Origin of the sequence: Bdellovibrio sp. HCB117 (assembly GCF_047305915.1) — a bacterium.
GTDB classification, from domain to species: Bacteria; Bdellovibrionota; Bdellovibrionia; order Bdellovibrionales; family Bdellovibrionaceae; genus Bdellovibrio; species Bdellovibrio bacteriovorus_B.
In genome coordinates, this window is record NZ_CP178622.1 from 3,611,279 (window position 1) to 3,725,667 (window position 114,389).

Annotated in this window: 116 protein-coding genes and 1 tRNA gene (2 of these 117 running past the window's edge); 55 read left to right on the top strand and 62 right to left on the bottom strand. The window is 44.8% G+C overall.

The window, feature by feature from the left end; genetic code table 11:
• Positions 1–471 carry the beginning of a sensor histidine kinase gene (locus ACLWBD_RS17080; protein WP_253696520.1) on the bottom strand. Its footprint begins 867 nt before the window's first position, so only the first 471 of its 1,338 coding nucleotides appear in the window; it begins with the start codon at positions 469–471; its stop codon lies beyond the left edge, outside the window.
• 298 nt (positions 472–769) lie between these two features.
• Between ACLWBD_RS17080 and rpsB the strand changes: the two genes are divergently transcribed.
• The 15 genes from rpsB to ACLWBD_RS17155 all read left to right on the top strand — a co-directional run bounded on the left by rpsB (position 770) and on the right by ACLWBD_RS17155 (position 13,935).
• Entirely contained in the window at positions 770–1,702 is a 933-nt protein-coding gene (gene rpsB, locus ACLWBD_RS17085; protein WP_063205557.1) for a 30S ribosomal protein S2, read from the top strand.
• Positions 1,703–1,836: 134 nt separating this feature from the next.
• Positions 1,837–2,763 (top strand): translation elongation factor Ts, encoded by a 927-nt coding sequence (gene tsf, locus ACLWBD_RS17090; RefSeq protein WP_063205559.1) that lies wholly within the window; start codon positions 1,837–1,839, stop codon positions 2,761–2,763.
• 1 nt (position 2,764) lies between these two features.
• Positions 2,765–3,478 carry a UMP kinase gene (gene pyrH / locus ACLWBD_RS17095; protein ID WP_063205561.1) on the top strand — a complete coding sequence of 238 codons (714 nt, stop codon included), beginning with the start codon at positions 2,765–2,767 and terminating at the stop codon, positions 3,476–3,478.
• 29 nt (positions 3,479–3,507) lie between these two features.
• A complete protein-coding gene (gene frr / locus ACLWBD_RS17100) occupies positions 3,508–4,068 on the top strand; it encodes a ribosome recycling factor (protein WP_063205563.1) in 561 nt (186 codons plus the stop codon).
• 21 nt (positions 4,069–4,089) lie between these two features.
• A complete protein-coding gene (locus ACLWBD_RS17105) occupies positions 4,090–4,821 on the top strand; it encodes an isoprenyl transferase (RefSeq protein WP_413569083.1) in 732 nt (243 codons plus the stop codon).
• Positions 4,793–5,626, top strand: coding sequence for a phosphatidate cytidylyltransferase (locus ACLWBD_RS17110; RefSeq protein ID WP_063205567.1), 834 nt, complete (start codon positions 4,793–4,795; stop codon positions 5,624–5,626). Before ACLWBD_RS17105 ends, ACLWBD_RS17110 begins: the two co-directional genes overlap by 29 nt.
• Positions 5,627–5,701: 75 nt before the next feature.
• Positions 5,702–7,375, top strand: a complete 1,674-nt coding sequence (gene rseP / locus ACLWBD_RS17115) for an RIP metalloprotease RseP (protein ID WP_413569084.1) — start codon at positions 5,702–5,704, stop codon at positions 7,373–7,375.
• Positions 7,372–8,076, top strand: coding sequence for a tRNA (adenosine(37)-N6)-threonylcarbamoyltransferase complex dimerization subunit type 1 TsaB (gene tsaB, locus ACLWBD_RS17120; RefSeq protein WP_413569085.1), 705 nt, complete (start codon positions 7,372–7,374; stop codon positions 8,074–8,076). Before rseP ends, tsaB begins: the two co-directional genes overlap by 4 nt.
• Positions 8,077–8,086: 10 nt before the next feature.
• Entirely contained in the window at positions 8,087–9,058 is a 972-nt protein-coding gene (locus ACLWBD_RS17125) for a P-loop NTPase (RefSeq protein WP_413569086.1), read from the top strand.
• An 8-nt stretch (positions 9,059–9,066) separates the two neighbouring features.
• A complete protein-coding gene (locus ACLWBD_RS17130) occupies positions 9,067–9,693 on the top strand; it encodes a helix-turn-helix domain-containing protein (RefSeq protein WP_413569087.1) in 627 nt (208 codons plus the stop codon).
• Positions 9,683–10,696 (top strand): RluA family pseudouridine synthase, encoded by a 1,014-nt coding sequence (locus tag ACLWBD_RS17135; protein ID WP_253696522.1) that lies wholly within the window; start codon positions 9,683–9,685, stop codon positions 10,694–10,696. The genes ACLWBD_RS17130 and ACLWBD_RS17135 overlap by 11 nt, the downstream gene beginning before the upstream one ends.
• Positions 10,693–11,391, top strand: coding sequence for a peptidoglycan editing factor PgeF (gene pgeF, locus ACLWBD_RS17140; protein WP_413569088.1), 699 nt, complete (start codon positions 10,693–10,695; stop codon positions 11,389–11,391). Before ACLWBD_RS17135 ends, pgeF begins: the two co-directional genes overlap by 4 nt.
• On the top strand, positions 11,388–11,969 hold the full coding sequence (locus ACLWBD_RS17145; protein WP_413569089.1) for a DNA-3-methyladenine glycosylase: 582 nt from the start codon (positions 11,388–11,390) through the stop codon (positions 11,967–11,969). Before pgeF ends, ACLWBD_RS17145 begins: the two co-directional genes overlap by 4 nt.
• A 143-nt stretch (positions 11,970–12,112) precedes the next feature.
• Complete coding sequence (gene trhA, locus ACLWBD_RS17150; protein WP_063205581.1) at positions 12,113–12,748, top strand: PAQR family membrane homeostasis protein TrhA; 636 nt, start codon at positions 12,113–12,115, stop codon at positions 12,746–12,748.
• Between the two features lie 92 nt (positions 12,749–12,840).
• On the top strand, positions 12,841–13,935 hold the full coding sequence (locus ACLWBD_RS17155) for an alkaline phosphatase D family protein (protein ID WP_413569090.1): 1,095 nt from the start codon (positions 12,841–12,843) through the stop codon (positions 13,933–13,935).
• A gap of 101 nt (positions 13,936–14,036) precedes the next feature.
• Here the strand turns inward: ACLWBD_RS17155 and ACLWBD_RS17160 are convergent.
• From ACLWBD_RS17160 to ACLWBD_RS17220, 13 genes are all read right to left on the bottom strand, one after another.
• A tRNA-Phe gene (locus ACLWBD_RS17160) sits at positions 14,037–14,112 on the bottom strand.
• A 52-nt stretch (positions 14,113–14,164) separates the two neighbouring features.
• A complete protein-coding gene (locus ACLWBD_RS17165; protein WP_081112144.1) occupies positions 14,165–15,328 on the bottom strand; it encodes a cystathionine gamma-synthase in 1,164 nt (387 codons plus the stop codon).
• 8 nt (positions 15,329–15,336) lie between these two features.
• Positions 15,337–16,383 (bottom strand): PLP-dependent cysteine synthase family protein, encoded by a 1,047-nt coding sequence (locus ACLWBD_RS17170; protein WP_063205584.1) that lies wholly within the window; start codon positions 16,381–16,383, stop codon positions 15,337–15,339.
• Positions 16,384–16,389: 6 nt separating this feature from the next.
• Positions 16,390–16,602, bottom strand: a complete 213-nt coding sequence (locus tag ACLWBD_RS17175; protein ID WP_063205586.1) for a hypothetical protein — start codon at positions 16,600–16,602, stop codon at positions 16,390–16,392.
• A gap of 27 nt (positions 16,603–16,629) precedes the next feature.
• Positions 16,630–17,067, bottom strand: coding sequence for a hypothetical protein (locus ACLWBD_RS17180; protein ID WP_063205588.1), 438 nt, complete (start codon positions 17,065–17,067; stop codon positions 16,630–16,632).
• Positions 17,055–17,792 carry a hypothetical protein gene (locus tag ACLWBD_RS17185; RefSeq protein WP_413569091.1) on the bottom strand — a complete coding sequence of 246 codons (738 nt, stop codon included), beginning with the start codon at positions 17,790–17,792 and terminating at the stop codon, positions 17,055–17,057. Before ACLWBD_RS17185 ends, ACLWBD_RS17180 begins: the two co-directional genes overlap by 13 nt.
• Before the next feature lie 455 nt (positions 17,793–18,247).
• A complete protein-coding gene (locus ACLWBD_RS17190; protein ID WP_413569092.1) occupies positions 18,248–19,081 on the bottom strand; it encodes a hypothetical protein in 834 nt (277 codons plus the stop codon).
• 21 nt (positions 19,082–19,102) lie between these two features.
• Entirely contained in the window at positions 19,103–19,879 is a 777-nt protein-coding gene (locus ACLWBD_RS17195; RefSeq protein WP_413569093.1) for an MlaD family protein, read from the bottom strand.
• 8 nt (positions 19,880–19,887) lie between these two features.
• The gene (locus tag ACLWBD_RS17200) at positions 19,888–20,607 is read right to left on the bottom strand and encodes an MlaE family ABC transporter permease (protein WP_413569094.1); all 720 of its coding nucleotides are present in this window, start codon (positions 20,605–20,607) and stop codon (positions 19,888–19,890) included.
• Positions 20,604–21,383 carry an MlaE family ABC transporter permease gene (locus ACLWBD_RS17205; protein ID WP_063205598.1) on the bottom strand — a complete coding sequence of 260 codons (780 nt, stop codon included), beginning with the start codon at positions 21,381–21,383 and terminating at the stop codon, positions 20,604–20,606. Before ACLWBD_RS17205 ends, ACLWBD_RS17200 begins: the two co-directional genes overlap by 4 nt.
• Positions 21,380–22,066: an ABC transporter ATP-binding protein gene (locus tag ACLWBD_RS17210; RefSeq protein WP_413569095.1), complete on the bottom strand. Its 687-nt coding sequence runs from the start codon at positions 22,064–22,066 to the stop codon at positions 21,380–21,382. The genes ACLWBD_RS17205 and ACLWBD_RS17210 overlap by 4 nt, the downstream gene beginning before the upstream one ends.
• Before the next feature lie 88 nt (positions 22,067–22,154).
• On the bottom strand, positions 22,155–22,550 hold the full coding sequence (locus tag ACLWBD_RS17215; RefSeq protein WP_413569096.1) for a DUF2784 domain-containing protein: 396 nt from the start codon (positions 22,548–22,550) through the stop codon (positions 22,155–22,157).
• A gap of 73 nt (positions 22,551–22,623) precedes the next feature.
• On the bottom strand, positions 22,624–23,379 hold the full coding sequence (locus ACLWBD_RS17220) for an ABC transporter ATP-binding protein (RefSeq protein WP_413569097.1): 756 nt from the start codon (positions 23,377–23,379) through the stop codon (positions 22,624–22,626).
• Positions 23,380–23,515: 136 nt separating this feature from the next.
• Between ACLWBD_RS17220 and mdh the strand changes: the two genes are divergently transcribed.
• The 4 genes from mdh to ACLWBD_RS17240 all read left to right on the top strand — a co-directional run bounded on the left by mdh (position 23,516) and on the right by ACLWBD_RS17240 (position 27,153).
• The gene (gene mdh, locus ACLWBD_RS17225; RefSeq protein ID WP_063242542.1) at positions 23,516–24,460 is read left to right on the top strand and encodes a malate dehydrogenase; all 945 of its coding nucleotides are present in this window, start codon (positions 23,516–23,518) and stop codon (positions 24,458–24,460) included.
• A gap of 66 nt (positions 24,461–24,526) precedes the next feature.
• Entirely contained in the window at positions 24,527–25,690 is a 1,164-nt protein-coding gene (gene sucC / locus ACLWBD_RS17230) for an ADP-forming succinate--CoA ligase subunit beta (protein ID WP_063205607.1), read from the top strand.
• A gap of 5 nt (positions 25,691–25,695) precedes the next feature.
• On the top strand, positions 25,696–26,565 hold the full coding sequence (sucD, locus tag ACLWBD_RS17235; RefSeq protein WP_063205609.1) for a succinate--CoA ligase subunit alpha: 870 nt from the start codon (positions 25,696–25,698) through the stop codon (positions 26,563–26,565).
• 207 nt (positions 26,566–26,772) lie between these two features.
• Positions 26,773–27,153, top strand: coding sequence for a hypothetical protein (locus tag ACLWBD_RS17240; RefSeq protein WP_063205611.1), 381 nt, complete (start codon positions 26,773–26,775; stop codon positions 27,151–27,153).
• 15 nt (positions 27,154–27,168) lie between these two features.
• Here ACLWBD_RS17240 and ACLWBD_RS17245 read toward each other — a convergent pair whose 3' ends face one another.
• Entirely contained in the window at positions 27,169–27,906 is a 738-nt protein-coding gene (locus ACLWBD_RS17245; RefSeq protein ID WP_413569098.1) for a substrate-binding periplasmic protein, read from the bottom strand.
• Positions 27,907–28,063: 157 nt separating this feature from the next.
• Here ACLWBD_RS17245 and ACLWBD_RS17250 point away from each other — a divergent pair, with 157 nt between their 5' ends.
• The 10 genes from ACLWBD_RS17250 (at position 28,064) to ACLWBD_RS17295 (ending at position 37,532) form a co-directional block, all read left to right on the top strand.
• Positions 28,064–28,426, top strand: coding sequence for a hypothetical protein (locus ACLWBD_RS17250; RefSeq protein ID WP_413569099.1), 363 nt, complete (start codon positions 28,064–28,066; stop codon positions 28,424–28,426).
• Between the two features lie 104 nt (positions 28,427–28,530).
• The gene (locus ACLWBD_RS17255; protein ID WP_413569100.1) at positions 28,531–30,201 is read left to right on the top strand and encodes a hypothetical protein; all 1,671 of its coding nucleotides are present in this window, start codon (positions 28,531–28,533) and stop codon (positions 30,199–30,201) included.
• 123 nt (positions 30,202–30,324) lie between these two features.
• Entirely contained in the window at positions 30,325–31,074 is a 750-nt protein-coding gene (locus ACLWBD_RS17260) for a hypothetical protein (protein ID WP_413569101.1), read from the top strand.
• Between the two features lie 92 nt (positions 31,075–31,166).
• On the top strand, positions 31,167–31,469 hold the full coding sequence (locus tag ACLWBD_RS17265; protein WP_063205621.1) for a hypothetical protein: 303 nt from the start codon (positions 31,167–31,169) through the stop codon (positions 31,467–31,469).
• Between the two features lie 13 nt (positions 31,470–31,482).
• On the top strand, positions 31,483–31,908 hold the full coding sequence (ndk, locus tag ACLWBD_RS17270) for a nucleoside-diphosphate kinase (RefSeq protein ID WP_041873596.1): 426 nt from the start codon (positions 31,483–31,485) through the stop codon (positions 31,906–31,908).
• Positions 31,909–31,935: 27 nt separating this feature from the next.
• Positions 31,936–33,117 (top strand): class I SAM-dependent RNA methyltransferase, encoded by a 1,182-nt coding sequence (locus ACLWBD_RS17275; protein WP_413569102.1) that lies wholly within the window; start codon positions 31,936–31,938, stop codon positions 33,115–33,117.
• Between the two features lie 23 nt (positions 33,118–33,140).
• A complete protein-coding gene (locus tag ACLWBD_RS17280) occupies positions 33,141–33,887 on the top strand; it encodes a tetratricopeptide repeat protein (RefSeq protein WP_413569103.1) in 747 nt (248 codons plus the stop codon).
• The gene (locus tag ACLWBD_RS17285) at positions 33,887–35,008 is read left to right on the top strand and encodes a helix-turn-helix domain-containing protein (RefSeq protein ID WP_063205627.1); all 1,122 of its coding nucleotides are present in this window, start codon (positions 33,887–33,889) and stop codon (positions 35,006–35,008) included. The genes ACLWBD_RS17280 and ACLWBD_RS17285 overlap by 1 nt, the downstream gene beginning before the upstream one ends.
• A 2-nt stretch (positions 35,009–35,010) precedes the next feature.
• Positions 35,011–36,324, top strand: a complete 1,314-nt coding sequence (locus tag ACLWBD_RS17290) for an ArnT family glycosyltransferase (RefSeq protein WP_413569104.1) — start codon at positions 35,011–35,013, stop codon at positions 36,322–36,324.
• Complete coding sequence (locus tag ACLWBD_RS17295; RefSeq protein WP_155722506.1) at positions 36,321–37,532, top strand: hypothetical protein; 1,212 nt, start codon at positions 36,321–36,323, stop codon at positions 37,530–37,532. Before ACLWBD_RS17290 ends, ACLWBD_RS17295 begins: the two co-directional genes overlap by 4 nt.
• On the opposite strand, the gene ACLWBD_RS17300 is transcribed toward ACLWBD_RS17295, so the two are convergent.
• Positions 37,522–37,773, bottom strand: a complete 252-nt coding sequence (locus tag ACLWBD_RS17300) for a 2Fe-2S iron-sulfur cluster-binding protein (protein WP_063206601.1) — start codon at positions 37,771–37,773, stop codon at positions 37,522–37,524. The two genes, ACLWBD_RS17295 and ACLWBD_RS17300, sit on opposite strands and share 11 nt — an antisense overlap.
• Positions 37,774–37,902: 129 nt before the next feature.
• On the opposite strand from ACLWBD_RS17300, the gene ACLWBD_RS17305 reads away from it, so the two are divergent.
• Positions 37,903–38,517, top strand: a complete 615-nt coding sequence (locus tag ACLWBD_RS17305; protein ID WP_063206602.1) for a PolC-type DNA polymerase III — start codon at positions 37,903–37,905, stop codon at positions 38,515–38,517.
• Positions 38,518–38,568: 51 nt separating this feature from the next.
• Here ACLWBD_RS17305 and ACLWBD_RS17310 read toward each other — a convergent pair whose 3' ends face one another.
• From ACLWBD_RS17310 to ACLWBD_RS17320, 3 genes are all read right to left on the bottom strand, one after another.
• Positions 38,569–40,188 carry an NAD+ synthase gene (locus ACLWBD_RS17310; RefSeq protein ID WP_413569105.1) on the bottom strand — a complete coding sequence of 540 codons (1,620 nt, stop codon included), beginning with the start codon at positions 40,186–40,188 and terminating at the stop codon, positions 38,569–38,571.
• Positions 40,185–40,538, bottom strand: a complete 354-nt coding sequence (locus tag ACLWBD_RS17315; protein WP_253696682.1) for a DUF2203 domain-containing protein — start codon at positions 40,536–40,538, stop codon at positions 40,185–40,187. The genes ACLWBD_RS17310 and ACLWBD_RS17315 overlap by 4 nt, the downstream gene beginning before the upstream one ends.
• Before the next feature lie 133 nt (positions 40,539–40,671).
• Complete coding sequence (locus tag ACLWBD_RS17320) at positions 40,672–41,535, bottom strand: hypothetical protein (protein WP_413569106.1); 864 nt, start codon at positions 41,533–41,535, stop codon at positions 40,672–40,674.
• A 31-nt stretch (positions 41,536–41,566) separates the two neighbouring features.
• Between ACLWBD_RS17320 and ACLWBD_RS17325 the strand changes: the two genes are divergently transcribed.
• A complete protein-coding gene (locus tag ACLWBD_RS17325; RefSeq protein ID WP_413569107.1) occupies positions 41,567–42,943 on the top strand; it encodes a tetratricopeptide repeat protein in 1,377 nt (458 codons plus the stop codon).
• Here ACLWBD_RS17325 and rimO read toward each other — a convergent pair.
• Positions 42,940–44,313, bottom strand: coding sequence for a 30S ribosomal protein S12 methylthiotransferase RimO (gene rimO, locus ACLWBD_RS17330; protein ID WP_063205639.1), 1,374 nt, complete (start codon positions 44,311–44,313; stop codon positions 42,940–42,942). The two genes, ACLWBD_RS17325 and rimO, sit on opposite strands and share 4 nt — an antisense overlap.
• Complete coding sequence (locus tag ACLWBD_RS17335) at positions 44,310–44,957, bottom strand: LolA family protein (RefSeq protein WP_413569108.1); 648 nt, start codon at positions 44,955–44,957, stop codon at positions 44,310–44,312. Before ACLWBD_RS17335 ends, rimO begins: the two co-directional genes overlap by 4 nt.
• A gap of 747 nt (positions 44,958–45,704) precedes the next feature.
• Here ACLWBD_RS17335 and ACLWBD_RS17340 point away from each other — a divergent pair.
• On the top strand, positions 45,705–46,529 hold the full coding sequence (locus ACLWBD_RS17340; RefSeq protein WP_063205645.1) for a protein-glutamine glutaminase family protein: 825 nt from the start codon (positions 45,705–45,707) through the stop codon (positions 46,527–46,529).
• Here ACLWBD_RS17340 and ACLWBD_RS17345 read toward each other — a convergent pair.
• From ACLWBD_RS17345 to ACLWBD_RS17370, 6 genes are all read right to left on the bottom strand, one after another.
• Complete coding sequence (locus ACLWBD_RS17345) at positions 46,526–46,996, bottom strand: 23S rRNA (pseudouridine(1915)-N(3))-methyltransferase RlmH (protein WP_063205647.1); 471 nt, start codon at positions 46,994–46,996, stop codon at positions 46,526–46,528. The two genes, ACLWBD_RS17340 and ACLWBD_RS17345, sit on opposite strands and share 4 nt — an antisense overlap.
• A 3-nt stretch (positions 46,997–46,999) precedes the next feature.
• Positions 47,000–48,031 carry a nicotinate (nicotinamide) nucleotide adenylyltransferase gene (gene nadD / locus ACLWBD_RS17350; RefSeq protein WP_063205649.1) on the bottom strand — a complete coding sequence of 344 codons (1,032 nt, stop codon included), beginning with the start codon at positions 48,029–48,031 and terminating at the stop codon, positions 47,000–47,002.
• Positions 48,031–49,062, bottom strand: coding sequence for a GTPase ObgE (gene obgE, locus ACLWBD_RS17355; RefSeq protein WP_063205651.1), 1,032 nt, complete (start codon positions 49,060–49,062; stop codon positions 48,031–48,033). The genes nadD and obgE overlap by 1 nt, the downstream gene beginning before the upstream one ends.
• Before the next feature lie 189 nt (positions 49,063–49,251).
• The gene (rpmA, locus tag ACLWBD_RS17360; RefSeq protein ID WP_063205653.1) at positions 49,252–49,512 is read right to left on the bottom strand and encodes a 50S ribosomal protein L27; all 261 of its coding nucleotides are present in this window, start codon (positions 49,510–49,512) and stop codon (positions 49,252–49,254) included.
• A 26-nt stretch (positions 49,513–49,538) separates the two neighbouring features.
• Positions 49,539–50,096 (bottom strand): 50S ribosomal protein L21, encoded by a 558-nt coding sequence (gene rplU / locus ACLWBD_RS17365; RefSeq protein ID WP_063205655.1) that lies wholly within the window; start codon positions 50,094–50,096, stop codon positions 49,539–49,541.
• A 208-nt stretch (positions 50,097–50,304) separates the two neighbouring features.
• Positions 50,305–51,780 carry a hypothetical protein gene (locus ACLWBD_RS17370; RefSeq protein WP_413569109.1) on the bottom strand — a complete coding sequence of 492 codons (1,476 nt, stop codon included), beginning with the start codon at positions 51,778–51,780 and terminating at the stop codon, positions 50,305–50,307.
• A gap of 157 nt (positions 51,781–51,937) precedes the next feature.
• Between ACLWBD_RS17370 and ACLWBD_RS17375 the strand changes: the two genes are divergently transcribed.
• Positions 51,938–52,249, top strand: a complete 312-nt coding sequence (locus ACLWBD_RS17375) for a helix-turn-helix domain-containing protein (RefSeq protein ID WP_063242565.1) — start codon at positions 51,938–51,940, stop codon at positions 52,247–52,249.
• On the opposite strand, the gene ACLWBD_RS17380 is transcribed toward ACLWBD_RS17375, so the two are convergent.
• Positions 52,209–53,729, bottom strand: a complete 1,521-nt coding sequence (locus tag ACLWBD_RS17380; RefSeq protein ID WP_063205659.1) for an Rne/Rng family ribonuclease — start codon at positions 53,727–53,729, stop codon at positions 52,209–52,211. The two genes, ACLWBD_RS17375 and ACLWBD_RS17380, sit on opposite strands and share 41 nt — an antisense overlap.
• 118 nt (positions 53,730–53,847) lie before the next feature.
• Here ACLWBD_RS17380 and ACLWBD_RS17385 point away from each other — a divergent pair, with 118 nt between their 5' ends.
• Positions 53,848–54,945 (top strand): type IV pilus twitching motility protein PilT, encoded by a 1,098-nt coding sequence (locus tag ACLWBD_RS17385; protein ID WP_063242669.1) that lies wholly within the window; start codon positions 53,848–53,850, stop codon positions 54,943–54,945.
• On the opposite strand, the gene ACLWBD_RS17390 is transcribed toward ACLWBD_RS17385, so the two are convergent.
• Positions 54,946–55,320 (bottom strand): hypothetical protein, encoded by a 375-nt coding sequence (locus tag ACLWBD_RS17390; RefSeq protein ID WP_063205663.1) that lies wholly within the window; start codon positions 55,318–55,320, stop codon positions 54,946–54,948.
• 60 nt (positions 55,321–55,380) lie between these two features.
• Between ACLWBD_RS17390 and deoC the strand changes: the two genes are divergently transcribed.
• The 7 genes from deoC (at position 55,381) to ACLWBD_RS17425 (ending at position 63,426) form a co-directional block, all read left to right on the top strand.
• On the top strand, positions 55,381–56,043 hold the full coding sequence (gene deoC, locus ACLWBD_RS17395; RefSeq protein WP_063205666.1) for a deoxyribose-phosphate aldolase: 663 nt from the start codon (positions 55,381–55,383) through the stop codon (positions 56,041–56,043).
• Positions 56,043–57,362 (top strand): thymidine phosphorylase, encoded by a 1,320-nt coding sequence (locus ACLWBD_RS17400; protein ID WP_063205667.1) that lies wholly within the window; start codon positions 56,043–56,045, stop codon positions 57,360–57,362. Before deoC ends, ACLWBD_RS17400 begins: the two co-directional genes overlap by 1 nt.
• Positions 57,363–57,389: 27 nt before the next feature.
• The gene (locus ACLWBD_RS17405) at positions 57,390–58,205 is read left to right on the top strand and encodes a purine-nucleoside phosphorylase (RefSeq protein ID WP_063205669.1); all 816 of its coding nucleotides are present in this window, start codon (positions 57,390–57,392) and stop codon (positions 58,203–58,205) included.
• A gap of 229 nt (positions 58,206–58,434) precedes the next feature.
• Complete coding sequence (locus ACLWBD_RS17410) at positions 58,435–59,664, top strand: S8 family peptidase (protein ID WP_413569110.1); 1,230 nt, start codon at positions 58,435–58,437, stop codon at positions 59,662–59,664.
• Between the two features lie 138 nt (positions 59,665–59,802).
• Positions 59,803–61,371, top strand: coding sequence for an acyl-CoA carboxylase subunit beta (locus tag ACLWBD_RS17415; RefSeq protein WP_413569111.1), 1,569 nt, complete (start codon positions 59,803–59,805; stop codon positions 61,369–61,371).
• A gap of 23 nt (positions 61,372–61,394) precedes the next feature.
• Positions 61,395–62,897 carry an acetyl-CoA carboxylase biotin carboxylase subunit gene (accC, locus tag ACLWBD_RS17420; protein WP_063205674.1) on the top strand — a complete coding sequence of 501 codons (1,503 nt, stop codon included), beginning with the start codon at positions 61,395–61,397 and terminating at the stop codon, positions 62,895–62,897.
• Position 62,898: 1 nt separating this feature from the next.
• On the top strand, positions 62,899–63,426 hold the full coding sequence (locus tag ACLWBD_RS17425) for an acetyl-CoA carboxylase biotin carboxyl carrier protein subunit (RefSeq protein ID WP_063205676.1): 528 nt from the start codon (positions 62,899–62,901) through the stop codon (positions 63,424–63,426).
• A gap of 57 nt (positions 63,427–63,483) precedes the next feature.
• Here ACLWBD_RS17425 and ACLWBD_RS17430 read toward each other — a convergent pair whose 3' ends face one another.
• The 7 genes from ACLWBD_RS17430 to ACLWBD_RS17460 all read right to left on the bottom strand — a co-directional run bounded on the left by ACLWBD_RS17430 (position 63,484) and on the right by ACLWBD_RS17460 (position 69,007).
• Complete coding sequence (locus tag ACLWBD_RS17430) at positions 63,484–64,413, bottom strand: hypothetical protein (protein ID WP_413569112.1); 930 nt, start codon at positions 64,411–64,413, stop codon at positions 63,484–63,486.
• A gap of 124 nt (positions 64,414–64,537) precedes the next feature.
• Positions 64,538–64,837 (bottom strand): hypothetical protein, encoded by a 300-nt coding sequence (locus ACLWBD_RS17435; protein ID WP_413569113.1) that lies wholly within the window; start codon positions 64,835–64,837, stop codon positions 64,538–64,540.
• Positions 64,834–66,435, bottom strand: a complete 1,602-nt coding sequence (locus tag ACLWBD_RS17440; protein ID WP_413569114.1) for a hypothetical protein — start codon at positions 66,433–66,435, stop codon at positions 64,834–64,836. Before ACLWBD_RS17440 ends, ACLWBD_RS17435 begins: the two co-directional genes overlap by 4 nt.
• Before the next feature lie 78 nt (positions 66,436–66,513).
• Positions 66,514–67,203, bottom strand: a complete 690-nt coding sequence (locus tag ACLWBD_RS17445; protein WP_413569115.1) for a hypothetical protein — start codon at positions 67,201–67,203, stop codon at positions 66,514–66,516.
• Between the two features lie 71 nt (positions 67,204–67,274).
• Positions 67,275–68,036 carry a twin-arginine translocase subunit TatC gene (gene tatC / locus ACLWBD_RS17450; protein WP_413569116.1) on the bottom strand — a complete coding sequence of 254 codons (762 nt, stop codon included), beginning with the start codon at positions 68,034–68,036 and terminating at the stop codon, positions 67,275–67,277.
• Entirely contained in the window at positions 68,033–68,353 is a 321-nt protein-coding gene (locus tag ACLWBD_RS17455; protein WP_413569117.1) for a twin-arginine translocase TatA/TatE family subunit, read from the bottom strand. Before ACLWBD_RS17455 ends, tatC begins: the two co-directional genes overlap by 4 nt.
• 18 nt (positions 68,354–68,371) lie before the next feature.
• Positions 68,372–69,007 (bottom strand): hypothetical protein, encoded by a 636-nt coding sequence (locus ACLWBD_RS17460; RefSeq protein ID WP_063205689.1) that lies wholly within the window; start codon positions 69,005–69,007, stop codon positions 68,372–68,374.
• Between the two features lie 162 nt (positions 69,008–69,169).
• On the opposite strand from ACLWBD_RS17460, the gene ACLWBD_RS17465 reads away from it, so the two are divergent.
• On the top strand, positions 69,170–70,225 hold the full coding sequence (locus ACLWBD_RS17465) for a hypothetical protein (RefSeq protein ID WP_413569118.1): 1,056 nt from the start codon (positions 69,170–69,172) through the stop codon (positions 70,223–70,225).
• Here ACLWBD_RS17465 and ACLWBD_RS17470 read toward each other — a convergent pair.
• The gene (locus ACLWBD_RS17470; RefSeq protein ID WP_413569119.1) at positions 70,220–72,823 is read right to left on the bottom strand and encodes a M16 family metallopeptidase; all 2,604 of its coding nucleotides are present in this window, start codon (positions 72,821–72,823) and stop codon (positions 70,220–70,222) included. The two genes, ACLWBD_RS17465 and ACLWBD_RS17470, sit on opposite strands and share 6 nt — an antisense overlap.
• 16 nt (positions 72,824–72,839) lie before the next feature.
• Here ACLWBD_RS17470 and hemW point away from each other — a divergent pair, with 16 nt between their 5' ends.
• The 7 genes from hemW to lon all read left to right on the top strand — a co-directional run bounded on the left by hemW (position 72,840) and on the right by lon (position 80,814).
• Positions 72,840–74,012: a radical SAM family heme chaperone HemW gene (gene hemW / locus ACLWBD_RS17475; RefSeq protein ID WP_413569120.1), complete on the top strand. Its 1,173-nt coding sequence runs from the start codon at positions 72,840–72,842 to the stop codon at positions 74,010–74,012.
• Positions 74,013–74,085: 73 nt separating this feature from the next.
• Positions 74,086–74,610, top strand: coding sequence for a nucleotide exchange factor GrpE (gene grpE / locus ACLWBD_RS17480; RefSeq protein WP_413569121.1), 525 nt, complete (start codon positions 74,086–74,088; stop codon positions 74,608–74,610).
• A 9-nt stretch (positions 74,611–74,619) separates the two neighbouring features.
• Positions 74,620–75,627: a DnaJ C-terminal domain-containing protein gene (locus tag ACLWBD_RS17485; protein ID WP_413569122.1), complete on the top strand. Its 1,008-nt coding sequence runs from the start codon at positions 74,620–74,622 to the stop codon at positions 75,625–75,627.
• The gene (locus tag ACLWBD_RS17490; protein ID WP_413569123.1) at positions 75,624–77,300 is read left to right on the top strand and encodes an ABC transporter substrate-binding protein; all 1,677 of its coding nucleotides are present in this window, start codon (positions 75,624–75,626) and stop codon (positions 77,298–77,300) included. The genes ACLWBD_RS17485 and ACLWBD_RS17490 overlap by 4 nt, the downstream gene beginning before the upstream one ends.
• A gap of 107 nt (positions 77,301–77,407) precedes the next feature.
• The gene (locus ACLWBD_RS17495) at positions 77,408–77,779 is read left to right on the top strand and encodes a TraR/DksA family transcriptional regulator (protein ID WP_413569124.1); all 372 of its coding nucleotides are present in this window, start codon (positions 77,408–77,410) and stop codon (positions 77,777–77,779) included.
• A 117-nt stretch (positions 77,780–77,896) separates the two neighbouring features.
• On the top strand, positions 77,897–78,268 hold the full coding sequence (locus tag ACLWBD_RS17500) for a TraR/DksA family transcriptional regulator (protein ID WP_063205704.1): 372 nt from the start codon (positions 77,897–77,899) through the stop codon (positions 78,266–78,268).
• 140 nt (positions 78,269–78,408) lie between these two features.
• Complete coding sequence (gene lon, locus ACLWBD_RS17505) at positions 78,409–80,814, top strand: endopeptidase La (protein ID WP_413569125.1); 2,406 nt, start codon at positions 78,409–78,411, stop codon at positions 80,812–80,814.
• Positions 80,815–80,902: 88 nt separating this feature from the next.
• Here the strand turns inward: lon and ACLWBD_RS17510 are convergent, their stop codons facing one another.
• Positions 80,903–81,526: a L,D-transpeptidase gene (locus ACLWBD_RS17510; protein ID WP_253720802.1), complete on the bottom strand. Its 624-nt coding sequence runs from the start codon at positions 81,524–81,526 to the stop codon at positions 80,903–80,905.
• Between the two features lie 215 nt (positions 81,527–81,741).
• Here ACLWBD_RS17510 and ACLWBD_RS17515 point away from each other — a divergent pair, with 215 nt between their 5' ends.
• Complete coding sequence (locus ACLWBD_RS17515) at positions 81,742–82,986, top strand: MFS transporter (RefSeq protein WP_413570745.1); 1,245 nt, start codon at positions 81,742–81,744, stop codon at positions 82,984–82,986.
• On the opposite strand, the gene ACLWBD_RS17520 is transcribed toward ACLWBD_RS17515, so the two are convergent.
• Positions 82,976–83,467: a hypothetical protein gene (locus tag ACLWBD_RS17520; protein ID WP_063205710.1), complete on the bottom strand. Its 492-nt coding sequence runs from the start codon at positions 83,465–83,467 to the stop codon at positions 82,976–82,978. The two genes, ACLWBD_RS17515 and ACLWBD_RS17520, sit on opposite strands and share 11 nt — an antisense overlap.
• A 271-nt stretch (positions 83,468–83,738) precedes the next feature.
• Here ACLWBD_RS17520 and ACLWBD_RS17525 point away from each other — a divergent pair, with 271 nt between their 5' ends.
• Positions 83,739–84,938, top strand: coding sequence for a patatin-like phospholipase family protein (locus tag ACLWBD_RS17525; protein WP_063205712.1), 1,200 nt, complete (start codon positions 83,739–83,741; stop codon positions 84,936–84,938).
• Here the strand turns inward: ACLWBD_RS17525 and ACLWBD_RS17530 are convergent.
• The 10 genes from ACLWBD_RS17530 to ACLWBD_RS17575 form a co-directional block, all read right to left on the bottom strand.
• Complete coding sequence (locus ACLWBD_RS17530) at positions 84,935–86,863, bottom strand: DUF3488 and DUF4129 domain-containing transglutaminase family protein (RefSeq protein WP_413569126.1); 1,929 nt, start codon at positions 86,861–86,863, stop codon at positions 84,935–84,937. The two genes, ACLWBD_RS17525 and ACLWBD_RS17530, sit on opposite strands and share 4 nt — an antisense overlap.
• A complete protein-coding gene (locus ACLWBD_RS17535; protein WP_413569127.1) occupies positions 86,860–87,804 on the bottom strand; it encodes a DUF58 domain-containing protein in 945 nt (314 codons plus the stop codon). Before ACLWBD_RS17535 ends, ACLWBD_RS17530 begins: the two co-directional genes overlap by 4 nt.
• On the bottom strand, positions 87,740–88,654 hold the full coding sequence (locus ACLWBD_RS17540; RefSeq protein WP_413569128.1) for an AAA family ATPase: 915 nt from the start codon (positions 88,652–88,654) through the stop codon (positions 87,740–87,742). Before ACLWBD_RS17540 ends, ACLWBD_RS17535 begins: the two co-directional genes overlap by 65 nt.
• Positions 88,655–88,791: 137 nt before the next feature.
• On the bottom strand, positions 88,792–90,252 hold the full coding sequence (locus tag ACLWBD_RS17545) for an NADH-quinone oxidoreductase subunit N (protein WP_063205720.1): 1,461 nt from the start codon (positions 90,250–90,252) through the stop codon (positions 88,792–88,794).
• Positions 90,252–91,805 (bottom strand): complex I subunit 4 family protein, encoded by a 1,554-nt coding sequence (locus ACLWBD_RS17550; protein ID WP_063205722.1) that lies wholly within the window; start codon positions 91,803–91,805, stop codon positions 90,252–90,254. The genes ACLWBD_RS17545 and ACLWBD_RS17550 overlap by 1 nt, the downstream gene beginning before the upstream one ends.
• A 3-nt stretch (positions 91,806–91,808) precedes the next feature.
• Positions 91,809–93,722, bottom strand: a complete 1,914-nt coding sequence (gene nuoL / locus ACLWBD_RS17555; RefSeq protein ID WP_063206604.1) for an NADH-quinone oxidoreductase subunit L — start codon at positions 93,720–93,722, stop codon at positions 91,809–91,811.
• Between the two features lie 28 nt (positions 93,723–93,750).
• On the bottom strand, positions 93,751–94,074 hold the full coding sequence (gene nuoK, locus ACLWBD_RS17560; protein WP_041875668.1) for an NADH-quinone oxidoreductase subunit NuoK: 324 nt from the start codon (positions 94,072–94,074) through the stop codon (positions 93,751–93,753).
• Positions 94,064–94,600: an NADH-quinone oxidoreductase subunit J gene (locus ACLWBD_RS17565; RefSeq protein WP_063205725.1), complete on the bottom strand. Its 537-nt coding sequence runs from the start codon at positions 94,598–94,600 to the stop codon at positions 94,064–94,066. Before ACLWBD_RS17565 ends, nuoK begins: the two co-directional genes overlap by 11 nt.
• Before the next feature lie 10 nt (positions 94,601–94,610).
• Entirely contained in the window at positions 94,611–95,762 is a 1,152-nt protein-coding gene (locus tag ACLWBD_RS17570) for a complex I subunit 1/NuoH family protein (RefSeq protein WP_413569129.1), read from the bottom strand.
• A 10-nt stretch (positions 95,763–95,772) separates the two neighbouring features.
• Positions 95,773–96,141 (bottom strand): NADH-quinone oxidoreductase subunit A, encoded by a 369-nt coding sequence (locus ACLWBD_RS17575; RefSeq protein ID WP_063205729.1) that lies wholly within the window; start codon positions 96,139–96,141, stop codon positions 95,773–95,775.
• Between the two features lie 121 nt (positions 96,142–96,262).
• Here ACLWBD_RS17575 and mfd point away from each other — a divergent pair, with 121 nt between their 5' ends.
• Complete coding sequence (gene mfd, locus ACLWBD_RS17580) at positions 96,263–99,787, top strand: transcription-repair coupling factor (protein WP_413569130.1); 3,525 nt, start codon at positions 96,263–96,265, stop codon at positions 99,785–99,787.
• Here the strand turns inward: mfd and ACLWBD_RS17585 are convergent.
• Positions 99,784–100,539: a hypothetical protein gene (locus tag ACLWBD_RS17585; protein ID WP_413569131.1), complete on the bottom strand. Its 756-nt coding sequence runs from the start codon at positions 100,537–100,539 to the stop codon at positions 99,784–99,786. The genes mfd and ACLWBD_RS17585 overlap by 4 nt on opposite strands.
• 181 nt (positions 100,540–100,720) lie before the next feature.
• Here ACLWBD_RS17585 and ACLWBD_RS17590 point away from each other — a divergent pair, with 181 nt between their 5' ends.
• Entirely contained in the window at positions 100,721–102,265 is a 1,545-nt protein-coding gene (locus ACLWBD_RS17590; RefSeq protein WP_413569132.1) for a glycoside hydrolase family 3 protein, read from the top strand.
• 237 nt (positions 102,266–102,502) lie between these two features.
• Positions 102,503–103,465, top strand: coding sequence for a hypothetical protein (locus ACLWBD_RS17595; protein WP_413569133.1), 963 nt, complete (start codon positions 102,503–102,505; stop codon positions 103,463–103,465).
• A gap of 70 nt (positions 103,466–103,535) precedes the next feature.
• On the opposite strand, the gene atpC is transcribed toward ACLWBD_RS17595, so the two are convergent.
• From atpC to ACLWBD_RS17645, 10 genes are all read right to left on the bottom strand, one after another.
• Positions 103,536–103,949, bottom strand: a complete 414-nt coding sequence (atpC, locus tag ACLWBD_RS17600) for an ATP synthase F1 subunit epsilon (RefSeq protein ID WP_063205736.1) — start codon at positions 103,947–103,949, stop codon at positions 103,536–103,538.
• Between the two features lie 58 nt (positions 103,950–104,007).
• Complete coding sequence (atpD, locus tag ACLWBD_RS17605) at positions 104,008–105,414, bottom strand: F0F1 ATP synthase subunit beta (protein WP_063205738.1); 1,407 nt, start codon at positions 105,412–105,414, stop codon at positions 104,008–104,010.
• An 11-nt stretch (positions 105,415–105,425) separates the two neighbouring features.
• Complete coding sequence (gene atpG / locus ACLWBD_RS17610) at positions 105,426–106,313, bottom strand: ATP synthase F1 subunit gamma (RefSeq protein ID WP_063205740.1); 888 nt, start codon at positions 106,311–106,313, stop codon at positions 105,426–105,428.
• 12 nt (positions 106,314–106,325) lie between these two features.
• On the bottom strand, positions 106,326–107,849 hold the full coding sequence (atpA, locus tag ACLWBD_RS17615; protein ID WP_063205742.1) for a F0F1 ATP synthase subunit alpha: 1,524 nt from the start codon (positions 107,847–107,849) through the stop codon (positions 106,326–106,328).
• 2 nt (positions 107,850–107,851) lie between these two features.
• Positions 107,852–108,400: an ATP synthase F1 subunit delta gene (gene atpH, locus ACLWBD_RS17620; RefSeq protein ID WP_413569134.1), complete on the bottom strand. Its 549-nt coding sequence runs from the start codon at positions 108,398–108,400 to the stop codon at positions 107,852–107,854.
• A gap of 3 nt (positions 108,401–108,403) precedes the next feature.
• Positions 108,404–108,952: an ATP synthase F0 subunit B gene (locus tag ACLWBD_RS17625; protein WP_063205745.1), complete on the bottom strand. Its 549-nt coding sequence runs from the start codon at positions 108,950–108,952 to the stop codon at positions 108,404–108,406.
• A gap of 10 nt (positions 108,953–108,962) precedes the next feature.
• Positions 108,963–109,394 carry an ATP synthase F0 subunit B gene (locus ACLWBD_RS17630; protein WP_063205747.1) on the bottom strand — a complete coding sequence of 144 codons (432 nt, stop codon included), beginning with the start codon at positions 109,392–109,394 and terminating at the stop codon, positions 108,963–108,965.
• A 94-nt stretch (positions 109,395–109,488) separates the two neighbouring features.
• A complete protein-coding gene (locus ACLWBD_RS17635; RefSeq protein WP_041875711.1) occupies positions 109,489–109,854 on the bottom strand; it encodes a bactofilin family protein in 366 nt (121 codons plus the stop codon).
• Entirely contained in the window at positions 109,845–110,870 is a 1,026-nt protein-coding gene (locus ACLWBD_RS17640; protein WP_413569135.1) for a ParB/RepB/Spo0J family partition protein, read from the bottom strand. Before ACLWBD_RS17640 ends, ACLWBD_RS17635 begins: the two co-directional genes overlap by 10 nt.
• Positions 110,863–111,696, bottom strand: a complete 834-nt coding sequence (locus tag ACLWBD_RS17645) for a ParA family protein (protein ID WP_063206606.1) — start codon at positions 111,694–111,696, stop codon at positions 110,863–110,865. The genes ACLWBD_RS17640 and ACLWBD_RS17645 overlap by 8 nt, the downstream gene beginning before the upstream one ends.
• Before the next feature lie 121 nt (positions 111,697–111,817).
• On the opposite strand from ACLWBD_RS17645, the gene ACLWBD_RS17650 reads away from it, so the two are divergent.
• Positions 111,818–112,318: a hypothetical protein gene (locus ACLWBD_RS17650; protein WP_413569136.1), complete on the top strand. Its 501-nt coding sequence runs from the start codon at positions 111,818–111,820 to the stop codon at positions 112,316–112,318.
• 27 nt (positions 112,319–112,345) lie between these two features.
• On the opposite strand, the gene rsmG is transcribed toward ACLWBD_RS17650, so the two are convergent.
• Together rsmG and mnmG are read right to left on the bottom strand one after the other, a co-directional pair.
• Positions 112,346–113,011: a 16S rRNA (guanine(527)-N(7))-methyltransferase RsmG gene (gene rsmG, locus ACLWBD_RS17655; RefSeq protein ID WP_413569137.1), complete on the bottom strand. Its 666-nt coding sequence runs from the start codon at positions 113,009–113,011 to the stop codon at positions 112,346–112,348.
• A protein-coding gene (gene mnmG, locus ACLWBD_RS17660) for a tRNA uridine-5-carboxymethylaminomethyl(34) synthesis enzyme MnmG (RefSeq protein WP_413569138.1) crosses the window boundary here: on the bottom strand, positions 112,962–114,389 show its 3' portion. The gene runs 501 nt beyond the window's last position; the window shows 1,428 of its 1,929 coding nt (coding positions 502–1,929); the start codon falls outside the window, past its right edge — the gene reads right to left on this strand; it ends in the stop codon at positions 112,962–112,964. Before mnmG ends, rsmG begins: the two co-directional genes overlap by 50 nt.

The window sequence follows — 114,389 nt, forward strand, 5'->3', positions numbered from 1 at the left end:
CGGAATGAAAAAACCGCGCAGAAGGTGGTCAATAATAACGATCGAGGCCCCCACCCATAGAACGGAAATATCCATATAAAATGCCAACGCTGCTAACGAGACGAAGATATGGAAATGCGATTCGATTCTGCCACCGGTAAGATAGATGATCAGGGTCGAAAACAGCATCTGCCCAAGAGCCACCAGACAGCGAGTGACTTTTTCGCCCGGGAACATCCATGCCGCATAAATGGGAGGAATCGCAAAAAGGGCCCCAAAAATAAGGCCGATCAAGGCGTTTTCTTTGGAGCCGCTCATCTGCCCCAACCAAGTCGATGGAGTAACAAAAGCCCCCAGCAACACGCAGCCAACCCATTGAAATAACATAAGATATGCAAAACCGCGATCTACCCGAACGCAGATGTCATTGGCCTGATTTTTAAAGATCTTCTCCACCTCATGATGGAGTCTTGGGTCGTCCTGTACTGTCATTCCCTCTCGCTTACGTTCATAAATATTGGGATTGGTTAGACTATTTATCGGAGTCAATCCGTCGCGTCTAAACATTTCTTAATACGCGAGGTTTCTAATGTAATCCTGATGTATCAAAGGGGGAGTCCACGAAAGACTACTTGCGTGCTATGCCACCCTGTGATATCCCCAAACTCCAAACAATAAGCACTCGTAGGCACTAACTGGTCCCCCAAGTACTGAAAAAGGGGGTCTTCCGGCGAATCAAAAAAAGCTGGCTCTACCTGCGGGGACGATTAACCAGAAAGGAAGTACTACCATGGCACAAGTGACCATGAAAGAAATGTTAGACGCTGGCGTCCACTTCGGACATCAAACTCAGCGTTGGAACCCAAAAATGAAACCTTATGTTTACACAGCTCGCGGAGGCATTCATATCATTGACCTTCAAAAGACTGTTGTACGCGCTAACAAAGCTGCTGATTTCGTAAAAGAAGTTGCTGCTAACGGTGGTCGTTTGATCTTCGTTGGAACGAAAAAGCAAGCTATTGAGCCTATCCAAGAAGCGGCTCAAAAATGCGGTCAGTACTACGTAACTAAGCGTTGGTTGGGTGGTATGATGACGAATTTCGAAACGATCAAATCTTCTATCGATCGTCTTCGCAAAATCGACACAATGAAAGAAAAAGGCGAATTCAACTACTTGACTAAGAAAGAGCGCGCGAAGCTTGAAAAAGAATACCTTCGTTTGACTGAGTTCTTGTCTGGTATCCGTGAAATGAAGGAAATGCCATCTGCTATGTTCGTAGTAGACCTTCCTAAAGAACACATTGCTGTTGCTGAAGCTAAACGCTTGGGCATCCCAGTTGTTGCTATCGCTGATACAAACTCTGATCCAGAGTCTGTTGAATACGCGATCCCAGGTAACGACGATGCGATCCGTTCTATCAAATTGTTCGCAAACCTAGTTGCTGAAGCTTACCTTGAAGGTGCTAAAACTTGGGAACAAAAACTTCGCACAATGACAGACAAACAATCTGACGTTGCTAAAGAAGCTTCTGAAGGTAAAGAAGAAGCTCCTAAGCGTCGTGGCGCAGGCCCTCGTGGTGGCGCGAAAGATGCTCCTAAAAAATCAGCAGGTCCTGCAGTTGTTAAAGCAACTAAAGGTCGTAAACTTGTTGCTGCTGGTACAGCAGAAGAAGTTGAAATCCAAGCTGAGCTTGAGAACAAAGAAGACGATTCAGCGGAGTAATTCCTCTGTAATTGAAATGAAAAAGGTGGCCTAGCCACCTTTTTCATAAGTAGCCGCCCTCGCTTTTCCGCAACGGCGGTTTCTTCGTGTCTGATCGAATTCGTTTTTAAAATCTATTGTAAGGAGACTTCCTAATGTCTATTTCCGCTACTCTTGTTAAAGAGCTAAGAGAAAAAACAAACGCAGGTATGATGGATTGCAAAAAGGCGCTTGAGGCGACTTCTGGCGATTTCAATGCTGCTGTTGAATGGTTGCGCGTAAAAGGTCTTGGCGCTGCTGCAAAGAAAGCTGACCGTATTGCTGCTGAAGGTACAGTATTCGCGCAAGTTGTTGGTAACACGGGCGTGGTTGTTGAAATCAACTCTGAAACTGACTTCGTTGCACGTAACGATGGCTTCAAAGCTCTAGTTGCTGACGTTGCTGAACACTTGGTTAAAACGACGGCTACTGGCGACGTTTTGGAACAAGCATTCACTAAAGATCCTTCTAAAAAAATGGCAGACCTTTTCACTGAAGCTACTGCTACTATCGGTGAAAAAATCGTTCTTCGCCGTTCAGAGAAGTACACTGCTTCTGCTAACACTTTGGTTCACACTTATATCCACGGTGAAGGTAAAATCGGCGTATTGATCGAAGTTGCTGCTTCTAAACCAGAAGCTGTAGCGAACCCAGCTTTGAAAACTTTCGCTCAAGACGTTTCATTGCACATTGCTGCTATGAACCCAATGGCTATTTCTTCAGATCAAATCCCTGCGGATGTTGTTTCTAAAGAAAAAGAAATTTTGACTGCTAAAAACCTTGAATCAGGAAAAAAACCAGAAATGATCGAAAAGATCGTTGAAGGTCAAATCCGTAAATTCTTGGCTGAAAACTGCTTGATGGACCAAGCTTTCGTTAAAAATCCGGACATGAAAGTGTCTGATTTGGCGAAAACTGTTGGTAAAGAGATCGGCGCTGACGTTACAATCAAACGTTTCGTACGTTATGAATTGGGTGCTGGTATCGAGAAGAAGTCTAATGACTTCGCAGCTGAAGTTGCAGCTCAAATGAAAGGACACTAATTTGAAAGAGCCTGTCTATAAACGCATTTTGCTAAAGTTAAGTGGTGAAGCTCTTGCGGGCAAGCAAGGGACTGGTATCAATACAGCGACGATTAAACAAATCGCGCAAGACGTAGCAGAGGCTTATAAAGCAGGCGTTCAAATGGGTATCGTCATCGGTGGCGGTAACATCTATCGTGGTGTTGCCGCTTCTGCTGAAGGCATGGATCGCGCAAGTGCTGACTACATGGGTATGCTTGCGACTTGTATCAATGCTTTGGCCCTTCAAGACGCTCTTGAAAAAGAAGGCGTCCCTACTCGCGTACAAACGGCTATTGAAATGGCTGAAATCGCAGAACCTTATATCCGTCGCAGAGCCATCCGCCATTTAGAAAAAGATCGTATTGTGATTTTCGGTGCAGGAACAGGAAATCCATTCTTCACGACAGACACGGCCGCTTCTCTTCGCGCCATGGAGATCAATGCACAGGTCATCATGAAAGCGACAAAGGTCGACGGAATCTACGATAAAGATCCTGCAAAACATACGGATGCAAAAAAATTCGATAAGATCAGCTACATTGACGTTCTAAACCGCGGCTTGCAGGTGATGGACTCTACAGCGATCAGCATGTGTATGGACAACAAACTTCCAATCATCACTTTCGACCTTACTCAGCCAGGAAACATCCTTAAAGCTGTTCAGGGCGAAAATATCGGCACATTGGTTCACTAGAACCACGATAGAGCAAAAAAGGAGACAACATGTCAGTCGCAGATGTAAAAAAGAATGCTCAAGCAAAAATGGAAAAGACTTTGGCGGCTTTAGGCGAAGAGCTTAAAAAAATCCGTACGGGTCGTGCTCAAGTATCTATGCTTGATAATATCCGCGTAAACTACTACGGCACTCCATCTCCTCTTTCTCAAGTGGCATCTATCTCTACTCCGGATGCAAAGTCATTCCTGATCGCTCCTTGGGAAGTTTCAATTCTTAAAGATATCGAACAAGCTATCATCAAGTCTGAATTGGGCATGGCCCCAATGAACGACGGTAAAGTGATCCGCTTGAAAGTTCCAGATTTGACCGAAGAGCGTCGTAAAGACCTCGCAAAACAAGTTAAGAAAATCGCTGAAGAAGCACGCGTGGCTGTTCGTATGGCTCGTCGTGATGCCAATGACGAAGTTAAAAAACTTCAAAAAGACAAAGCTATCAGCGAAGACGAAGGCAAAAAAGCCGAAGCAGACGTTCAAAAAGTGACTGACGATTTCATCAAAAAAGTAGACCAAGTTGCTGATGAAAAAGAAAAGTCCATTTTGACTATCTAATTAAGCTTTGAATTGGTTGCGATGACTCTACCGAAGCACATAGCTATTATTATGGATGGCAACGGTCGTTGGGCTCAGCTCAAACGTCGTCCTCGCACGTTCGGACATATCAAAGGAACTCGTGTCGCGAAAAAAATCATCACCGATTGTTCGCGACGCGGAATCAAGAACCTCACGTTGTATGCATTCAGCACGGAAAACTGGTTTCGCCCTCAGGCCGAAGTCAGTTTGCTGATGCAAATTCTTCGTCGTTATCTTAAGCGCGAAACTGAAAACCTGGTTAAAGAAAACATTCGTTTCTCTGTCATCGGTGACATGTCCCGCATTCCGGCAGATGTTGCGGAAGCTATTGGTAAATCCGTCGAAGCTACAGCTCAATGCACAGGTCTTAACCTGGTCTTTGCTTTGAGCTATGGTTCTCGACAAGAGATCACAGAAGCCGTTCGCGATATTGCTGCACGTGTGGCGGCCGGTGAAATCAACCCTGAAGACATTGATGAGTCGGTTATCAATTCAGCGTTAAGCACGTATCCTACTCCGGATCCGGATTTGATCATTCGCACAAGTGGCGAACAAAGACTGTCAAATTTCTTGTTGTGGCAAGCGGCCTATTCAGAGTTTTATTTTACTGATGTGTTATGGCCCAACTTCACTGAGTGCCATTTAGAGGAAGCGTTGAACGCTTTTTCGATGAGACAACGCCGCTTTGGCAAGGTTACAGCGAATGACAACGTGGAAAAGCTTTCAAACTAGAGCTGTCTCGGCTGCAGTGGCCCTCGCACTGATTATCGGCCTTTATATTACTTTAAATGTTCAAGGACTGAAAATCGCGATCGCGTTCGTGGTTGCTGTGGGCACTTGGGAATTGATCACGATTCTTTTTAAGAACGAAAAATCAATTCTATTAAAAGGCCTTTTTTATTTTCTGACGCTTGCGATTTTCGGTGCGACTTTAACTTCTTTAAGCACCGGTGGAATTATTTATTCAATCGCATTGATCCTTATGATTATTGCCGTTCTTTTGTCAGCGCACAAAGAAGGTAATCTCAGTTACATGGCCGATGCTCAAGCCAAAGCCGCTTTGGGATTTTTCTATATGGGACTTTTGCCAGCGTTCGCGTTCCGTATTTTAGATCAGGCCCACGGCATTTCTTGGTTCGTCTATTTGTTAGCGGTTGTTTTTGCTGGCGACACAATGGCTTACGTTTTTGGTGTCTTGATCGGAAAACATAAAGTCATGCCGTCGGTTTCACCGAAAAAAACTTGGCAAGGTTCTGTGGGTGGCATCATCGGTTCGATGATTGCGGGATATATTTGCTGGCAATTTCTCTTTTCAGAACAGCCCTTGGGTCTCTTTTTGATACTTGCAGGTCTTTCTGGATTCGTGGGACAGTTTGGGGATTTCTTTGAATCTCTCTTAAAACGAGTCGCTGATGTTAAGGACTCTGGGAAAATTATGCCGGGTCACGGCGGTGTCCTCGATCGTATTGATGGCGTCCTATTCGCAAGTCCTGTTGTTCTTGCGGGAATTTTGATTTTGTCTCATCTTTTGTCGTAATCGGAAGGTCGAGCCCCCGAGCATTAACATTTTTATTTCCTAGCTCGCGACTCATCGAAACTCTAGAATATTCGAATGAATATCTTTTCTTATCTTCAATCAGGTTTATCAGCAATCATCCCCTTTGTTATTTTGCTCGGAATTTTGATTTTCGTGCATGAGCTTGGACACTTCCTTGTCGCTCGTTGGTGTGGCGTTCGTGTTGAAGTTTTCAGTTTGGGATTTGGCAAAAAGCTTTTGAAATATAAAAAAGGCGACACGACTTATGCGCTTTCACTGATCCCACTAGGCGGTTACGTGAAAATGTTTGGCGAGCAGCCGGGCGATAATATTTCTGAGGAAGATAAGAAACATTCGTTCACGCACAAAAATGTGTGGCAAAGAATCGCGGTCGTTATCGCGGGTCCTTTGATGAACTTCTTCTTTGCGGTATTGATTTTCTTTGCAGTCGCTTTGATTGGTGAAGACGCTAAGACACCCGTTGTTGGTGACGTAGCTCAGAATACTCCTGCCTATGCGGCAGGTTTCCGTTCTGGTGATAAAATCGTGTCTATCAATGAAGCTCAAGTGAACACTTGGGAAGATTTGCAACGTGCTTTGAGCTTAAAAGAAAACCACAATCTTCATATCGACGTTGTCGTTCAACGCGAAGGTTCTGGCGAAACAGCTAAAATTGCAACAGACGCAAAAGCAGAACCAAATCCAAATGTTCTAAGTTCCTATGAATATGTTGCAAATGTTGATGGTTTAAGTCCTTACTCTGCTGGAACAACTATTGGGGTGCTTCAAGGTTCTCCACTAGCTGCTTTGGGAGTTCAAACCGGCGATTCAATCACGGCTATCAATGGCCAAAAAGTCGCTTACTGGCGTCAGCTTGAAGACACTTTGGCGAAACAACATTCCAAGGAAGCTCTGACACTAGAAGTTCTTGGGATGCGCGAAGGTGATAAGGAAGCAAAGCCAATCACGGTGACTTTGGCTCCGACGGAATCTATTAAAACTTATTCAATGGCAAGTCTGGGGTTTGAAAGCTCTGAACTTTATTTGAGCAAAGTGATGGACAATTCGCCGGCGAAAGCAGCGGGTCTTCATGCGATGGACCGTTTGGTCTCTATCAATAATGTGACGCTGAAAAAGTGGGAAGATGTCATCAACAACATCAAATCTTTTGATGGCAAAAACCCGGTAGCGTTGACAGTTTTGCGTGATGGTCAGAATTTGAATTTGAACATCACTCCTAAGATGACGACTCAGATGCTTCCTACAGGCACGGAAGAAAAGCGTTATACGATCGGTATTGCGCCGATAGCGAATATCGCAGCTCCTGAGTTGATGGTGGTTCGTTCAGAGAATCTTGGACAAGCCTTCGTGCGTGGCGTGGAAAAAACTTGGGACGTGTCAGTAATGACGGTGATGAGTTTCGTTCGTTTGTTCCAAGCGAAGATTTCTCCTAAAAATATCGGTGGTGTGATTTCTATCGGTCAGGCCGCTAGCGAAACGTTCAAGATCGGTTTGACTCAGTTCTTGCAAATGATGGCGATTATTTCAGTCAATCTTTTCATCCTGAACTTGTTGCCGATTCCAGTTTTGGATGGTGGACACTTGGTGTTCTATGCCATCGAAGTTGTGAAAGGTGCGCCGCTGAGCATGCGTAAGATGGAGCTTGCTCAACAAGTGGGTCTTGCGTTACTGATGAGCCTCATGATCTTTGCTCTATTTAACGACTTCACTCGTATTCTTGGTCTATGAAGGTTTTAGCTATGGAAACCAGCACTCTGCTTGGCGGAGTTGCTGTTGTCATTGATGGACAAGTGATTGCAGAGGAATCTTCCTTGCGCCAGAAAACCCATAGCGAAAACATCAGTCCTTTTGTTGATCATTGTTTAAAAAAAGCCCACTTAAAACTTGAAGATATCGACGTCTTTGCGGTGGGCCAGGGGCCTGGCAGCTTCACCGGAATTCGTGTCGCCGCCAACGCAGGAAAAACTTTTGCCTATAGCTTTAATAAGCCTATGGTCACTATCGACACCTTGATGTTGTTAGCGGCTCAGGTGAAAGACAAAAGCAAACCCGTTCTTTCCATTATTAACGCTTATAAGAACATGGTGTACATGGGTCTTTTCGATATCACCGGTGCTGAGCCGACATATATCAAAGGTCCAGACGCTGTTCCCGTCCGTGAACTTAAAAACCACATCCACTCAGATTGTTTGGTTGTTGGTGACGGTTGGGAAGCCTACAGCGAGTACTTCCCTGAAGAATTAATGAAAAAGTTTTCTCGCGATCCGCAACTTCCCGATCACGCTTTGGCGTCGACACTCGGGCTGATGGCGGAACGCCGCGCTTTATCGGGCCAAACCTTGGACTGGAAATCTTTTGTTCCCCTTTATATCCGCGCCTCCGAAGCCGAAGAGACAAAAAAAGGAATTTTAATCTCGCCGCTTAAGTAGAGGATGCATCATGGAAAGAGATCTTCATAAGGCCTATTTGGAATCTTTGGAGTTTCAAAAAACTTCGAATGAAAACACAGACACCAAATTATGGGTTGTTGCTTCCGGTAAAGGTGGCGTAGGTAAAACATTTGTCTCTTCCAGTTTGGGAATCACTCTTTCAAAACTGGGTCACTCGGTTGTCATCGTAGATCTTGATCTGAGTGGCGCCAATATTCACACCTCTTTAGGACTTCCACCTTCACACATGAATGTTCGCCACTTTTTTGAAGGAGTTAAAACTCTTCAAGAGCTAGTGATCCCAACGCCATTCCCACATCTTTCTTATGTTCAAGGTTTTTGGGATTCTTGGACTCCGACTGATTTTTCTTACACACAAGTTCAAAGTCTTTTGCCAGAGCTTAAGAAGCTACGTGCTGACTACGTGATCGTTGACATGGGTGCCGGCGCTTTAGAAGCGCACTTGGAACTTTTCAAAGCTGCTGACGAAAAGTTTCTGATTACGACTCCTGAACCCACAAGCATCGAAAAGACATATCGCTTTATCGAAGCGTTCGTTTGCCATTCTTTGCGCCAGAATTCGACTCCGGATGCTTACGGTAATATGATTTCAACTTTAAGAAATCACCGCCAAAGAACTTTGGAAAAACCTTTTTCGTTTAGATCTTACTTGAAAGAGCAAACGGGATTTCAGTATGACTTCTTTGAGGCTCTTTCATCGACCCCCGTTCGCTTGATTGTGAACTCAGCTCGCAGCCAATCCAACGCCGATTTAGGTCATTCGATTAAGAGTGTCTGCAATAAATACTACGACTTAGGTATTGATTTTACGGGTGCGATCGATTTCGACAACGCTGTGTGGCAGTCGATTCGTTCACGTGAACATGTCTTGGTAGCTCAGCCTTTCACTGCTTTAGCGGGACAATTTTTAACTACCTGCAAACAACTTATTGATCCCGAGGAGCTTCGCGCCGTAGTATAATAGCTACGATGCAAGCGACGTCACGGTACAACTACTACGAGATTCTTGAACTGACAGCAAATGCACCTCAACACGAGGTGAGTGCTGCCTATGAACGCGCGCGCACAACGTATTCCGGCGAAAATCCTGCGATCTACACCATCTTTTCTGAACAAGAAGCTCGCGAGCTTTTGGTTCTGATCGAGGAAGCCTACCAAGTTCTTGGAAATAAGATCCTTAGAAATATCTATGATCAACGCTTGCTTAGCGGTCGCGCTTCATTGAACGATCTAACTTACGCTTCTATCATTGAAGCGAGTAAACAAGTCTTCCCAGAGCAAAAAGTTGAAAAGCCTATTCCGACTTTCAAAAAAGACGACGCTTTTGAAAAAGAGATCGCTGCAAAAGAAAACTGGGACGGAGCTTTCTTACAAAAAGTTCGTGAGTACAAACAGATCTCTGTACAACGCATGAGCGAGATCACAAAGATCAATTCTTACTACGTTACCGCTGTAGAAGGCATGGATCCATCGGGTCTTCCAGCCGTCGTGTTCGTTCGTGGTTACGTAGTTCAAATCGCTAAAGCCCTGGGTTTGGACGATAAAAAAGTCGCCGACTCGTACATGAAGAACTTCAAGAACGGTCTTGGAAAGTAAATCCACTTTGCAAAAAATCAATGTCACCGCGACATCGGACATGCACGGGCTTCGCCTGGATAAGGCATTGGCACTTATTGAGGATGTCGGCACACGTTCACGGGCATCGCACTTGATTGATGCTTCAGCCGTCTTGCTTAATGGAAAGATCGCCAAAGCTTCCGTTTCCGTAAAAGAAGGCGATCAGATTGAAATCACTTTGCCCGAGCCCGTCCCTACTGAGCTTCAGCCTTATGATCTTAAATTAGATATCCTTTTTGAAGACGATGATCTCATCGTCATCAACAAGCCCGCAGGCCTTGTGGTGCATCCAGCGGCGGGGCATGCACATGATACTTTGGTGAATGCATTAATTGCTCACACTGAAGATTTATCTATGAAGTTTGGCGAAGAACGCCCGGGGATCGTACATCGCCTTGATAAAGAAACCAGCGGGGTGATCGTTATCGCGAAAAACGATAAAGCGCACGAGTCTTTGACTGCTCAATTCAAAGAACGCAGCACCCATCGCATTTATTATGCAGTCGCAATCGGAACAGCGAGAACTTTGTCATCCGGAACAATCAAGAGCTTCTTAGCCCGTCATCCAACAGATCGAAAACGATATGCTTCGGTATTGGATGATGAAAGAAGACCTTACGTAGATAAAGACGACCCTCCTTCCCTCGGAAAGTGGGCCGTCACGCATTACGAAGTTTTAAATCGCAAAAGTGGCCTCAGTTATCTAAAACTAAAACTAGAAACTGGAAGAACACACCAAATCCGCGTGCATCTTTCAGAAAATGGCCTACCGATTGCGGGTGATGTGCTTTACGGTGCGGATAAAAAAACGAAGAACATCGAAGCCCGAGAGACTCAAGAGTCGATCCGTGGATTGAATAGATTTTTGCTGCACGCTGCAGAGTTGGGATTCACTCATCCCCGCACGCAGGAAAGAATGTTCTTTCAGCAAGACTGGCCGGAAGACATTTTAACGTTAATAAAAAAATGGGGACTGAGATGAATCTAGAACAAACCGAACTTGGATATGAAATGCGCACCCCGCATTTCACGGTTTTTCTAGGTGGCATTAACGCCCAACTCACACAACTTAAAGCCGCTTACCCTGATTATACATTCATGCGCGTAAAACAAATCCACAGCGACGCTGTTGTGGAAAGCAAAGATGCCCATCTTGACTATCAGACGATCGCGGATGCTCACTTCACTCGCGAAAAAGACTTGGCACTTTGTGTGATTACGGCCGATTGTGTTCCTGCCTTGATCTATGATCCAACGACGAATTTGATTGCAGGTATACATGCGGGCTGGCGCGGAGTTGCTTCGCGTATCATTCCTAAAACAATTGAAAAACTAGTCGCCGCTGGAGCAAGACCTCAGAATCTTCATGTTGTGGTCGGACCCCATATTCAGAAATCCAGCTTTGAAGTCGGTATAGATGTGCGCGATCAGATCCTCACAAGCTTGGGTCCTTTAAGTACTGAAGAACGAGCTCTGTATTTTGAGACTCTTCCCGATAACAAAGCACTTGTAGATCTAAATCAGGTCGTTCGAACACAGCTTCAGCAAGAGGGTGTCGCCGCCGACAACGTATTCCTTTTACACATTGATACGGTGACGGACTCTAGATTTCACTCGTATCGTCGCGATAAAGATAAGTCCGGAAGACAAATCAGTTTCATTTGCCGTACATCATGAAAATCCTGCCGCAAGATTTTTATATGGAAGACACCTCGACGGTAGCCAAAGCTCTGTTGGGAAAAATCTTGCATGTGAAAAAAGGCAAAGAAGAATTTAAAGCACGCATAGTGGAAGTCGAAGCTTACTTAGGAATTGAAGATCCGGCCTGTCACACCTTTGGAGATCGAAGAACTCCCCGAACAAAATCAATGTATTTGGATGGAGGACATAGCTACGTTTACATGATCTATGGAATGTACTATTGCCTCAACTTTGTGACTCGCACCGAAGAGTTTCCCGAAGCGGTTTTGATTCGCGGCGTTCAGCCATTGAATGCCGACACACATGTTAAAAAGAAAGATATTAAAACAAATGGCCCGGGAAAACTCTGTAAGCATTATCAAATTAATAAAGAACACGACGGATTAAAGCTCTGGAAAAACACGTCTCCCCTTTTTGTTAGTGAAGACGATCATGTCGTTAAACCAAAGCAAATCATTGCTCGCCCCCGAATCGGCGTCGACTATGCAGGAGAAGCAGCGCAGTGGCCTCTTCGCTTTTATCTTAAAGATAATCTTTTTATTTCACGTCCCTAAATTCAGAACGACACTCGTCGACTGCTTGTTTTCTCAATTCGAAGCAAATAGCAGGACCAATGTTTGAAAGCGTAGTGATAAGTGCGAGCCGAAAACAAAGTTTTCTTTGGTCCTCATTTCTGAACAGTGCTAACATTGTAAGCATGAAGGTCTTACCGCAAGTTCAGGATGGGGAACGTTTCAATACTTTTTCGCACGCTCTAGGTGCTTTTCTTGCGCTTCTTGGTTCTGTTCTTTTAATCGGACTTGCGGCTTCAAAACAAGATACGTGGCGACTGTTTTCTTTTTCTGTGTATGCCTTTACAACCGTAGGTCTTTACTGCATTTCCACGATGTATCACGGATCCCAAGGACAAAAGAAAAACTTCTATCGCAAGCTTGATTACATCGGCATTTATCTGAAGATCGCTGGCAACTACACTCCCTACGCCATTTTAGCACTGCGTGGAAACACCGGCTGGATTGTTCTAGGTGTCGTGTGGGCATTAGCCGTGCTCGGAATTATGTGGGAACTCGTTGCAACATCGAAGAATCGCAATTTTTCTTTCGCACTCTATGGGATCATGAGTGTCACCGTTTTACCTGCATTAAAACAATTGATGGACGCAATTCCTCCAATGGGTTTTGCGATGATCATGGCTGGTTTCATTTCTTACGCGATCGGCGTTTATTTCTTTTTCAACGACACCAAAATCAAGCACGGTCACGGCATGTGGCATCTGTGTGTGATGGCCGGAACAGCCTTTCAATATCTCTGCGTATTAATCTATCTGACCTAGCCCTTTTGTCTTTAATAAGTGACAGTTCCTTCGCATTCCATACAATTTAATCATACAACTGAATTCAGGTACATGTCTGGAAGGGTACGACGATGCAACTGAGATATTTCTTCGCTGTTTCCATTATAGGTTCTTTGCTGCTTTTAAATCTTTCCTGTGCAGAAAAAAGTCAGGCTCCAGAATCAATGAATTTGAAGCTTCTAAGAATGCAAGCAGAAGCAAACTATCAAACTGATATCGTGCAGAACCCTGCTTCAGTGAAGAACGTTCAAAGAGTTGCCTTGGTTTCAGGTATTGATCAATCTTCTGATCAAAGTTTTTGGAACTCCATCGCGTCTCACAAACCCGATTTGGTCATCGCAACAGGAAACACCGTTCATTCTACGAAAGCTTTCGAAAAACCTTTGCTTTCCCAATACAAAAAATTAGATGAAAACGAAGATTACCGCAAAATCCGTCAAAGCATTCCATTCATGGCAACTTGGGATGAACTTGATTTCGGGCTTCGCCACGGTGATTCCTCTTTTCAAAGCAAGAACGAAAGCCGCGACGCTTTTCTTAAGTACTGGAATTACATTCCGAAGCTTCAACCGAAATCGGCAAAAGGTGTAGAACACTCTATCATCTTGGGCCCTGCTGGAAAGCGCGTGCAAATCATCGTTCTGGATGCTCGTTATTACGCAACTCCGTGGACTGAAAACGGTTCTGACGGAAAATTCAAAAAGAACTGGTCTAAATCGGCGAGCTTGTTAGGAGCTCAACAGTGGAATTGGCTAGCAAACGAACTTAAAAAAGAATCCGACTTCAAAGTTATTGTCTCTTCCCTTCAACTTGCCGCAAATACGGATGAAGGAGAGCGCTGGGGACTTTATCCTCACGATCGCCAAAAACTTTTTGATACGATTCGCAATGCCGGAGCCAAAAAAGTCGTTGTCGTCAGCGGCAACCGCAACTTCGGTGCTTTAGGTAAAGTCGATATGGAAAACTACGGTCCTCTTTATGATTTAACTGTCGGGCCTTTCAATGAGTCAGTCATGAATGCAGAAAAAGATCGTCATTACATCGGTGAGCCCGTTGCTTCCGAAAATTTTGGAATGTTGGAATGGGATTGGAAACGTCAGACACTTTACCTAAAAATCTTCGACCGCAACAACAAGCTCGCTAAAGACCTTCGTATCAATATTTAACTAGAAAGAACCTGGTTCCTTTTCCCAACGATGGGAAGCAGGTACCTTTTAGGCAAAAAAAATCCCGCTGAAGAAGCGGGATTGAAGATTCGAAAGAAAAATGGTGGCTTGAGACGGAATTGAACCGCCGACACAAGGATTTTCAGTCCTCTGCTCTACCAACTGAGCTACCAAGCCACGGAAATCAAGAGACCAAATGTGTATCTTTTGGCCTCTTTGATGTCAACAACTAGGCTTTATCAAAGGCGTTTTTTAAGTCGTTTAGTAGATCGTTCAAGTCTTCCACCCCTACAGAGAGGCGAATCAACGAATCATCGATCCCTAAAGCCTTGCGGTTTTCCGCCGGAACGGAGGCGTGCGTCATAATCGCCGGATGCTCGATAAGGCTTTCTACGCCTCCCAAGCTCTCTGCCAAAGAGAAAACATTCACATTTTCAAGGAATTTGCGGGCAGAATCCATGCCTCCCTTGATGTAGAAAGTGATCATTCCGCCAAAGCCGTGCATCTGCTCTTTAGCCAAAGCATGTTGAGGATGGCTCTCAAGACCTGGATAGATGACTTTGTCCACTTTTGGATGGCTTTCCAAAAACTTCGCGATCGCCATCGCATTTTCCTGGTGGGCCTTCATACGTAATGGCAAAGTTTTCAAACTTCTTAAGCACATGAACGAATCAAAAGGTCCTTGGATTGCGCCCATGCCGTTGCTTAAGAAAGCTAATTTTTCCGCCAGGTCATCACGAGAGGTCACCGCAATACCGCCAACCACGTCACTGTGGCCGCCGATATACTTCGTTGCGGAGTGAACGACGATGTCAGCACCCAACTCTAAAGGACGTTGGAAGTACGGGCTCATAAACGTATTGTCGACCGCAACGATGATACCTTTAGATTTCGCAATCGCAGAGATGCGTTTGATGTCGACAAGTTTCAAAGTCGGATTTGTCGGAGTCTCTAACCACACCATTTTCGTAGTGGCTTTGATCGCCTTTTCGAAATTTTCAACTTTCGTCAGATCCGTATAAGAAAAGTCGATGCCATCATGCTTAAGGACTTTGTCGAACAGACGGAAAGTACCGCCATACATATCATCCATAGCAATCACATGATCGCCGCCTTTAAGGATGTGCAGAATAGTTGTTGTCGCCGCACAACCTGAAGCAAAAGCAAATCCGTACTTACCGCTTTCAAGGCTTGCCATACAATTTTCATAAGCGCGACGAGTGGGGTTGTGAGTACGAGAATACTCCCATCCTTTATGTACGCCTGGAGATTCTTGTACATAAGTCGAGGTCAAATAAACAGGCGTCATAATGGCGCCAGTTGTTGGATCCGGTGATTGACCGGCATGAATAGCTCTAGTTGCAAAACCCAAATTCTCTGTTGTCTTCTTCATAGCGACACCTATTTTTTTAGATTCTTCAATGCTTCCTCAGCACTGATCACGCGATTAAATGCAGTTTTAACATCTGCCTCTTTTAGGAAACCGTTTTCGATCATCCATTTATCGTTGAAGGCTTTGCTTAGATATTGGCGACCACTATCCGGGAAGATCACGACGATGTTTGAAGGCTTTTCTAGCTTTTCAGAAGCTTTCAATGCGCCCACAAGAGCTGTTGCGCTGGATGGTCCAACCAACAAGCCTTCTTCCGACACCAAACGACGTGTCATATCAAAAGCTTCGGGGTCGCTGACACGAATAAAACCATCGTAAATATCCAAGTGCACGTTTCCTGGAAGCATATCTTCACCGATACCTTCCACTTTGTAAGAACCTGGAGGATCCACAATCTTTTTATGATAAAAAAGATCGTAAAGAATACTTCCGATCGGATCGGCGCAGATCACCTTTACGTCAGATTTCTTCTCTTTAAGAAATTTCGCGCAACCTGAAAGAGTCCCGCCGGTACCGGCTCCGCCTACCAGCATATCAATCTTTCCATCCATCTGTTCCCAGATTTCTGGACCCGTCGTTCTATAGTGACGAGTAGGATTGTCCGGATTAAAGAATTGATTCGCTAAAAATGCGCCCGGGGTCTGCTCCGCGATCTTTTTTGAGACAGAATAATGACTGAGTGGATCTTCCGGTTCCACCATCGGAGTGATAACGACTTGAGCTCCATAAGCACGCAATAAAGCACGCTTTTCTTCACTCATCTTTTCAGGCATCACGAAAATACATTTATAACCTTTAACCGCGGCCGCCAAAGCCAAGCCTACGCCCGTGTTTCCGGAAGTTGCTTCGACAATAGTGCCACCAGGCTTTAAATCGCCGCGCTTTTCAGCCTCTTCGATCATGGCAACGGCCACGCGGTCCTTAATGCTGCCACCCGGGTTAAAATATTCTACTTTAGCAAAGAACTTATGCTTTGAACCCTTTGTGACGTTGTGAAGAGCCACTATCGGTGTGTCGCCGACAGTATCCAAAATCGAATTATAGATTTGTGACATGATTTACTATCTTTCTAAGTCATTTCTTCTTCTGTTGGGACGAAGAAGGACTGAATTCATCGACTGCAAAACTGTATTCATTTGAGTCAAAGGATCTACGGAATAGTCCATGCCAAGCTCAGTCGTCAGTTGCTTCACAAGTTGACGGCTCGGTTGATCTTTCATCAATTCGTCCACCAATTTTTCTAAAGCAGCCTGTTTTTTGTCTGATTGTGCCATGGGCCTTCCTCCAACAGGGCCACTCTATCACCCCCCTCCTAAAGAGTGAAAAAAATTTTGCAGAAGCGGTCCAAAAAGGAGCATCAAAAACGCGGGAAATTGGAAAATTAAGAGGGGTACGAGCATTATAAATGGCAATCGCGCAATTTTATTTGTTATTTCCTCGTGGCAGGCCTCAATAAGTTCTTCTTCCAACCTGATAAGGACACCATGTATGGCCTCACCATGCAGTCCTCTTTCTAAAATTTGCAAAAGAGTGCGGCGATGAAGGGAGGAAATGGCCTGAACGCATGCTTTTGGATCCTGCCCCTGCTGCAAAAGAGCCAGCCATTGCGTCACAATCAGCGGAAATTCGCCTTCATGCTTTTTAATATACTGCAAAACACCCTGTTTGACCGATTGGCCCTTTTCAATAGCGCGTTTTACGGAACTTAATAACTCCAATGGTGGTGCTAAACCTTCCATTTCAATCTCCTTCCCATCGAAAAAATCCAAATAAGTCCGCCTAAAAAGATTAATGACGACATTAAGATAAGTTTTTGGTGCTCTTTGAATCCAAATTGCATGATCACAAAGAAAAGTAGTGCGACATAAAGAGCGGTGACAATTATCGCCTGCATCTTCAATTGTTGACTCACTTGTCCAGACCTACGTCGAAAATCTTCGTGCATTTTTAATTCTCGCCGAAGTGCCTTCACTTGATCGATGCAACGACTTTGCGAACGATCAATTTCCAAAAGCTCATCGCGGAAATCCTGTAGCAGAGCGGATTTCATGGCGATGACATTTTCCGACATCGCCAGTGATTGATAGAGTTCCATGAGCTGATGGCGCATCCAACCGGATTGATTTTCGATGGCTGCATACAAAGATGAGCGGAAAGATTTTCCCGTTTGCAGACCTAAAATCACCGCATCTAACAGCGGAATCAGCGCGCTTCGCATTCGTTTCATCAGGAAAAAACGCAAAATTCGCGGAAAAAACTTTAAAGTTATCAAAAGAATGCCGATGAAAAGCCACAGTGAAGGTGCGGTTGGCATGTTTGCGGTGAAAAAGCAGATCACAACAAGGTTCAAGATCGAAAGAGTTCGAACAAGTTGTTGAGAGAAAGCGAATTCACGCGCCATCGACGAAAGAATTCGATGAACGAGCACGTGTCCGATCAGCGAAATCATAAAAATGATGAGCAAAGGGCACCTCCACCGGATCTTGAAGTTCGCAAAAAATATGCAAGGTAAATTTTTTGTTGACGAGGCTGGTCTAATTGTTGAAGACTTAAGTTAAGAAAAGTTTTTATGTTAGAAACAACAACAACGTTTGCATCCTAGGAGGAGCACATGGCAAAGAAAGCAGCAAAAAAAGCTACAAAAAAAGCAGCTAAAAAAACTACTAAGAAAGCCGCTAAGAAAACTACAAAGAAAGCTACTAAAAAAGCTTCTAAGAAGTAATTCTTACGGAACTAGTTTAGTTCTTAACGGAAACCCCAGAGGAAACTCTGGGGTTTTTTTATGCCCTGAAACCCGCTCTGGGCGCGCATTTCCGGTCGACGGATATTTTCTGTAAACTCCGCAAATAAAAAATCCCGAAAGCTTTCACCCACAGGATTTTTCTAAGAAACACATTTTAAATTTTCAAATTTCGCGGACTAGAAATAGTAGATGGCACCGACTGAACCGTTCGGCAAAATCATCGAACGTTTTACTTCCCACATCGCCGTCAATTCCCCAAAGAAAGACAATCCGGCGAATTCACCATTAAGTTGATTGTACTGAAGACCCGCTGACGCATTGACAAAATCCGTGCCAAAACGCCCGGTTTTTTTCTCGTTTTCAGTCAAAACACGGTCCAGGATGTCAGAGTTTTCGTAATCGCTGGATCTTCCACGCGAGTTGTACCAGCGCGAGTAACCCACTGTTGTGTAAGGCGCCAAGAAATCACCATCAAAAGCGTGTTTCCAAGCTACTTGGAAGGTGTTGTAACCAGGTCCTGTGCCAAATCCCGCAACAACTCCATCGGCTTCTTCAAAATTTAGTTCCATGTTAAAGCCGGCAACTCCCAAAGTTCCGCCTACCGCGACTCCCGCGCCAACTTTTCTTTCGGCGCGCATCTTCAGTGTCGTGTCGTAGGAATAACCGCTAGAGCCTGAGTAATAAGTGTTTGCAGCTCCTGGAATTGAATGGATCACGTCACTTGAAGTAGAACGCTGCGGAGGAGAATGAACCGTAGGAGAAGCCATTACAGGTGTTTCTTCCTCTTCTACATTTCCTTGATCAATAACCAAAGCACCTTGCTGAGGACGTTCTTCAAATGCATTTGATTGATGTTGCATGCGGATGTCGCGGGCGTATTCCGCTTCGATCGAGCGCGACTTCGATTTGATAGTTGCTGCATCAGAGCCAAGATTCAAAGGGGCCGCATGGGCCTGAACAAAGCTCAAGAAAAGGAGTGCTCCCAAGGAACACGCTGAAACTTTTAACATAGGACCTCCTTATTGGGAGATCTAAAAAATACGGGCTCTTACGCCTTCTTCCTGAAAGAACTTTTTAATCGCGGGACCATCTAATGGTTCCAATCTAAAAAGGAGCTTATGAACAAGGTCATAAGTTTCTTCCGCTTTCTTAGATCTCATATTGTGAGTAAAATATGCCATGTCATCGCTGATTTTGACCGCGTTATCAAGCAATCTTGCCACATCTTGATTCTTGGTGGTTTTATCCAAAAGAACCAGTGTTTTGTTGAAGTTTGTCGTCAGTCTATCCAACTGCTGAATCATATTGGTGACCGAGCCTTCATTTTTTTCAACGAGATCAATCAGTTTTCCCGCTAAACCATAGCTTTGTGAGATCAACTGATCGATACGCGGAGGATCTTCCCCCCGAACATAGTCACCCGAAGAAAATTCTGCGGCTTCCCCACTTCCCGGAGAGATTTCTAAAAACTTTTCCCCGATCACACCCGCTAGATTGATGAAAAATTTGGAATCTTTACGGACACTGGTCCAGGCTTTTCTATCTACGGTGATCGTTAGACGCAGTTTCACCTCTTCACCATTAGCCATTTTAAAAGAGGGATCGAAGTTAATTGATTTTACCTTGCCTACTTTAATACCCATAACGCGGACTGGAGATCCTTCTTCGATTCCACCAGCATAGTTGTACATGACATTAAGTTCTTTAGAGTTAGAAAAAGGAGAAATGAAACCCATAAAGTAAGCGAACACCACAATGAGCGCTACAGAGACAAGAGCCAGCAAACCTACCTTGGTTTCAACCTTCATACGTTCTCCTAATAAAGATAACTAAAAGTATAGGACAAAATAAAATCAATCACAATAATTGCAATCGAAGCCACGACCACGGTGTTCGTCGTTGCTCTGCCGACACCTTCGGCGCCTTGTTGACATCGAAAACCAAAGTAGCAAGCAACGATGGGAATGACTCCTCCGAAACAAGCACCTTTGATCGCGGCAAAAACCATATCTTGAAATTGCACAAAACGATCCATCGATGTGAGAAACATCGATGGTGTGTAGCCTAAGTAATGTTGGCTGACGATAATGGCAGAGAAAATACAGGTCATATTCGCGATGATCGTCAACATCATGCATCCCAAAACACAGGCCAGAAATCTTGGAACTACAAGGTAATTTACCGGATCAATACCGAGCATTTTAAATGCATCGACTTGCTCTGTGATTTGCATCGTCCCCACTTCGGAGGCGTAACCTGCTCCCACGCGAGAGGTCAGAAGAAGTGCGGTAAGAATGGCGCCAAGTTCTCGCAGAATGAGCAAAGCCGCAAACCCCGGAACCATCGAGTCGTTTTGGATAACCAGCTTCATATGGAATGACGATTCTAAGATTGTCACAATAGCGGCAAATGAAACGCAGAAAAGAATGATGATCAAACTTTTGTTCGCTACGAAATAAAGCTGCTGAAAGAACTCTTTTCTGCGGAATGGAGGACTGAACACTCCCGTCATTGTTTCGGCGATTAAAGTAATCATGAGCGATAGCCTCGAATCATTTGCAAGATCACTTCGCCTAAAAAGCTTGTCATCCAATCCACAACAACGATGCAAATCATAGTGCTCACGGATGTCGCAACCACCGCGCGCCCGACACCTTTGGCTCCGCCCGTCGTAGTGAAACCCTTGAAAGTACAGATGGTTGCTAAAACAAGCGCGAAAGCTCCGCATTTAATTACGCCACTTAAAATAGAGACCGGACTGACAATCATTGGAACATGTCGAAGGTATTCTTCAAAGTTAACCCCCGCAAAAGCGTACCCCATCAACATTCCACCGAACACGGACATGATAAGTCCGCCACCTAGTAAGAAGAAACTAGAAATGATGATACCTAAAAACCGTGGCGCGATAATCTCTTGCATGGGATCCGCGCCCAAACAGCGAACGGCATCAATTTGTTCTGTCACCCGCATGGTTCCTAATTCCGCTGATGTGAAAGCGCCGACTTTTCCACTCAACATGAAAGCGATGAGTAAAGGTCCCACTTCACGGAAGGTACCGCTGGTGGCAAGTCCTCCCAAATATCCTAAGGCACCGAATTCTTTCATTTGCAGAGCAAACTGCACTGTCATAATGGCGCCAACAAAAAAGCCGGCCATCGCTGTCGTGAAAAAACTGTCAGCCGTAACCTTCCAAATCTGTTCGAAAACTTCGTGGATTTTAATTTTTTTATAAAAAAGAGATCTTAGAATTTTCTGTAGAAAAAGCAGGGCTCCCCCCACCTCATCTAAAATTGATATGAAGAGGGTCATGCGCTTAAGACCTCTGACAGAAAGTCTTTCACCAGAGGGATTTCGGATTTTTTTAATTCATCCGGAGTACCTTGTGCAACGATCTGTCCTTTATCTAAAACGACAATTCTATCGGCAATGGAAAGCGCACAATTCATATCGTGACTGACCACCAAAGATGTCGTCTTCAAAGTTCTAGAAAGGTCTAAAATAAGTTGATTCACGGCAGTTGTTGTCACCGGATCAAGTCCCGTTGTCGGTTCATCAAAAAGAAGAATACGCGGCTCTAGTGCCACCGTGCGAGCCAGGCTTACGCGCTTTTGCATTCCATAAGAAATTTGTGCCGGAGTTTTTTGCTCAATCCCCTGCAAATTGACGAGGCGTAAAGCTTTGGTTACTTTTTCTTTGATCGTCGCTTCGTCGAAGTTATAGTGACGACGAAGTCCAAAGGCCACGTTTTCAAAAACAGTCAGAGAGTCGAAAAGAGCGGGATGCTGAAAAACCATTCCGCATTTTTTGCGAATCGGCAGATATTGTTCCTCAGTGAATTTAGAAACTTCTTGATCGTCGATCCAGATTTCACCTTCGTCGGGAGTTAAAAGACCTACGAGATTTTTCAATAGAACTGATTTTCCTGTCCCGGATGTCCCCAGGATGAAGATGATCTCGCCCTCGCGGATTTTCAAACTTAATCCGTTGAGCACAGTCCTTGTTCCAAATCTCTTAACGAGGTTCTTAAATTCGATCACAACTCAATGTTAGTTGTCTGAAACTTAGCGGGTCAACCTGCATTTAGTATTGCGGCTTTCGCGGAGGAACTTTTAAGTAAAGTCCTGCAATCACGGCCGCTCCCACCAAGTACATAACTATGAACACCCATGGTTCGAAGTCTTGAAAAAGAATTTTTGAAATCCATTCAGCGAAAAATCCTGAAGGATAAGACACTTCGCTGCCCGTTCCTTGTCTTAAATGTTCTTCCCACACCGTCAGTGGGCAGGCGATTCCAAAGACAGATTCGACGACGACAATTCCTATCATTGCCAGATGAAGGCGGCGCAACCAAAGATTTCTGACCCATTTCCAGTCCAACCAACCGCCTATCATGATCAACGGAATAGGAATAAGAACACCTAAAACATAGAGGAAATGGCAATAAAGAACGATGTCGGCACTGTATTCTTGATTCATGAATTTAGAATACGCACTCGCAGAAAACGCAAAAGATCCAGTGAATGAATACAGATTGTTACGAAAAAGAAAATCAGGTCATCGCAGTCAAAGGCCCGTCCAGCAAGCCTCTGACAAACTGATGCACGCGTGGATCTGAATGCTTCTGTGTTTCTTCAGGCGTTCCCGTAATGATGAGTTCCTGATCAACAACGACTCCGATTCGATCGGCCATTTGATAAGCGCGATTCATGTCGTTTGTAATAGCGACGACTGTCGAATTCTTTTCTTTTTTTAATTTCAGAATCAATTCGATGATTTTTTTTGACGTGATGGGATCTAGTCCCGCGGTTGGGTCATCATAGAAAATGATCTCAGGGTCTAGAGCGAGCGCTCTAGCAATTCCGAGGCGTTTTTGCATCCCGCCGCTGATTTCGTCGGGGTACAAATCACGCGCGTGAGGAATCCCCACGGCATCCAAGAAATACTCTGCTTTCTTTGTAATTTCCCAATCCGTGAGTTTCGTTGTTTCGCGCAAGGGAAAGCAGATGTTTTCAACACAAGTCAGGGAGTCAAAAAGAGCATTCTTTTGAAACAAGATTCCCATGCGTTTCAGCAGCGGAAGTCTCTCTTTATTGCTTAGCGTTAACCACTCCTTCTGTTCAATAAAAACTTTGCCATTCTGAGGGGTTACAAGGCCTGACATGGTTTTTAATAAGGTGGTTTTCCCCTGCCCACTGGGGCCCACAATAACGAAGCACTCACCGATCGCGATATCAAGACTGACACTTTTTAGCACCACGTGATTGTCGAACGCGACCTTGATGTCTTGCAGGCGGATCATACTCATGCTTCGTCCAGTTCTTCTGCCAGCGCCTCTGCGCCGAGCGGTAAGTGTTGTCTCTAAATACGATTTGATATTGAATGTGTGATCGAACGCAAGTTTAAATTTTTTCCATTCGTTTTGAAGCCTTAAGGAGATTTACATGGCTCACAAAAGAAATAAAATTGCCGTTATCGGCGCGGGTTTCGTTGGTTCAACTACTGCTCACTGGGCAGCACAAAAAGAACTTGGCGATGTTGTTATCTTGGACATCAATGAAGGTGCAGCCATCGGTAAAGCTTTGGATCTAGCTCAAGCAGGTCCTATCGAAATGTTCGATACTAAAATCAAAGGCACGAACAAATACGAAGATATCGCAGACTCTGACGTTGTTATCATCACTGCAGGTATGCCACGTAAACCAGGCATGAGCCGCGATGAGCTTGTTGGTATCAACGCGAAAATCGTAAAAGACGTTTGTGAAGGTGTTAAAAAATACGCTCCGAATTCTTTCGTGATCGTAGTTTGTAATCCAATGGACGTTATGGCCGTTTACGCAAAACAAATCTTGGGCTTCCCTCGTGAGCGCGTTATCGGAATGGGCGGTTGCTTAGATTCAGCTCGCTTCCGTGAATTCATCGCTGAAGAGTTGAATGTGTCTGTAAAAGACGTGAACGGTATTGTTATCGGTAACCACGGCGATGCGATGATGCCTCTAGTTCGTCACGCTTCAGTTTCTGGTATTCCTCTTACAGAGCTTCTCCCTGCTGACAAAATCGCAGCTATCGTAGCTCGTACAAAACAAGCCGGCGCTGAAATTGGTGGCCACTTGAAAACAGGTTCTGCATACTACGCTCCTTCACGTGGCGCGATCGAAATGGCTGAAGCTATCTTGAAAGACCAAAAACGCGTTCTTCCAGTTGCTGTTGAGTTGACTGGTGAGTTCGGTGTTAACGAAGGTTTGATGGTCGGTGTTCTTGCTACTATCGGTGGCAAAGGTATCGAAAAAGTTCACAAGTTCGAAATGAACCCTGCTGAACAAGAAGAATTCAAAAAGTCAGTAGATGCCGTTCGCGCGCTTGTGTCTGCTCTTAAAAACGTACAGTAATCGGGCTTCAGCCCAAGATTAAAGGCCTCCAAAAGAGGCCTTTTCTGAATTAGAATTGGAGATAAAATGAATATTCATGAGTATCAGGCCAAAGAGATTCTCAGAAAATTTGGCGTAGCGACGTTAAAAGGTAAAGTCGCGCACTCACCTGAAGAGGCAGTGGCTGCTGCAAAAGAAATCGGTGGAAATATTTGGGTTGTAAAAGCTCAGATTCACGCTGGTGGCCGCGGTAAAGGCGGCGGTGTTAAGATTGCTAAGACTTTGCAAGAAGTTGAAGATCTAACAAAAAAAATGATCGGCATGACTTTGGTGACTCACCAAACAGGTCCTGAAGGTAAAGTAGTTCAAAAAGTTTTCATCGAACAAGGTTGCAACATCGCTAAAGAATACTACGTTGCGTGCTTGATCGACCGAGCTACTGGAAGAGCGGCAATGATGGCTTCTTCTGAAGGTGGTATGGACATCGAGGAAGTAGCTGAACACAATCCAGACGCGATCAAAAAAGTCGACATCGACCCTACTGTAGGTTTGATGCCTTTCCAAGCTCGCCAGTTGGCTTTCCAAATTGGTATGTCTCCAGAGATCGTAAATAAAGCGGTTAAGTTCTTCCAAGGTCTTTACAACGCATTCATCACAACAGATTGTTCAATCGCAGAGATCAACCCTCTGGTTGTGACGAAAGAAGGCGAAGTCCTTTGCTTGGATGCGAAAATGAACTTCGATTCTAACGCTCTTTTCAGACACCAAGACATCGTCGAACTTCGTGATTTGAACGAAGAAGAACCTTCTGAAATTGAAGCTTCTAAATTCGATCTCGCGTTCATCAAGCTTGATGGAAACATCGGATGCTTGGTTAACGGTGCGGGTCTTGCGATGGCAACTCTAGACATCATCAAACTTCACGGAGCTTCTCCGGCGAACTTCTTGGATGTTGGCGGTGGCGCTAATAAAGAAAAAGTTACTGCGGCTTTCAAAATCATCCTTAAAGATCCAAACGTAAAAGGGATCTTGGTGAACATCTTCGGTGGTATCATGAAATGTGACATCATCGCTGAAGGTGTGATCGCGGCTTCTAAAGAGTTGGGTTTGAAAGTTCCTCTGGTGTGCCGTCTTGAAGGTACAAACGTAGAACTTGGTAAAAAAATGTTGAGAGAAAGCGGATTGAACATCACTCCTGCTGACGACCTCACAGATGCAGCTAAAAAGATCGTTGCTGCGGTAAAAGGATAATCGACATGGCAATTCTTATTAACAAAGACACTAAAGTTATCTGCCAAGGTTTCACTGGAGCTCAAGGTACTTTCCACTCTGAGCAAGCAGTTGCTTACGGAACTAAAATGGTTGGTGGTGTGACTCCGGGTAAAGGTGGCACAACTCATATCGGTCTTCCTGTGTTTAACACAGTGGCGGATGCGAAAGAAAAAACAGGCTGTAATGCATCTGTGATTTTCGTTCCACCTCCGTTTGCTGCGGATTCTATCATGGAAGCTGTCGATGCTGAATTGGATCTTGTGATCTGTATCACTGAAGGCATCCCTGTTCTAGACATGGTGAAAGTGAAAAAATTCATGCAAGGTAAGAAGACTCGCTTGGTGGGTCCTAACTGCCCGGGCGTGATCACTCCAGGTGAATGTAAAATCGGTATCATGCCTGGTCACATTCACAAGCCAGGTCGTATCGGTGTACTTTCACGTTCTGGCACATTGACTTACGAAGCTGTTGGTCAATTGACGGCGTTGGGCCTTGGCCAATCTACTTGCGTAGGTATCGGCGGTGACCCAGTGAATGGAACAAACTTCATCGACGTTCTAGAGATGTACAACAAAGATAAAGACACTGACGCCGTGATTATGATCGGTGAAATCGGTGGATCTGCAGAAGAAGAAGCTGCAGAGTACATCAAACGTGAATTCAAAAAGCCAGTAACAGCGTTCATCGCGGGTGCAGCAGCTCCAGCAGGTAAACGTATGGGTCACGCTGGTGCGATCATCAGCGGCGGTAAAGGCACAGCAGAAGCGAAGTTCGAAGCTTTGATGTCTGCAGGCTGTAAGATTTCTCGCTCTCCAGCAGAGATGGGAATCACTTTGAAATCTATGTTGAAGTAATTTCTTCGCGATTAGGTTTAAAAATCAAAACCCACGGTGGAAACATCGTGGGTTTTTTCTTCCAAATAGAACCTACTTCTTAAGATCCCATCTTAACCAAATCTAAACCGAATCCAGCATGTAATATTAACAAGCTACTCTTTCAATTTCCAGGAACTGTTGGTACACCCTTCCCGTCCAAATAACTAATTTAGACGGAGGTCTTTTGTGAAATCGGTGGCTTTCCTTTTCTTGTCAGTTTTGGTTTCTTTTTCTCAAGTTTCTTTGGCTGAACAGTTGGAACTTCCTCTTGAGCCTAAGCAGTGCATTAGCCTGCAAGAAGCGCAATCTTCTTTAACAAAGTATATGAATCCGCTTGTGGGTACTGTGCCTGTGGATGATTTTTATTGGTTGAATGAAGACGATGCTCCTCTAACGGCTAGAGACGTTGCTCACGCCGCAAAATCACTCGAGTGGGATGCTCGCGGTTTAGTCTATCAATCTTCCGCAGTCTATGACGGTTACTGCGCAGCGGGCGCTTCTTGCTGGGGTTGGTACGTTGTTGATTGCGCTGGTAAAATCGAAGCGCGTATGGATGGTGAAGAATAAATCCTTCGTCAGGATTTATCTTAATGTAGCCCCATATTTTTTAAAGATCGTCTGCAGAGTGCCGTCGGATTTTATTTTATCTACGGCGGCATTCACTTCTTTTTCTTTCACCCGCCCCTTGCGACTGACAGCACACGAGATCGGATATTCCTGCATAAAAAGGCGCTGGCGATTACGATCAATTTTTGGATGCTTTAACTTAAAATAATCCACAAAAATTTCATCGGTGACTATATAATCGATACGCCCGTTAAGAAGCTTTTTTAAATTCGCCTCTTCACTGAGGCTGTCTTCTCGAACAAGTTGTTTAGACTGAAATAAAGGATCTAACTTCGGGTACACGTACTGAAGCATGGTCCCGATAGTTTTCCCTTTTAGATCCGAAACCTTTTTCGGCATAGTCTCAGGCCCAAGAATGATTTCTCTTTTTGAAAACAGAGTTTTAGAAAAATCCATTTGATCTTGATTGCTTGCCCACACTTTGCTTGTGTAGCACATCATATCCACTTGGCCCTTCAGCAAATAGCTGTCCAGACGATAACGCGTGATAATGCTAAAGGTGGCGGTTCGCCCCATAGCTTGCGCCAGAGCGGCCGCATATTCGGCCACAAGCCCCTTTGTTTGGGGGGATTTTTCATCAAAAAGCAAAGGCGGGGCAAGTCCCGCGGGAATTCCAATTCGAACTTCCTGGACATCAAAGGCAAAGGCTATCGCCGTAGCAAAAAGAATAGTGGCCAATAAAAATAGACGCATTGGTTTCGAGCTTGCTGCAAAAAAGGAGCTTTATCAAAAGCATATTGCAGCTGGCGTTAAAATATTTCACTGTTCTTTAAGATTCCATCAACGGGCTGATTTTGATTAGGTCAGGTAGCACGGCCGTGATAGAAGCTCCTAAAATTAGGAGTCTTTCATGAAAAAATTGGTTTTTGCCATTCTTGTATCTCTTTTTGCAACCACAAGCTTTGCACAACAATTAGAGCTTCCTCTTCAACCTAAACAATGCATTTCAGTTCAAGAAGCCGCAGTTGCTTTGAATAATTACCTGACTCCCCTTATTGGAACGGTTCCTTCTGACGACTTCGAATGGGCAGATCAAGAAGTCACTCAAGAAGATGTCTCTCGCGCACTTCGTTCATTGAAGTGGAATCAAAAGGCGTTCAACTATCAATCCACAGCGGTGACTGAAGGTTACTGTGCAGCTGGTGCAAGCTGCTGGGGTTACTATGAAGTGGATTGCACAGGAAACGTGACTGCGAACTACGACGGCGAATAGGTCGTCCTCACCCTGAACTATTTTCAAAAAATAGCGCGCAAATATTTGTAAAAGCTCAGAATATTATTGTCTTGTAATGGTCCCCAAGGAATAAACTTGGGGCCATGAAGTTCATTACGATCTTGTTATTGATTCTTTCTTCCCATTCGTTCGCGTCTTCTCCAGATTGGTCCGCCGGTGTGGCCATCCCGACAAATGGACGCCACAATATCTATCAATGGTCAGACGAAGAGTTCGTTCAAATTAAAAATCGCGGGAAAATCCATACGCAGATTTATCCAGTAACGGTCACCGGCATGCTTCCTCCTTATTGGCCAACGGTGCGATTGATCGAAGAAGACAGCAAAAATCCTTTTAAAAAATGGGTGCAGTCGATCCTTCACGGAGTCAGCGGTTTTGACTCTTTCAACGATGTACTTAAAAACTTAGGTCTTCACAGGTATCCCAAGAAAACGGATGAAGGTGTTTATTCTGTACCCTATCCAGAGAATATCGGCCCTGATGATCTGATGGGTTTGGGACTAATTCAGCGAAACGGAGCCGAAGGTTTTACATTTAGCTGTGCCGCCTGCCACTCGAGCAATCTCTTTGGCAAAACAGTTTTAGGAATGACCAACCGTTTTCCAAAAGCGAATGAGTTTTTCATCAAAGCTAAAAAATTGATGGTTGTGACGGATCCGTATCTTTTCCAAGCCTACACGGGAGCGACGAACGCTGAGCGCGAACTACTATCTGAAGCGCAAGATCATCTGCGTTTTGTTTCTTTAAAGCAGCCTATTGCTTTGGGGCTAGATACGTCTTTGGCGCAAGTGGCTTTGTCATTAAATCGTCGATCTAAAGATCCTTATGCAAGCTATAGTGAGTGGTATGCCCGCTTTCCTCGTCATGATGCGATCTTAGACAATCACCCTGCGGATTCTAAACCCGCTGTGTGGTGGAATTTAAAATACAAAAATCGCTGGCTTTCCGACGGAAGTGTCTTAAGCGGAAATCCTATCTTCACCAATATCATCTGGAATGAGGTGGGCCGTGGTGCAGATCTCGTTCAATTAGAAAAATGGCTTGCAGAGAACAGCGCCGTTATCGAAGAACTGACAACGGCTGTGTTTTCTTCAGAAGCACCTTTGATTACTGATTTCATCCCTGCAGAGAAAATTGATCTTGGCCGTGCGAAATTGGGAGAACAAATCTTCAATACAAACTGCGCGAAATGCCACGGAAATTACGATAAAGCCTGGAGCCTTGCGGGTTCAGAAAATTTACCTCTTAAAGAGCAGCTTAAAACGGTGCAAGTTCGCTACAAACAATCCACACCTGTTGTCGATGTAGGAACAGATCCTTATCGTCGCCTAGGAATGAAGTCTTTAGAGCAACTCAATGACCTTGCGATTTCAAAAAAGAACGGCATCGTGATTAAAGCCCAAGAAGGATATGTTCCGCCACCACTTGTAGGTATTTGGGCTCGTTGGCCGTACTTGCATAACAACTCGGTTCCGAATCTTTGCGCTCTTCTGACTCCATCGGATCGTCGTCCCGTTGCCTACTATTCGGGTGATGCCTTGAATCCCACAACCGACTTCGATTTAGAGTGCAATGGCTATCCTCTGGGAGATAAAACTCCGAAGTCCTGGCAGACTCGTGACCATTATTTTGACACTCGCAAGAAGGGTATGAGCAACAAAGGCCATGACGAGCGCATTTTCATTAAAGACGGAAAAGAAATTCTGTCTAGTACGGATAAGCGCAATTTGATTCTTTTCTTGCAAACTCTCTAGTGGTTGCGAATTCCACCGGGTTATCCACATTCCAAGCTGTCGATACTTTCGACAGCTTCAGAATTCTTTTCTGAAAACATTTCGGGGCCCACATGAGCGAGTGGCTTATGTTAAAAAGACCTCATGAAAAGAACGTGCATTTTATTTTTTAGTGCTATCGTCCTTTGCGCCTTCAACTCATTTGCAAATTCTGAAGAGTCGTTTGCCCGAGGCTTCCTTATTGCTGTCGACACCCGTGATCACAAAGCGTGTGAACAAGCCTTCTTAAGAGTTTCTGGCGCCACCGGCCTGAAAATCTCAAGCTTGTGTGCTCAAGACGGCCGTAATCCTTTTGCCGTGGCCGTCATCACTGTTCCTATTGATGAATTCGAATTTCTTTCTGAAGTCACAAATAAACACGGCTCGAATGCGCGCGCAGCGCGCGCTGACAGGTCTGTGATTATGACTCTTCCGCATGATCGCGATACTGAAACATACTTTCGCATCTCTGCACGCCGCGATCGTATGTCAATCACGGTATTCCGCGAAAGTGATTTTGGTGCGATGGATGAGCGTCGCGAACGCTTTCTTATCATGTCATTCGTGATGAAAAATACAGGCTCTCAGGGACTGAAGGACCAGCGCGTGGCATCCTCCATTGATCGTCGTTTGGTCTACAATCGCGGCGCTACGGAGTTGACTCAGTCTCAGTACAAATCTATCGCCACCAAAGCCTCAAACATTATTGATGCCATTAATGGTGCTGTTCAAAATATCACTTCGCCGCGTGTTTCCCTAGATGTCTTCGTTCCTCCAGATGCTTGCGATGCCAATCGCTTCTGTCCTAATGAGGATGTTATTCGCCTCGGTTTAAGCGTCGTGATTCGCTTTTAAACTCAAGCAGAGGGCGGATTTATTTCCGCCCAATTTTCGTTTGACTATTTGCGGCAAAAATCCTAAGAAAAGCCCCAATCCTGGGAGCTAAAATGAAGAAACTATTAATTTTTATTCTATTGGCAGCAAGCCCTGCTTTGGCCGGCCGTATTGACGAAATCGTCATCATGACGACAGAGAGCGTGGAAGAGACTTTAGATCTTTGGAACACGGATAAAACCTACGAAATCACGTATCAGGATTTCACAACGCCGGACCAAGGATTTGATCTTGCGGTGAAAACCAAGCTCAACGTAAAGAATGTCCGCGAGAGCCAAAACCAAGAGTGGACATGTGTCACTCAATTCGTTAAAACTCCTAGGTTCTTTGACGTTTCTAAAACAGATTGTAAATAAACAAGGAGATACCATGGCTATCGAGCAAACTTTCTCAATCATCAAGCCAAATGCAATGAAGAAAAACGCTATCGGCGACATCATCAGCATGTTTGAAGCAAACGGCTTGAAAATCGCTGCTGCGAAAATCACTATTCTTTCTAAAGCTAAAGCTGAAGAGTTCTATGCTGAACACAAAGAACGTCCTTTCTTCGGCGAACTAGTTTCTTTCATGACTTCAGGCCCAGTTTGCTTGATGTGCTTGCAAGGTGAAAACGCAGTTTTGAAAAACCGCGAAATCATGGGTGCTACTGATCCTAAAAAAGCTAACGCTGGAACAGTTCGCGCTAAATTCGGTGACAACGTTGGCGAGAACGCAGTTCACGGTTCTGACTCTGCAGCTTCTGCAGCTCGCGAACTTGCTTTGTTCTTCGAAAAGCACGAAATCTGCAACGTTTAATCATTTAAACTGAAATTGCGATTTTAAATGTCTGCAAAATCAAACAAGGGGGGAGCGCAAGCTCCCCTTCTTGGTTCAAAGATCAGATTAAATATTGAAAAGCTAGCCATTGGCGGTGCTGGAGTCGCTCGACACGAGGGCATGGTTGTCTTCGTTCCTCAAGCAGCGCCTAATGAAGAAGTTTTGGCCGAAGTCACTTTGGTCAAAAAGAATTTTGTCGAAGCAAAGATCCTGGAAGTTCTGAATCCGGGTGCTTCTCGCCGAACTCCACCTTGCCCGGTGGCCAACGTTTGTGGTGGCTGTAATTGGCAGCACATCACTGAAGAACAACAGCTCGCACAAAAAGAGAAACTGGTTTTTGAAACTCTGAAGAAGTTCAATCCCTCTTTGGAATTTGAATATCTACCAATTCAAAAAAGTCCCCGTTCTTTGAGGTATCGCAACCGCATTCAACCGAAGTTCCAACACGGTCGCTTTGGTTTCTTTGCACGAAACTCTCACGATATTGTTGAAATCAATGACTGCCCGATTACGGAAGAGGCCTTGACCGAAAAGTTCGCGGAAGTAAAAACTTGGGCTCAACAAAAGAATGCCAAAGAGCTCCTTCGTCTTGAAATGTACATCTCGGAGGAAGGTCTAGTTCGCTACGGCCTTATCACTGATGACGACGACGGCATTGGCTTTTCTCAAGTGAATCGCTTTCAGAACGAAGACCTGGTTCGCACCGCCCTAGACTGGGCTGGTGATTATGAATTCAAAAATGTTTTCGATCTTTATGCCGGCGCTGGAAATTTCACGTTTCCTTTGGCACAAAAGTATTCGTCTTCAACGATTACCGGAGTGGAGCTCAATCCGAAGCTCGTTGAACGCGCGAAAAGTAAAATCAAAGAAAAACGCATGAAGTACTTCCTTTCCGACGTTGAAAACTACATGCGACGCGCTCAAATCGGGACTGAAGACTTGGTTTTGCTAGATCCACCTCGTGCAGGAGCCAGCGAATACATCATGCGCGCTCTGGCCTCAGCGGCCCCTAAAAGAATAATCTATATCAGCTGTCACCCAGTGTCCTTGGCTCGAGATCTTAACTGGTTCTTTGCTTGGGCGCAGAAGCTGGGCAAATCGGCAAAGCTCGCAAGGGTGCAAACCTTTGAAATGTTCCCTCAGACCGACCATGTTGAGACTATTGCAGAGCTCAGGGTTGACTCTTAGTCTTCAAATGATACCTTTTTAACATGCGTAAATGGATTCTCGCACTGACTCTTTTATCTGCACTTGGATGTGCCAGTCAGGACAAGCAAAAAGCTGATTTGTACTTGCGAATGGGTGCTGCTCAAATGGAAAGCGGCAACTATCCGTACGCGCTTCGCGACCTTCTTAAAGCAGAAGAACTTGATCCTAAAAATGCGGCGACTCAGAACAACCTGGGCCTCGTCTACTTTTTCCGTGAACGTTATGACTTAGCCGAAAAGCATTTGCAAAAAGCCTTAGAGCTTGAGCCCAAGTACACCGAAGCTCGCAACAATCTTTCTCGCGTATTGATCGAACAGGGTAAATATGCCGATGCAGAAAAAGAGCTTCGTGTTGTCTTAGCAGATCTGACTTATCCTTCTCCTGAAAAAGCTTACATAAATTTAGGTCTGGCAAAATTCAACCAGAAAGACTTTACCGGTGCGCGCACCGCTTTCACCAAAGTACTTAATGCAAATCCAGATGATTGCATCGGGAATACTTACTTCGGTCGTACGTTTTTCGAGACTGAAGATTACGCCCGGGCGGCAGAAGCTTTGGATCGCGCCATCGGATTCTGTCAAAAAAGCCTTTATGATGAACCTCACTACTACAGTGCTTTGGCTTACTACCGCCTTGGAGACAAATCCAAATCGGTGGCTCGCTTTGAAGAGCTTATAAAGTATTACCCTACCGGGAAGTACCGTGAAAAAGCCAAAGGCATGCTCAGCTTGATTCGAAAGGGACATTAATGAAAAAAACCGGTGAAATTTTAAAGAAAGCCCGCGAGCAAAAAGGCCTGTCTCTGCATGAAATTGGTCTTTCTTTGAAAATTAACAGCAAGGTTTTGAAAGCCATCGAAGAAGGTGATGATTCTCAATTGCCTGCGAAAACTTTCTTGCGCGGTTTCGTACAAAGTTACGCAAATTTCCTGCAACTGGATTCAGACAAGGTTTTGGAAGTGTTCTATGAAGAGATGGGCTCAACAAAACCAAAACCTTATATCCGTGAAGTAGAAACGCCTAAATCTGAAGTTACCGAAACACGTCCAAGTTCAAGCGTTACAAGCACTGAGAAGCCGACCGAGACGGATGCCGAAGCCACGGTCACACCGATTCGTCGTGCAGCGCCCGCTTCATCGGGAAAATCGGATTTAAAATCCCTTCAAGAAAATAAATCCACTAAAACCATCGCGATTATTGGTGTAGGGGTCGTGCTTATTGGCCTTATTCTTTTCACAAAAAAGATGATCGATAAGTATTCTAAAGAAGCTGAAGTTCCAAGCGGTGAAGTTGCGCAAACAATGGAAGGTGCAACACCAGTGACGGCTGAAACACCAACGGTGACTGATGTTGACACCAATGGAGATGCAAGCCCGCTGACAAATTTAACGGCGAGCCCGACGCCAGCAGCTCCGTCGAGCCAGGCTTCTCCAACACCAACAGCCTCTCCGCTTGTGTCGACGCCAACTCCAACGCCTTCACCAACACCGGTTGCTGCGGCATCACCAACTCCAACCGCGACTCCGAAGGCAAGTCCTACGCCAAGCCCGACAGCTTCGCCGACGGCAACTCCAGTAGCAACAGCAAGTCCAACACCAAGTCCTACGCCAACTCCGTCGCCCACACCGAAAGAGACGAATAAACCCGTTGAACTTATCGTAGAGGCTTTGGATACAGTTGAAATTGAGTACTCTGCCCCGAACGGGAAGCCGCAAAAGATCCGTCTGTCTGCTGAACAAGTTCATACTTTTAAAAGCAAAAGCGGCCTTCGCATCAACTTCTCTAATGGTGGTGCCGTGAATCTGATCCACAATGGACGAGAAATCGGCATCCCTGGTGATTTGGGTAAGCCTATTAAGTTGAGCTACTAATCTTGAAAGATTTCCGCCGCATTTGGGCTATCAGCCTTATTGTAAAACTGATTCTTGCGGCACTTATTCCCTTAAGTGCCGACGAAGCCTATTACTGGGTTTGGTCGCAAAGACTTCAGCTCAGTTATTTCGATCATCCCCCGATGGTCGCTTGGTTGTTTTATCTAGGTCAAATTTTTGAACCATTCATGCACGCCGTTCGTTGGCCCGCCGTGATTTTAGGTCATGGAATGTTGGCAGTTTGGTATTACATACTGAAAGATCATGTTCCGTTTGCGAAGATCAAGGTGTGGGTTTATCTGGCCTTATTCTCTCCCCTTTTAGGATTTGGATCTTTGATCGTCACGCCTGACTTGCCGGTGATGTTCTTCTGGTCGCTATCGATTTTGTTGGCACTCAAAGCACTTCAAGAAAAATCACTGGGAATTTACGCCGCTTTAGGAGCAAGTTTAGGCTTAGGCTTCTGTGCTAAATATCACATCGTTCTTTTTGTACCCTGCCTTTTGGTTTATCTATTCGCCGAAAAAAAATGGAAAGACGTGCGCATTTCGGGCGTGGCACTTACGGTCATCACAGGTTTAATTTTCTGTGCGCCAGTGATCCTTTGGAACGTTCAAAACAACTTCGCCTCCTTTGAATTTCAGTTGAAACACGGCTTAGAAAAAAGCAGCTATAATCCTGAATGGACGCTTTCTTACGTCCTTGGCCAAATACTGATTCTTTTCCCGTTAGTATTCTGGGCGGCTTTGCGTTCAAAGGTTCCTGCGAGTTTGCGTTGGCTTTATTACTTCGGTTGGGGACCTCTTTTGTTCTTCTTCCTGACTTCGTTCCGCGCCCTTGTGGAAGCCAATTGGCCGATCATCGCCTATCCTGCGGTTTTAGGCTTAGCTCTGTTTCACGAAAGAATTCAGAAGTGGCTTAAGTATTACGTCATTTTTTGGGGAAGCATTATCGCTCTTGTGCTTGCGACACTTTTTACACCCGCACTTCGCAAGCTGAATGATAAAGTTAACGAACCTTACGAGTTTCAAGAACTCAGCACCGTGGCTCGCGAATACAGCCCGCTGTACGCAAGCTCCTATCAAATGGCGGCTTCATTATGGTATTTCAGCAAAGTTCCGACATTTAAATTAAAAGACATCAGTCGTTTTGATTTTTTTGACACTCTTCCTGAGGCACAACCTACTTCAGGCAGATTTTATTTAGTGAAGCGCGAGAGAAATGGTTTACCTTCTTGGATTTCCGAACAACAATGGCAGATGAAAGAGATTAAAAAGATATCTCCAGATTTTGTCTTGTTGGAATTCACAAAATGATCAAACTCTTTGGTGCTTTTTCATTCTTGCTTGTTACTTACTTCCTTTACGGATTTTATATAAATCAGTACGAAGTTTCCGTCGTTCCCCAACAGATCACACGTGAGCACGCGAAGAATTTAAATGACTACAAAGGTGTGATGAATGTTCACACAGATTTAAGCAGTGGTTCAGCCCCCGCAAGTTTTGTTATCGCCTCTGCAAAATTAGCGAATTTAGATTTTTTGATGTTCACCGACCTGAACATCTTCAATATGCCGACAACTTTTGAGTCTTATCACGGAAATCTTTTGGTTTTTTCTGCTGGCAAGTACAGCTATCTTGATTCGCGATTGATTTATTATTCGTTAAATCAAGAAAGCATCGGAAGTAATTTGGGCGAAGCTCAAGTAAAACTTGCAGATCTGCTTTCACAAAAAACAGGCGCCAGCAAAGAGTCACTAACGATTCTCACTCATCCCTACAAAGCTGGATATTCTTGGAGTGGTGAAATTCCCGAAGGCCTCGACGGTTTTGAACTTCTTAATATGAAGAGCTTGGTGAACCGTGCCTGGGAAGAATCGAAAATTTCCACGATCTGGAGTTTATTGATTTATCCATTTAATCCACGCCTGTCGTTCCTTCGACTTTACACTGAGCCCACAGATGAAATTGCTTTGTTAGATAAAATGAGTCAGCAACGTCGCATTATTGTCTATGGCGGAACCGAAGCTTCGGCCCGAGTTATTCCACTAGCAAATTATTTCATTCGCTTTCCTAGCTACAAACGCTCTTTTGAATTTATGAGCAATCACGTTTTGATGAAGTCGGAACTCACTGGAAGCTTCAACAGTGATCGCACGAAAATTTTTAATGCTTTAAAAAGCGGGAATTTTTATATCGCACTTGATATGCTTGGAGATCCCAAAGGATTTGTAGCTACCATTGAGAGCGAAAATAAATCTCACTTGATGGGTTCTGAAGTGAAGTTTTCTAAGAACATGTCTTTGAAGGTGGCTTTGCCGGTGAAGCCCAAAGACTTCTTTGAAATCATCATAATTAAAAACGGTGAAGTGGCGGCACGAATCAACGATCCTGAAACGGTTTATCAAATCCCCGAGCCGGGAGTTTATCGAGTGCAGGTGCGTGTTAGCCCAATGCTCCCACTTCCTGACGCTAAAAAATGGATCACGTGGATTTACACGAATCCGTTTTACGTTACTCCTTAAGTCTTATTTCAACTTCCAAACCTTGAATCGGTGGAGTTTGGCAGGCGAGGCGTTCTTCATCTAAAAACTTTCGGTCCTCAGCCATTTCGCTTTCAATTTCGTTGCGAGGGCCGATGTCTGAAAGTCCTTTTCGAACATGCACAAGGCAAGTTCCACAAGTTCCGTTGCCGCCGCAGGTATGGCTGATCTTAATTCCCGCGCGCAAAGCGACTTCCAGGACGGTTTCATCCTTATGACTCACCGGGACATCTGGGTGGCCTGGTAAAAAGGTTATATATATTCCAGACTTAGTGCCTTTCACGGCTAGGAACTCCTTCAAAGAATGACTCTTTTGTTGAAACCGCTCTCTCCATTTTGTATCAATAAATCCATGAGATTCATAGCTTTTGACTTAGAGACCACTGGAACTGTTCCTGGCGTAGACCAAATCGTTGAAATCGGGGCTGTTCGCTTCATTGACGGCCAACCTGAGGCGATCTTCGCAACACTTGTAGACCCACAACGTCCTATTCCTCCAGGCGCCTCTGCGGTGAATGGTATTAGTGACGACATGGTTAAAGGGAAGCCTTTCATTGAAAGCCTTCTGCCGATGTTTGCAGAGTTCTGTGGTGACGATATTCTTGTCGCGCACAATGCGCCGTTTGACTCTCAGTTTTTAACTGCGGATATCAAAAAGTATGAAGCTGCTGCTCCTAAAGGTTTGATCCTGGATACACTTCCTATCGCAAGAAAAGTGTTCCCAGGTCTTCCAAACTACAAACTTGGAACTTTAGTTCAGCACTTGAAAATCCCAACAACGGATTTCCATAGAGCGGAAGAAGATGCCTCTTATTGCGGCCACTTGTTCCACCAAATGGTGAAAAGAATTTCTATCGGCGGACAACCTCCACAAGTTACAAACCTGGTGGCGTTGACCGGTAAGCCAGAACTTCGCTTCCCACAAATCGTACGCCAGCCAAAACAAATGGATTTCTTCGGCGTTTAATTTTCTTTGAAAATTTAAAACTAAAAAGCCCTGAGAGATCAGGGCTTTTTTTTATTCTTTAGCTTTGTGAGCAATCGGATAGCGTCGGCCGCGACCGAAAGAATGTGGTGATACTTTCAATATTGGCGGAGCCTGCCAACGTTTAAACTCCGTACGCATCAAAACTGGTAATAACCATTTGTCGGTCTCAGTTTTTGCCGGCCCTGATCTTTCCACCAGGTAAGCCACAGATTTATCAAGATCTTCATACGGCGGCAGACTATCTTGGTCTTTTTGATTCGGACGAAGTTCTGCCGACGGCGCGCGCGTGATGATCTCTTCTGGAATCACTTCACCTTGCTGGTTGTAGTAACGAGCCAGCGCATAGACTTGTGCTTTAGTTAAATCCCCTAGCGGAGCCAAGCCACCACACATGTCTCCGTACAGCGTGGAATAGCCAGAGGCGTATTCGCTTTTATTCCCCGTGGTTAGAAGCATGCTGTTTTCTTTGTTTGAAAATGCCATCAAAGTTAAACCCCGCAAGCGAGCTTGCAGGTTTTCATGAACCAATCCGAAATCTTTAAGCTCAATTCCTTTTTCAAGGCCTTTGACAACCTGATCATACATCGGGCCGATCTCGACAACCTTGAATTCGACACCCAGGTTTTTTGCTAAGTCTTTCGCCAAAGTCAGACTTTTTTCAGCGTTGAAAGGACCAGGCAGTCCAATCGTTGTTACATTCGACGGACCTAAAGCATCCACCGCCAATGCGGCAACAACCGCAGAGTCGATTCCTCCGCTAAGTCCAAGATGCACTTTTTTCATTCCCGTTTTTGCGCAGAAATCACGGATGCCTAATACCAGTGCGCGACGAAGTTCTTCTGTCACATCTATTTTCGGCGTTTTATTCCACACTTCCATCGTGTCGATATCAATAACGTTGATATCTTCTTCAAAGGACTGACACGTTAGAACTTTCTTTCCTTTTTTATCGATAACGAAGCTGGCCCCATCAAAGATAATTTCATCCTGAGCTCCTACAAGATTTACATACATCATCGGAGCCTTGAAATATTGAGCTGTCTTACTAACGACGTATTCCCTTTGCTTCATCTTACCGACGAAATAAGGCGATGCACTGAGGTTGATCACCATGTCGATCTTTTGTTTTTTAACCTTTGCTAAAGGATTCACCACATACGGCGAACGGCCTTCTTTGTCTGGCCAGCCCCAAATATCTTCACAAATTGTAAGAAAGAATTTTTTCCCCTTCCAAGTGAAGTAGTTCTTAGAAAGATCACCTGGTTGGATAAAACGAGCTTCATCAAAAACATCACCCGTCGGTAAAAGTTGTTTGTGAAAGAATCGGGGCTTTTGACCTTTTGCTGCAAAAACGGCGCTATTGAAATACGGGCGTCCCATTTTTTTGGGATTTTTGGTGATCAATCCAAAAATAACACCGATGTCTTTAGGAATTTTTGAAAGCAGGGATTTTAATTCTTGTTCTTGTTTTGCAACGACCTTGGAACGTTCTAAAAGATCAAAGGGATGATAACCAAACAAGGCGCACTCGGGAAAAACGACAAGATCACACTTGCGTTGTTGTGCCTGGCGAATGAAGTCTAAAATTTTTTCTTTATTGAACTGGAAGTCAGCGAGTGTCGGATTTATTTGGGCAATAGCGATTCTCATTCAATCACTATACGCCCAGAAAACCCGTCTTGGTAGCCATGCCAGTGATTAATCTCGACTTCTGGAAACTTCCAGCAATAAAAGCCTTCGCCGTTGTCAAAGTCTGCCATCCAAAGGCCTTTCGGTTCGGCTCCCAACTTTTCGACTTTGACTTGCCAACGGTCAATTATGACATTGATTTCAGCTTCGATCGCTCCCACTGATGGATGCGACTTGTCGGAAAAAGCGTCAATACGATTGAGGTGAGTTTTGACCTGGCGGCTTGCCTCGTCTGTCATGCGATAGATCAGCGGCAAAAGACGTCGCGCTTCCTGCAACGTGAATGTTTTTTTGCGATTGATTTCAACCACATTTTCCAAAGACGATCCCCCACCCTTATGTCGATGAAGGCTGTATCCATGAAAGATGGAAGTGTTTCAAGCAATTAAAGCAAAGACAGATAACTTAAGAATTTATATGAAGAATTTCTAAACGCGACGCAGATTATCCAGAGTCGCTCTTAGACATTTGCAACGCTTGACCGCCAATAAAGATCACAAGAGCAATGACCAACGCCGCGATGAACAAATAGCGTATAAAATTTCCAATCGTCATCGGCTCGTCTTCTTGCGCGGTTGTTTTAATTTCGGGTTTTTTAACCAGAATTTTCTTGGGTGGAGGCTTTACGGACTCTCCGGCAACGATGCGCCCACCTGTTCCATCGGCTTTCTTCTCAAGCTTCTTTCTTTCCGTTTCAGTTAAGCCTGAAATACCCACGGACATTCTTTTTCTTTGAGGGGCGACGTAGCGGCCGCCATTACTCGCTCTAAAGAAGCCCCCATTGCCACCATTATCCAAGGCGATTTCTACAACCTTACCGCCGCCTTGCGAGTTCCCACCGGTTTCGACACCGGAAGAGGGACGGCGTCCTCGGTTCATATAAGAACCGCCACGACGAGAGGATGATCCCGCATATGTTCCACCAGAACCGCCGCTGCCGCCATCAGAAGAACTGCTTGAGCTTGAATTATTCTTTGAGGATGAGCCGTCGCCGGAAGAACCATTGCCATTTCCACTGCCCGGTGGTCTTCCATTCGCCAAAGTTCCCGGCTGAAATTTTTTATCGCATTCAGAATCTTCATCAACAGCCGATGGTGTGTCGCTGCCAAGAGTTGGAAGCTCGCCGTACTCAAGAAGACAGGCGACGTATTTTCCCATGTAGTTATCAACGAATTGCCCAAACGGTTTAAAGATCTGATTTGCCAACATCAAAATCAGAGAAACAGTAATAACCAACATCAGAACGTATTCGATGACGGCCTGACCTTGTTTATTCCCAAGTCTAGAAGTAAATTGAGATTTCTTCACTCGTACGAGCATTTAGGTCATAATACAACATATGATGACTGGACTGAATTTCAATCGCTCCTTATTTATCCTCTTCTTGGCTTTTGTCTCATATTCATACACTCCCCAGGCTTTAGGCCAGAGTAAGGATGAATTCTCTCTGTTCGAAAAAGAACTCGATGCAAACTCTTCTGCGGAGGTAAAACCTTCATCGGCGCCGAAGCCTACCGAGAAAAAGAGTTCGCCTCCGGCGAAAGCCGTTTCTGCTCCGGCCGCGAAGACCACGCCAGCTCCGTCACCTACACCAGCACCCGCAGCTAAGACGACCCCGTCCCCAACTAAAGAATCTCCAGCACCAGCAAGTCCCGCGGCTCCAGTGCAAACCACACCCGCTCCGGTTGATGCGAAAGTCCCAGAAACAGTGGCGGCTACCGTATCTACAACTTCCGCCGAAGAAACTTCAGATCAAAAGATTGAACGCCTAAAAAAGGAAATCCGCAGCGGTCCTAAAAATGGCGCTTTGATCGTCCAACTAGCAGAAGAATTTTACAAAAAAGAAGACTACGAAAAAGCGACTCTGCTTCTGTGGAAACACGTCGATAAAATTGATCGCAAAGGCTTAGTGCTTTTGGCGAAGGCCCATGAAAAACGCAAAGAACCCAACGAGATGTTGCGTGCTTTGAATGTGCTTATCGGAAAAGACGAAAAAGATTTTGAAGCTTACTCACTCATGGGTAACGCCTATGTCATGAGCCGCAAAACCAAAGACGCGATGGAAAGCTATAAAAAGGCCACCGAACTGAATCCGCAGTATGAGCCGGCTTACGATGGGTTGATCGACCTTTACGAAAAGCGAGAGCCGCCAAATCTTTATGAGTTGCGCATCCTTTATCAAGACATGGTCCAAAATATCGGACCACGTCCTCAGTATCTGCGTAAACTTTGCGAAATCAATACGATGGATGCCACCTATGAGCCGGCAGTTCATGCCTGCAATGAAGCCATTCGTAAAGACCCTAAAGTCGCTGATGGTTACGTTTACCTGGGTATTAGCCAGAAGGCCTTAGGTGAAGACGATGTGGCTTTAAAAACGCTCAAGAAAGCTTCTAAAGACTTCCCGAAGTCAGAGCTGGCGCAATATCAGTATGGAAAGCTCTTAGAAGATCAGAAGAACTATGTCGATGCGATGAAACAGTATAAAGCCGGCACAGAGGCAGATCCTCAGGCGGCTCGCTCTTGGTTGGGGCTTGCGACTTCGTCGTTTGAAATTCGCAAATTTGATTTAGCTTTGATCGCGTTTAAGAACGCCTGCAAGTATGACAAAAAAAATGCCGTGGCCTTTAGAAAAGCCACGACAATTTTAAGAAACCAGAAGAACTCTCAATGGATCGGAAAGTTTGAAGACGCTTCCGAAACTTGCACGTTCTAATTTTCGGTGACGATACCACCTAGAAGATCGTATTCCATACTATCGGTGATGTGAACTTTAACCATGTCACCGACTTGTGCTTCACCTTCATTGATAAGAACAACTCCATCGATGTCCGGAGCTTGACCCCAGAAACGGCCTTGCAATAACAAGTCAGTCTCTTCACTGAAGCCTTCTACGATCACGTCGATAGTTTTACCCACAAAATCCGCGTGTTTTTCGCGAGAAATATTTTGCTGAATTTCCATTAAAGCATCGTGACGGAACTGTTTTGTTTCTTCATCAATTTGATTTTCCATGCGGCCGCCCGGAGTGTTCTCTTCTGGAGAATACTTAAAGCAACCAACGCGGTCGAATTGTTGTTCAGCTACGAATTGCAAAAGTTCTTCGAACTGTTCTTGAGTTTCACCTGGGAAACCTACGATAAATTGCGTGCGGATCACAGCTTCTGGGATGTGCTCACGGATATTCATCAAAGCCGTTTCGACTTCATCACGAGTCATCTTACGGTTCATACTCTTAAGAACAGCGTCATTGATGTGCTGTAAAGGCATGTCGAAGTACTTCACGATCTTTTTGCTGTTTTTGATCACTTGAACCATCTCAGGAGTGATTCCATCTGGATACAAATACATCAAACGGATCCATTGAAGACCTTCAACTTGATCCAAAGCTTTCAGCAACTCGACCGGGCTTTCTTTGCGAGTTGGATCTTTACGACGGATATCCCAACCGTAGTCTGTGAAGTCATGGCTGATAATGATGAGTTCTTTAACTCCACCTGCGACTAAAAGTTTTGCTTCAGCGACGATAGCATCAATCGAACGAGATTGAAGGTTTCCGCGAATCAAAGGAATCGCACAGAAAGCACAACGCTTCATGCAACCTTCAGAAATTTTCAAATAAGCACGGTGACCCGGTTGAGAGTTCACGCGCGGAGTTGCTTCTTCTTGAAGATAAGTAGGAAGGTTGAAGAAAGTTTTCTTTGTGTCGCCCGCATCGGAATTTTTTAGGATCTTAGCGATATTTTGGAATTCACCCGAACCTACGAAAAGATCTGCTTCCGGCAAACCTTCAACAAGGTCGTCTTTATAACGCTGAGTTAAGCAACCTGCGACAACGACTTTTTTAATTTTGCCTTCTTGCTTAAGGTCACTCATATCCAAAATTCTTTGGATGGATTCTTTTTTTGAATCTTCGATGAAACCACAAGTGTTTACGATCACCGTGTCCGCTTCTTCAGCTTCGCCAACAACTTGGTAGCCGTCCTTCATCAAAGTACCGGCCATGATCTCACTGTCGACAAGATTCTTTGGACAACCTAAAGAGATAAAATGAACTTTGTTGTTTTGAGTTGTCTCTTGTTTCATAGATCCGTCACCTGTGCACCTTTAGGCGGTTGGTATTTAAATAAACTTTTCTTTTCTTTTTTCTTAAACTCGATGTCCGAAAACTTCAGTGTCGTCAGATTTCCGATATCGTCTTTATAAGAAATCTCGTTCAGCGTGCTGTCTTTCGGGTTTATCACGACTTGCATCGACTTCACCGTCAGATCATCGTACAGCGGGGTTACATCGAGCTTCACAAGGTCGCCCGCTTTTTCTTCCTTCTGAACTTTAAAGTTCTTTTCTAAATCCGTTCCCAGAAGCGAAGAAATTAAAATATGCGACCTGGTTTTTTTATCGACTTTACCTTTAGCTACTTGAACAGGTCCGCCGAATTCTTTTGGAGGAGTTTGCTCACTCCAAATCGTCGAACCATCGAAAACCAAAAGAGTTTGTTCTGGATTTGTGTTTTCCCAGCGGAACTTGCCGTTCGCTAAAAAGATTTTTCCTTCGTGCTTTGTTTCTTTGCCCAAAAGTTCTGACTTCACAGACTTTTCCACGCTCATTTCCACAAGCTTGGCGTTACGATATTTCTTAGAAACTTTTTGAAGAGTCCCATTTCCCGTTGCCGCAAAAACACCCCAGGAAAAGGTCATTAGGAAAAACAAGATACTGATTCTTTTAAACATTCGCGATTTATAGCAGATGTCTGGACGCTCCGCAAGAGAGCCTCCTATGAGCTAGGACCCAAACCTCAAAATGAGCTGGGCAGCCTAGTGCTATGTGAGCCGCCCTCGCTGTAGCCCCTGTAGTTAAGACATCATCGGCAAAAACCCAGAGCGTCTCAGGCGCAAAGTCCACAGGGCTTGTAGAATTTTCACGAAGCTTCATCTCTATCAGGGCCCTCTCCGCCCGGTCCGCTCCGCGCTGGTGATGCTTTGAAGTCTTCTCTAGGCAGGGGTGAAAACCCGCCCCTAAGGCCTTCGAAATCCCTTGGGCCCAAGCGTACGAATGATCCTTTTGATCTCTGCGTTTGGCAGGGGCCGGGACGACTTGAACGGGTCGTCTAAGAGAGACTAGAGGTAACGTTTTCCGAACGAAATCTTGCGCATAATAGCTCCAAGCCTCTTCGTTGTTCGTTCCCTTTAGCGATAAAACAAGTTGGGAAAGAATGTCGCTTCTTCCGGGATCCCAGTTGTAATGAGCCCGCGCCTGAAAAGGTGGAAGTAGAATCGGGGTTGCTTGCTCCCACCGATCTAATTTTAGAGCACAATATCTACAAAACCGCCCCTTAGTAACCAAGAAGGATCCGCAATTCAGACAGCACGACAGGTGTTTCTTAAATAAATTAAATGTTGGATTCATCACAGTGCTTCTACTGCAAATTCTTTGACAGCTTTTGCGGCCAGGCCTAGAAAATGACTAGAGGGGAAATCATGAAACTTTTTGCTCTGATTCTTACTTTGGGTCTTTCACTTCAAACCTTCGCAGCTCACCGTGGTCTTTCGCCAGTTCGCAGGGCAGGTGAAACTTACCAACAAGCTCGTGACCGCCATTTCTTTAATTGGAATTTTAAAATCCCTTCTCCATTCCCATCGCCATTTGATGATCATCAAGAAGAGATGTCTTTTGGCTCACCAGTGGATAGATATAAAAAGCCTTTGAAGAATTTAGATCTTAGCGAAATTCCCGATGTGGGCTCTTACGCGGATCTAGAACGTGAATTCAAATATGTTCGCGACTCCCGTTTCATTCAAACAGACGATCCATCATTTCCTCGCCGCTTAACATGGATGTATCCAGATGATGGCTGTTACGCTCGTGCGGAAATGGCGAAGATTGAATTGGTTGAACACAATTTCCCTGCGCCTAAAAAGATTTTTGTGTTCGGAAATCTGCACGCAATCACGAAGAACTCCCCAACGGGAGATGTTATGTGGTGGTATCACGTGGCAGTGACTTACAGAGTGGGTAACGAAGCCTACGTTTTTGACCCAGCGATTGAACCAACACGTCCGTTGAAACTGACAGAATGGAATGACAAAGTCGGCGGCACTCGCTCGAACGTTCAATACTCCATTTGCCACAAAGATACGTTTGACCCTTCCCAAGACTGTGTGAAACCGCACGCATTGACTGAGCAGGAAGCGTTGAGCGAACAGGTTTCTTTCTTAGAATACGAATGGGACCGCGTGAAAGACTTGGGTCGTGATCCTTACAAGGAACTGGGTGAATTCCCACCTTGGTCTGTAGTTCACTAGATATTGTGGTACGGAATTTTTTTGATGATCGTAAAGGCGCGGTAGATTTGCTCTAAGCTCATCGCCTGCGCCATTAAGTGATTCATCACCATGGGCGACAGCGCCACCTTCAGATCGGCTCTTTTTCGGACGTCTTCGTTAACACCAAACGCCCCACCAATAATAAAAATAGAGCGCTTTTTGGAACTTCCCAGAATGTTTTCGATTTTTTTAGAAAACTGAATGGAGTCAAAGGCTGATCCGCGCTCATCAAAAAGAACGACGAAATCGTCGCTATTGATATTCTTAAGAATGAGTTCGGATTCTTCGTTGCGTTTAAAATCAGCATCTTCACGAGCGGATTTTTTTGCTTTCAGACTTTGAATTTCAAAGGGAATAAAGAAAGAGATCTTCTTTTTGTACAACTCGCTGACCTCATCAGCCCATGCCTCTTTGGCCGTCGCGAGATTGTACAAAATGAATTTCATAGATTACTGAGCCTCGCCCTTACCCAAGTAAGGATCTTTGAAGCCGAGGTCTTTGCCTTCTCTCCAAAGGTTTTCAAGGCTGTATTCCTGACGAACGAAATCATAGAAGATGTGAACGATCAAAGAACCGTAGTCCACAAGAACCCAGCGTCCTTCGTCGATACCTTCCACACTTTGTGGATGCACGTTGTATTCTTCTTTTACCGCCATCACGATGTTTTCAGCCATAGCCGCTGCGTGACGAGTGGAAGTACCTGAAGCAATCAAAGTGTATTCGCTTGGAGCTGCAATTCCCGTTAAGTCAAAGCCACGGACGTTGATGCCTTTCTTAGCGAACAAGACGTTCGCGCAGAATTCAGAGAACTTTTTAAAGTCCCCGATACGGTCACCCAAGTTACGATAAAGCTTGTGATCTTTGATGTAAGATTCAACAGCTAGCGGAAGATATTTTTCGACCGGTTTACCCGTGCGCAACCACTTACGAAGCTCACTTGCAGAAATTTCGATATCACGCAAAGTGATGAACTGAATATTACGGCCGGTATTCAACTCGATAAAGTTGAAATCAAAATCTGAAACCATCGGCTTTAAGTAGCCTGGCATTTCATCTAAAGATTCTGGAGTTTCGTAACCAGGACGAGTCGTAACCACCAAGTTCACTTCAGAAAGAAGCTTTTGATAGTCTTTCCATTGAGAAAGCTCTTCAAACTTATCCGCGCCGACAACCAAATAAAGATCGTTAGCGTCGTAAGTTTTACGAAGATTCAAAACTGTATCAATCGTGTAGCTCATGCCACCACGCTTGATTTCTTGATCGTCTACGAAGTAAGTCTCGCCGTATTGTTCAAAGGCTAGGCGAGTTAGTTCCAAACGTTGTTCTGCTGTTGGACCCTCAACCGGAGTTTTCAAAGGGTTTTGAGCCGCAGGAACGATGTGAACTTTTTGAAGGCCGACTTTTTTCGCTACTGTTTGAATAGCGTTGATGTGGCCCATATGCGGAGGATTAAAACTTCCACCAAAAATACCTATTTTCATTATTCTTCTTCCTCTTGCATGATTTGACGAGCAAGTTCTTGAATAAATTCTTTGATATTTTTGCCCGTCACTGCCGAGATTGCATAAGGCTCTTGGCCCGAAATATCTTTGAACTTATTCTTAAGTTTCATCAGTTGTGTTTCGCTTAATGTGTCGATCTTGTTGAGCACAACAAACTGAGGACGCGTGGCTAGAGGGAAGAATCCTTCTTTGTCTTCGTTGTTGGTGTCGTACATCTTAAGCTCATTATTAATATCTAAATAATCTTCCACTGGATCACGCCCCGACATACCGGAAGCATCAATCAAGTGAATGAAAAGACGCGTGCGTTCGATGTGCTTTAGGAATTGAATTCCTAAACCAACGCCTTCGTGCGCGCCCTTCACTAATCCTGGGATATCCGCAACGACGAATGACGTGTAGTCACCGGCTTTGACGACACCCAAGTTCGGAGTCAAAGTTGTAAAAGGATAATCCGCAATCTTCGGACGAGCCGCAGAGATGCGCGAAATCAAAGTGGACTTTCCAGCATTTGGAAAACCAATGATTCCCACGTCGGCGATCAATTTCAACTCAAGCTTAACTTCAATCTCTTCACCGTCTTCGCCAGGTTGTGCGTAGTCCGGAGCTTGATTCACACTTGTTTTGAAAAACTCGTTACCCATTCCGCCACGTCCGCCTTTAAGCAAAACGTACTCAGAAATTCCCGTCATATCGACGATGATTTCGCCTTCAAGAGTACGAATCACTGTTCCTTCTGGAACAATCATCACCAGGTCTTCACCATTGTGACCGGATTTTTGTCGACCCATGCCCATCTGGCCATTTTGAGCCGCATATCTTTTGTTCTGACGAATATCGACAAGAGAATTGATATGTTTAGATGTACGGATAATGACGTCGCCGCCTTTTCCGCCGTTACCACCATCAGGACCACCGCGTGGCATAAGCGATTCACGGCGATAGCTGACGCAACCAGGGCCGCCTCGGCCTGACGCAAGAGATATTTTTACTTCATCGATAAACTTCATATAGCACCAACGGTCACGGCTGTATCACAGATTCACTGAGAAGGGCATGCCAGAGTAAGGACATTGAAAGCGTTATAGGGGGAAAAGACGAGGGGCGAGGCCCAAACAGAAAAAGGAGCCAGTTTGAAGTGGCTCCTTTTCAGTATGAAAAATTCTTGATGCTTATCCGAACTGGTTTAATCGAAACGATTAAACAGCTTTTGGATAAACGCTAATTTTGAAACGTTCTTTAGAGAAACGTTCAAACTTAACAAGACCTTCGATAACAGAATAGATCGTGTAGTCACGACCCATTTTAACATTGTTACCCAAGTGGAATTTTGTTCCACGTTGACGAACAATGATTGTTCCTGGAAGAACTTTTTCACCACCGAAGCGTTTTACACCTAAGCGTTTACTCTGTGAATCACGACCGTTCTTTGTACTACCACCGGCTTTTTTACTTGCCATGACTAACCTCTCTTAAGAATTAAAAATTATGCTTTCTTAGAAGTTTTCTTAGCTGCTTTTTTCTTAGCGCCAGTTGCTTTTTTTGCAGTCTTTTTAACTGCTTTCTTAGCAACTTTCTTTTTCGCTACTTTTTTAGCCGCTTTTTTAACAACTTCTGCAGTTCCTTTGTTCGCTGCACGCTCTTTACGAGCTGCTACGCGAGCTTGTGCTTTTTCTGCACGAACTGCTGCTACGTCTACTACTTTTGCAGATTCATCTGTTTTCGCAGTTTTACCGTCGAAAGAGATCGCCTTAACAAAAAGCTCTGTGAACTCTTGTTTGTGAGTTGCGAACTTTCTGTAACCTTGACGACGCTTCTTTTTGAAGACGATTTGTTTTCTTGTTTTAGCTTGTTTTGTAACTACAACAGTTACTTTCGCGCCTTTTACAAGAGGTTGACCAACAGCAGTGGACTCACCACCAACCATCAAAACTTCGTTGATTTCAAACTCTGCGCCAAGTGCTTGCTCAAGCTTATCTACTTGAAGAACGTCACCAGCTTGAACCTTATATTGCTTACCGCCTGTACGAATAATCGCGTACATGAAATACCTCCAGCTACCCGAATTAAGCCAATGGTAAATGCCACCTCGCACTAGGTTTTGTCAACCTAATACATGCTATTTTTTTCAGCTTTAAAAGGGAGAAAAAGAGAATAGCTTTCGCCCCCCTTAAATGCAAATCTTTGTTGCAGATTTTTAGAGGGGTCCAGGGTTAAAAGAAAAGCCTGTTTTTTCAGCAGCTTAGCTAAGATTAGGGCTTCAAAAGTTCACGCTTAATCGCGTCGCTTAGTTGAACCTTAGGGCTGTTTACAAGAGCTTTAATCATCTCCATGTGATCTTTATATGCCTTCTCAGTCCCCGCTGTACGAGTTCTGGCGGCAATAACGCGGAGCTCATCTTTTTCTCTGCGCAAAGACTCAAAGATCACTTCGGCCTTCTCGCTGCTGTTTCTGATGGCACTTTTGCTTTCCAGGAAATATTCCGCAGCTTTATCGTAACGGCCGGCATGAGCATTAATGCTTGAGCCTACCAAATAGTCCCTTTCGGACTTCTGCACTTTTGCATCTTTCAAATAGACTTCGTAGGAATCCGCCGACTCTTTATACTTCTTCGTCGCCTCTTCTACTTTGTTGGATGTGCGAAGCTTGTCGGCCTCAAGCCGTGTTTGGTTAAAGTACACACGTGCTTTATAACTATCTCCATACATCCCGGCGATTCCCTGGCGCATCAGCTGATTGCGTTCAACGTCGGAAAAGCCTGCCGCCTTTAAAAGATCTGCTTTCTGTTTTAAATCGGCTGCAGAATAAGTTCCGTAACCGCGCCCAGTGTCTGAAGCGATTTCGTGAGCCTTCACTAAGGCTTCTTTTTGCTCAGCCGTCAAAACACGCCCTAAGGATTTTTCTGCTTCAGCAATACGTTCCGCATTTGAAAGCTTTGCCATTTTTGCTAGGTCAACAGCAGCCTCACCGGCCTTGCTAGCAACTGCGGTTTCTTTTGCCGCTAATCCACCCGCTTGCAGAAGTTTCGCAAGCTTTGGAGCCTTCGCTAAGACATTCACGGCTTTTCCGGGGCTTACGACAGAAAGAACACCGTAACAGAGCATCTCGGCTTGCGCTTCATTATTAAAGCACGCAAGCTTCACGCCTTGTTTTTCCAGGTACTGCTTTCCTTTTTCTAAAAGATTTAAAGAGACCTCAGACATTTTCTTTAGATCAGCGTCGCTCAGCGAACCGTCTCGACGCATTCTCCACAAGGCCAGTGGTGCTAAGATAGGGTTAGAGAACATGACAGCGTTTGAATATGTTTTGATTGATGAATCAAACGTGCTCGAACGGCACTCAGGGCTGTTCCAGCATTCACGAATGTTGGCGGCTCCCTTGCCGGCTAAATCCGGAATCGACGAAAGAGCTTCCCAAAAATCTTTACCTACTTCGACAGCGCCGGAAAAACATCCTTTCAACTGATCAATGGGTCTCATTAATCCTGAATCACAAACCGCGCCCGGTGAGCAAGAACGAATAGAGGACGCTACTTCAGGATCAGACTTCGCCAGGTTTTCACAGCCTGCAAGCTTTTGCTCGGCCTTACACATTTCAGACGCTAGCTTTAAAGGCTCAGGAATTCGTTCACAATCTCCTAAAAATTTTGAACATGACAAACTGATGTCGGCAGAAAGCACCGACAATGGAAAAAGCAAAGTTAGAATAAGGAGTTGAATCGCCTTCATGAACATTACATCGGCATTTGATGGTGGTTCTAAACAGCTTTTATGGAATAACTAGGGGCCCTGGGTAACAAGGTCTAGGCTAGGAGGTACTGCTGCGCGTGATGCAATCTCTAAAAAGAAATTCTAGGGTTATTGAAAACAGAATGAGGTGTTCTCGATGAAGAAGGTTGGGGAATTTCTGAAAAAATCTCGCGAGGCTAGGAATCTTTCTCAGGGAGATGTTTCCACCCACCTCGGCTACAACACCCCTCAGTTCATCTCAAATTGGGAACGCGGTCTTTCTCTTCCCCCCGTCACCACTCTAAAAAGCCTCGCAAAACTTTACAAAATTAATGCTGACGAACTTTTTCAAATGATTTTGGAAGAGCATCTTGAACAGACAGCAGAATCTCTTCGCCAAAAATTTGAGGAAGAGAATCTAAAATATTCTAAACAAAGAAAATCTCGTACTGCTCTAAGTGGTAGTTAGGTTCGATTTTGAAGGCCACTGAGCGCCCGAGTTTTTTCTCGATGCTTTCAAGGCTTTCGCCTTCAACTTCATAAATCCAATCCACGACACCGCTGTGACAATGAATGACGACATTGGTTTTCTTATTGATAAGCATGTCGGCATCACGCTCTAGTTCGCGGAAGATTTCATTCGCTACTGTGGATTTACGTTTAATATAACCTTTTCCATCACAGTAAGAGCAAGGCTCACACAAGGTCTTAATAAGACTTGGACGAATGCGCTTACGAGTCATCTCTACAAGACCCAACTGAGACATAGAAACGATGTTTGTGCGTGCGCGATCGCGCCCTAATTCTTCGGCCAAAGCTTCTAAAACTTTTTCGCGGTGAGATTCTTTTTCCATATCGATGAAATCGATGATGATGATACCGCCGCAGTTACGAATGCGCAGTTGGTGCGCCGTCTCGCGAACCGCTTCCAGATTGGTTTTTAAGATGGTGTCTTCAAGATCTTTTTTCCCGACGAACTTACCCGTATTCACGTCAATGACTACGAGTGCTTCGGCTTCATCAATCACGATGTAACCGCCGGACTTTAACCAGATCTTTCTTTCCATCGAGCGAGAAATTTCAATATCAATGTCGTACAAATCAAAAAGAGGTTTTTGTTCTTCGTAAAGTACGATGTTTTGTTTGTACTTAGGCATGAACTGAGAAACGAACTTCACAACTTTTTTGTGAATTTCGATATTATCAACCCACACGCTGGTGACATCTTCAGACATCAAATCACGAAGCGCACGCAGCTCGACATCAAGTTCGGTGTGAACCATGCCTGGTGTTTTTTTCTTTTCATAGTTTTTGAAAATTTCTTTACTAAGACGATCTAAGTATTCGATGTCCGCTTTCAACATCTCTTCAGAGGCGCCCTCGCCTGCGGTACGTACGATCACACCCCCGGAAGGATTGATTTTTTGTACCAGCTTACGCAGGCGTTCACGTTCTGTCTCATCTTCAATACGGCGAGAAATTCCTAAGTGGCGTACAGTCGGCAAAAACACGACGAAACGACCTGGCAAAGACAGATGCGTCGTCAAGCGCGCACCTTTTGTTCCCAAGGGATCTTTAGCTACCTGAACTAAAATGGACTGACCTTCTTTTAATAAATCCTGAATAGGAGTTTTATTTTGATGTGAAGGAAGTTTGTCGTCATCCCCTTCCATTTCCAAGGGTTCCTCACGATCAACATCAGACAAGAAGTTGTCGTCCACGTCTTCACGGATATCGCCGACATAAAGAAAGGCCGCTTTTTCTAAGCCGATATCCACGAAGGCTGCCTGCATTCCAGGAAGAACTCTTAGTACGGTCCCGCGATGAATCGACCCGACCAAGGTCGGCGAAGTTTTACGTTCAATTTTTAAATCAGAAAGAATGCCGCCATCGACATAGGCCACACGAGTTTCTTGAGGTCTCACATTGATGAGAATTTCAGCTGACACAACAACCTCCTACCCTAGTTCATTAGTCCAGAAACAAGACCGAGAGCAAATAATATTTAATATTGAAACACATCTGACCGAAAAGATCATGGAAATAGAGCCTTTACCGGAGATTACGATGGCAACAATTGATGAACTGTTCAAACTCATGGTGGAACAAGGAGCCTCCGACTTGCACATTACAAGCGGCGCACCTCCGTATTTGCGTCTCCATGGAAACATGATTCCGTTGAACTATCGCGAATTGACGAACCAAGACGTACAAGGTTTGCTCTTCGAGATTCTTTCTGAGAAGCAGAAAAAAGCCTTCGTCGAAAAATGGGAACTGGATTTTGCCTACACCCTTTCAGGCATCGGACGTTTTCGTTGCAATATCTTTATGCAAAGAAAAGGTCTTGGCGCCGTTATGCGTATCATTCCAGAAAAAATCAAAACGGCACAAGAATTGGGTTTACCTCCAGCAGTGATGGACATGATCGATTGCGATCGTGGTTTGATTCTAGTTACCGGCCCTACGGGTTCGGGTAAATCAACAACGCTCGCTGCGATGATCCATCAGATCAACGCCACTCGTGAAGCGCATATCATCACGGTGGAAGACCCGATCGAGTTCGTACATCCCAACTTAAAAGCCTTGGTGAATCAACGTGAAGTTGGAAGTCACACGAAAAGTTTCGCGAACGCCTTGAAAGCGGCTCTGCGTGAAGACCCAGATATCTTGCTTGTCGGTGAGTTGCGTGACTTAGAAACTATTTCGTTAGCCTTGACGGCTGCAGAAACAGGTCACATCGTGTTTGGTACTCTTCACACGAACAGTGCCGCTAAAACTGTCGATCGTATCATTGACGTTTTCCCTGCGGGTCAACAACAACAAATCCGTACAATGCTTGCGGAAAGTTTGCGTGGAGTCGTCGCGCAAACACTTTTCTCGCGCGCCGATGGACAAGGCCGTGTGGCCGCTTACGAAATCATGCGTAATACAAAAGCCATCTCGAACTTGATTCGTGAAGGTAAAGTCCATCAAATCCCTTCAGCCATGCAAACGGGCTCAAGTCAGGGTATGGTGCTTTTCGAAAAATACATCGAAGACTTGGTTCGCAAAGGAAAGGTTTCTGCAGCCGATGCAAAAACTTTCTTGGGTCAAGCTGGCGGTGGCGATACAACGATTCAAGGAACTATGGCGGGAGGCTCTGCCCCACGCACCAAAGTTGGCTAATTAGAAATCGTACGAAAATTGAACTATTGAGGGAGCCTTGGCAAGATTTGCCAGGGCTCTTCTGCTTTTGAGTTCTTGATCAAAGACATTGGAATAATCATAAGTTTTGGCAGCTGGGCGCGAGGAGTCATAAACAACATATCCCAAACCAGCCGCAAATCCGATCAAAGCTCCGGTCGTGATATTGTCGGTGTGCTCTTCGGGTTCACCATAAAATGAGAGAGTGCTTAGCCCCAGGATCGCTCCGCCCAGACTGGAAAACAAAACAGTCGCAATACTTCTTTTCACCGTTCTGTCTGCTTGCGCAAAAGAGGCAGAGGAAGTGAACAAAATCACGGCTGTTAGTAAAACTGAGGTCCACTTCTGTAGTGTCATGATTGCCTCCTGCAACGAACTAAGATAACTTTTCTTATTTAAACACTCTTGAGGTGCCCGGTGCAACTAAGTCGTTATATTGACCATACTCTTTTGAAACCTGAAGCGCAGTTAGCGCAAATCGAAAAGCTTTGTGCAGAAGCCAAAGAACACGGCTTTTTCAGTGTTTGTGTAAATACCTCTTACGTCCCTGCGTGTGCGGAACTTCTTAAAGGCTCTTCCGTCAAAGTTTGCTGCGTTGTCGGCTTTCCTTTGGGAACAATGGATACGGAAAGCAAAGCTTTTGAAACTTCAACGGCCATCAAAAACGGCGCAGGCGAAATCGATATGGTGATCCATGTTGGTGCTTTAAAAGACCGTCGCTTAGACTATGTGCGAGACGATATCAAAGCCGTTGTGAAAGCCGCGCAAGGTCGCACGGTGAAAGTGATCATCGAGACGTCTCTTTTAAATAACGACGATAAAGTGTTGGCATGCAAAGCCGCGATGGAAGCCGGGGCTCACTTCGTAAAAACATCCACAGGATTTGGTGGCGGTGGCGCGACGGTTGATGACGTCAAACTGATGAAATCAGTTGTTGGTGATGCACTGGAAGTGAAAGCCTCTGGCGGTATTAAGGATATCGCTCAAGCCAAAGCGATGATTGATGCCGGCGCAACTCGCCTAGGCACAAGCTCTGGAATCATTATTGTTCAGGGCGGAACCGTTCAAGGAGGTTACTAATGGCATTTCTTCCAGCAGAAATTATTAAAGCGAAACGTAACGGTCGCGAACTCTCCTACGATGAGATCAACGAATTTATTCTGGGATATGCGCGCGGTCAGATTCCTGATTATCAAATGTCGGCGCTTTTGATGGCGACCTTTTTTAAAGGCATGACGACGGAAGAAACTCTGTCGCTTACGAAAGCCATGCTTCACTCTGGTGAAGTTGTGGATTTTTCTTCCGTGCCGGGATTTAAAGTCGATAAACACTCTACAGGTGGCGTGGGCGATAAGACCAGCTTGATTCTAGGTCCGATCGTTGCCGCTGCTGGCGTGCCCGTCCCGATGATTTCAGGTCGCGGCTTAGGCCATACCGGAGGAACGTTAGATAAGCTTGAATCTATTCCTGGATTCAATACACAAAAATCTTTGCCTGAATTCGTGGAGCTGGTTCGCAAACATGCGATTTGCTTTATCGGTCAAACAAAAGAAATCTGCCCTGCGGATAAAAAGATCTATGCACTTCGTGATGTGACAGCGACGGTGGAAAGTCTTCCGCTGATTTGTGCTTCGATCATGTCTAAGAAATTGGCCGAAGGCATTGATGGCCTGGTGCTGGACGTGAAGTTTGGTTCTGGCGCCTTCATGAAAACTCCCGCCTTAGCAGAAGAACTCGCTTTGAATTTAATGGCTATTGCTAAAGGCTACGGTAAGAAAGTAACTTCTTTACTGACAAACATGGATCAGCCTTTAGGTCGCTTTGCCGGCAATTCTTTGGAAGTCGAAGAATGCGTTGCGATTATGAAGAACGAAAAATTCATCGGGCCCGGCGGATACGATCTTTATGAGGATACGCGCGAACTCAGCCTTCAACTTTCAGCACACATGCTTCTTTTAGCAGGAGTTGGCCGCACGGCTGAAGAATCTTATAAGATCGCTTCTGACATGCTGACATCCGGTAAAGCGATGGCGAAGTTTGAAGAACTCTGTGGAATACATGGTGGAAATCTTAAAGCCCTTCCGAAGCCCCAACACAAAATGATCATTACAGCTGAAAAAGATGGTTATGTTCACGGCTTCCATACAGAAAGCATTGGTATTGCGGGCATTATAATTAAAGCCGGTCGCGCGCAGACGACGGACGTAATTGCGCCTACAGCCGGGATAGAGTTTCACGTTAAAGTGGGTGACGAAGTCAAAGCGGGCGAAGCTGTCTTCACGTTGCATGGCGATGATAAGGATCTATTGCAGTCAGCAGTTCCTCTGTTGAAATCGGCGATTAATATTTCCTTGCCAAAAATTGCAAAGCCTAGTTTGATACTGAAGACTTTGAGCTAATACTCAAGGGACGCAGAGGAGAAAATTTTGGTATTAAATAAGCTTCAAGAAACCATCACCTATATCCGTACTAAAACTTCGGCAAAACCGAAGATCGGTGTTGTTTTAGGTTCAGGCCTTGGCGCTTTTGTGAAGGATGTGGAAGTTGAAATCACACTTCCTTACAAAGACATCCCGCACTTTTCTCCTCCGACAGTGGAAGGCCACTCCGGAAATTTGATTTTCGGTAAGGTGAACGGTCAGCAGATTGTGATTCTTCAAGGTCGTAATCACTATTACGAAGGACACAGCATGGAAAGTGTTGTGTTCCCTACTCGTACACTAGCGATGTTGGGCATTGAAACTTTGATCCTGACAAACTCTGCCGGTGGTTTTGGTGAAAACATGCAAGCAGGTGACTTCATGATTATTGAAGATCACATCAACTTGATGGGCACGAATCCACTCATGGGACCGAACATTAAAGAACTGGGTCCTCGCTTTCCTGATATGACCGAAGCTTATGACAAGCGCTTGATCTCCATCATGGAGCAAGTTTTATTAAAGCAAGGCACACGCTTTCACAAAGGCGTTTACTGCGGCGTGAGTGGTCCTACTTATGAAACACCTTCTGAAGTTCGTTACTTAAAACTGATTGGCGGTAAAGCTGTCGGCATGAGTACGGTTCCAGAAACAATTGCGGCGAATCACTTAGGTCTTCGTGTGGCGGCTTTAAGCTGCATCACGAATTTGGCAGCAGGAATTTCTTCGCAAAAACTTTCGCACGATGAAGTGACTGAGACTGCAAAACGTGTCGAAATTCAGTTTTTATCTTTCCTAAAAGAATTTATCGGACAGATCTAAATCAGGTCTTATTTCCCCATAAAACATGAGGCTTCTTAATGTCATTGTTCTGTGACTGAGAAGCCGTAATTTTTCAGCACTAGGCTTAGCATTAGATCCTTGGGTCCAGGTCCAGTTTAAACCGTTCTAGCCTCAAATTAAGACATATAATTACCGAAGAGCTAACCGATTGGGCCAACCGATTGCGTCTCACTAATAGGGACCAGGATGGCCCGCACAGGGAGTGAACATGGATGTTCAAAAAATTCTCTCGGCGGTTGTCTGCATCTTCGTATTAGCATCTTGTGGCAACAAATCGCCTAGCACCGTATTTCCAGAAAATGGAGCGATGGACTCGAGCGCATGCACGGGCCAAGCAATCCAGAATAAATTCATCGTCCAATGGGAAGATGGAAAATTTACGGTGGAACAGGCCGCAAACGCTGATGAATTTACGAAAAATTTTATCGAGCCACAGCTAGAGAAGATCCGCTATGTGGAGTTCGACCGTCAAATTCAAACATCTAAAACTGATGGAATTCAAGCCAATGCCTATTCCGATAGTTGGGGGCAGACAAAGATAGGTGCGCCTTCTTTGTGGGCTCAAGGTATTCAAGGACAAAATGTTAAAATCGCGGTTGTTGATGCGTTCGTCGACACAAGCCATCCGCAAATCAAACCGCGTATTGCTGTGAACACGGCAGAGATTCCGAATAATGGCAAAGACGATGACGGAAACGGTATTGTTGATGACTATTATGGAGCTTCGTTTGTCTCTATTCCAAATAACAATCCAACACCAAGCTCGCATGGAACTCATGTGGCAGGTATTATTGCAGCGGACGAACGCTATGGCTCTGTCCAAGGCGTCGCTCCTCGGGCGCAATTGATTCCTGCGCAATTCATTGCCAATGATGGTGGTGGTTCGTTAGGTGATGCGGTTCTTGCTTTGCAATACTCTGCTTCGCGTGGAGCTAAAATCATCAATGCAAGTTGGGGTGGCGCTCCGTGTGTGGCTTCTCTAAGAAATGCTTTTGTTGAACTTCAAGGTAAAGGGATTTTGGTTATCGTTGCCGCTGGTAATGATGGACGCGATGTCGATGTTTACCCTGAGTTCCCGGCTTCATTCGGATTAGCGAATCAAATCACAGTGGCTGCTTCTTCCGTGTCAGATTTTATGACTTCATGGTCGAACAGTGGATTTAATCTTGTTCACGTGGCCGCTCCTGGTGAAAGAATTTTAAGTACGGTTCCAGGCAACTCGACAGCTTATATGGATGGTACAAGTATGGCGGCTCCAATGGTTTCGGGTGCAGCCGCCCTTTTATGGAGTGCTCGTCCGACCGCTTCCGCGCTGCAAATTAAAGAGTCTATTTTGCAGTCCGTCGACGTCGTTCCAGGACACGAATTTAAAGTAAAAACTCAAGGACGCATTAACGTACAAAAGGCGTTCGAAGTCTTAAAGCAGTTAGTTCCATAAATTCAATAACATAGCCTCAATCGCGCGTCGCATAAATAGTAGGCGGCGCGTCTCTAGTTTTAAGGTGATTCCTAACAACCTCATGATAAATTGGTCCCTTGTTTTTAAAGGGGTCATCCCTTCATAAAAAGGAATCATATGAGCACAGAAATTTCATCTGGCATTCAAGCTCGCCTGAACGATCTTGAAAAACGTAATGAAGCTGCAATGGCCGGTGGTGGCGCTGCACGTATTGCGAAACACAAACAAGGTGGACGTCTTACTGCCCGCGAAAGAGTCGATGTTCTTGTCGATCCAGGCAGCTTTGTAGAGATGGACCGTTTTGTTACTCACCGTTGTACTAACTTCGGTATGGATAAAACTGTTGTTCCTGGTGACGGCGTTATCACGGGCTACGGTCGCATCAACGGCAAACTCGTTTATGTCTCTTCTCAAGATTTCACTGTTATCGGTGGATCTATGTCGCGCACTCAAGCCAATAAAATCTGTAAAGTGATGGATTTGGCGATGAAAAACGGCGCGCCTTTTATTTCTATCAATGACTCTGGTGGCGCTCGTATCCAAGAAGGTATTGAATCCTTGGGTGGTTACGCGGACATTTTCACTCGCAACACAATGGCTTCTGGATTGATCCCACAAATCACGGCGATCATGGGCCCATGTGCGGGTGGTGCGGTTTACTCCCCTTCTATTACTGACTTTGTCTTCATGGTGAAAAACACAAGCTACATGTTTGTGACAGGTCCCGACGTTATCAAGACCGTGACTCATGAAGAAGTGACGAAAGAAGATTTGGGAGGAGCCACAACTCACTCTGCGAAATCAGGTGTGGCTCACTTCGCGGCGGAAGATGACAAGCACTGCTTGTTGTTGATTCGTGAATTAATGAACTTCCTTCCTTCCAACAACTTGGACGATGCTCCGGTTCTTCCGACGAATGATCGTCCGGACCGCGTGACAGAATCTTTGAATACATTGATTCCAGAAAATCCAAAAAAACCTTACGACATGCTAGGTGTTATCACTGAATGTGTGGATGAAGGTTACTTCCTTGAAGTTCATAAGCATTTCGCGCAAAACGTGATCGTGGGTTTTGCACGTTTCAACGGACGCCCAGTGGGTATCGTTGCAAACCAACCGAACGTACTTGCAGGTTGCTTGAATATCGAAGCTTCTCGTAAAGCGGCTCGTTTTATCCGCTTCTGTGATGCTTTCAACATTCCAATCGTTTCTTTCGTCGACGTTCCGGGCTTCCTGCCAGGTAAAGACCAAGAATGGAATGGCATCATCACTCACGGTGCAAAGCTTCTTTACGCTTATGCAGAAGCCACTGTGCCTAAGATCACTATCATCACTCGTAAAGCTTACGGTGGTGCTTACATCGTCATGGGTTCTAAACTTCTTCGTTCTGACGTGAATCTTGCTTACCCATCTGCGGAAATCGCGGTAATGGGTGCTGAAGGTGCCGTTAGCATCATCAGCCGCGAAGAGATCTCGAAAGCCAAAGATCCTGTCGCAGAGAAAGCTCGCCTGACAGCAGAGTACGAAGCGAAGTTCAGCAATCCATATGTTTCTGCGGAACTTGGGTACACAGATGAAGTGATCGAGCCCGCAATGACTCGTAAACGCATCATTGATTCACTAGAGATGTTGAAACATAAACGCGACATCATGCCGGCTAAAAAGCACGGAAATATTCCTCTTTAATCAGAGGGTGAAGGAAGCTTTATATGGCATTATTTAAAAAAATCCTGATTGCGAACCGTGGGGAAATCGCCATCCGCATCACTCGCGCTTGTCGTGAGTTGGGTATCGGATCTGTGGCGGTCTTCTCTGATGCGGATCGTGACAGTCTTCATGTTTTCTTGGCGGATGAGGCTTATCACATTGGGCCTTCTCCTTCGAAAGAAAGCTATTTGAACTACAAAAAAATCATCGAAGTAGCAAAACAAGCTGGCGTGGACGCTATTCACCCGGGTTACGGTTTTCTTTCTGAAAACACCGTCTTTGCAAAAGCTTTGGAAGAAGCGGGCATCACTTTCATCGGACCTACGGTTTCTAATATTGAATCCATGGGTGATAAGCTTTCCGCAAAAGCCTTGATGAAAAAAGCCGGTGTTCCAACGGTTCCAGGCAGCGATGGTGGGGTTGAGACTGTCGAGCAGGCGCAAGCTATTGCTGAAAAAATCGGTCTACCTGTAATCATCAAAGCCTCTGCCGGTGGTGGTGGTAAAGGGATGCGTGTTGTTCGTAAGATGGATGAGCTTGAAAGCGCATTCCGCGCTTGCCGCTCTGAAGGTCAGAACTATTTCGCCGATCCAACAGTGTACATTGAAAAATTCATCAACGATCCAAAACACATTGAAATTCAAGTGTTCGGCGATAAACACGGAAACCATGTTCACTTGTTTGAACGTGAGTGCTCAGTTCAACGTCGTCACCAAAAGATCATTGAAGAATGTCCATCCCCTTCTGTGCCGAACGACGTTCGTTTGCGTATGGGTGATGCGGCTGTTCGTGCGGCTAAGCAAATCAATTACGTGGGTGCGGGAACTATCGAATTCATTTTCGATAATACGACCAAAGAATTCTACTTCATGGAGATGAACACTCGTCTTCAAGTGGAACATCCGATCACGGAAATCGTGACTGGCTTTGACTTGGTGAAAGAGCAGATCAATGTAGCGGCCGGCAGACCTCTTTCTTTCAAACAGGAAGATATCAAACAAAAAGGTCACGCGATCGAAGCGCGTATCTGTGCTGAAGATCCTATTACGTATAAACCTCACCCTGGTGTGATTCGCGCGTGTCGCCATCCACAGGGTCCGTTCATGCGTGTGGATTCTTACGCGTATCCTGGTTACGAAGTTCCTATCTTCTATGACCCGATGATCGCGAAAGTTATCACTTGGGGTGATAAACGTGACGAAGCTATCGATAGAATGCAGCGCGCGTTGTCGGAGTTTGTTCTAACCGGAATTAAAACCAACATCGTTCTTCATAAAACGATCTTGGATCATCCGAAATTCCGCGATGGATCTTATACGACTCAGTTTATTGAAAAGAACTTTGAAGTGATCGAACCACAGCTCTTTAAAGAAGTTGAAGATCCTGTGTTTTTGATTGCGGCGGCTATCACTGCTTACAATGACCGTAAATCCAAAGATGTTCGTCAGTTGAACCTGACTTCAAACTGGAAACGCGTCGGTCGTAAACTTCAATTAAGGACGTAACATGTATTTTGAAGCAGAACTTAACGGCAAAAAATATAAAGTCGACGTGACCGAACAGCGCTCTACTTGGAAAGTTTCTTTACAAGAAGAAGGCAAAAACTGGCTTCACTACGACATTTCAAAACGTGACTTTAAAGAGGCCGAGCAATACATCAGCTTCCTTTTTGAAGGAAAATCTTACTTGATTGACGTGATCGGGCAAGACACTGAATACACTGTGTTTACTCGTAACTCATTCCGTACAATCAAAGTCTTCAATGATGAAATGCTTCTGCATGAATCTTTGAAAAAAGGCGGCAATTTCGGCGCAGATCAAGAGCTGAAATCCGGCATGCCTGGTAAGATCATCGAGATCTTTGCCAAAGAAGGCGAAATCGTTAAAGCCAATAAACCGCTTCTTATTATGGAAGCAATGAAAATGGAAAACGAAATGCGTGCCACTCGCGACGTGAAGATCAAAGAAATCAAAGTTAAACAAGGCGACTCGGTTGAATCCGGGGCCGTGTTGATTAAGTTTGAAGAGCCTTAGGGCTTAAAGAAAAAGGGGCTGATGAAGCCCCTTTTTTATTTCCGAATTAGATACCGCTTATTTTGTACCGCTGGATTTTTTCTCTTTTGGTGCGGGGCTTGCGGGGTTCCCCATCATTCCGCCAGCATTCATGCCGCCGGTTGCGCCCATCATAGCACCTGTACCGCCACCGCCGATCATCATACCCATTCCACCACCGTATATGCCCATTCCTGGATACATTTGGCCGCCCATCGCGCAGGCTGTGATGAAACCAGAGACGTCCATGTTGCCGCCGATTTCTTGTTTGGGTTTTCCTGCCCATTCAAACGTTGCGAAAGATTTTCCTTCTTTAGCTAGTTCCTTTTTTCTTTGGTCAAAAGCCATTTGTGCTGAAGCAATCAAGCCCACACACTGACTTGCGTTCTGACTACCAATTTGTTTCATCATCGGTTCGATTTTTGAGCAAAAGTCTTTGTCGTAAGTAACTTTTGCTTCCACTTTTTTATCGTCCGGCATTTGATACATCAGACTTTGCTTGATATCGCACTCTGAACCTTTACGCTCAAAAGCAGTTTCGGTGGCCTTTGTGATTGGGAGGTTCCAGCCATTCTTCTTAGCTTCTTCGCGGTATTTCTTTTGTTCGGTGATATCGAATTCTTTATTAACCGAAACGATTTTTCCGTCCTGTCTTTTAACGTGAATCACGCGTTGCACGGTTTCAAACTCAGGCTTTCCCATACCTGTGCCCATTTTCATTTGTTTCGTTTTATAAACAATCGTTTCTACGCCATCTTTGTTGCTTCGAGAAACAACGTTTTCAGGGCGCAAAACTTGGGTCGCCCCGTTCGCATCGAAATAAAGTGAAGCGCCATCAGCATCCATTCCATAGGTGAAGTCTTGTACGGCACCGTTGGCCGCCATCACACATTTATCGCCAAAGTAACCCACTGCAGTTGCTTGAGCCGAGCTCGCAAGCATGACAAGGCCAAAGACAGTTTTAAACATTGATCCTCCATGAAAGTTCCGGTGATTTTTATAAAAATACGAACTTATTTAGGATAATTCGAAACCTGTAGTTCCACAGTCCCGAACCCTAAAAACTGGACTCTAAAGTGTTTCGCTCAAAAAATTAGGGCTTAATGCGCGCGACAATTCGGCAACTCGAAAGCTCGACCACTTGTTTAACGGTTTTTTGTTGGCCACAAGCAAGAACGTATTTTGGACACGCTTGGTTTTCTTCGTAATAGCAGATCTGCCCCTGACGCTGTTTTGCGTGCCAGTTAATACGATAGCGGGGATCAGTGGAAGTCGGGGCCTGACTTAACCACACCTTTCCATTTTCTTGAAAGACATATCCTTCTACCTTCGTGTTCTTAGCGAAAACAGAAGCCGAAAATAGCAATATCGAAGTAAGGATTAATGGCCTCATCGTACCCCCGACTTACTTTTTTCACGATTGGAGCTTTGTTCGTTTATTTTCTCAGATCCCATTTGCGCGATTTCTTCAAGTCGCGCCCAAGATTTTTCGGAAGCCCCTGCTGCGAACTTTTCTATACATCGAGCTTCTTCAGAATAAAAATCTTCGTGTGGCTTAATCATCTCGCAATAGCTTGCAATGGGTTTTGAATTGATCGTAAAAGCCAGATAAGTATCAACCGCATTTTTTCCTACATGCTGCTTGAAGCAATCTTGTCTTCGTTGTGACTCTTTAAATGTTTGTTCGGCGCTAGCTAGCGCGGGAATGGGACGAGCACATTTATTGATGACATGTCTTGGATTTAGCGAAGTTTTCGACCAATCCATAAATACCGTTTCCATATAGGCAGCTTTTCCTTGAGCACATGCCGATGGGGCCGGTTTCTGATCGCAGGCCTTTAAGTCTTTAGTTAAATCTTCAATTTTTCTTTTCTTATACTCTTCAAATCCCGCTTCATCGTTAATGGCATAAAGTTCTTCTAAACGAGTGCGTATTTCTGCTTTACGCAACTCTGAAGCTTCGTCATCACTTTCGCGATAGAAATCCATCTCCCCTTGAAGATTTTCAATCATACGTGGGAGGTCAGTTTCCATATTTCCGCCTTGAATCAAGGCCTTCAGCTGTTCAATGGCGGCTGCTTCAAAAGTGGATCGGTTCTTTTTAAGCTCGTTCTTTTCGGTCTCCACCATTTCCTTTTTACTGCAACCCGTTTTATTTTTTAAATCATTGAGGTATTTCAAGTTCGAAGTGTTCTGCGACAGAAGGTTTTTAATAATCTTCGCTCGCTTCTCGCTGATTCTTAGTGAAGAATTTTCTTTCGAATCACGACACCAATTTTCGACAAACGCCTGAGCCTGACTGCGTGGCAATGAGAATACTGCCGGGCTAGTGAATGGAAATTGCGCTGGATGTCCCATCTGTATTTTTTTATAGTCTTCGCTAGCTTTTAAGAAAGCCTCTTCATAACTGCTGCCTTGATCAAGCGCACGCTGAAAAAATACTGGAAAGTCATGAGCCATGACTTCGTCTCCGGCTACTTTCATGGTCCAAGCTTTTAAGTCCGATCTTGTGGAGGCAAAGGCTTGTGTCTTAGGAAGGTCGGAAAGAGTTTCAGGTATCCTGCCACTATAGCAGTTCAGTGCATAGACCGTAGTTTCTGCTTGTGGGTTGTTTTTTTGAAATACTTGAAGGCTCTTTTTAAGATCTTGGACTTCAATGGATTTTTTATAATCTGTATTAATGCCGTCTGAAACTGCTAGGTAATACTTGTCATCCTTTACGATCCCATGGCCTAAAAATTCAACATGAAGTGAATCCACGTTCTTTAAATGTTTTAAGCTTTTTTCAAAATTAGATTTCTCTGCTTTGGTTTTCGCCGCGGGAGAAAGACGTACGATTTTATAGCCGTAGGTTTCATAGAATTTAATCGCGGATGCTTCTCGTTCTTTTAAAACTGGATGAGAATCTCCGACAAAAAGCACGGCCACCTTGTCGCCAGCAAATGAGGAAACGCACCAGAATATCAGCAGTATCGAAACAATAGATTTCATCCCTTTTAGAATATCGAAGGGAGATAGTGTAAGGAATAGGGCACCTCAAAGAACTGGTCTAGGTGCCCTTCTTTTTATCTATGGGATCTTGAGCTTCGGACAACGTTTTTGGATAAACGTCAGCATCGCTTTGTCATTGTACTTAAGATAGATGTCGCCGTCGCTTGTGTACTTAAAGAGCTCTGAGTTCTTCACGGAACATGACATGTTGTTCACATCTCTAAAAACAGAATTGGCGTTTGAATTGGATGTTGGAGGAGAACCTAGTTTAAATCCACCGTCCAGTATAATCCCTTGGAAGTTTGTGATTTCAATGCCACCGCGGTTGGAGGGCTCGACATAATCAGCTACCACAACATTTGCGCGCGTGATGCTTTTTAAACGAGCTTTCTTGGATTCAAACACGAATTTGTCGCCCGTCACGTGGGTGACGATCAACTCTCGCGTGTCGTCTTTCCATTCGTAGGAAAACGCTTCTGTATTTCTTGGGAAAAGATAGAATTCACGAGCCCCCGTTGTTTGGGATTCGTCACCTGGCCCAAATGAGTTAAAGACCATGAACATGCCTTCTGAAGTGAAAAGATGGTCACGATAGATCAAGTCTTTCCATGCGTCGTCTGGCGTGACAGAGAAAAAACACTCTCCATTTCCTGACAACATTTGTTGGATTTTTGTACCATCACGGCGTTCAGCGATATCTGGGCAGCTTGCCTGATCCGCAGCGTGGGCTATTCCTACAGATAAAATAAGACTTAACAAGAATGACATGGATCCCCCTGGAAATAGCTGACCTTATGGCGGAACACTTGTCAATTTGACGGACGACGGGTCCTGAAAATCTATTCGCGCTCGTTCACTCTCTCAGTGAACTCTCGCTTCTTTTCAAAGACGCCTACGATAATCACAGCGATTTCAAAAAGCACCCACATAGGTGCAAGCATCATCACCATGCTTAAGAGATCAGGAGGTGTAATAATGGCCGCGATCACGGCGATAGTCATTACCGCATAACGACGGTTCTTACGGAGGAAAGCCTGGGAAACAATGCCCAACATGCCAAGCACCACGATGACCAATGGCAACTCAAACGCCACACCGAACATCAAACACATTTGCGTGAAAAAGCCCATGTACTGATCGATGGAAATCATGGGTTTATCGACATCGCCTCCAAAGTGCATCAGGAATTCAAACGCCATTGGTAAAGCGATGTAGTATGAAAAGGCGGCACCCAAAACAAAAAGGACCGTCCCAGAGACGATAAAACCTAAAGTGTACTTACGTTCTTTAGAGTAAAGACCCGGCGCTACAAAAAGCCAAACTTGATGAAGCCAGAAAGGACACGAAATCAAGATACCACAGACAAAGGCCAGCTTCAGATGCGCGATGAATTTGTCTAACGGACCCGTGTAGATCAGACCGCCACCTGGCAGATATGGCGCAATGGGTGCGCGCACGAAATTAAAAATCTGATCGCTGAAGCCGTAACAAATCCCCGTTGCAATCACCAAAATAAAAGCACAATTGATCAGACGCTTACGCAAATCAGCCAAATGCTCATACAACGATTGCGCTCGTGAATCTAATTCTTCGCTTCTCATGAGGGTTTGTGCTCTTTATCTTCGGTGTTTTTTTGTTCAGTAAGTTCCATCTGTTGAGGATCGGAAGCTTCTTCACTGACAGCAGGATGATGATCGTAAGATGGTGGCTGAGATTGTTTCTTAGGCGGCTCGTTGAAATCAATGCGATCAAAACGCGCTTGTTGTTTTAGGTCTTCACCCAAAATATTCGTGCTGCGTTTAAGCTCGTTGATAAAACGACCCAGGGTGCGAGCTAACTCTGGAAGCTCTTTCGGCCCAATCACGATAAGGGCCAATACACCAAGGAAAATGAGTTCTGACATGCCTAAGCCAAACATGGCGTCAGCATAGTGGAATCAGCCTTGCTTGCCAAGCTTTACTTGGTCTTGCGGCAGAGTCAAAACACCCATTTCAACGAGTTTTTCACGCGCCAGTTCCGACCCGGTTCGCATATAGCGGTCATAGAGGCGAAGAATACTTTCATCGCTCTTAATGAATGAGTGATGGCTGATATATGTGAGTACGTCCACGAAATCCAAAAACTGTCTTGAGAACGTATTGTAAACTTTGGCCAAAGTATCTTCGCGCGTGCAGTGAGCCAGCGACGCGTAAGCAGCTCCACCGATTTCCGCATAGTAATCCACATCCACTATTTTACGTGAAAGGGAGTCTCCAAAAAAACCGCTGATGTAAAGAGTGCGATCACCTAGTTTTCTAAGTAATTCGGTTTTAGTTACAGCATCAGAGTTCTGTGCTGTTAAATACATTTCAGCCAGTGTTGTGGGATTCTTCTGTCCGGCTTCGTTGGCGTATTCGCTTTCAAAAAGATTGCGAGCATCCAAGTAGTGCTGCAGAAGATTTACAAGATAGCTTTCCACCAAAGGAAAGGTTTGAATCTTTCTTTGGCTTAAACCCTTTTGGACCATTTCTTGGAAATAGCCCTCAGGACTTACAAAAAGTTCTACTGAGTCGGTCGAACGCTTTTCCCTCATACCTAAGAGTTTAACAAAACTGAGGGGGGATACGGTTAATTGTTTTTTTGTATTCTAGGCCTAGGTCTCAGAATGTCTCAATTTGAAACACCTTCACGGCACGCCCGTTGAATTCTTGGTTTTAGAAGCCTTATTGAATTTCTATAAGGCAAGGAGCCCGCTTTGAAGCCCCTTCTTCTGGCTATAGTTTTGTCATCGATCGGCGCATTTTGTGCTGATCCTGCATTTGCGCAAAAGTGCTCAAGCATTTTTTCTTCGCAATATGCTTTAGATGGCAAGGTGGAGGTGGACGCTCGCGCTCTTCATAGTACAAAAACAGCGGACGAATACGCACAAACTATCACGGAAATTAACTCCTTAATTGCGCCTTTAGAAATCCCACAGCAAGTAAAAGTGTCCGTAGGCATGGCCTTTAAGTTTTCACACTTCAACGCGGGGGATTTTTCCGTTTACATAGGCATACGCCCTGACTCTATGGGAAAGATGCATCCTAAAGTAAATCAAACGACGATGGCTCACGAATATGGGCACGCCATCTTTGAGTACAATCTTATAAAGGATCTGGAAAGCTACAAGTCCCTGCGTTACAAGGCTATTCACTTAGAGGCTCAGGTTGAAGCCGCCGCTCGAGAGTCTAAGAATCTTGTATATCGTTCCGACGTCACTTTTGATAAAAAGAAAAAACAAGAGCTTCAGTGGCAGGCAATTGAAAAAATGCTGGAGTCAAAATCTTTAAAAAAAGAATTCAAAGCCTTTCAACGCTATTGGATTATCCGCACCGCTTTTCATGAACTCTTTGCCGATGCGGTGGCTTTGACATACACGCGAGACCCCAAAAGTATTGCGAAGCTTTTAAAATCAAAAGAAGAATCCAATAAAGAATTTAGCTCTAATGAAATTATTCTGCGCGACTTCACCGATGGTCGCCATCACCGTAACGAACAGACGTGGAAGAAAGAACATCCTTTCTATACAGAGTTCGCGGCGGATGTTTACTACTCATTCTTACCGGCTCGATGGGAACTTTGGAATATAGCAAAAAATAAAATCGACAGTGAGAACTATCGAAAAGAGCTTCCTTATAAAGTCTTTTCAATCCTTGAACGAAATCTATCTGAATCTTTGGCGCTCAGCCCGGAAACTGTGGGTCCCACGGGCCTTAAAGATATTCAGCGCATGAACGGTCAAATCATCGAAGACTTCAGACGCGAACTATAGTTCAACGTCTGAAGGTCCTACAAGACTGATGACGGACGGCTGAGAGAAGATCTTTTGTGCAAGCTTTTGCACATCTTCTGGCGTCACCGCGAAATACTTATCTGCAACATCCAATGTGTCTTTGTAATCAAGACCATAAATATCATCGAATAAAAGAGCATTACAGATAGTGCTCTTTCTTTGTAATTCGATATCGTGACGTCCGATCAAGTATCTTTGTGCACGTCCCAACTCTTCCTCGCTGATTTTAGTATCAGCCAGTTTTTGGAATTCGGCTTTCAACATCTGGATGGCTTTTTCTGATTTTTCTGGCGAGCATCCTATATATCCACCGAAATATCCACATTCTAAACCTTCCATGTGCATTGGCGAAACGGAATAGGCCAAAGAATTTTTATCACGAAGTTCGATAAAGAGTCTTCCGCCTTGACCGCTCAAAATGGATTGAATGATTTCAAGTGTGAAGCGGTTCGGATCTTTCAATGTCAGACCACGATAGCCGACAATGATATGGCTTTGTTCTTTTTTTAGCTGCTGATAAAGCTTTTTTCCTTCTTTAAGTTCCGCAATAGGAAACTTGTTAGCAATTCTTTCGCCTTTCGGAAAAAGCTTCGTAATTTCCTCAAGCTTGTTCACCCATTTATCTTTATTCACATCACCCACCACACAGAAAGTCAGATTTTTTGCGTGGGCAATTTTCTTATAATATGCCATCAGGTGTTCAGAATTAATGGCATTGATAGAGGCTTCCGTTCCGATCATATCGCGTGCGTAAGGGTGTCCTTTAAAAATTTCCTGGAGGAAGCTAAGAACACAAAGCTGAGCGGGGTTGTCGTTACGGGCCTTGATCTGATTTTTGATAACAACTTTTTCCCGTTCAAGAATATCTTGCGGGAAAAGCGGATGTAAAAGGGAGTCGGCATAGATCTCAAGCATTTTGTCTTCGAAGGGAGAAAGATAATCCATCGAAAGACCGGCGGAATTTCTGCCGCCGAAGGCACCCAAGCCTGCGGCCAGTTCATCCACCTTTAAGTTGATATCATCTTCTGTAAAATTCTTTGATCCCGAAAGCCAGTTGCGAGAAAAAAGCTCCGTCAACCCGGTCTGGTTTTCGTTTTCAACACGCGTACCTCCCAAAAAGGCCGCTTTCATTGCCACATAAGGAGTGTCCTTTTGATCACGGATCAAAAGTGTCGCACCCGAAGACAATGTGATTTTTTCAGTTTCAGGAGTGTGTTTAACTGCACCCACATTGATATTAAATTTTTTCGCCTTAAACTTCATGGTGTCTTTAGAAAGTTTTGCGCCCTGCAAAGCTTTCTTTAAATCCTTCGCAAAAGATTTAAGAATCTGCTCCGCCTCTTTCTTGTCCATGTTCGTCATCAGGGAAAGGCCGAAGTTATCAGGCTTAAAATATTTTTTTGCGACTTTCTGAATGTCCTCAGGTTTTAGCGCGTAAATTTCCTTCATGTATTTACGGTAGTAGTCATGATCGTTGTAATAGAACTCATTACTACCCGCTTTTCTTGCAATATTATCCACAGTCTCCATAGAATAAACTTCGTGGCTCGCAAAATTCGTAATGGCCTTTTGCATTTCTGCGGATGTCGGCGGCTCTTCGATCAACTTCACCAGCTCTGGCGTGACTTTTGTTAAAGCCTTCGCCAGATTTTCTTTCTCAAGATTAAACGAAACCGCAAAAAGTCCATCATCTTGCATAGAATAACTGAAGGAACCGACAGAGTTTGTTAGTGGTTCACGAATACGCAAGCTTTGCATAAGGCGGCAAGAGTCCCCTTGCCCCAGAATCGCCGACAGAACTTCAAGCGCGGCGATATCTTTGTGTTTTACACTGGGAATACGCCACGTCAAATACCCGGTTGTTTGCTCAAATTTCGTCTGCTCAACTTTAATGCGAATGGCTTTTTGTACAGGTTCTTTCGTGCGCGCTACTTTTTTGAGTTTGTAAGGCGCAAAGGCCCCGAAAAGCTCTTCAACTTTTTTCTTCATCTCTTTGGACTCGAAATCACCTGCCACCACCAGGAACATATTCGAAGGAACGTAGCGGCTGTGATAGTATTGAAGGATTTTTTTCGGTGAAACGCCGTTAACGACCTTGTCGTAACCAATCACGGGGCGGCCATAAGGATGTTTTTTAAAGACATTTGTGAATAACAATTGGCTGGCACGACGGCCCGGGCTGTCTTGCCCACGTTTGATCTCTTCAATAACCACTTCTCGTTCATTGTCGATTTCTTTGGGGTCGAAAGTGGGAAATCCCATCATTTCGCTGATCACGTCTAAAGCGACGTCAGAAAATTGCTTGGAAATGGTAACGTAGAAGACAGTTTGGTCAAATGAGGTGTAGGCGTTAAGCTCCCCGCCAGAGCCTTCCACGGTGGCGGCGATTTCACCGACATTGTACTTGCGAGTGCCTTTGAACACCAAATGCTCGATGAAATGTGAAAGACCCTCTTCACCCTTTTTTTCATCCGCAGAGCCCGTTTTCACCCACATTTGAACTGAGACCACAGGTGACTTATGACTCTCTAAGAAAAGGACTTTCATACCGTTTTTTAGTTGAAATTTTTTAGACATACTCTAGATAACTCCCATGGCATTTGGCGTCTACGTTCACATTCCTTACTGTATTCAGCGCTGCACTTATTGTGACTTCGCGACTTACGAGCAAAGTAAGATTTTGCCTCCGGATCAGTACGTCGAATTGCTATTTAAAGAAATTCGCCAGAAGCATCGCTATTACACCCCACAAAGTTTGGACACTCTTTACTTTGGTGGTGGAACTCCGAGCCTGATCCCTGCTCCTCTCATTGTATCGATTATAAAAGAGCTGGGTAGATACGGATTTACAACTAGACCCGATACCGAAATCACGATTGAGATCAATCCGGCAACCATCAACGAAGATAAATTGAAAATGTATTTAGATCATGGGGTGAACCGATTCAGTGTCGGTGCTCAAACCTTTGATGATCGTTTGTTGAAAATGGTTCATCGTGAACACTCGGCGAAACAAACATTAGAAACCCTGGACCTTTTGCGAGCGCACAATCTGAACTTCAGCTTCGACATTCTTTTTGCGTTGCCGTCACAGACTGTCGCAGGTTTGAAAAACGATGTGAAGATCGCCATTGAACAGGGCGCAAAACACATCAGCCCCTACTGCCTGACTGTTCCTGATGGTCATCCTCTTTCTAAAGGTCGTCCTTTGGATGATGAGCAGGTAGAGATGTTTGACATTATCGCTGATGAGCTAACGGCAAAAGGTTTTAAGCAATACGAAATTTCCAACTTTGCCCTTCCCGGTTTTGAGTCACGACACAACATGCTTTATTGGGTGGACGAGCCTTATTGGGGCTTAGGACTCAGTGCGCATTCTTACAGTCTTGAGTCCGCGTGGGGAACTCGTTACTGGAACATCAATTCCATCAACGAATACCAAAAGCAGATTTTAGCTTTTGATGGACAAGAGTTTGATTCGCCGGCAAAGCACTTGCCTGCCGCCCAACATGAAGTTCTGGAGATGCATCAAGCTCTCACAGACTTTTGTCATACTTCGATGCGTCTGATGCGCGGGCTCAGTCAGGAAAAACTCGCAAAAAAATTCCCCGCCGACATTGCAAACAAAGTGCAGACTCTTTTAAACGGTTTAATCAAAAAGAACTGGGTTCAGTATGACAACGGGCACTGGTCTCTCACACGCGATGGCTTAGTTTTGAGCAACAAAGTCTTTCAAGAATTAACCTTCTTGCCAGAGGATATTTAAGGGCCTGCTAGGGCACCGGACATTGACAATCCCAAACGAATACACAATCTTAAGTATTGCGAAAGGAACCGTCATGTCAGAAGAAAATAACTCTCAAAATTCCAATTCTGCCAATCCAGAAACTGCGGCCGCGAACGGCTCTTCTGAAATTCAGAAACTTCAAGAACAAGCAGAGAAATTTAAAAACGATTTCCTTTATCTTCGTGCGGAGTTTGAGAATTACAAACGTAACGCTATTAAAGAACGCTCCGATCTTGTGAAATACGGTGGCGAAAGATTTATCCGTGACCTCTTGGAGGTTGTGGATAATTTTGAGCGCGCCTTGCAAACAAACGTCACAGCCGAAAACTTTGCAACATTCCGTCAGGGTGTTGATATGACGGCACAAGAATTAAAGTCTTTGTTGCAGCGTCATTCAGTGCAAGAAATCCCCGCACAAGGTGTTCCTTTTGATCCAAATATTCATGAAGCGTTAAGCAGTGAGGCAACAGAACAGGTGGCGCCTGGTCACGTGGTTCGCGTGTTTAAAAAGCCTTACAAGCTTCATGATAAAGTGATTCGCACAGGTCAAGTGGTGGTTGCTAAGAAACCAGAATAAGAGGGTTGATTGTCTAAAAAAGACTTATACTCCACATTAGGTGTCTCTCGATCCGCCTCGGCGGATGAGATCAAAAAAGCTTATCGCAAGCTTGCGATGCAATATCATCCTGACAAAAATCCCGGCGACAAAAAAGCCGAAGAAAAATTCAAAGAGATCAGTCAGGCCTATGATGTTCTAAGCGACACGAAAAAACGCGAAATGTACGATCAGTTCGGTCACGCCGGAGCCCAAGGCTTCGGTGGCGGGCCCGGTGGATTTGGCGGCGGCGCGGGAGCTGGTGGATTCGGAGGTTTTGGTGGCTTTGGCAACCAAGGCGGCCAACAAACTGGCGGTGATCCGTTTCAAGATATCTTTGGTGATGTCTTCGGAGAGATTTTTGGTAACGCTCGCGGTGGTACGAACACTCGCGGACGTCGTCAACAAGCGAAAGGCACGGACCTTCGCTACACATTGAATATTTCTTTTGAAGATTCAGCCTTAGGCGCAGAAAAAGTAATCAGCTTTATTCGTCAAAAAGGTGGCAAAGAAGAAACCGCTAAACTTTCGGTAAATGTTCCTGCCGGTGTTAAGGAAGGCCAAAGATTAAAACTTGCGGGGGAGGGTGACTCCCCTGCTGGTGCGTCTGCGGGTGACCTTTACGTCATTATCAATATTCAAGAACATCCTCTTTTTAAACGAAATGAAAATGACGTGATCTTGGATCTTCCAATCGTTTACACCGATGCGATTTTAGGAACTAATATTGAAGTTCCAACTCTCACGGGTAAAGCGATGATTCGCATTCCGCCAGGAACACACTCTGGTCAGACTTTCCGCCTTAAAGGCAAAGGCTTTCCGAAATTGGGTGGATTTGGTTCTGGAGATATGTTGGTGAAGGTTCTTGTCGATACACCTCATCACATTTCATCACGACAAAAAGAACTTATTGAAGAACTTGCGAAGTCCACAGAGTCCTCGCCTCTAGTTAAAGCCTTCCAAGAAAAAGTCTCGCAAATTATGAGGAATAGAAAATGACATCTCGATTCGCACTTCTGTTAAGCGCCTGCCTCTTAGCTTCTTGCACGACGGTCGCAACAAAAAAGCGTCCTCCGTACAAACCGACTCCGGTCACGACAACGACAAAAAAACCTAAGTCGATGGCAGGTATGACGGCGGGTCGCCCTCCAGAGCAAATCCAAAGCGAGACTTTGACTTTGCCAGAACAGCCTAAAACAGAAGATGCGCTTGAGTATTTAAAAGTTCTTGTAAATAAATCTGTTCAAGCGCCAACAAAAGCGGAGCAGGATGCAAATCGTCTTCATGCGATTGATATCGTCGAAAATAAACTGAACGAAGATCAACTTGAAGACGTTGCAGATAGTTCTGACTTCGGATTCCTGCGCGCGCACGCTATGTATCGCCTGGGCGAACTTGCTTTAGATAGAAAAGACACTTCCGCTGCAAAAAAATACTTCGCCGCTGTTGAAGATTTCGTTCCCGGTACAGACCAAGCTATTCGCGCACAAGAAATGATCCAACAGTTGGACGCCTCTAAGAATGTGCACACAGAGACGGTCGGAGTTGTTCTTCCTTTAAGCGGAAGAAATGCACCTGTCGGTCAACGCGCGCTTCGCGGACTGGAAATGGGTCTAGGACTTCATATTCCTGGCTCTGGATTTAAGCTGGCGGTCATGGACAGTGAAGGCAACCCCGACTCCGCTCGTCGCGGTGTTGAGCGATTAGTGAAAGAAGACAACGTCATCGCTATTGTCGGAAGTTTATTAAGTAAAACAGCCCCGGCAGTTGCGGCGAAATCAGATGAACTAGGTGTTCCTACGGTCGCTCTTTCGCAAAGATCCGGTCTGACAGAGATTGGCCCTACAGTATTTAGAAATTCACTGACCAGCGGAATGCAAGTGCGCGCCCTGGTCCGCACCGCGATGGATAACTTAGGCATGAAGAAGTTCGCAATTCTTTATCCTAACGATGCTTACGGTGTTGAGTTTGCAAACATCTTCTGGGATGAAGTTTTAGCTCGTGGGGGACAAATCACCGCGGTACAAAATTATTCGACGAAAGAAACAGATTTCCGTCTGGTCGTGCAAAGACTTGTGGGAACTTACTTCGGTGAAGCACGCCAAGATGAATTCAATCTTCGCCTGAAAGAGCTTCAACACAGCGATAAAAAAAGATCCGTACGTCAGTCGAATCTAGAAAATATTCTTCCTCCTATCACCGACTTTGATGCGATCTTCATTCCTGATAGCGTAAAAGCCATGGGTCAGATCTCTGCGATGCTTTCGTATAATGACGTTAAAAACGTGAAATTGATGGGCACAAATCTGTGGAATACAAAAGACGTCGCTCGCCGAGCGGGGAACTTCTCGAACAATCTGCTTTTTGTGGACAGCTTAACTCCAACGGCTCAGGACAAATCGCGCTTCGTTGCGGAATACAAATCTTTGTATAATGAGGATCCTTCTTTGATTGAAGTTCAGGCTTACGATGCGGGCCTAATTTTGCGCCAGCTTATCGTTGCCGGAGCCGACAGTCGTGAGGAACTCACACAAAAGCTAAGCCAGCTCAGCCGCTTCCCTGGCGCTTTAGGGCCTCTTTCCATGAATGCAGAGCGTGAAATCGAGCGCCCTGTCACCGCCCTAACTATCGAAAAAGGCGAAGTAATTCCCTTTAAGTCCGGCGTTAAATAGATTCCATAAAATAAATTAATGACGATTTTTTAACCTCCCCCTGGGGTGTGCCTGTCTTAGGTACACCAGCGACGACGCAGTCGCAAAATCTAAAGAAGGGGGTTGTTATGACAAGTCGTATTTCTGAAAACTTAGTGATGGAGTGTAGAAAGAAACTTCTTATCGCAAAACAGGATGTTTTGAATAGATTCAGAACAGCCCAACGCGAACTCGCTCACACAGAGCGCGGCGGAGACGAAGCCGACCAATCCGTCGCTCATATTGCCGAGCATTCTTTTTTAGTAACTCAAGCACGCATGAGAAACCAACTTGTCGAGATCGAGATGGCCCTGGCTCGCATCGAACAAGGAACTTTCGGAGTCTGCGAAGAAACGGAAGAAATGATTGAGACGGATCGCCTGCTTGCGATTCCTTGGACACGCCTCAGTATCGAAGGTGCCGAGATGCGAGAAGCAGTAGGTCGTAAATTCGCTCGATAGGCGCCGCGCCAAGAGCCTGCTTACTAAAACGTCACGCAGCGCTTTTTTGATGACATGATCTCAAACCCCCGTAATAAGGAAGCCACATTCGGCCAGATCATCATATCGGGGGGTGAGATGAACGTAACCGAACTTACAGAACAAGAACTTCAAAATTTGCGTGAATCTTTGCTTTTTCAAAAGAGCTCGATTCTTAATAAAACGCACGAGTTTAAAGCCGAACAATCCAGCATCGGAAACGTTGCGGATGAAGCAGAAGCGGCTTCTCAAGATATCTCTAATAATATCTCTATCCATCTTCACGAAAGAGACCGTACGGCGCTTTATGCTATCGAAAGAGCTCTTTCAAAAATCGCTGACGGGACGTACGGCCAGTGCGAATCTTGTGGTGAAATCATCGGGGCACGCCGACTTCAGGCCAGACCGTTCACCGCTCTTTGTATTGAATGTATGGAAGAACAAGAGAGCCATTCCAATCTATTCCAATAATTTCTGAATTCACTCATTGGACGAGGTCCGCTGACATGGATGTCAGTCCAAATTTTATTTTTTGATTCAAGCTCCCACTGTCTCATGCCGAGAAGTTTCATACTAGAAACATAAATGCCCGCATTACGCGGAGGAGCGGTATGAGTTTTGACGATAAAGTCCTAGAAATCCCACAGACACTTCCCATGTTACCTGTGAGAGACATCGTTGTATTTCCTTATATGATTATTCCGTTGTTCGTAGGCCGCGATGCCTCGATCCGCTCAGTGGAAGAAGCTTTGGCGAAGAATCGTTTGATCTTTTTAGCTTCCCAAAAAGACATTTCCGAAGAGAATCCGTCTCCTGACAACATCTACACAGTAGGTACTGTGGCGATGATCATGAGAATGAGAAAACTTTCTGACGGTCGCGTGAAAATCTTGATCCAAGGTGTAGCTAAGGGTCGTGTTAAGAATTTCACGAAAACATCTCCTTCTTTCGAAGTGGCTGTAGAAAAAATCGAAGAAATCCCAACACAAAAAACTGTTGTTGAAAATGAAGCCCTTATCAGAACAGCGAAAGAGCACATCGAGCGTATCATCGCTTTAGGTCGCCCTCTTTCTCCAGACATCTTGTTGGTGTTGGATGATGTTTCTGATCCAGGTCGTATCGCCGACCTTATCGCTTCTAACTTGGGTATCAAAGTTCAAGACGCTCAAAAAGTTCTTGAGACTTCAGATGCAACAGAAAGACTTAAACTTGTTAATGAGATCTTGGCTCAAGAACTTGAAGTCATGCAGACTCAGCAAAAAGGTCGCACGGGTGGCAAGGAAGATATGTCCAAGTCTCAACGTGAATACTTCTTGCGCGAGCAAATGAAGGCTATAAAGAATGAGCTTGGTGAAGGCGATTCTAAATCTGAAGAGATGGATGAACTTCGCGAAAAACTTGTGAACGCGGGAATGCCACCAAATGTAGAAGCGGAAGCTTTGAAACAGCTTGGACGTTTGGAGCGTATGCATCCAGATGCTTCTGAAGCGACAATGGTTCGCACATACCTAGACTGGATGGCGGATCTTCCTTGGAGCAAAAAATCTGACGACGTGATTGATCTTAAACGTGCCAAAGAAATTTTGGACGAAGATCACTACGAACTAGAAAAAGCCAAAGACCGTATCATGGAATTCTTGGCGGTTAGAAAATTAAAGCCGAACCTTAAAGGTCCAATCCTTTGCTTCGGTGGTCCTCCGGGCGTAGGTAAAACGTCTCTTGGTAAATCTATCGCTCGTGCGATGGGTCGTGAGTACTTCCGTATCGCTCTTGGCGGCGTGAAAGACGAAGCAGAGATCCGCGGTCACAGAAGAACTTATGTCGGTGCAATGCCTGGTAAAATCATCCAAGCACTTCGCCAAGCTAAGACAAACAACCCAGTTATCGTTCTAGATGAAGTTGATAAATTAGGTTCTGACTTCCGTGGTGACCCTTCTGCCGCAATGCTAGAGGTGTTGGATCCAGAACAAAATGCAACTTTCCGTGACAACTATTTGAACGTCGATTTCGATCTTTCAAATGTGTTGTTCATCGCAACAGCTAACGTGTTGGAGAATATCCCACCAGCTCTTCGCGATCGTATGGAAATCTTGAACATTCCTGGTTACACAGAGAACGACAAACTTTTGATCACGAAGAAACACTTGATCAGAAGACAAATTGAAGCCAACGGTATCACTGAAGAGAACATCAAGTTCACGGACGAAGGTATCAAGTACTTGATCGCGGGTTACACTCGTGAAGCGGGTCTTCGTAACTTAGAACGCGAAGTGGGTTCTGTCTGCCGTAAAGTGGCTAAGATGGTTGTGATGGGCGAAACTAACTTTGTAGAAATCACTCCAGCAGTGGTTCCAGAGTTACTAGGTCCTCCTCGCTTCCAACGTGACGACAAGTTTGCCGACTCTCAAGTAGGTGTTGTGCAAGGTCTTGCTTGGACACAAGCCGGTGGTGAAGTTCTTACTATCGAAGCTTTGAAAATGAAAGGTAAAGGACACCTTGCATTGACGGGCCAACTTGGCGACGTGATGAAAGAGTCGGCTCACGCAGCAATGTCATATGCTCGCGCTCACCAAGAAGAATTGGGTATCCCAGAAGACTTCTTTGAAAAGTACGATGTGCATGTTCACTTGCCAGCGGGTGCCATCCCTAAAGACGGTCCTTCTGCAGGTATCACTCTTACAACAGCGCTTGTAAGTTTGATGACAGGAACTCCAGTTCGTCACGATATCGCGATGACTGGTGAGGTGACTCTACAAGGTCGCGTACTTCCAGTCGGTGGTATCCGTGAGAAGTGTTTGGCAGCTTTGAACCTAGGTATTACAAATATCATCATCCCGATGGCTTGTAAGAAAGATATCGCTGATATCCCTAAGGTCTTCAAAGACAAGATCAACTTCATCTTCGCTGAAAACTTAGATGAGGTGTTCGCGGTCGCTTTCGATAAAGAAGCGAGAAGCCAAGACAAGAAGACAGCAACGAAAAAAGATCCAAAAAAATCGAAGAGCTTGGCTGCTTAATAGTAGCCCAAGCCCATCGCCCCTCCCAAAAATAAAAAAGGACCGAGAGATCGGTCCTTTTTTATTTTCAAACTCAGAATTTAAATATCTATTCGTGAACCGTGATCCAAGTTTTGTAGATGCCATGTTCGCGCACCAAGCGGTTGAACTTGAAAGCATTGTCAGGATGAACACGAATGCATCCATGAGAAGCTCTAGAACCTAACTTTTTCCAATTGCTAGTACCCGTGCCATGAATCGCGAATCCGCCAGAGATAAACACCGCGTACGGCATGTTGCCAAGACCGTTGTAATCACCGCCTGGATATTTCGTTGAAGTGTATTTATCATAAATACGACCATTCGGATGAGTATCGAAATTAGGAGTTCCATGACCAGGAGTTCCTGTAGAAACGGCCCACGTGTTCGTGTGAACACCGTCGATATACAAATACATTTTTTGTTGTGATCTAGAAACTTGCGCCCACACTTTGCATGAGCTGCGATAACAAGAAGGACCCATTGGACCGATCAAGTTTTCAATAAACGGCGAAGAACCTGTTTCTTCGAAATAGATTTGATCCATCTGTTGAAGAGTCTCTTCGATATTGGCATCAAACGGATTAAGTTCATCCATCACGTTTTCGTTGTCCGCAACTTCCACCTCTTGTGCTTGTGCAGAGATTGCCAACGAAGAAACTAAGAAGAACGCTGTCATTAAAGATTTAAACATTTGACCCCCTTCAAGTCAGAGGTCGAAATATCGATTGTGTTACCGTTTGGCAATGAAGATGTTGCAACAAACGCGCTGCTCTTTGATGACACAGATGCGATAACGCAAGTAGCTTAGAAAACATCCTCCTCATTTCATTTCTAGGATAATTTTAACTTCTCGTGGATAGATATAGACAAGAATCTTCAGTCAAAGGCTTGTGGGACGTCACCGGGATGGTTTCTCTCGGAGTGATTCTAGTTTTCTATTGCTACTATCTTACTGGCATTCTTTATTTTGAAAGTTCACAAGCAAAGCCCTCTTCAGGATTAAACGTCGTCGCTTCTTATTTGAGTTTTGCGACGGGTTTTATATTTCGACCTTTAGGAGCAATTTATTTCGGGGCCCTTTCCGACACGAGCGGAAGAAAACTCGCGCTGGTTAAGTCGTTTAAAATGCTGGGCATCGTCTCTTTATGTATGGCTTTACTTCACGAATCCTATATGGAGCCCAAAGTTGCGTCGGTCTTCGTCATCATCGTTCGTTTACTTCAAGGCTTTGCGACCGCGGGAACGGTCACCTGTGCTGTGGCTTATATTTATGATCTCGCCCCTAAACTTGAAAAAGGACGTTTTACGTCGTGGCTGCAAATGGCTGCTCCGTCGGGTTATTTGATTGCAATGGCTATCGTGATTCTATTTAAACTTTTTGTTTCTGCCGAAGATTTGGGAAGCTGGGGCTGGAGAGTTTGTTTTTTACTGAGCGGTCTTATCTATCCACTTGCCGTCTATATCGACAGGAAGTTTCCGGATGTTTCTTTGACCTATGACCGAGAAACCTCTGTAACCACCCATCTAAAAAAACTTTTGAACGATAAATCTGCGCTAAAAAGAATTTTTACTTTTGCGCTTTTTATCGCCATTAGCGTGGGGGTTCTTGCTTACTTCTTTAATCTTTACCGACTCTATTTTTTAGGCCCGCTTCTTAGGGTTCCATCCGACGCCATTGGTTTTATCGTCGCGATCTCTAGCTTATTCTTACTTCCTCTCTACCCTCTTTATGGCGTTATTTCAGATAGAGTGGGTCGCGCAAGGATGTGTCTTGGCGGAGCGTTAATCGGATTAATAGTTCTTTTTCCGTATTTCTTTTTTATGCATAAGTTTGCAGGTACGGACGGATCAGGGCTCAACAAGGCCGCTTTGATATCAGTCATGATTCTTACAGGATTTGTTATTACGGTAAGTTATGCTCCCGTCGTCGCGCTTATTTGTGATTCAGTGGCACCACGTTATCAGGCGGTGTCTTTTGGGGTGATTTACAATATCGGGTTTTCGTTTATACCGTCCCTACTGCAAATCGCAGGGAGCTATTTCTATGATAAGAATGCTTCGATTTATGGCGGAATTTATGCGGCTTTGATTGTCGCTATATTAGCAGCTGGGATCAGCTACCTGCTTCGGCCCAAAAGAACTACTGCTTAAAGCCTTTAAGTCGGTCGTTTTCAGACTCCAAAACGCGAACCAAAGTTTTTAAATCTGCCACTTCGTCTTTCAATTGAAGAATTGTTTCTTCTTTGTCTTGAAGGATCTGAGTGTAGGCTTTTTTAAGTTCGTTCAGAAGTTTGTTGGCGGCGGTTAGGATCGGCTCGTCTTTGTTGGCCTTCATTGATTTATCTTGAAGGTCCTGAGCTTTCAGAAGGTCGTCTTTTGAAGAAGCGGACATAGTGTCGTTACCTTTCATCATTCCATGATGAGCACCCACCAAGGCGTCGCTGTCTTGGGAGGGGCGATGTACTCGTTGATGGGTACCCATCGGTTCGTCCATGATGAAGTACTTGCCGTCTTCAAATCGGAATTTGATGTCGTCAGCTTTGATTCGACGGCGGAGTGTGCTCACACTAATTTTGTACTTAGTAGAGTAATCCGTTAGCGGTAACCATGAACCAGTAGCTTCTACGTTCATCAAATTTCCTTACTAGCCAAACTTTTCGGGGTGGTCGCCCTACTCAGCTTGCGTATCCAACATTAACACACGACTTCGGTCTGTCAAATTTTGTGTGAGTAGTTATCCAAATTCAACAAAATTCAGGACCTTGATCTGGCTATCCACACATTTTTTAGCCTATCCAACTAGACCTTCGTCTGACTAAGCAACCCTAAGTCATGGATTTTCTTAAGTTCCAAAGAATCCTTTGCCCGAAAGTCCAAGAACTCTCATACTTAAAGATAACACTATGCGGATTAGAGATAAGAAAAAAGTGGCCCTAGTATTAAGTGGAGGCGGCATTAAAGCGGCGGCCTTTCACATTGGGGTTTGCTTAGCTTTACAAGAAAAAGGCTTTCGCTTTGCCGGAGGCACTAAAGAGATGGTGCGTCAGAACTTCGGTGAAGACGATCCATTTACCATCCGTCTTTATGTTGGCTCTAGCGCCGGCGCTTTCGTAGCTTCAATTCTTGCTGCCGGCTACCCGATTGAATCGTTGATCAACGCTTTTCAAATCGGTTCGGGCAGTCATCCTTCTTTTGATAAATCTGATCTGCGATATTTAAAACCGATCAGTTACCGTGATATTTTCAATTTGAACTCCAGCGGTTTGTTGAAGTTTATTCCGCGCACTTTGATGGAAAAGGCCTTGGTCACGGGGGGGCTTGAATCCCTTTTGAAAAACGGTCTTAAGTTAAATGGTCTTTTTTCAACCAAGGGTATTGAGGGCTATTTGCGCAAAGAGGTTTTGTTGGATAACGACTTCGCCCGCTTGGGGGTAGGTCTATTCATCATTGGAACCCAGTTAAACCATACCCGAAAAGCCATCTTTGGTAATTTCCCGGAATCTTATAAAACCGAGAACACGAAATACATTAACTACGCCACGATCAGTGATGCTGTGGCTTGTTCGACAGCTTTACCGCCGGTTTTTGCTCCTTACGGAATTAAGCGTCCGGATGGAAAAGAGATGTATTACTATGACGGTGAAATCCGCGACACTCTGTCGACCCACGTAGCGGCAGATTACGGCGCAGATCTAGTGATCTCTTCTTTCTCGATTCAGCCTTATCACTACACGGAAGAGATGGGTTCGCTGCATGACTATGGAATCCCACTGATCGCGAATCAGGCTCTTTACCAAGTCGTTCAGCAAAAAATCATGCGCCATATTCAATATAAGAATGATATTCGCGGTATTTATAACGCTGTTGACGGTTACTTCAAGCAAATGAACTTGCCGGCCGAACATCGCGACAAACTACTTGAAATCATTCGCAATCGTGTGAACTATCGCCCGGAAGTGGATTACATCTATATTGCCCCACGCCCGAATAACTACGAAATGTTTTTCGTCGATCACTTCAGTTTAAATCCTGAGATTTTAGCGCGCATTGTTCGTATCGGATTTAAATCCGCGATCAACGTACTTCGCCATTACGACGTTTAGTGACTGCGAATTTCTTTTTTCCAGTTTGTTAAAAGCTCTTTGCCCGACGAATTTGTTTTACCGGCGTAAGTTTGTTCGTCATAAAACGTTCCGATTTCTTGAAGAATCGTTTTCAAATAAGGAAACTGTGCCTGCAGCTTTTTTAGAAACTCCAGAGGAGGCTCTGAATTTTCACGCTGGATATTCATTTTTTCGGCCCACCTTTCCACGGCTTGTAATAAAACTTGCGCCTCATTGAGGTTTCTTTTCTTTTTGAAAAGACTGCGGAAAATTAAAACAAGTGCGGCAATGATGACGGCAAGCAAGAAAGTGGATTGAATTCTGTAATTCAACAAAGCAGTCCAGAAACTTTGCTGAGACGTTTTATCAAAATCGATAAGGAAGTAAGTCCATCGATAGTTGATATCTTCCACCCAAAAACTAACTTCATCCCATAGCAGAAAATCTTCTTTCACCGGCGGACGCCAATCCACGGCGCGCGCAAAGGCCCGCTGATCTTCTTCCGAAAGTCCAAAAAATTCTTCTGCGCCAATCACCAAACGAAGAGGCGCAACCCATAAAGTTGGATCGATTCGCTGCCATTGTCCTTCATTAAAGATTTCAACCCACGCATGAGCGTCTTTTTGCGAAACTTTCCAAAAATTTCCCAAAGGATTAAAGCGGCCGCCCTGATATCCCACGATCACTCGCGCTGGAATTGCTAAAGATCTTGCGAGAGTCGCGTAAGCTCCCGCAAAGTGCTCACAGAATCCTCGTTTTCTTTCAAAAAGAAAAGTTTCTAGATCGTTGGGACCATAAACCCCGGGGGATAGCGTGTAAACGAAACCGTTATCTACAAAAAGTTTTTGCAGCTCTTCGACCTTTTCGGGAATAGAAAGATTTCTGCTTAAGACACCGTCGACCCATGCGCGAACACGTCCTTGCACGGGGGGAACCTGAAGATCTTCATCCTGCGGAGTCGTACTGTCCTTATAGTCAGGCTCATAGTATCCACGATACATCGAAGATTTATTTAACGGTCGAATAGAGCGATAGATGTTCTTAGGAAGTGCTAGAACTTGGTTCACGTCCAAGTCGACATGCTTTGTCCCATCTAAAACAAAAAGATAGAGCTGAGATGTGGGCTCAATTGCAACCTCATAAGTCGGCAAAGATTTATAGTCTTCTGCTGAAGGAGCCCTGAACCCCAAGCGTCGCGGACGCCAGCTCAATCCCCGCGATTGAGTCAAGACCGATCCACGCCAATAGAGATCTACTGACTTATTTATCGGCAGATTTTCAATCTTGGCTCGAAATGCTGTTGCCGTGTTCGTTGCAAGTTCCGCTACCATTCCGGGATTTATTTCATCGGTAAAACCAATCTCTCCGAACTGAGCAGAACCGCGCGACATCGCCCACGGCAAAACAAAGCGTGGAAAGGCGAAGAATAAAATCACGGCCATCGGCACTGAAAGAATGAATATCTTTAGTAATACTTTCGCGCGAGCCGGCAGCGATTCAGGCAAGAGTGAATACCAAAGTCCGACAAAGGCCAAAACGGAAGGAATTATCCAATATATATCTAAACTAAAAAGCGCTTTCACTGAAATCAAAAGAAAGCCCAGAAGGATCACAAATTTATGATCGCGTTCGTTCTGATAGTCCATGATTCTTAATGAAGAAAGAGCTAACAAAAATGTGTACGCTGGTTCCTGGCCAATCAATGTGCGAAATTGAACAAGCACTTGAATCAACAGAAGGACACTCAAGATTCCCGTGGCCTTTCTAGATAAAGGTTTCCACTGAAGATTTTCTACGCCCCACTTCCAAAAGAGCATGATGAAGCTGAACACAGCTATCCATGCGGAAACCTCAAGCGCAACCATCGCCATGGCGATAATAAAAGAGACTGCGAGTGCCTTCTGAGAGTAGAACCTTTTCGTCATAAAAGGTCTTCCCTGCTAAGATGAGCAAGAACCTCTAGACACATCTTACGATGAGCAGAGTTTTGATCTTTAGCGATATGGTGCTTTCCGACTTCCAGAGAAAAAGAATGGCCTAGCTTATGTGCTTCATCAATCCACAAACACAGTTGAGAAATTCTTTCTTCTTCACCACTTAAATGAGCCGTTTGTTTCCAAGAAAAATGCAGCGAAGGCTTCTCGGACTCTTCAAAGTTCTTTACGAGCAGTTCCTGTCTGCGTGCTGTCGCTTTCCAATCTATTCGTCTTAAAGAATCCGTGCTTTGGTAAGTACGATGCTCTCTGAATAAGCCTGTATTTTCACTGTCCGTTTCAGCATAAGAGTTTTGTGGAAAAGCCTCTTCGCCTTTTCTTGCTGGATAAATCGTTATTTCTCGAGGGGTTTTAAAAACTCTCCATGCTCTCAATAAAGAAAATGGAAATGTACTTTGAACTGCTATTCTGGGAAGAAGCTGCCGCCCGCGTTTTTTAAAAACAAAAGGCACGAGAACCACGTCCTCTTCCTGTGGCTCAAGATCCGTGCGCGAAGAAGTTTCAGGATACTTTTCGAAATAGCTTTCGACCTGAAAACACGGCGACTTTGCATTATTTTTCAATGTTACGCTTAATGCCGATGTCTCATCACAAAAAGCTTCGTCGATGTGAACATCAATCGCATCAACACCATCGACATTTTTATTGGTAATAAAAGTTCCTGTGAAAGCCACAGAGATTAAGAAAAAGAAGAAGATGTAGATCAAATTGTTGGAATATCCAACCGCCATAAAAAATAGAACTAGCGACATCAACCCAAAGGCGATGCCAAATCCCGTAGGCAGTATATAGGTGCGCGTTTTCTTTTTAGACAGGAACTGGCGTGCTTTTTTGTAAAGCCCCTGCCCACTCACGGCCGCGTTTGATGCCATGATTGCCTCCAAGACGATGTCCTAATACAGGAATCAAAACTTGTTGAACATCTTCAGGTCGTAAATAGTTTCTTCCATCCATGAAGGCCCACGCCTTCGCGGCTTTCGCTAAAGCCATTCCGGCGCGAGTTGAAAGTGGTGCCCCTTCAAATCCGGGACGACGAGATCGCTCTAAAAGATCCGCGATGTACTGAGCGACATTAGCGGACACTTGCACTTTTGTAACTTCGATCAAAGTTTCTGCAATTTCAGTTTCACTAAATAGCGGCTGAATTTTTTGCAGCAAATGTCGAGGATCATCACCTTGTAAAATGCGCACTTCGGTTTCTTTAGAAGCCGGATGTAGTTCTAAACTCATTAGAAAACGATCTAGCTGACTTTCTGGCAGTGGAAATGTGCCGGTATGCTGATGCGGGTTCTGAGTTGCAATGACATAGAATGGATGAGGTAACGGCCAAGTCACTCCCTCAACAGAAACTTCGCCTTCCTCCATCGCCTGCAGCAACGCACTTTGGGTGCGTGGACTAGCGCGATTTAATTCATCCGCCATCACCATTTGCGAAAACAAAGGACCTTGATGAAATACGAACTTATGTTCTTGAGGATGATAAATCTGTCCGCCAATTACGTCCGCTGGCAAAAGATCAATCGTGAATTGCACGCGACGAGTTTTTAACCCGGTGAGCTTACCCAGCACTTGAACAAGAGTGGTTTTACCGACTCCCGGCAAATCTTCGATAAGCAAATGGCCGCCAGCAAGAAGGCAGGTGATGGCCAAACGAATTTCAACATTCTTATCCAGAACGACCTTAGAAGCCTGAGCAATGAGTTCGTGAAACTTCTGATTCATGCCCAATAAGGATATTAGGTCTTACTGCACGGGAGTAGCTATTCCCCCAAGTCCCGATGAAAGACTAGCGATTTACAAATAAAAAAGCCCTGGTAGTTGCCAGGGCTTAGTATGTTTTTTATCTGAGTGCAGTCAGCTTAGAACAAGCTTTTTTCTACAGCCGAGAAGATCGGACCAGAGACAAAGCCCATGATCACAATCGCAAGAGCCATGATCACAGTCGTCACCGTTGTTGCATTCAATGAATGACTTGCAACTTCCGCGTTACCTTCTTTCATGTACATAACTACAACAGGGCGCAGGTAGTAGTAAACACCGATCACGGAGCTAATCATACCCCAGATCGCCAACCATAAAAGACCTTCACCGATAGCCGCATTGAACAGATAGAATTTACCGAAGAATCCAAGAGTCGGTGGAATACCGGCTAGTGACAACAAGAACACAGTTAAGCAAAGTGCTAACATCGGTCTTTGTTTCGCAAAGCCTGCAAGATCATCCACGTTTACAATGTGGTTCTCTGATTTTTCAAGCATGCTTGCAATCGCAAACGCACCCAAAGTCATCAAGGCATAGCTTAGAAGATAGAAGATAACCCCTGAAGCACCAAACGCACCGTTATCGCTAACGCCCGCTGTAATGATACCAATCAACAAGTAACCTGAGTGAGCTACTGAAGAGTAAGCAATCATACGCTTGAAGTTGTTTTGGATGATCGCCGCTGTGTTACCCAAGATCATTGTGATCACGGCCAACCATTGCAAGATATCAAACAAGTGATCTGAACCGATCAAAGACTTCGTTGCAATCACGCGCAAGAAAGCGGCGAAAGAAACTGTCTTAACCGCTGTCGCCATGAACGCCGTGTGCGGAGTCGGAGCCCCTTGATACACGTCTGGAGTCCAAGCATGGAATGGAGCAATCGAAACCTTAAAGCAGAAGCCCAAGATAACGAAAGTGATACCAAACAAGAAAAGACGGCTTGTTTGTACCAACTCTGCCGCACTATCCATGAACGCTAGAATATTCGTTCCGCCTGTTGATCCAAAGATAAATGCCACACCATAAAGGAACAATGCCGAAGCAAAAGAACCCAAGATGAAGTATTTCAAAGCCGCTTCTTTCGAAAGCTTCTCTTCGTGGCTCATCGCGATCATGAGGTACAATGCCAAAGACATCATCTCTAGACCGATGAAAACCATCAAAAGATCCACGGCGGAAACCAGGATCAACATACCAACGGCCGAGCTCATCGCAAGGAAGATCAATTCAGAGAATTGCTTTCCCGTCGTTGACGGATTTTCATACATCATCACCATCGCCGCTCCCGCAGCACCTAAAGCAATGATTCCCATCCACTGTGTTACGCCGTCAAAGATAAGACCGTTATTAAATGCTGTCTTACCGCCACCACCAAACACAATCAAAAGACCAATCGCAATCACGATACCGATAAGGGCCTGCGCCAAAGTCACGGCATGAGGTTGCTCGCGGTTGCCGCGAAGAACTTTAGCTGTGATTGGAATCAAGCTTACAAGGAACAAAGCGATCATCGGAGAGATCAACAAAACGTCACTAAGACCGACATTCATATTCATTAGTTACCTCCTTGCGCGTGCTGAGTGGAAGTTGCGCCAGGCTCTACAATAGTGAGGTTATAGTTACTTCTGTTGTTCACTAGATAATCAATACTTGCCTTTGAATAGTTCAAGAAATGATTTGGGAAAAGACCCATCCAGAACACCATGATAACAAGAGGAACAAGAACCGCGATTTCACGTGCATTTAAGTCGTGAAGTGGGTGATGTTCGTCTTTCACCAACTCCCCTTTTTCACCGAAGAACACGCGTTTGAACATCCAAAGCATGTAAACAGCTCCCAAGATCACACCTGATACCGCAAAGTAAGCAAATACAGGTTCTGCTTGGAAAGTACCAAGAAGGATCAAGAACTCACCCACGAAACCGTTTGTTAGCGGAACCGCGATCGAAGACAAAGTGATGATAAAGAAGAAGATTGTGAAAAGAGGTAAGACTCCTGCCAAACCACCATACTTGCTGATTTCACGAGAGTGCGTTCTTTCGTAGATCATACCGATCAACAAGAACAGAGCACCTGTAGAAATACCGTGGTTCAACATTTGATAAAGACCACCGGACATCCCGTAAGCATTGAAAGCGAATAGACCAACTAAGATGTAACCCATGTGCGATACGGAAGAATACGCCACAAGTTTTTTCACATCCGGTTGAACCATCGCGACCAGGGCTCCGTAGATAATTCCGACTGTACCGATCAACATGAACAACCATGCCCAGTATTCAGACGCTTCAGGGAACAATGGAATCACCCAGCGCATAAAGCCGTAAGTACCCATCTTAAGCATCACACCGGCTAGAATTACAGAGCCTGGAGTTGGCGCTTCAACGTGGGCATCCGGCAACCAAGTGTGAACTGGGAAGGCCGGAACTTTGATTGCAAAGGCCAAAGCGAATGCGAAGAACAATAAAGTTTGAAGGCTAAAGAACGTACCGCCTACGAACGGAATTTTAAGTTTGTAGAAATCAAGAAGACTTGCACTCATAGTGCCTGTCGCTTCTTGAGTTAGGTACATCATATAGATGATCGCAACGAGCATCATCACAGAGCCGGCGAATGTATAGATGAAGAACTTCACCGTTGCGTAAATACGACGAGCACCACCCCAGATACCAACCATGAAATACATTGGTACTAGAGAAAGCTCCCAGAAGACGTAGAAGAAGATCGCATCCATCGCCAAGAAAGTTCCAAGCATCGCTGTTTGCAACACAAACATCGCAACGTGGAAGCCTTTAACTCTTTCTGTGATCGACGTCCAAGAACCCAAGATGATGATCGGGGTCAAGAACGTGGTTAAAAGAACCAACCACAACGAAATACCGTCGATACCCATGAAGTACTGAATGCCGAAGCGCTCAATCCACATGAACTTTTCAACCATCTGAAGACCTGCAGAGTTCGGATCAAACTGTCTGAACAAAGCTAAGCTCAAAATAAATTCAACGATTGAAAGGCCTAAAGCCAAGTGACGAATAGTATTCGACTTTGGCCAAACAGCGACGATCAACGCGAACAAAAGAGGTAGGAAAACAATGCTACTCAGGATCATACATTACCTCATGATCACAAATGAAAGAGCCACAACAACACCGATACCGATGTACATCGCGTACTGTTGCATATTACCAGTTTGGATAGAGCGAACGAACGAGCCCATACCGCGAGCTAGGTCGCCGGCCAAGTAAGTCGCTTTATCGATGAAATTCACATCGATGTAGTACCAAGTGTTTTTGCTGATGCTAACAAGTGGATTGATGATGAAACCGAAATAAGCTTCATCAACGAAATATTTGTTATACACAAGGTTGTACACAGGCTTGATGCTGTCGGCGATTTTCTTCGGAGTCTCTGGAGACTTCACGTAGAATTGGTACGCTACGATCGCAGAGATCAAAGCCAAACCAACAGAAACGCCCATCAAAGTCCACTCTGTCGTATGATCAATAGCCGTCCAACCTGGGATCGGAGAGATCATTGGGTGCAACCAGTGTTCCCATACGTTTGGAAGGTGACCCAAGTGTTCACCGATCACGTGAGGAATACCGATCCAACCACCGATCACAGAAAGAATACCTAAAACGATCAATGGAATCGTCATAAGCGCTGGAGATTCATGCGGGTGAACATCGCTTGGAACGCGGCTCTTACCCCAGAACGTCAATGCCATCAAACGAGTCATGTAGAACGCTGTCAAAGTAGCACCCAACGCACCCATCGCCCACAGGATCGGAGAACCTAGTGGAGAGTTGAACGTATAAGCCAAGATTTCATCCTTAGAGAAGAAACCCGCAAATGGTGGCATACCGATGATTGCGACCCATCCTAAGAAGAATGTCACGTGAGTGATAGGCATGTATTTTTTTAGACCACCCATCTTACGTATATCTTGTTCTTCGTGCATCGCGTGGATCACGGAACCCGAACCCAAGAACATCAAGGCTTTAAAGAACGCGTGAGTCATCAAGTGGAACATCGCTGCTCCGAAAGCTCCCACACCGCAAGCCAAGAACATATAACCAAGTTGAGAAACCGTAGAGTAAGCTAGAACTTTTTTGATATCCCATTGGGTCATGCCGATTGTAGCAGCCAAAACGGCTGTCGCCGCACCGATGATTGCAATAACCATCATTGTGTTCGGAGCCATAATGAATAGCGGATTCAAACGCACGATCATGTAAACACCGGCCGTAACCATCGTCGCCGCATGGATAAGTGCGGATACAGGTGTTGGACCAGCCATGGCGTCTGGAAGCCAAACGTACAATGGAATCTGTGCTGACTTACCAGTCGCACCGATGAACAGGAACAAAGTTCCCAAAGTCACCGCACCCAACCAAGAAGCTTCTGCTGTTGTAGGAGCTAGTGCATTCAACTCAGAAAAATTCAAAGTTCCGAAAGTGATGAAAAGGATGAACATTCCAAGCAAGAAAGCAGCGTCACCCACCCGATTTGTGATGAAGGCTTTCATACCCGCTGCGGCTTTTTCTTTGTCTGTGAACCAGAAGCCGATCAACAAGTAAGAGCAAAGACCAACGCCTTCCCAACCCACGAACATCACAAGCAAGCTGTCACCAAGAACTAACAACAACATGTTGAAGATGAAAAGGTTCAGGTAAGCAAAGTATTTTGCCGCACCTTTATCGTGGTGCATGTAACCGATCGAGAACAAGTGGATCAAAGTACCAACACCCGTGATCACAAGAATCATGATGGAGCTGATTTGATCGACAACAAAACCGGCATTTACTTTAAACTTATCAACTGCCATCCACTCAAAGAAACTCACCGCAATTTTGCGAGATTCCGCAGGCATCGCTACAACGTCTAATACCAACAAGATCGCGCTGATGAAAGAAATCGCAATTGCTGATGTGGCAATTACACCCGCCACGTTGGCTGAGTGTTTTTTATAACGAACTCCGTTGATCAAGAAACCAACGAACGGAGCTAGGATCAAAAGGGCCATTAAAAGAGAATGATTCACGGCTGCTCCCTTATCCTTTCAAGTGTTCAAAGAAGCGAATATTCACTTCGTTAAAGCGTTTAAAGATTGAAACGGCCAATGCCAAACCTACCGCTGCTTCTGCCGCTGCGATTGTCATGACAAAGAAAACCATGATGTGACCGTCAAGAATGCCTAGGTACTTACTGAAAGCGATGAACGTCAAGTTCACCGAGTTCAACATCAACTCTACCGACATCAAAAGAACGATCACGTTACGGCGAAGAAGAACTCCGGCCATACCCATCATGAACAAAAGTGCTGCCAAAACTAGATAGTGAGTCAGGCCAATGTTGTTAATGAAATCAGTGTTCATGTGTTCCACCTTTACTGCGCGCTAGAGCCACCGCACCAACGGCGATCACTAGCAAAAGAACGCCCAATGCTTCAAAGCCGAAGATGTATTTAGAGAAAAGGATTTGGCCCAACGCTTTTGTTGTTTCCATTCCCGTTCCTGCTGTCACTGGATTGTCGGCCGTTTTCTCGTTCAAAAGACCAACAGACATTGCAATCGCACCGACAACCAAGCCCGCAAGCAATCCCACGGAAGCGATTTTTACCGCTCCCGAGAACTTACCTTTCGTAAAGGCCTGTATATCTTTCTTCAAGTCGAAGAGCATGATCACCATGACGAAAAGAACCATCACGGCGCCGGCGTAAACGATCAACTGAACACCTGCAATGAAGTAAGCATTCAAAGTCACGAACAACGCGGAGATACCCACCATCGTCATCGCCAAACAAAGCGATGAATAAATCGGGTTAGATAAAAGAATGACACTCAGGCCGCTGACCAGAGTGACAATCGCTAAGAACCAAAAAAGAAATGCATCTGCTGTCACGTTATTCTCCTCACAAAGATGCGATGTAGATCACAAACGCGGTAATGATCGTGTTTGCTAGCGCCCAAGGAAGCAAAGTCTTCCAACCGAAATCCATCAATTGGTCATAACGGAAGCGTGGAAGCGTCCAACGAACCCAGATGAAAACCCACAAGAAGAATGCAAACTTGATATTGAAAACAAGGAAGTGGATCAAGGCCACCAAAGCACTTGCCCAGCCCGCAGAAGACGTTACCGATGCTGCCCACTCTTGAACTTGTTCAACGGATACGTACGGAATACCGTAACCACCGAAGAAGAACAAAGCCATCAAGCCTGAAGCGATCATCATGTGACCGTATTCACCGATGAAGAACATGTTGAACTTGAATCCGCCGTATTCTGTATGGAAACCGGCAACAAGTTCAGACTCACCCTCTGCCAAGTCGAATGGAAGACGATTTGATTCGGCAAATGCTGTTGTGAAGAACAAAAGAGCTGCCAACGGTTGATAGAAAATACCCCAGTTTGGAAGCCAGCTTGCTGTTACAGTGTGACCCAAGAACACGAATTGAAGGGGGCCTTCTTGAGCCACCGTCATGTCTTGAAGGTTGAATGTACCGTAAAGCATGATTACGCCCACGATAGAAAGACCTAAAGCCAATTCGTAAGAGATTGTTTGCGCCGAAGCACGAAGAGCACCCATCAAAGAGTACTTATTTCCTGAACCCCAACCCGCCATCAACAAAGTGTAAGCAGCCAAAGAGGAAACACCCAAGATGAATACAATACCAACGCCGATATCATAACCTTGAACTAAGAAAGTGTACGGACCCCAAGTAGAACCAAACATTTCAAATGTTCCCACTTGAATTGGTGTCGACATCGGAATTGCAGAGAACGCCACCGCACCTGGAATCAACGCAAATACCGGAGCTGCATAGTACAACAACGGTTTTGCGGTATCGGGAACGAAGTTTTCTTTCGTCAAGAATTTCACAGCGTCAGCCAAAAGCTGCATCAAACCCAAAGGTCCTACGCGGTTGGGGCCCAAACGATTTTGGATGAATGCGGAACCACGGCGCTCAAGCCATACAAGAATAGGAACTGCTTGAACCATCATCAAAAAGATGACGACAAGTTTTAAACCGTTAACGGTAATTTCAAAAAGATCTTTACCCATTCCCATTTGCTTAGTCCCATTCCAATGCTTTTGATTTTACTTCCCAGAAAAGTCCGAAAATGAAAATTCCGATGAAGACCATCATCGAAATAAGCACGAACAGACCTTGTCCTGATGACAAGAAATCACGGAAAGAAGTTGCCCATGGATACATGAAAATGATCTCGATATCGAAAAGGATGAAGAGGATCGCAGTAAGATAATACTTTACTGAAACCTTCGTATCTTTCTTATCAAGAGCAGGAATACCGCACTCGTAGGGCTCATACTTGATAGAGTTATAAACGGGTTTGCCGCCTGTTTTGGACGCGACCCATACTAAAAATGCTCCGAATAGAGCGATGAAGATGACGATGAAAATGACTCCACCGAGTGGCACTGTACCCCTCCAAAGTTGTCGTTATTATTTGGATTTCAATTAGTTATATATGTGTCGTCTGTGAAAACCAAGAAATATGAATGGAAACAAGGCGATAAGCATGGCAAGATGAGCCCACCGAATGAAAGCCGAAATGACTCATACAAGGCTTGAATCCATCCTGGAAAGGGCCTTCGAAACAACACGCGGAAAAATTCAAGTGACCGGAGCTGCATCTCCGCTCGCGCTCGCTTACTTTTTGTCGCAGACTTACTCTAAAAAAATCAATAGCTTGCCGCACTTAGTTGTTGTTAGCAGTCTTTCGGAAGCGAACAAACTTCAGCAGCTTTTAGAGTTCTTTGACCCATCTCGTCACAGCACGATTTTACCTGCTTTCGATGTTTCACCTTATTCCGGGCTTTATCCAAATTCGAGAGTCGTTAGTGATCGAGTTCGTTTCTTGTCTCGAGCACAACAAGCGAAGGCCGGAGAAATCTTCATATCTGTTTCTGACGCGCTGACGCAAAAGACTTTGCCAGTGAAAATCCTGAAAGAATATTCGCGTCTTCTAAAACCTAGCGACGAACTTCCTGAAGACATCGCCGAGTATTTAAACTCGCTTGGTTATTCTTCAGCTCCGATGGTGGAGGATAAAGGTCAGTATGCTTTGCGCGGAGGTATCGTTGATATCTTCCCGCCAACGGAAGACGAACCGGTTCGTTTGGATTTATTCGGCGATCAAATTGAATCTATTCGTCACTTCAATGTCTCTGATCAACGAAGCACGGATGAAGTGGCTTCATTCGTCTTAACTCCGGCGCGCGAAATTATTTTTCGCGACGAAAATCACGAAAGACTTTTACAACGAGTCCGCGCGATGATCGATGGCCGCGAGGTTGATAAAGCCGATGCAGAAGAAACTCTGCGCTCTTTGGTTTTAAAGAACTCCTTCCCTGGAATTGAATTCTTGCTTCCCTACTTCTATGGAGAACTTGCAAGTCCATTAGAACATTTTTCATCTGCGGTGAATGTATGGTTCTTGGATCCGATTGAAATTTCCAGATGGACGGATGAAGTTTGGGCTGAGATTAAAGCCGACTACGCTTCAAGTACTCAGCACGTGATTCGTCCCGAGTTGGAATTACTTTACTCTCCATTTGAAACTTTAAGTTTTCCGGCAGGATCGCGCGAAGTTTATTTCTCGTCGTTAGAATATTTAGAAAACGCCGAGACCAGTGAAGATGGCAGAGTCGAATATCGTACGGCACTGACTCAAGACTTCACGAACTTAAGTTTAAATAACGCCGTTGGTTCTGAGATGTGGTTGCAGGCGGCCGCCAACAAGCTGAACAAATGGCGTGATGATGGTTACCGCATTTTCATTGGTACGAAAAATCAATCCCACATTGAGCGCTTAAAATTAATCTTTGATAAGTTGGGTCTGAAGGTCGCACGCGCGAATGAAGATGAGTATCGTTGGGACTCTTGGTTGATGGAGCAAGACAGTGACACTCATCTTGTTCACGTTATTCCTCGCTATCTAACTGAAAGTCTTCGTCTAGATGAGGAAAAAGTTATTTTCTTACGCGACGAAGACTTCTACGGAAAGAAACAACGCGCTCGTGAATCTTCCGGAGCCCAAGACTTTCAAAAACAAGCCAAGCGCTTGGCATTCGGTGATTTAAAGCCGGGCGATCTTGTTGCGCATGTTAAACATGGTGTTGGTCAATATGAAGGTCTTAAGATCATGAATATTGGCGGTGTCGAATCTGAATACATTCAGGTCGGCTACAAGGATAAGGATAAACTTTATCTTCCTGTTTATCGCGTGGGCCAATTGCAGAAGTTCTCTGGCGCTGCCAGCACGACAATTCTTGATAAACTGGGCGGCACCGCATGGGAAAAAACCAAAGCGAAGGTTAAGGCCCACGTTCGCGATATCGCAGCCGATCTTTTAGCTCTTTATGCAAAACGTGCCGAGCTTCATCGTCCGCCTTTTGTATTTAAAGATAGTGAAATTCAGATGTTCGAAAATAGTTTCCCGTATGAGGAAACTGACGATCAAATGCGCGCAATCAACGATATCATGCGCGACTTAAAATCGACAAAACCGATGGACCGTCTTGTCTGTGGTGACGTGGGCTTTGGTAAAACCGAAGTCGCTATGCGGGCGGCTTTCTTTGCCGTGCAAGCTCGTCGTCAAGTAGCTTTACTTGCTCCGACAACTGTCCTTACATTCCAGCACTTTGAAACTTTGAAAAAACGTTTTGAAGGTTGGCCAGTTGATATCCGAGTTTTAAATCGCTTCGTAACTCCATCGGAAGTCAAAAAGACTTTGCAGGATCTTAAAGACGGCAAGGTTGATATCATCGTCGGAACACATAAGTTATTAGGCTCAACAATTCAGTATAAAGACTTAGGTCTTCTGATTGTCGATGAAGAGCAAAAGTTTGGCGTTACTCATAAAGAGAAGATCAAAAAAATGAAGGTCAGCGTTGATACTTTGACCTTGTCGGCAACGCCCATTCCTAGAACTTTGAATATGGCTTTGGTGGGAATTCGTGACTTGAGCTTGATTAACACCGCTCCGGTGGATCGTTTGCCGACACGTACCTTTGTCACAAAGTTTGATGAAGAGACGATTCGCAAAGCAATCACCGCTGAAATTTCCCGCGGCGGTCAGGTTTATTTTATCCACAATCGTATTGAATCTATTTACGGCTTAGCGGATGAAATTCGTAATATCGTTCCCGAAGCACGTATTCGTATTGGTCACGGACAGATGGAAGAGCACGAGCTTGAAAAAACCATGCTTGCCTTTTTCCATCACGAAATCGACGTCCTTATCTGCACAGCGATTGTTGAATCAGGAATGGACGTGCCAAGAGCGAATACCATGTTTATCGATTCTGCTCATATGTTTGGGCTGTCTCAGCTTTATCAATTGCGCGGCCGCGTAGGTCGAAGCAAAACTCGCGCTTATTGTTATTTGATGATGCCGCGAAATCGCAAGCTCGATAAAGAGCAGCAAGAGCGCTTAAAGATCATTCAAGAGAACACCGCCTTGGGAAGCGGTATTAAGATTGCGCAGTACGATCTTGAGCTTCGCGGAGCCGGAAATATTCTGGGCGAAGAACAATCCGGTCATATCAACTCTGTCGGTTATGAAATGTACATGGATCTTCTAAATGAAGCATTGGCCGAAGCTAAAGGCGAAGCCGTTGACGACATGGAACTGGATCCAGAAATCAACTTGCGCATCCCTGCGATGATTCCTGATAACTATATTTCAGATATTCGCATCCGCCTTAGCTACTATAAGGCCCTGGCAGATATCACATCGAACGAAGATTTGGATCGTATCGAAGAAGAGTTACGCGATCAGTTCGGCGCCATCCCTGAGCCTACCGTGAACTTGATGGGTTTAATGTTGATCCGTCGTCAATGTAAAGAGCTGGGTGTGCGTGATATCAGTGCCGGCGTAAAATCTGTTTCGTTAATCTTCACTGAAAAAACGAAATTGAAGCCAGAGACGGTGATTCAATTGGCGGTTCGCGAAAGTAAGAAATACTCTTTAACTCCGGACAATCGCTTGAATATCAAGCTGCCGAATATTTCATGGTCCGCGGTTCACGAAGAACTCGAAACTCTTTTGAAGCTGATTTAAAATTCTAAGCGAAGACCCGCGCCGTAAAGAAAATCCGTCGTTGTGTCGGGATCATCTTCTGCTGATGTAGCGGCGTATTGTGTGGCATACACATCAATGAAAGTATTTTCTAAACCCCAGTTAAATGTAGTTTGCTTTGCGGTTTGATAATCCAACCAATCAAGCTGCAACAGAAATCCAATGGTGTAGTTAAATCCCATTTGCGTTGTCGCCGAAAAAGAATCTGTTGGAGATGATTCGGAAAGACCCATTTGCCAGATATTCAGTCCGAGATAAGGAGCTACATAAGGCTCGGCCATAAAGTTATCGGCAACAAATTTTAATCCAATTCCGTACTTAGTAACTTCTAAAGAACGATCTGAACCCGAACGATTGTCTTCAATTTTACCCATGCCGTAATCAAGGCCCAGCGCCAATGCGCCTAAGGCAAAATTATATTTATAATCAATGCTCACACGGATTAGGGGAATAGGATCGGTCCCAAAGAGGTCGCCGTAACTTAAATTATCTAAGGTCGAGATATAATTTTTAAGATCCAGGCCTTCGTAATCAACTCCGAAATACATACCGTGGGTCTCGCGTCGATCCTTGTAAGGGGCCAAGTTGTCTTGGACAACTTCGACTTCCACCAACGGAACATTTTCATCTTGAGGTGTCGTTGAAGCGGCTTCTTCTTGAGCGAAAGACAACGATCCCGCAAGAACGGCAAGAACGAAGCAGACTTTGGATATCAGACTAAGGTGCAATTTCATGTTGTCTCGCAAATATCGCCTACCTTCAAAAGTGGCGAATGATATTCTTTAATCTATGAGCAAGTATATCAGAGATTTAAATCGAATTTTGAGTGTTACTCTGCTCACGCTTCTCTTTCCCTACCTTGTGCTAGCTGCCCCGACCACCCTTACACAAATAATCGATAAAAAGATTGCCGCCATGACGGTTGAAGAAAAAGTGGGACAGCTTTTTATCGTTGGATTTCCACAGAAAACCGTCACTCCCGATTTAGAAAAATTCATCGCCGCAAATAAGCCGGGTTCATTTTTACTTTTCAAAAGAAACATTCTATCTATTGAGCAAATCAGAAATCTGAATACGCAGTTGTATCGAACAAGCTTTAAGTATTCAAAGCTTCCGCCCTTGATCTCTATCGATCAAGAAGGTGGATCGGTCTCTCGTTTACCTATTTATCCCGCTCCACCGAATGCTTTGGCAATTGGGCAGACGCAGTCGCCATTATTAGCGGAAGAAATGGGTTATCAAACAGGACTCTTTCTGCGCGAGGTTGGATTCAATATGAATCTTGCGCCGGTGCTAGATGTGACCGATCCCTTAAGTGGAAGCTTCATCGGTGTCAGATCTTTTGGATCAGATCCCGATGTTGTCAGTGAGTTGGGTGTTGCCTACTCTAAAGGTTTATTAAAAGCGCGCGTGATTCCTACGGCCAAGCATTTTCCGGGGACAGGCAATCTTAAAGCCGATCCACATCTTAGTGTGGTTCAAAATAATTCTTCTTTAGAGGCTTTAAAACAAACAGATCTAAAACCTTTTGAGGCTTATGCGAAGCTAGGTGATAAAATTGCCTTAATGCTTTCGCACCTAATCTACCCGGCTTTAGATAAATCTCGCGAACCTGCGAGTTTTTCTAAACCCATTGCTCAAGATCTTTTGCGTGGTGAGATGAAGTACAAAGGTTTAGTGATCACTGATGATCTTCAAATGCAGGGCTCAAAACAACTTCTACGCCCTGAAGTCGCGGCTTTAAAAGCACTTCAATCAGGCGCCGACATCGTTATGCTGACTTGGTCTTTTGCCGATCAAGGAAAGGCTTTTGAACACGTTAGAAAAGCGGTGCGCTCGGGAGAGTTTAAAGAACAGCTTTTGAACGAAAAGCTTCATCGAATCCTGACGGTTAAGGCGTTCGCGAATCTTTACAGAAAAAATCCTGCGTTGCCATCATTGACTCAAGGTCTGACATTAACTTCGAAAGATTATTCTGAAGTTGAAGCCACTATTCTTGATCAGAATCTTCGCACAAGTTTAATTCCGCGATCATTGCCCGGCAAGAAAGAGCCACAAAAAAGAAAAGTCGCCTCGGTTCATAAAGTCTGCGTCCTTGCACCTTCAAGCGCCTTCATTGCCTCATTCAAAAAATCTGCAGGAAGATCGGTTTCTTCCAAATACCTCACCGGTGATTTCAACAAAGATCTTGCAGCCGAATGGATGACTTCAACGAAGTGCCCTGTGTCCGTGATCGCCATCACCGGCCCAAAAACCGCAGCTCTGGTAAAATCGCTTTCGCCACAAGAAAAGAAATCCGTCATCGTAGTAAACCTTGGCGCACCAAAACTATTAACGAAAGAAAAAGGCTACCTCCGGGTCCTTCAGCTTTACTTCAACCACAAAGACTCTGGCCAAAAAGTCGCTCAACACCTCGACGACATCTTAGCCTCCTCCACCACATCCTACGTCCTCCGCTAGGTACCTGCTTCCCTTTATGCCTAAAAGGTACCCGGTTCATCAAAGAATCCTCTCCGCCATTGGTGACTAAACTTTTGACAGTAAGGGGCGCGGGATGTCGCTCTGGGGGCCTCCGTTTCGGACCCGCTTAATTTGCGTCCTGTGGAAACGAATTTAATTCGTCTTCAAGGGTCTAAATCCTGGCATGAATGGGTCTGAATTTGCATTGTCTCTTTATAGATTTAGAGAGGCGGTAACGTGTCTGGAATTAAACTAGTATCAAAAAGTCTTTTGGCATTAGCGCTACTTCTTTCTGCGGGCCTAACATTTCACGCGGTGGAATCCGAAGCGGCTCGCAAACAAACACGTAAATCAGCGGCCAGAGCCGTACGTAATAAGGGAACTCCAGCAGGAGTATTCGCCCTTTATCAAAATCCTGTTTTTGGTTACGGTAAATGCTTACCTCGATTAGTTGAATCTGCCGATGCCGTTCTAGATAGAAATGGTATTAATACAGTGAAAGCCAACGACAAAGAAAAAATAGCCTTGGCCAAAGGGGTCGCACAAGTGGAGCGTCTTTTGGGTCAACCTATTCCCAAAGATTATCAATATGACTACCAATGGATTGAAGCTTCAGGAGCTTGGAATTCAGGTATTTCCCGTCGCGGTTTTGTCACAGTGAAACGCCCTCGTGGCTCCCTTAAAGGTCAGCTCACAGGCCGCATGATGCATGAGTTGGGTCATCGCTTTGGTCACGCAAATAACAACGAGAACTACAACGAATACCGTCAACACATGCGCGGTAAGAAGTGCATGATCACCACATATTGCGGAAAAAGTTTGAATGAGGAGTTCGCGGAAGTCTTTGAGGCCTATGTCGTGAATCCTGATTTCTTGGCTAAGCATTGCCCTGATTCTTACGCTTATTTTAAGAGCAAGTTATTCAGAAATTCTGAAGATTTAAATGTATCGTGTGAAGATCCGGATTCTATCTTAGAGCATGATGAAGAAGATGATATCAACGCGGTCGAAGATTCAGATGAAGAACAAATTGATGAAAGCAATGATTTCAAAATGCTTCTTCCAGAGTTAGGTCCAATTCCTGCGGCGAACCCACGCTTCACGAATATCGATTATACTCTGACTCCACCAGAGCCGACAGTTCCCCTTTCGGAAATGAAGATTCCTGCCCCAACAGCTCGTCCTCGCGGATTGAGATAATCATAAGGATTAAAAAGAAAAAGGCCCTCTTTTCAGAGAGCCTTTTTTATTTTCGAATTTGAAATTTCGATTACTTCTTAGCCTGAGAAGCAACTTCGATTTTCGCTCTTGCGCGAGCCCATTCACGTTGGAACTCTGTCCAGTCTTCGTCAGTGATGACTTCGTTCATCACTTTCTTTTCTGATTCCGCAAGGTATGCTTTAGTCATTTCAAGGTCGATCTCTTCTGGCAAATCAGCGATATTCGCTAAGATGTTCACGCCTTCAGGACTTACTTGGCAATAGCCCCAGCTGATAACAGCGGTTTCTTGCTTTTCTTTTCCTTTAAGTTTCCATTTCATCACGCCTGTTTCCAAAGTCGTGATCAAAGGCGCGTGACCAGGAAGAATATTAAGCTCTCCCTTAAATGCTGGAACAGTCACCTCTTCAACCTCTTGGCCTACGAGGATGCGCTTTTCCGGAGTCACGATCGTTAATTTAAACATATCTCGCCCTTTCAAGCGGCAGACGCTTTAGGCAGCCTGCCGATGGGAAGTGCAGGTATTACGCCTGCAACTTCTTCGCTTTCTCGATAACGTCTTCGATAGTTCCAACAAGGTAGAACGCCTGCTCTGGAAGAGCATCGTGTTTACCATCAAGGATCTCGCGGAAACCTTTAACAGTGTCTTTGATATCAACGTAGCGACCTGGCAAACCAGTGAACTGTTCAGCAACGAAGAACGGCTGAGACAAGAAACGTTGAATTTTACGAGAACGAGATACAACAAGTTTATCTGCTTCAGACAACTCGTCCATACCCAAGATCGCGATGATATCTTGAAGTTCACGGTTACGTTGCAACAAGGCTTGAACGTCACGAGCACATCTGTAGTGTTCTTCACCGATCACGCTTGGATCCAAAAGACGTGAAGTTGACGTCAATGGGTGAACCGCAGGGAAGATCGCCATAGCTGCGATATCACGGTCAAGATTCGTAGTCGCATCCAAGTGAGTAAATGTAGTTGCAGGAGCTGGATCCGTATAGTCATCCGCAGGTACGTAAACCGCTTGAACTGACGTGATCGAACCTTTTTTAGTAGAAGTAATACGCTCTTGAAGAGTACCCATCTCTGTAGACAATGTTGGTTGGTAACCAACGGCAGAAGGGATACGGCCAAGAAGTGCAGAAACTTCGGCACCCGCTTGAGTAAAGCGGAAGATGTTATCAACGAAGAAAAGAACGTCTTGGTTTTCAACGTCACGGAAGTATTCAGCAACAGTCAAACCAGTCAAAGCAACACGCGCACGTGCTCCTGGTGGTTCGTTCATTTGACCGAAAACTAGAGAAGTCTTAGCCAATACGCCAGATTGTTTCATCTCTTGCCACAAGTCATTACCTTCACGAGTACGCTCACCTACACCGGCGAATACAGAGAAACCACCGTGCTCAGTAGCGATGTTGCGGATAAGTTCTTGGATAAGAACTGTTTTACCCACGCCCGCACCACCGAACAAACCGATCTTACCACCCTTTGCGTATGGAGCAAGAAGGTCAACGACTTTAATACCAGTCATCAACATCGCGGCTGCAGTTGCTTGGTCTTCGAACTTAGGAGCCGTTCTGTGGATACCCCAATGTTCTTTAGCGTTTACTGGACCCATCTCGTCGATAGGCTCACCAACTACGTTGATGATACGACCCAAAGCTTCGCGGCCTACTGGCGCTGTGATTTGAGTTCCCAATGCTTTAACTTTTTCGCCACGAACTAAACCTTCAGTTTGGTCCATAGAGATCGTTCTTACAACACCGTCACCCAAGTGCTGAGCAACTTCAAGAACTAGGTTGTATTCAACGTCAGAGATAAATTTATTAGATACACGAAGAGCAGAGTTGATCGCTGGAAGTTCTCCACCTTCGAACTCTACGTCCACTACGGGACCCATAACCTGTTTTACTTTACCGAATGCCATTATTCAGCTCCCTATCCTTTAAGCGCTTCAGCGCCAGATACGATTTCAATCAATTCTGTAGTAATTTTTTCTTGTCTCAATTTGTTGTACGTCAGAGTGAGTTTATTGATCATCTCTTTCGCATTGTTTGTCGCGTTTTCCATCGCACTCATACGAGCACCATGTTCACCCGCAACAGACTCGGACATACATCTGTAAACTTGAAGGTCGAAATGCTTCTCAAGCAACTCTTTAATGATTTGCTCTGGAGCTGGTTCGAAAATCATATCTACAGAAAAGTTCGCTGCAGTCTCAGCTTCAGTGTTGAAAGTCGTCAATCCAAGATCAATTGGAAGAAGAGTTTCAGCCGTTACAACTTGAGAAATTGCAGATTTGAATTCGTTATGAATCACACGCACTTCGTCGTATGCACCTTCGAGGTAGTCGTTCATCACACGATTCGCAACTTTAGAAGCCAACTCATAAGAGATGTCTTTATCAAGCTTCGTGATGTAATCAACCGGCTTAATACCTCTTCTGGCGAAGTAGTCATGACCACGACGACCCACGAAAAGGAAATCGATCTTCTCAAGGTTTGCTTTATTACTATTATAATAAGCTTCAGTGAATTTATTGATATTGCTGTTGAAGGCGCCACAAAGACCGCGATCTGAAGTGATAACAACAAGCAAAACTTTCTTTACTTGTTCTTTCTTCTCCATCAACGGATGCGTCACCTTGTTTGTCACAGCGATATCCGCAATCACCTTACGCAAAGTTAGAGCATAAGGACGCATATTAACGATGTTATTCTGCGCCTTTCTCAACTTCGCAGCAGACACGAGCTTCATCGCTTTCGTGATCTGCTGGGTGTTTTTAGTGGACTCAATCTGAGCCCGGATATCCTTCAAGCTTGCCATTTAAGCACCAAATTACTTGTTAGAAGGTTGGAAGATAGCTTTGAACTCTTCAAGAGCTGCCAACAACGCTTTTTTAGTGTCGTCGCCAATAGCTTTCTTCTCGCTAATAGTTTTGATGATGTCAGAGTGCTTGTTTTTCAAGAACTCGATCATCTCTTTTTCGTATCTCTTAACGTCTGTTTCTGGGTAAGCATCAACAAACGCGTTTCCAGCAGCGAAGATCATAACGATTTGCTCTTCAACTTTTACTGGAGAGTATTGAGGTTGTTTCAACACTTCGATCAAACGACGACCACGAGCCAACTGTTGTTGAGACGCTTTATCCAAGTCAGATGCGAACGCAGCGAATGCTTCCATAGAACGGAACTGAGCAAGCTCAAGTTTCAAAGAACCTGCAACTTGTTTCATCGCTTTAATTTGAGCGGCACCACCCACGCGAGAAACTGATTTACCTACAGAGATAGCTGGACGCACACCTTTGTAGAATAGATCTGATTCAAGGAAGATCTGACCGTCAGTGATAGAGATCACGTTCGTTGGGATATATGCAGAGATATCGCCCGCTTGTGTTTCGATGATTGGCAATGCAGTTAATGAACCGCCGCCTTTATCAGCTGACAATTTAGAAGCACGCTCAAGAAGACGGCTATGGCAATAGAACACGTCGCCTGGGTAAGCTTCACGTCCTGGAGGACGACGAAGAAGAAGAGACAATTGACGGTAAGCTTGAGCTTGTTTCGTCAAGTCATCGTAAACGATCAATGCATGTCTGCCAGTATCACGGAAGTATTCCGCCATTGCTGTACCAGAGTAAGCAGCAAGGTATTGAAGTGGAGCTGGATCAGATGCATTCGCCGCGATAACAGTCGTGTACTCAAGAGCACCCGCTGCACGCAATTTTTCAACTACTAGAGCAACAGTCGATTGTTTTTGACCGATAGCTACGTAGAAGCAATGAACGTTTTGACCTTTTTGGTTGATGATAGCGTCAACCGCGATAGTCGTTTTACCAGTTTGACGGTCACCGATGATCAACTCACGTTGACCACGACCGATTGGTACTAGAGCGTCGATAGCTTTGATACCTGTTTGAAGAGGTTCTTCAACTGGGTGACGGTATACGATACCAGGAGCTTTTGTCTCAACGATACGAGAGTGAGGCGTGTTGATAGGACCACGACCATCGATCGGGTTACCAAGAGCGTCTACTACGCGACCAAGAAGAGCTTCACCAACTGGAACGGAAACGATTTTTTTAGTTCTTTTAACAGTGTCGCCTTCTTTAATTTGGCGATCTTCACCAAACAAAACGGTACCAACGTGACCTTCTTCAAGGTTTAATACCATTCCGTATACTTCACCTGGGAACTCAACAAGTTCACCAGCCATTGCGTTTTCAAGACCGTAGATACGAGCAACCCCGTCCCCTACTGCAAGAACGCTACCTGTTTCACTTACTTCAATCTTTTTATTGTATTGATTGATTTGCTCTTTGAGAACGCGACTGATTTCGTCGGCACGGATTTGTGTTTCCATTTTTAGTTGGCTCTCCTGTTTAATTCTTCATTCAATTTTTTTAAGTGCGTGTCGATACTGTCATCAAAAGTCCATCCGCCAACTTGAGCAACAACGCCGCCCAAAAGCTTTGGATCTTGCTGGTAAGTCAATACGATCTTCTTATTGAGGACCTTATTGATTTTTTGTTCGATTTCTTTTTGTGCATCAGCTGACAGCGGCTGAGCAGAACGAATCACACCACGAGTGATACCCTCTTCAAGGTCCAACATTTCTTGGAATGCGTGAACAACTTGATCAAGTGCCTCAAGACGGCCTTTTTCGCCCATCAATACCAATGTATTAAGCACTTCCTGAGAAACGCCTTTACCAGTCAAAGCCGCTTTTACTGCAGTGACTTTTTGGTCAGATGAAATCATCGGATTTGCAAAATAATTTTTTACAGAAGCGTCCATTTTGAAAGCCTCAGAAATCGCTTTCAATTCACCGAACACTTTTGAGTGTGTGCCTTGTTGTTTTGCTACGGCCAAAAGGGCTTTCGCGTAACTTTTTGCTACTTCACTAGTTCTCATCGGCTACACTCCAACGTGGTTGATAAAATCTTTTTGAAGTTTTTGTTGATCAGCGGAACCGATGTCTTTTGTCAAAACAGTGCGAGCCGCTTCCATAGAGTCTTTTAAAAGTTGATTGCGCAATTCGTTTTGTGCGCGCTGAACTTCAAGCTTCGCCGTCAATTCTGCATCTTGACGAATGCGCTTAGTAACTTCGTTAGCTTCATCCAAGATTTGTTTTTTCATGTCGTCAGCATGAGCTTGAGCTTTACGAAGAGACTCTTCGCGAGTCGCATCCAAGTTCGCAAGTTTGTTTTTGATATCAACAAATTCTTTTTCCGCTTGCTCGCGAGCAAATGCAGATTTTTGAGCCGCCTCTAGGTAAGCCGCTTTTCTTCCAGAGAAGAAAGATACGATGCCATCTTTAGTGAAATAGATAAGACCCGCAACCAAGATAGCTACGTTGATCGCCTGGTACATAACCGCTGATGGAATACCATCATGGTGACCACCGCCAGCCGCAAGTGCTAGCGCAGGAGCTGTGATAATAAAAAGTGATACAAGCAACTTCATGTCTGCCCTCTTATTTTAACAACTTAGTAGTGATTGCCATCGCCACAGCACTTGTTTGAGTTTTCAACTCAGACGCCGCTGCTTGAACTGCAGATGTGATTTTTGTGCGATTGGATTGAACAAGCTGCTCAGATTCAGAACGAGCTTTAGCAACAAGAGCTTCGTAGTCTTTGTTTGCTTGAGATTTCGCAGCATCAACGATGCTTTTAATCTGAGAGTTCAAGTCACGAGTTTTGGTTTCGTACTCAGTTTGCAACTCTACGGATTTATTTTGATATTCAAGAGCTAGATCTTCGCCCCCCTTTGTTCTTCTTTGTCTTTCATCCAAAGCGTGCGCATATGGTGCGAACACGACTTTGCTTAGAAAGATCAAAGCAATAGCAAAAAGAACAAACTGAAAGGCCGCTGTGGTATTGATACCTAATTGTCCAAAAATGTCCATTTGGTTGAAATCCCTACTGATTTTTTGAGCTTTGGGATTAGCATCCGTGCTTGGAACTGGTCAACGTAATTTTACTACTTGATAATGTTAGTGCCTAAGACTTAGGCATATAGGACGCACCCTCGAAAACAACCCCTTCATCAATGCGCAAACTAGGGCTTGTCACCGTGCCTTTAAACACAGCAGGTGGGTGCATAATAACTCTGCGGCGGGCAAAGAGATTTCCCTCAACCCGGCCACTAATAACTATAGTATCAGCCTCAATTTGGGCGGTCACAAAGGCGCCCTCATTAATAACGATGGTATCTTTAGTAAAGATTTCCCCCTTAAAATCCCCGCCGATTTGCACGGTGCCTTCGAAGCTGAGCTTTCCTTCGAAATGCGTCCCCTGGTCAAGGATTGCTGTCACATGACCAGAAAGGAGATCTTCTTGTAATGATGGAGGAAATGCTACTGCCATCCTTCTTTAAGCCTATCTACTAAGTTAGTAAGTTCATCGTCTGAATAGAAGTGAATACTAATCTTACCTTTTGAGTTGGAATAATCAATGTTCACTTTCGTGCCCAGGATCTTTTGAAGCTCGTCGCCAAGCCCCGCGATCAAGCGTTGTGTAACATTAGAATCAAAGGAGACTGGCTCCTCTTTTTCATCCGCTCCCTTTACAACGGCCTGCACCATTTTTTCGAGCTTACGAACCGCAATTTTTTCGTTCACAACTTTTTTCGCGAACTCAAGCTGCTTCTTTGGATCCGGCAAAGCCAAAAGAACTTTTGCGTGTCCCACGGATAAAGTGTTTTCAGAAATCATGTTTTTAATTTCTTCAGACAAAGAAAGAAGGCGCACGGCGTTTGCGACTGTCGCACGATCCTTACCTACTTTTTCAGCCACTTGCTGTTGAGACAATTTAAACTCTGTGATGAGGCGAGAATAACCCTCTGCCTCTTCGATCGGATTCAAATCTTCACGCTGAATATTTTCAACAATCGCCAATTCAAGTGCTTGTTTGTCATCGTAATTCTTAAGGATAACTGGAACTTCATGAAGTCCCGCAAGCTGAGCCGCTCTCCAACGACGTTCCCCGGCTACGATTTCAAGTTTCCCTGCTGTCGTACGACGAGCCACGATCGGCTGAAGAATTCCGTTCTCTTTAATAGACTGAGACAGCTCTTGAAGCGGCTCTTTTTCAAAGGACGTACGTGGTTGGTACTTACCCGGAGAAAGCTTATCAATTCCCACTTTCCAGATTTTACTCTCAGGATCTACGGGAGGGGCGACGGGTGTCGCTTGTTGAGGGCTCACAGGAGCAGTGGGAGTTGATGGAGTTGCTACATTATTAGATGCTGTTGCGCCAGTCGGAGCCGACGCAGAAGGAGCCTTGGTTGGAATTTCTGCCGGAGCAGGTCCGCCCAATAAAGAGCCTAGGCCGCGACCCAAACCCTTCTTTTTGTTTGAAGATTCAACAGCAAAATCAGACATTTACTTCCCCTTCGTAAGCATTTTGTTGTGTCTGCGGAGCTGCTTCCGAAGTCGTTTTTTGCACAGAACGTGCAATAACTTCTTTAGCTAGTTCCAAATATCTAGTCGCGCCGATGGATTTGCTGTCGTATTCGAAGATGGATTGACCATGGCTCGGTGCCTCGCTGAGGCGTACATTTCTTGGAATGATGGCGTTAAATACTTTATCGCCAAAGTGATTCTTGATCTCGGTCACAACTTGGTGACTTAGATTATTGCGACTATCGAACATCGTTAGAACGATGCCTTCGATGTGCAATTGTGGATTCAAATTCTTTTTGATTAAACCTGCTGTATTTAGAAGTTGGCTCAATCCTTCCAGCGCATAGTATTCACATTGAAGTGGTACCAAGAAACTATCTGCCGCATTCAAAGCATTTAAAGTAATTAGACCCAATGATGGTGGACAGTCGATGATCACGAAGTCATATTGATCAGCTACTGTCGCGATCGCTTGTTTAAGACGATATTCACGATGCGGCATATCAACAAGCTCAATCTCTGCTCCGACTAGATCAGGATTAGCCGTGGATACCTTTAAGTTTCCATTTGCTGTGTTTTGAGTAGCCTCGGCCAAAGTTTTTTCGCCGATGAGTACGTGGTAGCTATTCGCATCCTGGCTTTCGTATCTTTTGATACCCAAGCCGCTGGAAGCATTCCCTTGAGGATCCATATCGATCAAAAGAACTCGTTTTCCGAGAGTAGCCAGGGCAGAAGAGATGTTAACAGACGTCGTTGTCTTGCCTACGCCACCTTTTTGGTTAGCTATACAGATCGTTTTTGCCATTTTTCCTCCTTGAGATTCAAAAATCAGACTTTTTGGAAAAACTTGCAAGAATAAAGACTAGTTTTTCGCGCCACACCTTATGATTTTTTGAAAAACAGCCGATGTTCCACGTGGAACAACCATGTTTTTACGAATTGTCTGCCTAATCATTCTTTCTTTCGCGCTTTCCGCGTGCAATAAGCCGGATCCAAACCCCGAGCTGAAAGATCCTATTTATTCAGATCTATCCGCAACTCTCGCGGCGACAACTCAAGCGATTGAGGCAGAGAAAAAAGCTCTTGAGGGATTCCAAAAGGAATTGTCAGAAGTAGTTCCGCAAACAGGACAAATTAAGTATGCGCAAAAGAGAGTTTTCGACTCCCAACAAAAGATCGCGCGCCTTGAACAAGAAAAGCAGTATTATGAGCTGAAAATTGAGGCTCGAAAGAAGTCTTCGAAGAAATCCTATATGGCGGCCTTCAAAAAGGGTGAATCCTGGCCGAATCCAAAAGAATTTGAGGACTATCAAGCACAAAAGAAGTTTCGAGAAGCCAAAAGAACCTGGGATGTGAAACAACGCATGCAGGAGCTGGGTGTAGGAGACGAAAAAGCCCCAGCGGCACCGGCTGAGGCTCAACATTAGAATGTTCCACGTGGAACATTCTATGATTTAGGCAATTTTCTCTGTTTTAACGACTGAAAACTTCACGGCACCTACCGGAAGCTTGTATTCTCCCACAAGTGATGGCGTCCAGATGGAACAAAGCTGTGTCGGAATTTCTCCAACTTCAATCCCCCACTCTTCGCTCTTAAGATGGAATAAAAGACCGCCCTTTGGCATAAACTTACGTGCCACCAAAATTGTGCGGGATATATTGGAAAAACCACGAGTCATGGCAAAGTTCACACTGTTTTCAGGCAATGCTTCCACATTCTTGTTTTCAACAGACACATTTGAAAGCTTTAACGATGCGGCCACGTGGTTTAAGAACTCACACTTTTTTTGATCCGTATCAACCAAAACAACCTTCACCTGCGGGTACAAGATCGCAAACACCAAGCCCGGGAATCCATTGCCGCTGCCAAGATCAAATATCTTATCGATCTTCGCATTGGATTTATGAATGGCCTGTGAAGCTAAAATAGAATCAGCAAAGTGAATCGCGTCAGCTACAAATACCGTCTTAGGAGAGATCAAACTTAGAGTGCGATTAAACTTCAGAAGTTCTTCGTGGTAAGCCTTAAGTCGAGTCTTAATCTCAGGACTTAAATCCGGAAACCATTCATCAATTCGCCAATATATGGTCGGAGCGTCCTGCTGATCCTTGTTGTTCAAGTCCCATCTCCTTGATCTTTTTGTGACCTTTTAGATGGATCATTATAGCCTGAATTGCGGATGGATTGACACCACTTATGCGTTGAGCTTGGCCTAAGGTACGTGGCTTAACGCGTTGCAGCTTATCTTTTTCCTCGTTAGAGAGGCCGCGAATATCTGCATAGACCAAGTCTTCCGGAAGAACCATTTCTTCTAATCTTTTCGATTGATTGATGAGCTCCACCTGTCTTTTCACGTAGCCAGAGTACTTCACTTCGATTTCTACTGGTTCACTGACATTTGGATCAGCATCCACGCTAAAATTAAGCTGTTCTAAGTGCGAACAGGAAATCTCGGGTCGGCGCAGCAACTCTTCGAAAGTTAAAGACTTTGTTAATTCTGGAGTCGGAAATGTCGCCAGCAATTCTTGAACATCTTTAGTCGGATAAACCTTCTCAGTGCGTAGTCTTTCAAGCAAACTTTTGCGTTTTGCCTGAAGGTCTCCAAGAATTTGCAAAGAAGCTTCGGAAACAATACCTATCTTCGAAGCAATAGCACCTAACCTGTCGATAGTATTGTCTTCTCTCAAAACCAAACGGTGTTCTGCGCGAGACGTGAACATGCGATAAGGTTCGCGCGTTCCTTTTGTCACAAGATCGTCGATAAGAACACCAATATAGGCTTCATCGCGATTCAAAATAAACTCTTCACGACCCAAAATACTGTGAGCCGCATTTATGCCGGCAACAAAACCTTGAACTGCTGCTTCTTCATATCCAGAAGTTCCGTTAATTTGTCCAGCCAGGAAGAGCTGACGAATTGTGCGGGTTTCAAGACGATGCCAAATTTGAGTTGGTTCAATATAGTCATACTCAACCGCATAGCCGTACCGAACGACTTTGACATTTTCCAAACCCGGAATCGTTTTCAAGAAAGCATCTTGAACATCTTCAGGCAGGCTTGTTGAAATCCCCTGCAGATAAATAAGATCCGTATTTAACCCTTCGGGCTCTAAGAAAGTTTGATGACTGTTTTTTTCTGCGAAACGAGTGATCTTATCTTCGATCGATGGACAATAGCGTGGTCCTACACCCTCAATGATTCCGCAGAACATAGGTGATTTATCTAAGTTAGCACGGATAATTTCGTGAGTTTGTTCGGTCGTGCGAGTTAGGTAGCAAAGAATTTGCGGAAGCTTCAACTGATTGGAAGAGCGATAGCTAAAAGGATAAACCTTTTCATCACCTGCTTGAGGGATTGTTTTTGCCCAATCAATGCTGTCTTTATGAAGGCGCGCTGGAGTTCCTGTTTTTAAGCGCTTCACTTCAAAACCAAATTGCGCCAACTGATCCGAGAGACCGATTGAAGGCTTATCACCCACGCGGCCGCCCGCCTCTTG

What these genes read in the sequence shown, in the direction of transcription:
- ACLWBD_RS17260 (WP_413569101.1), top strand. Translation starts at nt 30,325, where the DNA reads ATGAAAAGAACGTGCATTTTATTTTTTAGTGCTATCGTCCTTTGCGCC.
- ACLWBD_RS17220 (WP_413569097.1), bottom strand. Translation starts at nt 23,379, where the DNA reads ATGAGTATGATCCGCCTGCAAGACATCAAGGTCGCGTTCGACAATCAC.
- ACLWBD_RS17145 (WP_413569089.1), top strand. Translation starts at nt 11,388, where the DNA reads ATGAAAATCCTGCCGCAAGATTTTTATATGGAAGACACCTCGACGGTA.
- mdh (WP_063242542.1), top strand. Translation starts at nt 23,516, where the DNA reads ATGGCTCACAAAAGAAATAAAATTGCCGTTATCGGCGCGGGTTTCGTT.
- ACLWBD_RS17295 (WP_155722506.1), top strand. Translation starts at nt 36,321, where the DNA reads ATGATCAAACTCTTTGGTGCTTTTTCATTCTTGCTTGTTACTTACTTC.
- ACLWBD_RS17490 (WP_413569123.1), top strand. Translation starts at nt 75,624, where the DNA reads ATGACATCTCGATTCGCACTTCTGTTAAGCGCCTGCCTCTTAGCTTCT.
- tatC (WP_413569116.1), bottom strand. Translation starts at nt 68,036, where the DNA reads ATGAGAAGCGAAGAATTAGATTCACGAGCGCAATCGTTGTATGAGCAT.
- ACLWBD_RS17570 (WP_413569129.1), bottom strand. Translation starts at nt 95,762, where the DNA reads ATGGGTAAAGATCTTTTTGAAATTACCGTTAACGGTTTAAAACTTGTC.
- atpD (WP_063205738.1), bottom strand. Translation starts at nt 105,414, where the DNA reads ATGGCATTCGGTAAAGTAAAACAGGTTATGGGTCCCGTAGTGGACGTA.
- ACLWBD_RS17435 (WP_413569113.1), bottom strand. Translation starts at nt 64,837, where the DNA reads ATGAGGCCATTAATCCTTACTTCGATATTGCTATTTTCGGCTTCTGTT.
- rpmA (WP_063205653.1), bottom strand. Translation starts at nt 49,512, where the DNA reads ATGGCAAGTAAAAAAGCCGGTGGTAGTACAAAGAACGGTCGTGATTCA.
- ACLWBD_RS17415 (WP_413569111.1), top strand. Translation starts at nt 59,803, where the DNA reads ATGAGCACAGAAATTTCATCTGGCATTCAAGCTCGCCTGAACGATCTT.
- ACLWBD_RS17370 (WP_413569109.1), bottom strand. Translation starts at nt 51,780, where the DNA reads ATGAAGGCGATTCAACTCCTTATTCTAACTTTGCTTTTTCCATTGTCG.
- ACLWBD_RS17125 (WP_413569086.1), top strand. Translation starts at nt 8,087, where the DNA reads ATGGAAAGAGATCTTCATAAGGCCTATTTGGAATCTTTGGAGTTTCAA.
- trhA (WP_063205581.1), top strand. Translation starts at nt 12,113, where the DNA reads ATGAAGGTCTTACCGCAAGTTCAGGATGGGGAACGTTTCAATACTTTT.
- atpG (WP_063205740.1), bottom strand. Translation starts at nt 106,313, where the DNA reads ATGGCAAGCTTGAAGGATATCCGGGCTCAGATTGAGTCCACTAAAAAC.
- ACLWBD_RS17265 (WP_063205621.1), top strand. Translation starts at nt 31,167, where the DNA reads ATGAAGAAACTATTAATTTTTATTCTATTGGCAGCAAGCCCTGCTTTG.
- ACLWBD_RS17275 (WP_413569102.1), top strand. Translation starts at nt 31,936, where the DNA reads ATGTCTGCAAAATCAAACAAGGGGGGAGCGCAAGCTCCCCTTCTTGGT.
- ACLWBD_RS17445 (WP_413569115.1), bottom strand. Translation starts at nt 67,203, where the DNA reads ATGTCATTCTTGTTAAGTCTTATTTTATCTGTAGGAATAGCCCACGCT.
- rplU (WP_063205655.1), bottom strand. Translation starts at nt 50,096, where the DNA reads ATGTACGCGATTATTCGTACAGGCGGTAAGCAATATAAGGTTCAAGCT.
- sucD (WP_063205609.1), top strand. Translation starts at nt 25,696, where the DNA reads ATGGCAATTCTTATTAACAAAGACACTAAAGTTATCTGCCAAGGTTTC.
- ACLWBD_RS17525 (WP_063205712.1), top strand. Translation starts at nt 83,739, where the DNA reads ATGCGGATTAGAGATAAGAAAAAAGTGGCCCTAGTATTAAGTGGAGGC.
- ACLWBD_RS17340 (WP_063205645.1), top strand. Translation starts at nt 45,705, where the DNA reads ATGAAACTTTTTGCTCTGATTCTTACTTTGGGTCTTTCACTTCAAACC.
- tsaB (WP_413569085.1), top strand. Translation starts at nt 7,372, where the DNA reads ATGAAGGTTTTAGCTATGGAAACCAGCACTCTGCTTGGCGGAGTTGCT.
- nuoL (WP_063206604.1), bottom strand. Translation starts at nt 93,722, where the DNA reads ATGGCCCTTTTGATCCTAGCTCCGTTCGTTGGTTTCTTGATCAACGGA.
- ACLWBD_RS17400 (WP_063205667.1), top strand. Translation starts at nt 56,043, where the DNA reads ATGGCATTTCTTCCAGCAGAAATTATTAAAGCGAAACGTAACGGTCGC.
- ACLWBD_RS17255 (WP_413569100.1), top strand. Translation starts at nt 28,531, where the DNA reads ATGAAGTTCATTACGATCTTGTTATTGATTCTTTCTTCCCATTCGTTC.
- ACLWBD_RS17520 (WP_063205710.1), bottom strand. Translation starts at nt 83,467, where the DNA reads ATGAACGTAGAAGCTACTGGTTCATGGTTACCGCTAACGGATTACTCT.
- nuoK (WP_041875668.1), bottom strand. Translation starts at nt 94,074, where the DNA reads ATGAACACTGATTTCATTAACAACATTGGCCTGACTCACTATCTAGTT.
- ACLWBD_RS17535 (WP_413569127.1), bottom strand. Translation starts at nt 87,804, where the DNA reads ATGGCATCAAACGCGGCCGTGAGTGGGCAGGGGCTTTACAAAAAAGCA.
- ACLWBD_RS17650 (WP_413569136.1), top strand. Translation starts at nt 111,818, where the DNA reads ATGTTTTTACGAATTGTCTGCCTAATCATTCTTTCTTTCGCGCTTTCC.
- ACLWBD_RS17325 (WP_413569107.1), top strand. Translation starts at nt 41,567, where the DNA reads ATGATGACTGGACTGAATTTCAATCGCTCCTTATTTATCCTCTTCTTG.
- rpsB (WP_063205557.1), top strand. Translation starts at nt 770, where the DNA reads ATGGCACAAGTGACCATGAAAGAAATGTTAGACGCTGGCGTCCACTTC.
- ACLWBD_RS17245 (WP_413569098.1), bottom strand. Translation starts at nt 27,906, where the DNA reads ATGCGTCTATTTTTATTGGCCACTATTCTTTTTGCTACGGCGATAGCC.
- ACLWBD_RS17635 (WP_041875711.1), bottom strand. Translation starts at nt 109,854, where the DNA reads ATGGCAGTAGCATTTCCTCCATCATTACAAGAAGATCTCCTTTCTGGT.
- ndk (WP_041873596.1), top strand. Translation starts at nt 31,483, where the DNA reads ATGGCTATCGAGCAAACTTTCTCAATCATCAAGCCAAATGCAATGAAG.
- grpE (WP_413569121.1), top strand. Translation starts at nt 74,086, where the DNA reads ATGTCAGAAGAAAATAACTCTCAAAATTCCAATTCTGCCAATCCAGAA.
- ACLWBD_RS17170 (WP_063205584.1), bottom strand. Translation starts at nt 16,383, where the DNA reads ATGTCACAAATCTATAATTCGATTTTGGATACTGTCGGCGACACACCG.
- ACLWBD_RS17105 (WP_413569083.1), top strand. Translation starts at nt 4,090, where the DNA reads ATGACTCTACCGAAGCACATAGCTATTATTATGGATGGCAACGGTCGT.
- ACLWBD_RS17250 (WP_413569099.1), top strand. Translation starts at nt 28,064, where the DNA reads ATGAAAAAATTGGTTTTTGCCATTCTTGTATCTCTTTTTGCAACCACA.
- nadD (WP_063205649.1), bottom strand. Translation starts at nt 48,031, where the DNA reads ATGAAAATAGGTATTTTTGGTGGAAGTTTTAATCCTCCGCATATGGGC.
- ACLWBD_RS17625 (WP_063205745.1), bottom strand. Translation starts at nt 108,952, where the DNA reads ATGAAGTTGCTTGTATCACTTTTTATTATCACAGCTCCTGCGCTAGCA.
- rimO (WP_063205639.1), bottom strand. Translation starts at nt 44,313, where the DNA reads ATGAAACAAGAGACAACTCAAAACAACAAAGTTCATTTTATCTCTTTA.
- ACLWBD_RS17430 (WP_413569112.1), bottom strand. Translation starts at nt 64,413, where the DNA reads ATGTTTAAAACTGTCTTTGGCCTTGTCATGCTTGCGAGCTCGGCTCAA.
- ACLWBD_RS17455 (WP_413569117.1), bottom strand. Translation starts at nt 68,353, where the DNA reads ATGTTTGGCTTAGGCATGTCAGAACTCATTTTCCTTGGTGTATTGGCC.
- ACLWBD_RS17640 (WP_413569135.1), bottom strand. Translation starts at nt 110,870, where the DNA reads ATGTCTGATTTTGCTGTTGAATCTTCAAACAAAAAGAAGGGTTTGGGT.
- ACLWBD_RS17165 (WP_081112144.1), bottom strand. Translation starts at nt 15,328, where the DNA reads ATGAAGAAGACAACAGAGAATTTGGGTTTTGCAACTAGAGCTATTCAT.
- ACLWBD_RS17385 (WP_063242669.1), top strand. Translation starts at nt 53,848, where the DNA reads ATGGCAACAATTGATGAACTGTTCAAACTCATGGTGGAACAAGGAGCC.
- ACLWBD_RS17195 (WP_413569093.1), bottom strand. Translation starts at nt 19,879, where the DNA reads ATGAAGGTTGAAACCAAGGTAGGTTTGCTGGCTCTTGTCTCTGTAGCG.
- ACLWBD_RS17375 (WP_063242565.1), top strand. Translation starts at nt 51,938, where the DNA reads ATGAAGAAGGTTGGGGAATTTCTGAAAAAATCTCGCGAGGCTAGGAAT.
- ACLWBD_RS17500 (WP_063205704.1), top strand. Translation starts at nt 77,897, where the DNA reads ATGAACGTAACCGAACTTACAGAACAAGAACTTCAAAATTTGCGTGAA.
- atpH (WP_413569134.1), bottom strand. Translation starts at nt 108,400, where the DNA reads ATGAGAACTAGTGAAGTAGCAAAAAGTTACGCGAAAGCCCTTTTGGCC.
- ACLWBD_RS17585 (WP_413569131.1), bottom strand. Translation starts at nt 100,539, where the DNA reads ATGAAATTGCACCTTAGTCTGATATCCAAAGTCTGCTTCGTTCTTGCC.
- ACLWBD_RS17345 (WP_063205647.1), bottom strand. Translation starts at nt 46,996, where the DNA reads ATGAAATTCATTTTGTACAATCTCGCGACGGCCAAAGAGGCATGGGCT.
- ACLWBD_RS17335 (WP_413569108.1), bottom strand. Translation starts at nt 44,957, where the DNA reads ATGTTTAAAAGAATCAGTATCTTGTTTTTCCTAATGACCTTTTCCTGG.
- ACLWBD_RS17510 (WP_253720802.1), bottom strand. Translation starts at nt 81,526, where the DNA reads ATGTTTAAATCTTTAATGACAGCGTTCTTCTTAGTTTCTTCGTTGGCA.
- ACLWBD_RS17155 (WP_413569090.1), top strand. Translation starts at nt 12,841, where the DNA reads ATGCAACTGAGATATTTCTTCGCTGTTTCCATTATAGGTTCTTTGCTG.
- ACLWBD_RS17305 (WP_063206602.1), top strand. Translation starts at nt 37,903, where the DNA reads ATGAGATTCATAGCTTTTGACTTAGAGACCACTGGAACTGTTCCTGGC.
- ACLWBD_RS17390 (WP_063205663.1), bottom strand. Translation starts at nt 55,320, where the DNA reads ATGACACTACAGAAGTGGACCTCAGTTTTACTAACAGCCGTGATTTTG.
- ACLWBD_RS17645 (WP_063206606.1), bottom strand. Translation starts at nt 111,696, where the DNA reads ATGGCAAAAACGATCTGTATAGCTAACCAAAAAGGTGGCGTAGGCAAG.
- ACLWBD_RS17110 (WP_063205567.1), top strand. Translation starts at nt 4,793, where the DNA reads ATGACAACGTGGAAAAGCTTTCAAACTAGAGCTGTCTCGGCTGCAGTG.
- ACLWBD_RS17175 (WP_063205586.1), bottom strand. Translation starts at nt 16,602, where the DNA reads ATGGCACAATCAGACAAAAAACAGGCTGCTTTAGAAAAATTGGTGGAC.
- ACLWBD_RS17310 (WP_413569105.1), bottom strand. Translation starts at nt 40,188, where the DNA reads ATGAGAATCGCTATTGCCCAAATAAATCCGACACTCGCTGACTTCCAG.
- ACLWBD_RS17530 (WP_413569126.1), bottom strand. Translation starts at nt 86,863, where the DNA reads ATGACGAAAAGGTTCTACTCTCAGAAGGCACTCGCAGTCTCTTTTATT.
- accC (WP_063205674.1), top strand. Translation starts at nt 61,395, where the DNA reads ATGGCATTATTTAAAAAAATCCTGATTGCGAACCGTGGGGAAATCGCC.
- lon (WP_413569125.1), top strand. Translation starts at nt 78,409, where the DNA reads ATGAGTTTTGACGATAAAGTCCTAGAAATCCCACAGACACTTCCCATG.
- hemW (WP_413569120.1), top strand. Translation starts at nt 72,840, where the DNA reads ATGGCATTTGGCGTCTACGTTCACATTCCTTACTGTATTCAGCGCTGC.
- ACLWBD_RS17285 (WP_063205627.1), top strand. Translation starts at nt 33,887, where the DNA reads ATGAAAAAAACCGGTGAAATTTTAAAGAAAGCCCGCGAGCAAAAAGGC.
- pgeF (WP_413569088.1), top strand. Translation starts at nt 10,693, where the DNA reads ATGAATCTAGAACAAACCGAACTTGGATATGAAATGCGCACCCCGCAT.
- ACLWBD_RS17180 (WP_063205588.1), bottom strand. Translation starts at nt 17,067, where the DNA reads ATGGAAGGTTTAGCACCACCATTGGAGTTATTAAGTTCCGTAAAACGC.
- ACLWBD_RS17590 (WP_413569132.1), top strand. Translation starts at nt 100,721, where the DNA reads ATGACGGTTGAAGAAAAAGTGGGACAGCTTTTTATCGTTGGATTTCCA.
- ACLWBD_RS17200 (WP_413569094.1), bottom strand. Translation starts at nt 20,607, where the DNA reads ATGATTACTTTAATCGCCGAAACAATGACGGGAGTGTTCAGTCCTCCA.
- sucC (WP_063205607.1), top strand. Translation starts at nt 24,527, where the DNA reads ATGAATATTCATGAGTATCAGGCCAAAGAGATTCTCAGAAAATTTGGC.
- ACLWBD_RS17630 (WP_063205747.1), bottom strand. Translation starts at nt 109,394, where the DNA reads ATGGACATTTTTGGACAATTAGGTATCAATACCACAGCGGCCTTTCAG.
- ACLWBD_RS17470 (WP_413569119.1), bottom strand. Translation starts at nt 72,823, where the DNA reads ATGTCTAAAAAATTTCAACTAAAAAACGGTATGAAAGTCCTTTTCTTA.
- ACLWBD_RS17460 (WP_063205689.1), bottom strand. Translation starts at nt 69,007, where the DNA reads ATGAGGGAAAAGCGTTCGACCGACTCAGTAGAACTTTTTGTAAGTCCT.
- rseP (WP_413569084.1), top strand. Translation starts at nt 5,702, where the DNA reads ATGAATATCTTTTCTTATCTTCAATCAGGTTTATCAGCAATCATCCCC.
- ACLWBD_RS17130 (WP_413569087.1), top strand. Translation starts at nt 9,067, where the DNA reads ATGCAAGCGACGTCACGGTACAACTACTACGAGATTCTTGAACTGACA.
- ACLWBD_RS17550 (WP_063205722.1), bottom strand. Translation starts at nt 91,805, where the DNA reads ATGATCCTGAGTAGCATTGTTTTCCTACCTCTTTTGTTCGCGTTGATC.
- atpC (WP_063205736.1), bottom strand. Translation starts at nt 103,949, where the DNA reads ATGTTTAAATTAACGATCGTGACTCCGGAAAAGCGCATCCTCGTAGGC.
- ACLWBD_RS17205 (WP_063205598.1), bottom strand. Translation starts at nt 21,383, where the DNA reads ATGACCCTCTTCATATCAATTTTAGATGAGGTGGGGGGAGCCCTGCTT.
- ACLWBD_RS17540 (WP_413569128.1), bottom strand. Translation starts at nt 88,654, where the DNA reads ATGAATCAGAAGTTTCACGAACTCATTGCTCAGGCTTCTAAGGTCGTT.
- atpA (WP_063205742.1), bottom strand. Translation starts at nt 107,849, where the DNA reads ATGGAAACACAAATCCGTGCCGACGAAATCAGTCGCGTTCTCAAAGAG.
- ACLWBD_RS17215 (WP_413569096.1), bottom strand. Translation starts at nt 22,550, where the DNA reads ATGAATCAAGAATACAGTGCCGACATCGTTCTTTATTGCCATTTCCTC.
- obgE (WP_063205651.1), bottom strand. Translation starts at nt 49,062, where the DNA reads ATGAAGTTTATCGATGAAGTAAAAATATCTCTTGCGTCAGGCCGAGGC.
- ACLWBD_RS17425 (WP_063205676.1), top strand. Translation starts at nt 62,899, where the DNA reads ATGTATTTTGAAGCAGAACTTAACGGCAAAAAATATAAAGTCGACGTG.
- ACLWBD_RS17280 (WP_413569103.1), top strand. Translation starts at nt 33,141, where the DNA reads ATGCGTAAATGGATTCTCGCACTGACTCTTTTATCTGCACTTGGATGT.
- tsf (WP_063205559.1), top strand. Translation starts at nt 1,837, where the DNA reads ATGTCTATTTCCGCTACTCTTGTTAAAGAGCTAAGAGAAAAAACAAAC.
- frr (WP_063205563.1), top strand. Translation starts at nt 3,508, where the DNA reads ATGTCAGTCGCAGATGTAAAAAAGAATGCTCAAGCAAAAATGGAAAAG.
- ACLWBD_RS17495 (WP_413569124.1), top strand. Translation starts at nt 77,408, where the DNA reads ATGACAAGTCGTATTTCTGAAAACTTAGTGATGGAGTGTAGAAAGAAA.
- ACLWBD_RS17410 (WP_413569110.1), top strand. Translation starts at nt 58,435, where the DNA reads ATGGATGTTCAAAAAATTCTCTCGGCGGTTGTCTGCATCTTCGTATTA.
- ACLWBD_RS17190 (WP_413569092.1), bottom strand. Translation starts at nt 19,081, where the DNA reads ATGTTAAAAGTTTCAGCGTGTTCCTTGGGAGCACTCCTTTTCTTGAGC.
- ACLWBD_RS17440 (WP_413569114.1), bottom strand. Translation starts at nt 66,435, where the DNA reads ATGAAATCTATTGTTTCGATACTGCTGATATTCTGGTGCGTTTCCTCA.
- mfd (WP_413569130.1), top strand. Translation starts at nt 96,263, where the DNA reads ATGAAAGCCGAAATGACTCATACAAGGCTTGAATCCATCCTGGAAAGG.
- ACLWBD_RS17515 (WP_413570745.1), top strand. Translation starts at nt 81,742, where the DNA reads ATGGTTTCTCTCGGAGTGATTCTAGTTTTCTATTGCTACTATCTTACT.
- ACLWBD_RS17545 (WP_063205720.1), bottom strand. Translation starts at nt 90,252, where the DNA reads ATGAATATGAATGTCGGTCTTAGTGACGTTTTGTTGATCTCTCCGATG.